Raw genomic sequence first — 115343 nt, 5'->3', positions numbered from 1 at the left:
GGTTAGGGTATTCCACATATTGTGCGATGATTGGGCTTGCAGCGTCGAGCGGAGACTGTAACTGGTTATAGGCAGACTCCAATTGCGCTGTGTTGACACCCAACTGGGTGAGGGTGTTCATCAGCTTAGCTGCACCGAGCATTTGTTGGTCGTATATGCGCTCAACGTCCACTTCATTGAGCTCGCTTTGTCTAAGTAGAGCTAACCTCTCGGCTAATCCTTGACGTGACTGCGCCATTAGTGTGTGAATGGTAGAAGCGGAAAGACCTGCCTGTGCAAGTGCATGTTGTGCGACGTTGTCAATGTGATTAGCCTGGATCAAGGCATTTAACAAGGTACTTTCACTTAGTAGGTCTTGACGATAATGTTGTCGCACACTAGGTGGGAGCACCATGGCCTGAGCTAAGCGGTTTAACAAGTGGCCTCGCGTCTTAAGTGACTGCTTAAAGCTTTTATCTGTGAGCCAGCTCCCTTCTAAGATCTCGATAATTTCTTTGTGCAGCTTGGTACTGATTGTGGGCGCTGTTTGTTTCATTTGCCAGTGATCGATAGCAACTGCTGTGAGTTCAGCCGTGTACTGCATTAAGCTCTGTATGTAGCTATCTGGCGACAATCGAGTGTAATCTAACTTGTCTGCATGCGCGTATAGAGAGTCCCGTAATATGGTATTAATTTTGAGTGCATAATGGCTTACGGTACTTGCTTTTAGCCTGTCCATTTCCTGGATCTTGATTGGTATTGGCGCGCAAAACGTACGCTTACCTAAATCAACTGTGCCGTATAGGTCAAAACCCTTTGCATGACGCATGGCTACAAATATGCTGTCAGGCATGCTTTGTTTTAATAATTTATAAGGTGATTGTACTACCTTACCTAACGGCACATCACTTGGGGTAACGAGCTGATAAGTGAGCTCGGTTGAGCGCATCATGCTGTGTGCTTTCGCCAAGCTAATAGACTGCTTAGTAGTATGAACGTCGGTGACGCGTAATGTTAGCAAGCGCGTAACGTTGTAGCTCAAAGTGGTGACTTTTAGATTCACTAATGCAGGGATGTTTGCTGAGGTCTTTAGCGCCTCGAGCTTTTCCCATTGTATTGTCCTTGTGAGCGGGTTGGTCAGTGTTTCTTTAATGACGACATGCTTAACTGCCGGTTGGTCGCCACTATGCTTGATAGAGCGTGTTGTTCCCGTGCCGATTGTTTGCCATGCACGCGTCGTTGTATCGTGTGCAAATATGATGTCGCTACAACGTGAAGCCCGATATGCCGTGGTGAAGCTGTGCGTGCTCAATGGCGTGGCTAGTTTGTAGAGAAGGCGAGTGGTGCTATTAGATAAGTGCGTATTGATCCATTTATCTACTGTCAGTTTACCTATCCCCTGACTAGTTTGGCGCCAAGCAATGTTATCGCTGTTATAGGCTTGAGCATGAGTGCTAGCGCGTAGCCAACTTGGGGCACCAATAAGCAGTCTCGTATTCGTTACCGCTTGGCTAAATAGGCGTTCTATGTGTTCATGCCCTAATCGATTTTGTACATAACGCATGTTTAGTCGGCTGTAACCGAACGAGAATTGCTCTGCTCTGCGACGTATTGTTCGGCTGACTGTTTTTTTCGCCTGCGATAGCTGCTTGAAATCATTCACGAATAATTGCAGATCTGCAGAAAATGGTGCGTAATTACGCTCATAATTGAGACCTACACTGCCAGCACTTCGCTTGTCACGGACGACTTGCTGCGTGTGTTCTAATCCAAGGGCGTATAATCCGGCATCTTTTTGAGTGCTTAGCACCGCGGTATCTTGCTTTGGCAGTTCTTGAATATACTGTTGTTGTGACAAGTGCAGGCCAGGGGAAAACGGCCCAAAATCTTGAAGGAAATCGGGTAATCCATGAGGAAATATATAACGCGGTTTAGGCATCCAGTACTGAGGCTTTTGAGAAAGTAGCACACGCTTGCCAGCTTCGCGATAAATAGCCACACGTTGCAATAGGCGCGTGGTTTTATTAATGAGGGGCTTAAAATTAAGCATATTGAAGCGTTTTGACCACGGCTGATATAGTAGATAAGCAGCAACTTCTAGTTGATTGTGTTGGCAATAACCCGATTCCACCTGCCATTTAATCGTTTCCGGCAGGTGCACTTTGGTTCCAGCTTGTTTAATTAGGTGTGCTTTTTTGAAGACATAATGATTTCTTACCCAAGTGCCTGGTATAAACTTCAGCTGCATATGTTGATTCAACGAATCAACATACATGCGGCCTGACATTTCAATTGCGCTGGACGCGTGCTTCGACAAGGCTTTATTTTGTATCAGCAAAGTGTTTGGTAAATGCTTGCCTAGTATCGATTTGATCGGATGTATTTTAAATGATTCTTGCAAAGAAAAATTGATCAGCTTAAGCGCATCTGCTTGCATCCCTGCGGTGATAGAAAAAACTGCTTTTGGTAAAGTGATCAGCGGTTGAATAACCTCATATATTGCATTGACTAATTTAATTTCTTGCGTCGATGCTATGCTGTTGGTTTGCTTAACAGCAAGCTGTTGCTGCCAGTTCTTAATTACTTCTACTGCGTGGAGCAAATGAGTGGGCCGGTGTGTTTGGCCATTGGCACGGATCAAGTAATGGGCGTAGTTGAGTACGCTTGCTTCAACCATCTTGACAATGAGCTTGGCGCTAGATTGATGTAAAAATTGTGTCTGTTGGCCCGTGTGTGACAACGCGGCGAGCGCTTTGTTATACACGATACTTAGATATTGCTGTGCTTGATATAAACGTTCATACTTCACCGCATCAGAGCACAAAATAGCCATATTTTTGTTAATTTTAGATTGTATGGCAGAAAGTGTTTCTGATTCCAAAGACGCGTATTTTGAATACCGGCCTAGGCCTTGTACAAATTTATTTAAAGTTGTGACTGTGACGATGAGCAGCTCAAGCGCATTATTACTATTGAGACTTTTAAAAGCCACATTGACCTCTTGAGCTAGGGTTTTATCTATGGCTGTGTATATTTTATCACTGAGTCTGTGTACTTCGCTTAACCAGCGAGACGGAGCCGCGTTGAGCATATTTATGGATAAGTTTTGCCACGGCGTCGCGTTAACTTGATTATTCAGCTTAAATTGAAAGCTCGGTGACTGAATATAGTATCCGTCGTTAATTGCTACGTCACGGTAGATAATGCGTGCAGTGAACTGCTGTTCTATCCATTGTTTAAAGACCCCGCGTACTATTTTTACGCTGGTCTGTATACTGGAAATACCCGTTTTCATTACGAGTGGTATATGCTGTTGAGCAAAGGTTGGTTGCTGATTGTCAGCAGCCTCTAAGCGTGAACACCAAAATCGTATGCTCTCATTCGCTGTGCTTCTAATGTTTAGAGGCCTTGCATTGTCAGCGGCGCGTACGCCCAATATTTTACCTGTGATCAGCCAAGGTAGCTGAGATCTACCTGTGAAGCCGCTAGATTGATAGGCATGCCCCTGTTGGTTATTTAAAAAGTTCACCGAAAACAGGGTAATATTGTGCTCTCTTTGCGGTGTACTTTGAATGAGCTCTCCAAGTGTGAGACCAAGTTTGGAGAAGCGGTAGTTCATCATATCGCTTATGGCATGTGAATAGGTAGGTGACTCAGCCGTTAGTACGGACACGGGAATATGTTTGATTTGTTTTGCCATCCAATACGATGCTTGTTCATGCACCCGTGATTGCCAGCTCTTTGCTGTACTAGACAAGCTTTGCAGTGCACGGAGTGTCGTGCGGTATTGAGCCACGTTATACTGTATTTCAGATAGGATATTTTCGCCGCCACTAAACGCACTGTCAGGCGACATGGTAATATTATTAGTCCACAAAGGGCCGCTAGCAATAGACTTAGCAATTACGTTGATCGGTTTACCGGTTGTAGCCTTTTTTAAATAGCGCGGCGCATTGACCTGAATTTTAGAGACGACGGTCGTCGTGTAGCCAATATTGTGTCTATCTGAACTTACTCTGGTGTAGCGATAAAGTTGATAAACAGGTGCGCCAAGAGATTGCCTGAACTGATCTTGCATCTGCGTAAAGGTCAACTTTTGATAATCGGCCGTTTGTTTGAGCAAAATACGCAACGCTATGGTTTGAATGGCATGTTGCGTATTATAAACGGCAGAGCCGATATCATCAGAGTAGGCATTACTGACACCGGTAGTAAAAATGGCTTTGGCGAGCGTTGCTAATGATGATTGTGGTTCAACGGCAAACTCTGCTTTTTGCGGCTGATTTTCATTTAAGAATGACGCAATGAAATATTTGATCACATCGGCGACTTGAGCACTTTGTTGCGAGGCTGTTTGTTTAAGCAGTTGAGCGACAAACTTGTTGAGTTTATCCGCAACAGCGTGGGTGTCCGAGGTGTGAGAAGATGACAGCACACCTTTGATAAATTGGATCCTGCTGCCACTTTCTTTTCCTATCCAATTTGACAACACATCGTAAATTGCGCGACCAAGTAAATACTGCTGACCGCTCAAATGATAATTGATGATTGCGGGTGTTGAGGTATCCTGTCCATTCGCTTTATCGTAGTTAATATTACCCACTAAAGTTTGGGGTTGTGCCGTGTTGGCTTGCGAAGTTCCCGCTTCTAACTGTTTAGTGTGTGCGGCTGTGGAGGGCACGTCTGGTGCTTCACTTTTAGACATACTCACTAAGTGTGCATTCATAGCATCAGCAAGTGGACCAGAATGTGCACCGGTCGCTGAGTACTCCATTTTATAGCCAGATGGGTGCAGTGCTAACCAACTAATTGCATACTGAATTGCCTCATATAAACGCTGGATGCGAGTACTCGACTCCATGATAAAGCTGAGAGTTTGTGCAACGTTTACGCGTTGGTTTGGTTGGCTTAGTAATGCGATTAATTGGTCATTACTGGCTGATTTTAATCCACCAATAATACTGAAATTCATCATCTCAGGTTTTGAGGCATGATAGCTTTGTATTGGGTAGCTCGTCATAAAATTAGTGCCTAAATTGCTCTGACAGAGCAATCTTAATTTTACTGAGCCACACAAGCGCAGGCTTTGTTGCTTTGTTCTATGTGCGGTTAAATCTGTACCTAAGGATGCACTTAACTGCTTTAGCTCAAGTGCATTGATATTGTCCGCGCTTAATGTTCGCTGCCCCTCTACGGGTTGGGCTTTCCAGCTATCAACAGCATGCTGAATAGCCCAAATACTTCGCCTAAAGCGCCTTGCCTCTGCAGGTTGTCTAAAAGGTAACTTCGCTGCCCAAGAATAAATTTGGCTAGCAACTAGGTAGTGCTTAAGTTGACGTGTGGATCCGGCGAGCACCTCATCCACTGTGAGTGCACTTTGTGATGTTGCGCGCCGAGACTCGGTTTGCCCAACTCCTTTGGTACTTTGCAATGTGAGGGAAGTTAGTGTGTCATAGGCGACGGTGGCATTAACCTTAGTGTTGGCTTGATACAGCTCATTATCATAACCTAGCACGCCACTGTGGTTGTACATACTGATACCGTCAACCTCTTGGGTGCCAAAAAGCGGTAACTTTACGCGTACAGGCTGCATGCCGTTGCTGACTCTTGGTCTGATCCCTTCATGCCATGAGAACGCTCTTGTTTGTGGCGAGCCACTCGCTTGTGAAGGGTAGCCCACTCCTTGCGTTTTATCACTTGCCAACGAAATAGGGTTGCTAAATACAGACCAAGTATAACGCTTGCCAATTTTTTTAGAGGCAAATCGTCGCAGTCCTAAGTAACGCTGAATACCGCCCAGTGCCAGTCGATAGTGCCAATCTTTAGTGTAGGTTGAACTGACGTTGAACGAAGAACGCATATGAGGACTAAATACGCGTTGCTGTGACGTGGCATTGGTACTAACAAAGCCAGAGGCACTAAGAACGTTTTCGTGTAATTGCCTAGACCCTTCACTCATCATGTCTATTTTAGGACCATGGTGGGCATTCGTAGAGTAGAGACGACCTCGGTTAACGTCGTTAACGCGACTGAGCCAAGTTTGTAAATGAAACTTGGCTGTTGCCCATTGCTTTTGTGTGGGGCTTATTTTATATCGCGCATACCCGTGCTGAGAGTTCGCTGATGTGCGCCGTAAAATATAATGTGCGTTTTGCCATCGCACTGTTAGTTGTTCCGCCAAAGTATAAGCGTGTGTATGAGTACCCATACTCCTACTCTGGCCATCGTTAGCATATGTTTTGTGTGCGCAGGTATGAGCACTCACACATTGAGAGTCTGATGTTAAGTCTATTGAATCTTGGCTTGATGACAGTGATGGTACAAATTTTTGAGATCTTGCTCTATGTAGATCCCAAAAACCAACGCTAAGTAGCGCGTGTTGGGTACTATTAAGTTGAAACCCTTGTATGAGTGGTGTTGTATTGGTATCGGTTGTAGTAGCAAAAACACGAAATTGAACGCCTTTGAGTTGCGCACCAGAGGGCGTAGTTGGTAAATTTGCTGACCAATCACTGTACTGAATATGGGCGTATTCTTCGTTGGAGTAGCTTACTCGAAATTCAAAAGTGACTGATGTGTTGCTTGGAGTTGTACCGCTTAGAAGTACCTCAGCGCCTTCGACTAAGGTTAGTGCAGATAAAGGATAAATTTCTGACACATACTTACCAACATAATAGCCTTCGGTATAGACTGGATTTTTAAGCGTTAATAACCCTCGTGCTGGCAACCACTGCATTCCCGTGAACTCACCTTGGGATAAATCAACATAGCGTTCAGAGGATGCGAATGGCTCGTATACTTTGATGCTAACACGGTGGTGAAGCCCTGAGTGTTTGCTGAATTTGTGGCTGATAGCCAGTTGCTGATCGGTGATCCATGCGGCGCTTGTTAGCCTGCGTGACCCCGCTTCGTCTATAACAAGTTCTCCGCCATCGGTGAGCACAAGCAGTGGGTCGCCATCGCCACGTAACGAAAAATATTCGCTGGTATAAAACTCATCCTCTTGGCAGTGTCGCTGAGCGCTTAAGTTAAAATAGTCAGCTTTCTCTTGCAAGTTAACGAGCAGCTCAGGTTGATTGTTGGGTAGTGCTCCGGCTTCCTTTTCAATATGTTGTACAATTGAGGTCACTTCTTCATTACCAGGCTCTTGAATATCAAGGAGTGAAACAATATAGTCACCGTGGTGACGTCGATGCCAAGCCGTTTTGGTAGTGATGATTGGATCGGTACATATATTGACTGAGCCATAGGCGGGTAAAGGTGTAATGTCAGCATCAATCAAATCCAATACCAGGGCATCACCAGAATGCACTTCAGTAAATACCAGCAAGGAAGTGTGCCCACCAACATGCTGCACGCTGGTAGGCAAAGGTACATTTTGTACTTCCAGCCCTTCGAAAGAAACAAAGTATAATGTGGTCGCACTGACCGCTGCGACCGACTGTGCTTGAGGTAACCACACTAAATGGCGAATACCGGGTAACCCGGGTACGCTGCGATAGGGAACTAGCTCGAGTAGCCCTTCTTCTCGCGATAAAACCTGTTGAATTTCTATATGGAACATATCTGGACCAACTAGCCAAATAAGACCATCTGCCCAAATGATGTCGGTTACATTGTCGTGTAAGTTTACTGTTTGCAGGTGGATAAGGTTCGGGCTGAAAATATGCAGTTTGCCGTCTGCACTGAGTACTAATACGCGCTCGCTCCCAGCGATAACACCGCTAACCACGCGAGTTGGTGAGGCTACTTCGGCAACATACACCATATCATGGTTGATTGGCGTGACGGCAACGACGTAATTCTCATTAAAGTTTGCCAGATACAATAACCCTTTATTATCGGGTATAACGCTGGGTACTCTTTGTTCCGACTTAACACTGAACCATTCTCTTTTGTCCGCTAGCGCATTGATAAATGCACGGTATTTCGCATTTTTTATGGTATTTATTACACTCACGAGGCACCCTCATACTAGTCTCATTTGGCATCGCCTTAATATAAGGATTGTACCGCGATTGTTGAAATGAAGCAGTAGTGAGATTGAAATATTGTACAATAAATTAATGGGGACGGTGAGTTAGCCGTTTGAAAAGGAAGAAGGGCTGTTTCTCAGGCGATCCAAACCTAAGTTATTATATAAATAAATATACGCAAACTCTGCGAGAAACAGCAAAAAGAAGGGCATTGCACCCTTCAAACAAGTGCTCGATTATTTTTTAATTTCAGACTCGGGAATACCAGACTTAATTAGGTGAAGCATAATAAGGTTGGTATTAAATGGCCCTGTTGGCTGAATAGCAATATACCTTCGATACAGCTTCTCTTGCGTTTCAGGGTCTTTTTCACCATACACGTGCACATTTACAGGTAACCCAGATGAAATGACGTCAGCTGAGGTGTAAGCAACCATATCTAGCTCGTGCTTAAACCTAAAGCGTGGCGTGTTCAGCTTTGAAGGGAACAGGATTGCATAGCGAGAGCCTGCTTTTTCAATACTTGCAACGCCAATATCGCGCATTTCAATCCGCGCCTGTTGTTGACGTAGATTAATAATGGCGTTCATATCACGGTCGTTACGCCACGCATCGTATTGTTTACCAGGTGCATTGACGTCTTTTTCTCGTACCACAAAGCGTTTTAGTGCGATGGCACCCTGTTTGGTCGCATCTGGAGAGGGCGTAATAGAGCTTTGCGGGCCAGACGATGTTGATCCCAAAGTTTGTGTATATGGAATGCCATTTTCTTGTGCATATTTCTCATAAGCAGCTTGGTGGGCTGCTGAACGAGTATTACTCTCGTTAGAAATACCATACATACAGAAAATTGGATTTCGGCTACCATCCGCATCTGGTTCTCTCAATGGTTGACCATCTGATTGGTCTACAGGGCGCTGTACCACAAACCAACTTTGCGTTGGCGGATCTCGGTGTTCGTCACCCTCTAGCCAAATAGCTAAAAATAATCCATGTTCGGTAGATGATGCGCGCCACGAAACTGGATGTGCTTTTAGACGACCTTTGACGACTTTAGTGTCGAAAAATAGACCATCCCCAGTGTTAGCACGGTGTTCAACACCTGCTTCTGTATAGGTATAGTCATAGTCTGGACCTAGGTTACCTGAAGTCACACCTCGTGCGTCTTGGATCACTTGGCCATTTGAAAAATCACACTGTAGTTGCGGTGTGACATGCGCCTCAATTGTTTGATAAGAAAACTCTGAGCCACTGACGGTTTTTGTAGCCATTTTTAGTGCGATAAGTTCACTATCAAACATGTTTTGTGAATCACCGCGAGGAACAGCAACAAAACTGTAGCCACCTTGCGCATCAAACTTTTCTTTTGCGTTTGGAAATTGATATTTAATTTCCCAACCAACGGTATTGAGCCACTCTGCGATTTCAAACAAAACGAAACGCAGGTCGCTGTAACCATACTTAACATTACTTTGTACAAGGGTATTTAAAGCCATCCTCGTCCTCTCCTAAATTAGTTTTGTTGTTTGCTGTTAAGGTTGCCTAAGCGACCGCCATACCAACGCATTAAAACACGCATACCAGTATTAAACTTACCTGTTGCAGGCAAGCCCTTGTACAGACGCGATGTTTCTTCCCATACACCGTTTCCTTGAATACATGACTCTCTATCTACGTGTGCTTCGTTTGGTATAGAGCATACTCCTTCATCGTACATGCTAAATTCTGATAGGGCGCCGTTAGAAATAACATCAGCTGAGGTATAACCAATAAGGTCGGCTTCTTCTAAATACAGGTAGCGCTGTGTTGTTAGGCCTGAAGGTACCGTGATCACGTATTCATAATCTTCCGATACAGCGACTTGCTCGTAGGTATTGATGATGGCATTTGAATCTGGGCTATCATCGCCTGCCGTTTGTTCTTCAGAAGGGCGATGCACGTCAGACTCTCGTACAATAAAGTAATTACTGGTGCTAACACGCTCATGATAAACACCATAAATGCAGAACAATGGGCAAAAGCTCTTTGATTGGTCAACTAACGGTGTGCCGGTGTCTTTATCTACCAAGCGTTGTGTTGCAAACCAGCTAAAACGGTGACCATCATTTGTTTCATATTGGTCTACTGCTTGGTCCCACGTTGCCAGCACAATACCATGATCGCTCACTGTGAGTGCATAAGACATCGGAACGTTACGAGCGCCTTCTTTAGGGTCCATGGCCTCACCAGTCACATCAAACGATTGGTCTGTGATGGGTCGTAGATCCCATTTTAAGTTGTCATAGAATTCAAGGCCTTTATTATTTTCATCATCGAAGCTAGAGTCACCTAGTGATTGCGGCGCTTCTGCAATGATTTCTACATCGTTAGTACGCTCCGTATCAACGATCCATGATGACTTATACCTGTAACCCCCCGAATTAGGAGAGCCTGTTCTTTCGACCGATATTTTGTGATAGACAAGTTCCGGTTGATTGGTTAAAGGAAATGTTAACTCTAACTCTTGAACTAAACCTAATTCATCGCGGTTAGAGTCTTCGATTGCTAGGTTCAATAAACTGGGAGGCACTTCACCTTCGACTTTCGTCGTGATAAATGTATCGCCATCCAAGTTTGTTGCGTCTTTACCTACCGGAGCACGGAAATAAAGGGTACATTCTCGACGCTCATAAACTGGGCTTTCAAATCCATCTAAACGACTTCCATTCGCGCTAATGTGAGGTTGTGGTGATGTGCTCGTGGAAAAACTAGGAGCTACTGCATTGAGATTAACACCCTCTGGGTTCATTAACTCATACCACTCCAGTCGATAGCGATATAGTATTCGGTTGCTATCGTCGAATGCACCGCGTGGAATTTTATTACGGCTTCCAAAAGTTGGTTCTTCGCTCTTGCTCGACTTGTTAATCAACATCCACATTAAGTTACCATATGGATCCTTTCTGTGGTCTTCTTTTATTTTGGTATGATAAATCGCACGGTTAATAAAGCCATAACGGTTTGACTGTGGTACAGCGCCATTACCATCATGTACGCGATTACCAATAAAGCCTAAGGTACCTCGGGTTTGGATATTAGAAATATTGCTCTCATCATACGATGTATTTGGCGGAATATAAGGAATGGCTGGAGCTTTATCTTTGTCCATATCAATTTGCAGTGGTGTAGTCACATTGATATGACCCATGCCGTGGCCAATTTCTGAACGTGTGTCAAAACGAACTACCCAAGGCTGAGGATTTGACTCATCTTCTGCACAGGCATCGACATGTTTGCTTGCTTGCACAATGATCACATCATTGATTGGATTATCTGGGTTTTGATAGTCAAGCTCTGAAGTATCCTTTGGATACACAATATCGAATGCTTTTACTTGGTTGCTATTTTCCCGTGTTAGGTCTTGTACAATAGATAAGAACATTTCCCGGGGTGTGGCGAACCCTCCGCGTGTTACGGAATAAGGTGAAAATTCTGACATGACTCATTTTCCTCGCTGTCTCTAGTCTCAGCACCATTACAGTTAGCTCTGTAACTGTTGTACAGTGTGCTTGTATTGTACAACAGTTTTGAACAAAATGGCGAATGCTCAATAACGATTATTAAGCTGTTTAATTACTGATTTTCCCCGGTGTCTGGGGCGTCACAATCTATTTCAGTTAACATTAATACAGTCATATTGGTATTATGGCTGCTGTTTGGTGTTAATGCGGTATATTTGCGATAACGTTTGGCGCTTGTATCACCTTCGTTATACACATTAACTTTAATAGTAAGCTGTGGTGCTATTACGTCGGCTGATGTGTATGCCACCATATCCATGTCATGCTGATAGCGAAAACGCTTTGTATTCAGTCTATTAGGATAAAGGATAACGTATTTGGCACCAGCTAAGGTAAATGCGCCTGCGTTTGTTGCTTCTGAACTCGCTCGATATTCAACTCGAGTTTGCTGCTGCACTTCGTTTACCCAAGCATTTGAGTCTCGGGTGTTCAGCGTCGCATCTTCGGCGTATGTTGGCTTTAATACGTCTTTTTCTCGTACCGTAAATTTTTGAATAATGCCCGGTAGCGAGCTTAAAGATACAGGTTGCGTTCTACCTAAAGGTACCTGTCCATCCATGTCCATGGTGTAGATTTCACCATCTTGTGTGGTACCAAAATTATCATAAATGTATTTATTATAGATTCCGTATAAGCAAAAAATGGGGTTACGAGAGCCCAGCGGATCTGCATCTTGCAAGTTGTTGCCAGACTTTTGATCCACAGGCCTTTGTAGCACCATCCAACTTTGTGTTGGCGAGTCTCCAGCTGATTGGTCGTCTGATTCTACCCAGTACGCAAAAGAAAACCCTCTATCTGTGATGGATAGTCGGTATGACATTGGGTAAGCTCGAAGCATCCCCTCAAATTCGCGCACGTCAATAAAGTAGAGCGTTGATACGTTAAAGCCGTGGCTTGGCTGCGGCGGCTTTGTCGTCGCGTTAGCTGCCGATGATTTGTTTAGTGGGATCACATCACGGTAATTGTGCGGAACAGTGTGTGGTGATTCACCAACATGACCGCAAGTGTAGCCGCGCAAATTCGGAATGGCTTCCTCAAAGTCCTCACCCAGTTGTAGTGGCGTCGCCATTTGAATTTCACAAGTGTATTGTGTATCTGCGTATACCCTGATGCGATAAGGTTCTTCATCGTTGAGTGAATTTGTCGCAGTCGTTGACTCAAGTACAGCCATAATAGGCTGAGGATTATTTGGGTCGAACTCGATAGGGGTGCGGGTGATCCGTTTATAGCCGTTTTCGACCATCACTTGTAACCAGTTGCTGACAAGCTCACGGACATCAGTGAAGCCATCACGGGTAACGGTCGTGACGAAATGCTCTCCACCATTGGCCAAGCTCGCTGGTAAATTCGAAGTGTAAATATCACCATTTATTGTAAGTGGCATCGATAACTCTCCTGTTAGTAAGTGCCAGCGCTAGAGCCAGGCACAACGTCGGTCTGACCCACGTTGTCTTGTGTTGTGATAGCCGTGTTGTACCAGCGCATGAGAATGCGTACGCCGGTGTTATATTTGCCCGTGGAGCGCAACCCTTTGTATCGCTTTTTACTGCCATCATCGTACATGGACAACTCAGCAATACCGTCTTGAGAAATAATATCGGCTGAGCAGTAACTGATCATGTCCATCTCTTCAAGATACAAATAACGTTGGGTGTTGATCCCACTTGGTACGGATACGACATATTCGTAGTTTTCTGTGACAGAGATTTGTTCGTTAGGATTGATAAGTGCAACACTGTCTTGGGTGTTTTTGGTTGCATCTAAGTCCTCAGATGGACGGTGCACATCTGATTCTCGAACCACAAAATAACGTTTAATATTTTGAGTTTGGTTTTGAATACCATACAAACACGCTAGTGGGCAGTGTGAATCGGCTTGATTTACAAGTGGTGTGCCGCTTTCTTTGTCTACGAGGCGTTGGCAAACAAACCAGCTGTGGCGGTGGCCTTTTGCATCATATTGATCTGTCGCTTCTTCCCAAATAGCCAATGCAATACCATGCTCACTAACGGACAGGGCATATGACATTGGAATATTAGGCGTGCCTGCGATGTTTACCTGAGCTGTGTCAGGGTACTTAGTTTCAAATTCTGTTTTAATATTGTAAAGCGGGCGACGACAGAAAAAGCCTTTGTCTTCAATCTCTAGGCGCAGCTTATCATTTGGGTCACACCAAGCAACTTGCTTGTCTACAACGGGAACACGTTCGCCCAAGAAGCCCAAAGTGCCAACGACAATGGGTTCGTCACCTGTACCGCGGTTAGGTGGCGTATAGTCGTACATTTGCCAGTCTCCACTTGCAGGTTTGTACAACTGTAGTGGAGTAGAAATATTGATATGTAAGTTACCAACTTCAGGCGCATCGTTGTCGCGGTCTTCACGGCGATTGTTATGTGCTGGGGTGCATTGTTTGCCAACACCAGTATCGAAACGAATAATCCAAGGCTGAGGGATGATCTCAGTACCTTGTGCCTTAAAAGTTGGATCCGCGCCAGCTAAAGGATCGACAAACCCCGTCGCTTGTACAACAAATACGTCGCTATCAATTGACTCCGGATCACCCAAATCTGGGTTATCTGCGGGATATAAAAGTTCAAACGCATTCTGTGCTTCATCGGCAGCAGTTGGATGCTCATAATAATTCACTAAATCTCGGACTACGGCTGTGATCAGGCTTTTTAACGTCGTGTATCCACCACGCTCGACTGAATAAGGCGCAAACTCCGCTTTTTTGACAAAACCCATAAATTTCTCCGGATAGTCTGGGGCCAATGCAAACTGGTCTCATTAATGCCTACTTTGCCTCTGCAAAGTGCGGTTCTAACTATTGTACAATTTAAAACGCTTCGATCGTACAATAATTAAGGTGTTTCACTACTGTGTTTCACAAAATCTCAATATGTAGCGCATTATGTAATGCGAAACATAACGCTGACGCCGTTATTATCGGCTAATGTACTTACCATGGTGTGATAGTTCCTGCGCTCACCAAATACCTCAAGAGGTAGAGTGGCATTGGCGCTGACTAAATCCGTATTGGCAAAGCCAATCATATCGAATACACCATCATAGCTAAATCGTTCAGTTGAGAAATTATTAGGAAATTGAATAAAGTAATCCCTACTTTCTGAAATTTCTTTTAATTTCACTGTATGCATTGCGCTGTAACGATTGTATTGATCTGAAATCGCTGTTTGTGCAGGCGCGGGGACTGGAATGTCGCGCTCACGTACGAGCATCTGTTCAACGCTTGACTCATAGCGGTTGAATATACCGCTTAATGCAATCACCGGGTTATGCTCAGTTGGAATAGCAATGCCATTTTGCCATTCAACAGGCTTTTGTACGACTAGCCAAGATAGTTGACGGTTTAAACTGTTAACGACCGCATGCTCCCAAATTGCAAAAGCAAAGCCATGAGAATCGGCAGTGAAAAGCACAGAAAAAGGCCGTGAATACTTAGCATCACCTTTAAGTCCTTCCCTTTGATGCCAATAGCCAACAGCATAACTTGTGTCTTTTGTATTAAGGCTACCTAGGTTTCTATTATATAGAGAGCCGTCAGGGTCTAACTGCATGGGCGTCACAATATTCATGCGCAGCGCTATGTCGTTAATCAGCTCAAAACGCACGACCCAAGGCTGGTCTTTTGCATTGGCATCAAGTGTGACACGCGGCATCAAGTTAAGTACGCGGCCATTTTCCATTTTTTTATAAGTGAAATACATACTTGTTGATTCTATCAAGAAATCAAATACTTGTGCCAAGTCCACTAAGCCATGTTTAAACTGATGGTACATATATTTTACCAGCCCTTTATATCGCAATACGTTTCATGGTTTGTCATGCTGCTATCCTGTGGCCAATAACCAGTTGTAACTTTCATCATGCACCGAGCGAACATGCTCTTTTATCTCTGGTCCATTGATATAAATCAGAATAATGGTGCCGGTCGAATCTTGGGCGTGATTCAATACTGTTTTAAAACGGCGACTTTGCTTCTCGTAAAATACCTGAGAAAATTCAACGTTTTGTAAACTTCCAAATAAGCGAGCCTCACTGTAGGCAATCAGATCGAGGACATGTTTGTAGCGATAACGGCGCGTATTCAAATTGTGGGGAAAAAATACTTTTGCGGTATTATCATCAGTAAAATAGTTAACTTCAGCGTCTTGATGAGGCAAAATCGCATTGTCCATGTGCTTAAATCGCCAAGCCGGTTGGCTTTTGGTCGGTACGTATACGTCGGCCTCACGTACTACAAACTTGTTTCTTACATGACCAAAACCATTTTTTATTTCATATGCTGCGAATACTGGCGACATTTCACTTACCAGCGGCTCGCCCGATTCTGGATCAACAGGGCGTTGTACACAAAGCCAACTAAACCAGCTTGCATTATTACTGTTTATTTGCGTTGCATCATCAAAAGTTTCTTCGTATGAAAAAAATACAAAGCCGCGCTCGGTTAACGTAAGTATATACCCCATTGGATACGCTGGAGCTGCTTTTCTCAGGTACGTTCTATCAACAAATGGGATCCCTGAGTTACCAATATCAGACCCGATGACACCAACATGATCCCAACCCACTAACCGTTCAAACTGACCTTGTACCTCTGTGAGCATTGCGGTGTCGGGGAGTTGTAACTTTGGCGCCACATATAATCTGGCTTCATTCCAACTAACTTTAAACATAACGCGCCAACTATACTGGTTGCCAGCCAGCATGGCGTTACCCTCAGGCAGTACTTCAAGTAAGCACGAGAATGGGGCGTCATCTTCAAGTAATTTGGGGTGAATGATTTGATCATTATCCAGCTGCTGTATCGAGACTGACTGAAATTTTCCAGACTCGACCATGTCAATCACCACATCTTTTAACATATTGACGTGTGATTTGTAGCCACTGCGGTTAAACGACATACCTGACATAGTTTACTCGCTATATAGGCTGCTTTGACAAGCTAACACATAGAGGTCCGCAAAATGGACGGGTAAAGCGCAAAGTTGTGTATTGCATGTTTCACGTGTGGACATCATACAGGCCCCATAGTTCTCATTATTCACCGCTTGGTGTCGGTGTAGTCTCAGTTGTACAATAGAGTATACCAAGAGTCTTTGTCACTGAACAGCTTATCATCGCTGTTAAACACCTATTGCCATTTTTATTGCAAAAGGTAATTGCTTCACCAGGCTGTCAGTTTTTATGTGTAAAGCTAACGACTGTCGCCTCTATTGCTTCTTTTAGATATGCTGTAATAGAGGTGTTTTTCTTTACTGACAATATATTTGCAACCTGTTCATATAAGGCATATTGGTCTGTATCAAATAAGTTCATGATTCTATTGTATAATGTGTCAATTAATTCGAACTCATGCTGTTTTAGTAAAGGCGCACAATCACTCAGCGCTTGCAACACGGATGTCCGAGCCACGTAATACCTACAGGCACCTTGTTTACCTCTGTTTGTGAGCTGATCCATCGTTAACTCGCCATTCTGGTATTCGTATTTTGTTGTATGTTCAGTGCGTAACGCCACAGCCACTGGTATGTTGAATAATGCAAAATTCCCAGATCTAAGCATTGTTTTAGCTCATACTGTAAGTTAATCAATGACGGCTCACCTAAAAAAGCGTGCAATACTGTTGAGGAGTCGATGATTGCGCCTGCTTTGTCTTTCGCTGGGGTCACAAAGCGACAGTCAATTCCATTTTGCTGATATTCACTAAATTTACCGCATGCACTCAGGCTTGATGTTAGCAATACCTTTTTCCCACTGGTGTTTGACTGAATGAGTTCAATGCAATCGCTATTGCTACTTTGTGCATCTGGCTGAACGAACTTTAAAGCTGGTACATAAACTTGAGAGGCGCACCATCGCTCGATCATTTCTTGGCTTTGAGCTTGTGTCCATAAATGCTTTGGGGAAGCGGTGCTATTATGGTGGCGTAAAATAATCAGCGTATTATCTGCTTGATGCCTAGCTAAATTTAATAAGTTAATGTGGCCCATAGTAAGGGGAACAGGTTCTAAGGGCACAATAGACCAATCATAATCATTATATGTCATAGTTCAGTGTCTCATACTTCCAGTCTCAAGTTGGCGATACAAAATTGTCTTAGTCAAAAACACGTTGATAGGTACAATTTTCAAGCATATTATCAAATTACCACAGAGAAACAAGGTCTTGGTATTTACGCTTACTCACCCAATCGCATGATGCCAGCGAGATTGCTCTTGTAGTCTACGCTTCGTGTTTTTTAGCATCAACCGTCCCTCATATACGAGTAACTTTCCGTCCATTGAGACGGGAAAGTCTTGCAATGTAAAGGCGCGCCTAGAGCGGCCAATGGCAAGTAAAGAGTAGCTTACTAGTAGGTCTAAAAATAAAACATCGTCATAGGAAATCGAAGGTAAATTGCATGTCGTTACTCGATTGTTTTCATCAAACATGATATCAGTAATGTCATGAAAATAGAGTGCTGTTACGTCGTATTTTCCTGCTGAACCGGCTATAAAAAGGGTTGGCTCTTGGTATTCCCAAACCGGAGGCTTATTGATGATTGAGCGGCCATAAACTAACTCTGCTATGGCGCTCTCATGGTCTAATGGAGTAACATTAGAAACCCAGTTTGGCCTGCCCAAAGGTGACGTAGTAAAGTCATATGTCTTGTCACAGTCAACGATAAGGCGTTTTGATTGCGGGCAATATTTGTTGTAAATACCCAAGGCACGCTTCACGATGAGGTGAAATTGATGCTTGTCAATTTGGGTCATTTCTAAGTCGCCCATAATGAATCCACCGGTTTCGATCATGACGTAGTCAATTAACTCTTCAAGATACATACCAAGTACTCCAATTGATTGTAAAGACACTATAATTGAAGCTCACTAATGAGTGAGTTTCTGACGCTGATGTTACACCCGCGCTTACTAAAGTGTGTTAGTGGCCGTTATCAAAAAGCCAAGGGGCTTAATATTTAACAGCGATGAAGTTGTAATTGTACAATACAAGTTGTAACAGGAAAATAAGAGAATTGGGTCAGCCAAACTCTGATATTGTACAATATTTATGTATTGATTAATTATTTCCGATTGCTAACTTGAAAAGTCGCTCTATGATATGTTCATCTGGGTAGGCATCTCCACATCTATCTGAGAATGCAAGTGCGATTTCCTGAATCAATATCAGCTGCTCGGTTTTTATCTCATTGTGAGAAAGCCCTAATTTGGACATCATTTGGTGCGTTACGACACTAAACTTCAAAATATCCACCGGTTTTCGTTCAACTTTTCTTCGCTCACCATATTCCCAATACAGTAGATCTACTTGTAAGATCTGAGCAAAATGCACTCTATCTTCAGCTTTTCGAGGCAAAACATCCTCTTTTAGCCACTTTGCAGCGGCTGAGAAGGATATATCAGCAGCATCTCTAACCACAGAAGTTCTGCCGTGGCCGGGCTCTTTCCATCGTTTCTTATTCTTATCCAACATTTCATTGAGGCGGGCTGACGGTCCATTTGGGCTTTTTAACCCCAGATTTTGGTGATCTTTATAGTATAGTTCTGTCAACTTTAGTGGCTCCGAACGAAAAACATTGCTTAACACTTAAAGTGCAAAAAGCTGCTGCAATCATACAGCCGTTACAGTTGAAACGCCATAGAGTGCGTCGCTCTAATTCAGCTTTAAGTATGATTTTAATAATATTAAATCATTCATTAGTAAGGTTTTTTTTATTTCCGTTTTGCTGGTTTGAAAAATAACACCTTGAATTAATAGCACTTTAAATACATTTATCAAGATTTATAATTATATAAAACTGGATAATAGGCATGGTAATTTATCTAAAATGTGAATTGCGTCAAATGCTTTTATTCGCCTACATTTGCTATATATCAACACAACTCTAACAAAAAGTGTGCTAAAACATGTTTTCAGATCGATAAGTGAAGAATTGTATATGACGCAACAGATTGAGCTTGAATCAATCACACTTTGAGTGTAATGTTTTATAGCGCGGGGAAATGTTAGTCGTTGTAATACTAGGCAATCTAAGGCGCCTATAAAGAAATGTACGTTTTATTAGGGAGTGAGTGTTGTATGACAATAAGGTACAGCAAGTCCAGCATAACTAATGGTCGAGGCAAGCGAACAAGCCTAAACAGTCTTCTAAAAGACACCCACGTTAGAGCATTTGAAACATTGGCTTTGAACACTGCTAATGGGTTACGCGATGCTCTGCCGTTAAAGGAGAGTGCCAAAGTAGCCTATTTACTTGTCACGAGTGCAGATACGCTAGGGATGAACATTGATGAGTTCAATTACAATGTGAGTGTGGCAATTGTTGGTGTAGCGAATGATGCAGGTATATTAACCTATAACAAATGGCTACCAGAAAATGAGATCCAGGCAAGCCTACTAGCGACAGTGTCTAACGTTGCATATCAAGCTTTTGAGTTTCCGTCTGATGAATTTTATATTGGTAACCCTGCTGTTGAGCAGGTATTTGACATTACACCAGTATTGGACAATTTGATTCTTAACTAAAACGGCTCTGCGTGTGTACTTAATGTACTCACAAGCAATGTGCGATTTTCAATATACTTGTAGTCACGCGTCTTGCGTTTAGTGATGCACTACATTTAGAATGTTGACTCGAGACTAACGACATTTAGCCCAATATCATTATATGACGAACTGTGCACTTAAAATGATAGGTCAAGGGCTATAAGAATTTTGTAATGAATGGTGGACTAAGATGGACGCAAAACACTTTAATGCGACTTTTGTTCGAGAAGACATTAATATAGCAGCACTGCTTAATACTACTTACCAAGGTGGACCTGCACTCATTGCTGCATATGAAGCCCTAAGTGATGAGGACAAAGCAAAAGTGTTGTGTAACGCAGCGATTAATGTCGGAGTTGGTATCGCCGGTATGGTACCGCCTGTTGAATATGAAAAGGAGTAATAGAAATCTAAATATACCTTAAGTGCGCTTTTATCAGAGCGACGTTCATATTGTTGATTGTAAGGTACGGGAAGTAAAACGCTTTGCTTAAAAGAGTGAATATGCTTGTTGGTTACCCTTATTCAATGAATGCTCAGACGCTACGACTACATTTTAATTCATATCGGCGTCTGTTAGGGTGTAATTTGTCGCAATGCCAGAGTAATATTCTAAGCTTAATAGGCAGTTTATTTAGCTGGCGTTGTTAATTATTTTATCTATTAGTGCTTTGATTTTAAATGACTTTATAACCTTGGGTGGCGCTTACCGTTATAACAAGTGAAGCACCGGCCATTTAGGAAAGTTAATTGCCAAGTTTAATGTTATCGTAGCGTAAGGTAATAGCAAAACAGCAGTTCTTTTTCTGATGTCGTCAAGTGTCAAGCGCCTGAGGTAATGACTTCTAGCAATGAGCATGAATGAGTTGTACAGTACGGTATGCTTTATATTGTACAATTTACCCTTGCTTTGATGTGTTAATTTGTTCTTGCAAAAAGCCATCAATCATTCTATTAAAATTGTATTCACCCAGTGCTTTTCTTAATCTAATTCTATCTTCCGTTAAACGCCCGCTCTCAATGAGTAAATTAATGGTGTAACGTGCTTTGAGTATGTCTTGAACATCATCACCAACATATACAACACAATATATATCATGTTGGACGTAATTGGTGGGGTAGGGGAGCTTATCACAATGAAGTACATTACCAATTCGGTGTGTATTTGGTTTTTGCGCTGATGTTAAGAAAAGTGGATCTGAATTAAACATGTAATGGGTCTCATGGAGAAGTTAAAAGCAACACAGTAAATTCGCTGTGAATTTGCATATTGTACAATGCGCACAGTATCCAATGGGTTGCTTACACTAAAGTTGCAACTAAAAAAAGGCGCTAATATTATACCAATTCGCCTTAATACTTGCTCAATTTGAAGGAATAAATCTGACGCTAATTGGTTAAACGTTGCTTATCTAGAACAAACTAAGTAGCACCGCCTTTTCTTTGTCTGCATCCATGCAGCTACCTTGGCGATAGTATGACGTGCTAGCGGTATTATCTGTTCGCCTCAAAATAACAAGCTTAATTAAGCAAATTGGTATAAAGAGTCCGGCTGAGCGAGATTTATCGATTACTAAACTTCAAGAAAAAACGCTCAAACGCAGCTTGTCCAACATAAACAATACGTGTTAAGCCTGTATCAACACCTTGGTCATCTTTGTCTTCAGTAATATAAAATACGCCCTCAGAGAAGCGCACGACACTGTCTATATGGTGTTCCCTCACATAGCATGGCGCTGTGATCATCTTAAATACGCGTTGTGCGTCGCTATCATTTAGATCAAGCGTGATATAAATACCTGGTGCCTGAACACCTTGATCATTGGCTGCATATAATAAATCCATGAGCTGCTTACGCATCGCATCAGCCGCAGGTTCAAGTGATTGCACAGTCGCAATAGCTGCTTGTTTCAATAACGCTTTATACGCTGAACCGATATCTTTAATATCACCTTCGCTGAGTTGCGCCAAAAGTGCATCTCTTTGTGCTGGTGTTAACTCAGCAATACGCTTAGCAGCATCCTCTAAGATTTCTTGATCTATACCGCCGCCGTCTAATATAACCGTATCGACAAAATGATCTAACCATGGGATTTGTATGTTTTGTGCTAATTTCAATGGCGCAGACACACCAACTGGAGAATCCGTTTTTGAAACAAAGCGTATTTGTATATCATACTCAACATAGCGTTGATAAATTGAACCAGGCAAATCTTCAATTGCGAACCTTTCACCGTTAGGGCCAAAAAACTCATCTCGTTCAACGATGTATTCACGTGGCCCTGTATTTGTTAATACGGAGTTTATTACCTCGAAGCGCACTGACAAGTTGTCTTTTCCAGCCATATTGACACTTTCAATGTCATAAATTAACCGGTATGGGTCACTAGGATTTGAAAAGGCAATGTCACTCAGTGTTGGGGCTGAATAGGCTGTCCCATGAGTAGTAAAAGCACCTTGAAGCCAACCTGTTTGCAATACTCCGTCAACAACAAGTTCTATACCATAGTAATAGTCAGTGCCAGAGAGCAAACCATCGACAAATAAATCTTTGTATTGAAAACGGTCCTCTGCTTGATAAGTGACTTTATACGCTAGCTGAGTACCATTAAATTTGTATGGATTTAAGTTACCTTGCGCATATGTTTGATCGAATGAAACTGAGTTACCATCTAATTCATCTTTGGCTGCAACATAAATAGACAAGTAGGTATTCGGTAAACTGGCTTGGTCTTTTAACGCATCTCGCAACGAGATGTGATCTTGCGCGCCAACCAGCGCAATGGCGTGGCGCATTAGCCCATCGGCTGCCGCTTGTGTTTGTGCCGTCGTGACTACATTGTTAGTAGCGTTTAAAAACGACAATAGATCAAAAGTCATAGGAGATCACCTCTATAATAACTGGGCGTATAAACGCCCAGCAGATTGTAAAGCAGGTTATGAGAAAATAAGCTCAGCACGGTCACGATACACATCGCCACGCACTGACACTTGGAATTTTTTGTCTGAAATAACGCCACCTTCAACAATTGGGCCTAAGTAAAAAGCTTTACCAAGCCAAGTAAAGTAACGGGTTTCGATACCGTTGGTGAAACCCTGTTTGGTCACAAACATAAAGACATCATAGGTATCAAATTCGGCATCTCCGGTAGAGCCGCTCAAGTCCAAAACTTCGCTGTAATCAGGGTCAATATCACTGTATAGAGCAATACGACGTAACTTCGTCCTTACTTCGTTAAAGGTATCTTTTGCACTTTCAAATTCTTCGACCGCCACGTCACGAGTCAGGTCGTACATCTGCGATGCAACGAGTGAATATGCGCCACTATTTAACGCGGTACGCAGTGCTTTGCGGGCATCTTTATTGGCTGTTAGCTTAGTTGCTATCTTACTCACAAGCGCATCTTCAATTTGCTTGCCTTTGATGACCGTCGTGTCGACAAAACCAGCAAGCCAAGGAAGTTCAAAAGATTGAGCGTCTACTTTTACCGAAGCTGAAGCTGAGTTGGGCGCATTATCCACTTTCTCTATCGTTCTTAAGTGGACAGAGTAATTTACATAACTGCGCATGTTGTTTTCACCAACAGTAAACATAAAGGTTGGTTCACTGTCTGCTTGAAATTCAAATTCTCCAGAAAATACCACGCTTTGCTCATAAGGCACTTCTGGCATTGCACTCTTAGTGTCGTCAACTACTTCAAGTAAAAAGTGCGTGTTGTCCTCAGCTGAAACGTTACTGACTTTTACTTCGACACTTTTAGCGGTTTCTGTGATTGATAAAACGACATTTTCTGGCTCCGCTACATTCGAGCCCCCTAGCTGCATTTCAGAGCTTGGCGCTAATAGAAACTCTCCTTGCAGTTCGCCATTCAGTACAAGTTCAAATGCGCATTTAAAACGCGCATTTGCTGGCAAGCCGCTAATTGTAATAGGCTCGTACTTTTCACTCCCTTCTTGCGCTTGATGTAAATCTTTCAGAGCGACTTGCGCTGTATAATCAGCGGTATCGAGATCATCTTTTGTAAGCTCGCCGCTAGCATACGAGTGTTTCAAGTACACTTTTAGGTATGAGTTACGAATGTCCTCTTTGAGAGATATGTTATTTTCACTTGCGTATGCTTTAATTGCATCGAATAAGTAGTCGCCTGCAATATCTTGGTTCTCTAGTGTCAGTGAAAGACTATAGATACCATGGTTGTTAGGTTGCGACGTAAACGTCACTGTGTTTTGCAATACAGTAGTAATATCAAATGCCATGTTAGCATCTCCTATAGGTGCAGGATTGTAAGGCTCAATCTCACAGACTCATTTATGTACCAACAACGCGTTTGTTAGTTCAATATTCTCACAGTTGCAATTAAGGTAAAACCAACCTAACTGCATGCTTTAAGAGCGCACACTCCATCCTAAAAACGCCGGCTCACTGATGTGATGAAGTTGCCAGCATAATTAATGCAGCGACTCTTTGACTGTTTTCAAGCGTTGAGTTTGGCGCTTTTTTATATGCTAAGTGAGCAAATGCACTTTTGGTTTCTGCTTGTAAAAACCAGCAGGCATTACCCAACTCAGTTTCGACGATCAAAGCTAGTCTGTGATGATATTCACATAAATAACACGCCTCTTGGTGTGCATAGGTGAATGCTATCAGCAAATCATTTTTTTCTCGGCTTTGCTCTTCGAACGATTGTTTCAGTTTTACATGCCTATTGAGTAATTCAATACGCTGACTTTCACTTGCGGTTAACGCTTGCTCGTAGCTTGCCAGAGGCAGTGTACCCAGAATGTCATGTAAAACACTGTAGTCTCTTGATCTTGGAGACCAGTTTAGTCCGAGCTTATCCAGCGCCGTAGACAAAGCGTCCTTTGCTAGTCGAACTTCCTCTGCTAACAGCTCATTGGTAAAGCGCAGACGTTGCTGCTCTTTAACTATATCATCTCGGTTTGTACCGAGCTCGTTTTGGTGAGATATGTGTTTTTGTGTCATCTTGCGCTTCCTTTTCGTTGAGCTAAATAAACATCTCAACGTTCTCAAACGCAAAGTAGAACCTTACTTTCTACCTATCTCACACATGTAACCACGGCTAATTGGTTACCGAAGTGATGGCAAGCTGTCTTAAACGATATTGTTCAATCACTTTAGCTCTCGCTTCGTTCCAAGGTGCACAACAACCTTTACCAAATTGCATCGCAGACCCATCATTTTTATTATTGTACAATGAGTAGAGGTTACAGCGATAGAGATTTACGCCCTCTTGTAGCGTTTCATCTAAAATTAGGTGGGTACATTGATTGGTTTCGGTGTTCATTTCACCTCTACCACACAGGTTCGTTCGGCAACACGCCCCACTTCTGACACATTTGAAATGATAAACAGGTTCACCCTCGTGATCTGAAACTACCAACAACTGCTCTTGTTCCATCCTTTTTAGCTCTGTATCACTTGGTCGCCAGAACTCAGGGTCAATGGTCACAATCCCTTGATCACGACTATTCACAGGTGGCTACTTTGTGATCGTCATGGGCAATCGTTGCAACACTTTCTCGATTAATCAGCATGGGCTCTTTATTATGCGAGGAAAGTAGCACACTACCTTTATCAAACCGACGGACTTTGCCATTAAGACAGATACCATTGACTAAATACACACGCACTTTCGCCCCTTTTAAAAGGAACTGTATTAAGTGCTCTCCCCACAGGTCAAAAGGCTCACCATTGGGAAACACCAACTCTTTATTAGACATCGACTTAACTCCAGTTTACTGATTACTACTAGTGCCACTTCGCTTTATATTTGCGACACAAAAATGAACTTGTTCACGCTGACAAACGTCAATTACGTATGTTTCTCGTTCTTACAAATTTATCAAAGCCTCTAAATCCAAACGAGGCTCCTACAGCTAGGCCGAACATATAGCGGTAAAATTCGGGGGTCTGCTCTAATTGAATAAAGCCTTGATGAGCGTATGGCGCAAGTTGTGGAATAAAACACATAATAAAAGGAACACTTAACAAAACAGTGAACCATTCATCTTTCCAACTGGTGGCCGCACCATTAGCCATTGCTTCTTCCCAACTTATTACGCGCTGCGCTTTAGCGTGTGCAGCTTGTTTAACAATATCCTGTTTGCCTTTAAATATTTCGAAAATCCAACCACCTGCGGCTGTAAGAGCTTGAAACCACATGTTTTTATCCTTATTTAACTAAGTTAACACATCATACTTTTTATCTTTCTAATCGGCCCTCAGCAACATTATACTACTGGAACATGATGCGGCCACTTGACGCATGCAGACAATCAATAATTTGTTGTACAATAGTATAGGCAAGGCGACCATCATACTTGCCTAAATAGTTTTCTCTAAGTCTTTTCATACATAGCGCAATAATACAAGTGTCGTCCGCAATGGGATGAATATGAATAATCTCCACAATAAATTGTTCTATAATTCGCTCGAGTGCCAGCGCACTGATCCTTTCAGGCATCGCATGTAGCAAATGCACCAGCTCGTTATTCAAAGAGCTGAGCTTTTCTTTGTCTCTTACACCAGGTCGAGATTTGTTTTTTATTTTAGCTATGGATTTTTTTATTTCATATTCAGCCAGTTGTGCAGCCCTTAACTGCGAATTTGGCTCCGATTCATCTATACCTAACGACTCACAAAATTTACGTACTCGCTGTGCAGCATCCTCACACTCAACATCTAAATACACCAATACCGCATCAGTTGTACATGTCATCTTTTTTCAACCTAGTCTCATCTTGATAGCAATATGCCTTATAATTATCACAATTACAACGCGATACAATTTATATTGTACAATATAAATTCCACATGATGCGTGACTAAAAAAGAAGAAAGTAGCTAACCGCCTACTTCGCAGTTAAAATAAGAGTCGTTTAATCTAAATGAGACTTGAGAACCTATATTATGGAGCATGTACAAATACTTGGGGCGATCAGCCGCACTAAAATGAAGCATACATATGAACTTATTGCGTTCGCTGATGGGGTTAAGCCTGCTGGGATAAGGGATATCATTAATGTGCCTCTTACACAAACCATTTGCCTTAATCGCAAGCTGCATATCAACGAGTATCCGCAAATTACGAGCTTTTTTGAAAGTTACCCTAGCTCAACACCACTGGGACAACAAGCCATAGCGGTATTTATTGAACATGATAGTTTGAATATAAAAGGTATGCTCAATTTAACCCCTTTGGGGTGGGCAACCCTGAGTAAAGAAAACGGCATGCCCATTCATTTACCGAGTATAAACCTCAGCACCCGCAAAAAACTGTTTGCACAAAACTATACTCATTTGCGTAACCTTTTAAATGAGTACAAATGTTATATGAATGATCCTCAGAGCCTTACTCATCATGTAACAGATGAAGTAAAAGCACAATAGCTGTAATAAAGGGGGCAAAAGGTGACGTTAAGTCACCTTTACTTGAACAAATTAATGTAAACTGGCAGACATTAAGTTAAAGGTAATAGCGTCCGCTTGGCTGTAGTCATTATTTAATGTGCAATCAAAGTAAGCATGATCAACTTGCGCTTCTTTATTCGACATCACATCTTTAAAAGCTTGCGACGTGACTTTCGCACCATATTGTTTTAGCTCAACTAAAGACGACTCATTGTCTGGAAGCCATGGTTTAATCCTTGTAATATTGTATGCATAACCATTGTCGTAACCGCGATAGCTTGGGTCTATCTCATTGCTAATATCCAGTGTTTCTCTGTATACCTCCTGGCCTTTTCTACGGGCAACAACATCACATGAAACAAGTGAGCTGATATCACCAACTCGGTCTGCAAACCAACCAGCGCCGATGTAAATCTCTCCTGGAGCATCTGGATAGGAACTTTTTAAAGTAATAACTGGCAATTTACAAATTACTTGTGTCGGTGTATTTGCAACATCTGGCGAAGCAATAGCAGGTTGTCCAATGCCGTAGTCACGCGCTGGTGTGTAATTATTATAAGTCACAGTTGACCACAACCCACCATACTCACCAACTTCTGTCCCAGAATAGACCGAACCTGTGATAGTACAGAATCCGCGAGGGGATGGTGTACTTGGGTGTTCAGGATAAAGAGAAGCACAGGCGGTAAAAGTGGTAAAAGCACACAGTATATATATGGCTAATCGATCATTTAACATAATATTACTCCCCTTAAAATTTATCTGCGTAAGTAGTTGCATAACTGCCTAGAAGCATAATATTGTCTTGAGCTGGGTTTTTAAATTGACAAATACTTCTCGCATAGCCATATGGTTGGTGTGGAAATTGACCACTATGTGTATATCTGATTGTCATGGTAGAAATTTTTTTACCATCAATCTCTTCATGCTCCCAGTGTGGGGTACTGCGTATCAAATGTACATTTGTATATTCGCTACGAATAAAACATCTATCAGACGCGATCTCACCTAAAAACCGGTCAGCAGAATAAGTGTTTGTGAACACTTCAAGTTTATTTGCCCTAAGACGTCCAATACATTGCACCTGGCCTAGATCGGATTTCAATTTGGTTGCGCCAAACTCGTCGGTATAATCAATACGATCTGCAGCGCATATACCTACTCTGGTAAGTTGTGGGTTTTTAAATGAAGTGGGGTCTCGAAAAGATTGCTCAGAAATTACCATAAAGTCATCTAGGTAAACCACATCACCCACGCTGGTACGTGAAATAGTCACTTTTTTAACGGGCTTTGATGAATGAACGCCCCAAAAAACTAAGTTATTATTTACATCAACAGCATCTGGCAAAGCATAGTGTGCTACACCGCCATCCTGATAATCAAACTGAATTTGTAAATTCGCACTCCCAATATCTAAGTCAACAGCTTGAAATGCAAACGATTTAATAGGGGCATCGAAAGTAAGCTCGATATCCTCCATGTAGATGGTCATTGAACCGGAAGGTGCATGCGATGTGGCTATAAATGATGCCTCACCCGTTAACGTTGCAGATACGCCATTGCTAAATGTTAATTTTTTTCCAGCAGCTGCTTGTCCGTTTATAAAACCCTCTAGACCATTAGAAACAGTGCTACTTGATGAATGGGCCTTAAACTCCTCTATTGCACTGGCTACCCTATCTTTTACTTTGGTAGTCCCCCAATCAAGGTCTCTTGCAAAAAAGGACGTGTCGGCCAGCACAGGAAATGCGCTCAGTAGAAACGTGATAATCGTTATTATCGCTTTCATTAAAAATTTCCTTAAGTCTAATTTAGTGTCTCATAGCTAAACCCAGTTACCTGCCAGTAAAGGGCAGTCGCAATATATCACATCAAAAATATTGTACAATAATAAAAGGTAGGGATATAAACCGAATGCACATCTAAATCAAACGCGTTAAAAATTTTAGCTTAACCCGAACTCTGAGTAAAAAGTGAGTTAATCAACAACAATATCTAAGCTCAAAAGACGCAACATCACTCTAGCCAGAGGTTATTTCTTAATACATGGCAAATTTAACGCAGCAGTAAGGGGTAACAACTGCTAAAGGGTCAATGATTACTTAAATTAAGGCTAGCTTAATAGCTTTACACGGGTAAGATCTAGATCGGTATTAATAACTAAGCCGGCTTGATCAGCCGTTACCTTCGCGAAAGCGACTACTTCTGCCACTTTATTCTTGGGGCCTTGAATATTAAGTGTAACTGTAAACTTTTCAGGTGATATATTTCTCTCTAACTGCGTCATTTCGCGTAGTGCTTCATCATTAAACAGTCTATCTCTTATCATATCCGCCACCTTATATGCACTTTTCCATCGCTGACGGATAAGTGCTTTTGATAAGCGTTTAATGGATGTATTCAAGTCTGTAACCGAAATTGTTACGACAGAGTACTGTATATTCATTGGGGTGCTCCTTTCATTTGCTATTGTACAATAGCAAATGAAAGGCAAGCAGAAAAGGACTAAGCAGCAAAAACCAACAATGGCTATTGTTGATTTAACGGGGAGCCAATCAACGTAGATAAATCACTTTCTTTCATCAAGCGCTCCCAAATTACCATATGACCCAAAATTGTTCTTAGTTTGTCTCTGACAGGTGCTAAAGAGAGTGTGGTGGGTACATCATCCGACTCAATCGGCGTATTGTCAGCCAAGTCAATAACGCGTAGTAGCTCTTGAAAAGCACTGAGCGCTGGAATAGATTGTTGGATCATCCTAATCGATAATGAGCGTCCACCTATGGTAGATATTTTGGTTTCCAGTGTCATGCGCGCCAAGTTTTGATAAATCGCCAGACGCTCTTTTTCTTGCTCCGCCTTGTCGTCGATCTCTTTCAAAAACTCAAGGTGCGTATCCAAATGGATACGTTTGAATTCAATAATTGCTTCAGATACCCAGCGGCTGCGTGATACTCCTTTTTGCTGCGCTGCCGCATCCATTAATTCAATCATTTTGTTAGGAAATCTAGCATTAATGCGATCGGAGCCGTCACTCACTGAGTCAAGTTTTGGCTTAGGCGTCACCAGCATAGCAAGTTTACTTGAGCTACGATCATTAACCATGCTTACGCTCCTCTTTCTGGCCTTGGAATAATTCAGACCAGTTAACCCCTTCAGTGCGCGCTTTACGGATCAAACCAGATAAATCCTCGCCCGACATATCTAGGTTGTCTAAATGCTGCATAGACTGACTGACGATATTTAATAAACCTTGACGGTATGTATCTATGTCTTCTTTTGAACCTTTAGATGCAGCCATTGATTCCAGTAGCTCGCCTGTTTGTTCCAGTGTAGGATCTATCCGCGCGCAAACCGCAATCAGCATTTTTAGCTGTCTGTCTCGTAACGCATTATCCGACTCAGGTGTTGGAAAGCCTAACTTCTTCAGCTTCTTAACTGTTTCTTTTTTATCGCTCTCTGACTGTAGTGCCACTTGTTGACGTGTAACATCTTCGCTCTTTTTAATGACATGCTTACCCGTAACTTGATTAACGAGTTCCATCACTTCATCCACAAGCGCTTGAGGCACCTCATCGATAGAAAAATCAATCTTTTCATCTGCAACCGAGAAGGCATAAACATGAACAGGATCACAACTAATACCATGTTGCTGTGCATATGCTATAGCGTCATTCGCCACTTTTATTAAAGATTCACGACCCGGCTTATGCACGGAGCAGATCTCTAACAGCAGCTCGCTTTGCGGGTGTCGCACCAACTTCAAAAAACGTGCAACTTGTGGTTTTGACTCAGAAGTCAGCTTCATCGCGACTTTTGCTGTGTTTGTAGACATTGCATCGGCAACATCTTTACCCACTTTTTGACATAGCACCCTGTAATGTGTGTGATAATGCCTGAATGTATCTGCCAAAGATAAAGATACCGACGAACTATTCGCTTCGTATGAAGTTGCGAGAGTGGCCAGCTCAACGTCTAGATCTGAGGCATCTTGAGATAGGCCATCAGCAGCACGTTCATTTACAGCCAGACGTAGTCTTAGCGTCTCGCGTCCGTATAAATGGGCAGCACGCAGACGCCGCTCACCATCAATGATCACCACATGTGACGCAGCGCCAAATTCGTCGTAAGCTAAAAAGCCATCAATAGACTTACGCTGGCCTTTTGTTTTTAAGCTCACCGCAGTTTTAAATAAGTCCTGCACACCCGTCATTGCGTCGCTTAACTCTTTGCCGTGCAACTTACCTTTAGCTACTAACATTGCCAGCGGTGAAGCCCAAAACGATTCTACATACTCAGCCGCATCTAGCTCTTGCCAGTTATCAGGGCATGAAGGCAGCAATTCCATATAAGTATCAAAAGATAACTTTAATGTACCGTTTAAGCGATGATTGTCTGCTCTGGGTTTAATCAAACTCAACGGTATTTCTACATCGAAAGATTCACCACCGTTCTCTTCAAACATTTTTTTCACTTGAGACAACTGCTCAATGACCGGCACTTTATAGATTGTTTTTTCTACGGTTGCGCCTGATTGCCCTTGCTCGTTCGAGTTCACAGATTTATAAGATCGTTGCTGTTGCTGCAAATACATCGCGTTAACCGCATCCATTTCCTGTGAAAGTGCTTGCGCTGTTCTTTCGGCAGCTTTGTCTCGTGCTCCTTTGGTTTGAAGCAAGTGACCGAGTTTTGATTGTTTTTTACTTGTCATAGCGAATTACCTAAAAGCTTAATTATCATCCTCAGGAGGAAGAGGCTCACCAAAAATGCGTTGATGTAACTTATCAATTATTGAAAACAGCTTTTTTCTCGAAGGATCTGATTTTTTATTCCAAATAAGCGATGACATTGGCGGCTTTACAGCTCGTTTCTCTTCAGCGCTGAGCTTTTCAAAGCTTTCCGGGTCTATATAAGGGGGCACAGAAATATCACGACGTTCCTGAATTAACCGACTACGAGGAAATACCTCATTTTTTGGAAAGCAACCAAACGCAGGGTAATTGAAAATTGGCTCTAATAAAATTTCTTCTCGTTTACTCAACTTCCCTGAATTTAATGGATTAACAATTGTCGTCACTAGGCGCATGCGACCATCACTATTATTTGCCGCAAGGCAAGACATAGTGACGGTGTTGCATGAGCCAAGCGTATCTCTGGATGGGTTTACTGGCACAATCACATGATCCGATAGTTGATAAAGCGCCTCGTTTAATTCCGCATCCAGTGGTGGGGTATCGAAAATGATCAGGTCGTAACAATTGAGGATGTCGCAATCAATCAACCAAGACTCCCACCGCTCATAAAGTGTTCTTGCCGGGTATTTTTCTGCATGAGTGTGGATATGACTGAGTGCCTCACTATCACCAGGTACAATATCTAGCATCCCCCCCAATTTATTCACAGTGCCTAAATGAGGAGAGTCATGCTGGATATATGTGCCGTACTGACACACATATTGCCTGTCTTCTTTCATGATCTCTGATGAGCTACTACGAGCAGCAAAAGGCATTGGATTACCATCTTCATCATAATACTCAGGGTGAATTATGGGCTGATGAATGGCTCTGAGCGCAGAACCTGCAAATGCGTGCGCCGCATCAACTGTGGTCGACTCAATAACGCCATAAGCACCACTTAGATTGCACTGTTTATCAGTATCTATAAGAAGGACGCGTTTACCAGCCCAAAGCGCAATACCTTCCCCTAAATAACTCACCAAGGTGGTCTTACCCACACCACCTTTGCGGTTTGCAACAGAAACAATCTTAGCCCGACTATCGACCGGAATTTGGGCTAGCCTGAAGCTTCTTGCAGATAAACTCATAAAAACCTCCATGCGAATTTTACAGCCATTATTTTTTTCATTTTCGGTTCCTTAGCGGATTATTGAGTTGCGCGCACTTTACCTTTTGAGTCGAGAACGCCTGTACGACAATGACTTATAGCTTACGCCATATAAAAAGTGAGTGCAACAATTGATTATGCAATCACTTTTTATAAACACAAAAAACAGCAACCAATAAGTTTGCATTCACTCACAAACAAATGTAAGTACCAACTAACAACAAAAGTCCTATCAATATAAAGAGGAAGCACTTACACATAAGTATCAGTACATAATTCGAACAATCAAGCAGGCGACGATACCGTGACAGTATTGCCTTAACATTATTTTCACTGTCACTTAAAGTAATTTCTTTGCTGCACTCAATGTGCCGTTCAAGGTACAATAGACAATATAAGAGACTGAAGTTGATAACAACTTAATAGTGAGTAGTGATTGAGACCCTGTTGTGGCGCCTGTTTAAAGTGCCATTCGTATAGTATTGCCCGTTATACCAAAACAGCTCAATTGAAGGTACTAACGGTGTTTGGTTAAGGAGTTAACATGTCAGATCACTTACGGCAGTATCAACACGTTTTTGAGTCAGCCTTTCGTTTACTTTTAGAGTTTGAAGGTGGCTTTGTCGACGACCCTGACGACAGTGGCGGTAAAACAAAATACGGGATTTCTCAAAATGCCTATCCTAATTTGGATATAGCGGCACTGACCAAAGCACAAGCGAAAGAGATATACCAAAGAGATTACTTTGAAGCCTGTAAAGCCCACTTAATGCCTGAAAAAATGGCGGTTTTAGTTTTTGATACCGCCGTAAACATGGGGGTGAGAAGTGCTATAAAACTATTACAACAAGCGATCAAGACCGATGTAGATGGCATTATTGGGCCTAACACACTTAGAGCGTTAAAACAGGCAAACAGAGTCCAAGGAGACAATTTATTCATTGAGTACCAAAGCTTAAGAGCCAAGCAATATGCCGAGATCATCGCACGTAGACCGAGCAATGGTAAATATGCAAAAGGCTGGTTTCGCCGTCAATTTAAACTACAGCAATACCTGTCACAACAGGTAAGCTTTGCTGAGGAGGCTTTATGAATCAACAATATATCACCGCCAAACTCACACACTATGATACCCAAGATCCTACGGAGATATTTGAAGATTTAATAGCAACGCATTCTCCATTCGCATTCTATTTATTTAACTGGATAAACTTTCATAATGATGCTTTTGAAAGCTGTGTAGAACTTTTACATGATATTCAATGTATTGATGGCCGAGTACTCCATCAGTGTATGCCGCATCGTAATGGCACTCACTTCGTTTGTATTGAAACAGATGAAATTATATATCCATCCCACATCAGCCTGATCCGGCTGAGTAAAAAGCAAATACTTATGCCATGTGAATGGACTCATCCTACACAGGCCCTTTACCCAACCAAGCGCTGAGCGAAGCTCGGCAAAATTCAGTGAAAATGAGAGTGGAGCGACAGAATGATCACAGTAAACATTCCCCAGGAAAATGGACAGTATCAATCAGTATCGAACCAAATTGGTGACCACACGCTACATGTTGTCACCCCAACATTTGGGAAAAGCGAACTGCTTGTGTACGTCGACTTTAATAAAAAAAATTTGCAGGCAACAGGGCGCATCAAAATCGCTATGCAAGACCCAAACATAGCACAAGACACACCGTTTGACATGTGTCAGCTCGTCAATAACAGCATTGTGCCGATGGAGATAAATATTGTACAATCAGGTCAATATAGGTTTCCTATTCCGGTTGGTAGCAATGAAGTCAAGGTTAAACTATCAATCGAGCTTGCTGATGCTCATGAAGAAACTGATTCGTTAGCACTGTGGGTAGCAGCCAATAGTGATAATGCAGTATCTGTTTTAAAGTAAGGGCTTAAAATGTACAGCACTTCAGTTTCACAACAGTTTTACCAACCAGATCAAAGCAGTAGCGGAGGGTCAAGCACGGAAATTCAGCAGTCATACACAATTTCCGAGCCTGATGGGCAACCCATTCACATTGCACTAAACGGACAAATCGACAGTACTAAACATGTTTTGGTAACATTGAATGGCTTGCTCTTGGATAAAGAAAGTCAATACAGTATCGCTACACAAGATAGCAAAAGCATCCTGTTGATTGACCCAGCTGTCACAATTTATGACGGTGATAAAATTCAATTGTCAGCCAAATTACTCAACTGATAACAGTGAGTATAACGCTGTCTCTGGAATCGCGTATGAGCTTGAGATGAGAAATACATTAACCCATTAAGGAGACTCATCCAATGAGTAAGTTACGCGCAAACTCACAAATTATGCCTGCAACAATTAGTCGTGAGCTAGTCGACCCAGGCTTTGAAGCAAACTTAGTAAAATTTGCTGATGATATTGCTTCACTTAGTACCGTAAAAGCGAGTATTTCCTACGTAGACTCTAAAGTGTCTGATCTCATTAATAGTGCACCTGAAGCGCTTGATACACTTAAAGAATTAGCTGATGCTCTGGGAAATGACGCCGACTTTGCAGCAACTGTAACGACAGCTTTAACCACACAAGATAACCGTATTAAGGCCATAGAAGATGATACATCGCGTATCATGGCTCAGGATATTGTTTCTGCGGAAGATCTATCCGCTCAAGTAGATGGTGCAGTAGTGTCTTTTGATATTGCAAAATCACCTCGGGTTGGATCTGCACAAGTATTTGTGAATGGTCTTGCTGTATTTGAAGACTCGGTTACGATTGACGAAGCCACCAAAAAGGCGACTTTTGTAACAGCGCCTCAAATCGGCGACAAAGTGCGCATTAGTTACATCGCTGAAAGATAAAATAACGAAACTCATTAAGAGGCCACTAATCAGGCCTCTTTTTCAGAGACAGCAAAGCTAGATTAAGCAGACCAACTTCAGATCTGTACACTGAAATTTTTATTGTACATTAAAATCAGGCTACTTTTGAGTACCGAGCAGCAAGCTTACTTTAGCAAAGATCAGATTCAGATCGGTTATAAGCACCTGGTTTTTGTATGAAAGTGTTCAAAATAGCTAAAACAGCTCAATTTGGATCGCTTTGTAAGTTCCATATCTATAAATTAAGCAACTAATTTATGATCTAAAATCAGATGAAAGAATATTTAAAACCAACCAAATCAATATTTTATTTATAAAAATTGATAGTCAGACTTATTTTTTAAAAAGGATCCCACTTACTTATGTACTGTTCCAAACTTTTGAAAATTTGAGCCAGTTTATACCGTAATGACGCTTCACTATAACAGATGCTCATTTAACAGCGTAGTTGTACAATACTATATACGTTGAGACAGATGTGTAGATATCTTTTTTAATTCTCTACGGAAAAAATAAGCCTCATCCAGATCTTGCCTCGCTTCTAATTCTAATAGTAAACGCTCCATCATGAGTAATGACTGCTGAATAGATAAACGGCTTATGTCAAGGCAATCTTGTGCAGAGTCTCTTTGTTGACGCGACAGATCAAGCGAAACTCTTAACTCTTCTATGGTATCTTCAGCGATAATTAATTCATTTCTAAAGTCGGCAAGCTGAATACGCTGCTCTTCCCGGGAGTGCTGCGCCCCCAACTCATAGAAGAATGACAACAGAGAAGTAAGGTATTCAGGAGCCACTGTATTTCCTTTAAAACACGGCTGCCCATTGTGTTCTTGCAACTCGTTAGGGCTTCTTTTACTCGGAGCAATATCATTATACATACAATACAAGTCCTGTTTCATTTACTCGGCTTACGTTATCGTAAACCAATTATTTCGTGCGTTTTAAATCCGTTATCTTACGCCTTTTCAAACCCATCAGGGCTAAGAAAAAAAACAAGACAATTTTTTATTTTATTAATTGAATCATGACATTACCTAAATCACTGTCCTAGAATAATAGTACCAGCCCAGAGCAAGGTGAAGCAGCTGTATTACTGCATAAGTCAAAACAACCTAGCAATACTTGTCAAAACACACACATGTCAAATACTTAATTTTCGGCGCATTTCTATAAAACACCGCATGGGTTATTAGGATAGAGTTTATTTGCTTGGGCCGCAACTGTTTTTAGCAAAGCCAATAAGTCCGCTGACGCTCACCCTTTGAGCAGCATGCTTACTTATAACGGGGAGGAATATTGAGTAGTGCCAGGGATCCCAGCACTAAAGCAGCCACCAATTAGACGGCTTTATTCTCTTCTTTCACAATACCAAGTGCTTTTCCTAGCAGCTCTTTGTATAGCTGGCCGCCTTGCAAAATCCCTGCAAGAAGAATGCGTTGAGACTCCAATTCTGCAGCCTTCTTTTGCTGCTCTTTTGTCAGCTTACGCTTATCTCCAGGAAGTTCATTTTCCGCTTCACGCAATGCCGAGCTTCTTTCGTCAACATGTTTATTTAAGTGTTGTTGTACAACACCTATCGCTTGTTCAACTTGTCCTTTTGTTGCCATTTGAAACGCTCGTTGTGTCAGGCTAGCGAAGTCATCTGCTACAATAGCATATCCGTTATTACATTGCGTACATACCGCCGCAAGCTTGCCTGCTATCTCACCAACAATGCTAGGATTGCTACAATACGGACAGCGGGGTAAATTCATACTCATTCTTTGATTTCTCCATTAATACAATAAAATCAAACTATTACACATACTTGATATGCAACCAGCCACTTCATAATGTGAGCCAGAAAGAAATAGCAATATGTAGAGTTTATATTTGTCTCATTCGCATGATGACTTAAATGTCTTCACATTTCAATTGTACAATAATATAGTAGCGCTATTATCACCTTTGAAAAACTTGAGTTCGCATTCTTTGAGCTTGTAGTGCATTGAGGTTTCAGTACTAGCGTTCTCAGATAAATTGGCTAAAAATAATGAATTTGAGCAAAAAAAAACACCTTCCGTGTTTGGAAGTAAAAATGAACGAACAGTTCGAACCTCTGATGAAACATGGTTCAATCTATGCTAAAGTGATGGCCGATTCGATCCAAGCTACCTTGCTACAAGTAGCAAAGCAAGAGCTTGCTACAGCCGAGGCAGAGCAAGTAATAGGTGAGCTCACAGCACCATCGCTGTGTCGAGATCTTGTTGAAAAAGAGCACAGACTTGCTATATCTGAAGAGCTTACAGCGTTACGAGAGATTGCCATGCTGTTATTGATCTATATTGAAGAGCAAGCGATATAAAATTTCCCATAATACGCATTTATTTTGCGTGTAAATTAATGAGACATGTGACATGACTAATAAAGACAATACAACTGCCGTTGAGCAGTCATTCGAACTACAAAAAATTTACCATAAAAAATCAACTTTCGATGCACCCAATGCACCGGCTGTATTTTTAGATGAGTGGAAACCCTCTATTAGCGTTGATTTAAATACTGAAGCAAATAGGATAAGCGATACCACTTATGAGGTTGTACTCACTGTGAAGTGCAAAGCTAAAGCCACGAATAGTGATACACAATTATTTAATACCACTGTAGAGCAGGCAGGGATCTTTGAAATTGAGGGCTATGAGGAAACAGAGATCATGGCATTAGTAGGGTCATACTGCCCAGCTCAGCTCTATCCGTTTGCACGAAATCACATTTCCTCTCAAGTGTTACATGGTGGCTTTCCCCAGCTACTTCTGGCGCCTGTCGACTTTGATGCACTACTTGATGATGCAATAAAAAGCGCAGATCAAGAGAGTCAAGGGAGTGAAACAAACGACACTGACGATGAGGTCGAGGTCATCTAGCTAGTAAAAAGCCGACGCTCAGTCGGCTTTTCTAATTCAAATTAGCTTAGTTAAGCTTTCTACTTTCAAGCGAGAAAACCTTGCCGATAACAGCGCCCTGCTACCGCCAAGATAAATTCCGCCATATAGTCAGGCAAAAAGCCAGTCAACATAGACTATTTTACATTCGGTAGAAGCTCTTTGAGTCGTTGACTCACTTTGAACTGTACAGTGTTGCACGCATCAATAGGAACAGGCTCTTTTGTTGAGGGGTTTCTCCCTAAACGCGCATTGCGTTGAACTACCTTTAATGTTCCAAATCCTTGCACTCGCACATCTTGCCCTGCTTGCAGAGCGTCACAAAACGCATCAATCACCGCATTCACACAACCACGAGCGTCCGTTTTACTAATTTTCATTGCGTCAGCCACATGATCAGCCAACTCTGTCTTTGAAATTGCCATCTTAAATACCCCTAAATATCTACATGTCTCAGTTAACAACCAAATCATGAAGAGGTAGTAGATATTATATTGTCACATTTGCATTATAATTTGATAGATATTGTACAATTTAATTCTATCGATTCGATAACAGATTAACGTCACTAAATTGGTAGAGGCCAGTTATGTGATTTTCTCTATTGTACCACGGTGCGCTTAAACACTCGCAGCGCAAAAACGAAAACCTACTTTATAACCGACTAAGTAACATCTAGCTTTCTAAATTAGAAGTTCGACGTTGACGTCGCCGACTGCAAGCACTATCACAAGATGAAAAAGCGTGCTCTTCACCTACAAACTCTCTTGAAGCCAAGCAGTTAGCAACCGCACTGGGTAGTTCTTTGTTTGATATTAGCCCCAGAGCTCGGGCTTTTGCCATTTCAACTGCAATTACAATTTCTTCTGCGCTCATATCAGCATTATATAATCTCAACTGTCCTTGCTCATCATAACCAATGACAAGTCCTTTTATCAATGAAGCGGGATCTCCCTGCGCCAAGCTAGCGCATATTTTTTGGATCTGCGTATCCATAAGTACCATCCTAGATTCTAAATTTTTGAGCTATATGCCTGTAGTTATTTAAATAAAAAGCCACTCCTTAAGCAGGAGTAGCTTTTCGGTTGGGTCTACTTAAAGCACTTATATCACCTTTAAAATATACGCTTTAAAATCATCATATTGCAGAGTCACATGCTGTAAGAGCATTTACTATTCTCTCTCACATTGCAAATGTGCTATGTAACAATTAGCGTAAATCTTATGGTGTCTTTATATGTCTCATTTAATGTACATCGGAAACGAATATACTCCGCATGTTACAAGAAATCTAATTAGTGTGCAGGAGTATCCAAGCTTTAATCCCCCTTGTCAATAATCAATTGTAACAAGAATAGAAACATTGCAACATAGTACAGGCACCTTAAAGCAACAAGCAAGTTGTACAATTATCAACCACCTACGATTAGTCAACTGAATTTATCAAAGAGTGATCTAATACAGTTGGCTGAAATACCACTTTTAATGACTAAATGAACAACGGCGACAACACTGCTTATAATGAAAATTGTTGTACAACAAATTCTTTATTTTCAATACTTACGAACATATTCAGCATAATTTCATGTTGGGCAATTGCTGCAACCAAGCAAACGAGAAAGCGCACCAAAACAGGACTTCGGAGGCCAAAATTTACTATTTTGATTTGACAGTCAGCGTCGTAACGTATAGATTTGTCTAGGATATAGCGTAATGGGTTGCATTGCAGTGATTTACATCGAATGCAAATGCAATAAATAGTGTATCAGGAAGACTCGCTAGTGAATTAGGTACAAATCACAGCTAGTTGCTAATTAAATGAGCATTGGTATTAATATTTTAGAGCTATATCAAAAAGTTATGATAAAACTTTTAAATTAAAGTTTAGTTTTTGTCAGTCTTAATCTTTCTAGGCTGTTATCAAATCGGGGCTAACAGTGAGGCTAATTTATGAAATTTAAGAGAGTTGTGCACGAGAAAAGTAATATCGATGGCTCTTCGGCTAGCGCCAAAGCTATCGCCCAAGCTCCTACCATCAAACTTGCAAATGTAAGCGGAAATAATGCCAAGTTAAGACAGGCTAAAGTTGGCTCGGCTATTGACCAAGTTGGGGCTTTAACTGCTGCTCGTGACCTGTTAGACGCTCGCATTGAAGAGGCACAGTCTTCACTTATGGATTTACTCAAAACCTCTACACAGCCTTCCATTGAGGGTAAAAAGTTTGTCGCAAGCAAAACACCAGTCTCCTGTAAGCAATTACTTCCTAAAGCAAAAGTAATGACTTCAATGATAGCGCTGTTACAAAAAGCAAATGAACAAAACAAAAACGATGGCGGACTTTTTGAAATGATTTTAAGTCTAGATCCTGACATCATTAATGCACACTTTCTGCCATTACTCGAAGCTATTTTTGAAAAATCGGCATTAACTGAAGAAGCTGAAAAGCTCTATTTTGTCTCTGAAAAGGATGAAGTCGTAATCAGTCTTCGTGAAGCTGTTTAATGTAACCTTTTTTAAGGGCAAGAAACGATATCAACCTCTTGCCCACCTTCTTACTCTTCTCAAGTCATCAAAATCCAGTTCCCATATTGTACAATATACTTGTATTATTCATACTCTAGATTGCTTATTAAAATATAGGTATATTCGCGAAGTGGTTTTATTTATTTAATCTGAACTCGGGGTAACAAGTGGGTTACTCAACGAAAACACCTAAGCTCAATAGGCATAATATCACGCAAGCCATAAGTTATGTCTTAATACGAAGCAAATTTGTGCATCAGTAGATAGCCTATTGCAAACAAATTTAGCGCAGCAGTAAAGGATAACCGCTGTGAGAAGACAACTTATTAAGCCTAGCTTAGGTTATCTAGCCAGATATAGTTTTGGCGATAACGCCGCTTGCGCGTCCTGCTCTCGCTAAGGCCTCTGCCTCCTGTAGGAAAGGTTAGCTTATGCAGCAATAGCAGGTTCTTGGAAGTAACGCCTTCAGATTGGGCAAGTATTAAAAGATAATGAGTATTAAATTCAGCCACAAATATGCAAAAACTAATGACTGAATTGGAGGCTTGTAATGAGTAACATACAATATGCAACGAATGAAAATGTCCATACGCTAATCAATCAAGGTTACACATTGGTTGCCTACTATGCGCCTTGGTGTGGCCCTTGCAAACAGTTGGGACTCGCACTAGAGGCGCTGCCCGACACATTGACGCAACATCTTACTATTGTGAAAGTGAATATTGACGAATGTGGCGATGCGTTAAAGAATGCGAGCGTTGATGTGATACCAACTCTGCACTTTATGCTCAACGGCAATGTTATCGAGAAAAACATTGGTGCAGTGATCAAACCAAAACTGATGCAGCGGATCGCAAAAGAGATCCATTGCTGAGCAAGTCCAGTTGATGTGTCACTTTCAAACTGCATTATCTGTGCAGGCTTTTACGTTACTAACCGTAGCCTGCTTGCAAGCACATTACTCTACGCCATATTGGCTTCGTATGATTTTTCTCGCCGAAGCCAGTGCGGTCTCTAACTTTTTATGACCCAAAATCCGTGTAACCTCAGATCGTCGCTCTACATCAATAAAATCGTCTAAACTTACGATTCCCGCTTTCACAAGCTTGCGGATATTCATCACCCCCACTTCCTCAACACAAAGCAGCTTCGCGGAATCAGCCGTTGTGCCATATCTAAATCGGGTTTCTAACATATGCCAATATCCATCAGGACGCGAGATAGCACAGGCTTTAGCGATTTGTCTTAAGGCTTGAAAGACACGTGAAAGGTCATATTTAAAACCGTTTATCTTTTGGTATTGCACCGTTTTGCCACTGAGGTATGTCGCCATATCCGCTGGCAATGCCATTTCCGACGCAAATGGTACCACCCGTTGCAAACGCTTCATATAGTCATCGACTAGCTTCGCCTGACTACGTTGAATGTAGTCTGTGTTATAAGAAGGAGCCCCAGCGATAGCCCAGGCCAACGCATCATCGTTATCCCAAATCTGAGCATGGTCTACAAATCGTAACGCCGTATGCCAATGAAAAACATCCTCTGGCTTGTAGTACCAACGCGATGAAACTTTGCCAATCTCAGTTATTTTGTACTGTTCGTCATGTCCTTTGAGCATCTGTGTACGCAGTAAATCTCCCAAGACGCTATCAACCACTTTTTGCTCAACCAAGCCTTGCAGTTTCGCTAAAGAACGGTCAAACCAGTTAACCAAATCTAGTTGATTATGAATCGTACCCGCATCTACTTCAGCGAGAATATGAAAGCCGAGGGTAGCTTCATTGACCAGTCGGCTATGGACAGGCTTAGCTTGCTGTATACGATGTTCCCAAACTTTTGGCTGCGCACAAATAAGATAGCAGTGCCCATGATAGCGTGCTAGATACTGGGGATCATTGTGTGCGATCCACGCCTTGGCTTCTTCGACGCTTTGAGCCAGGATAACCTTTTGATGGTCTTTAACCTGTCGCATGTTCACTTTACGCTTTCTTCTCTGAAGGCGCGCTTCATTATCCACGGCTTTGATATCTTGTTGATTACCTGCGTGGCGGATATCTATTACCGACCCCGCAGTGGACATATCTAACTCAGCAACACTATCTAATATTCTTAACGACAATCTATCCAAACTAGACTGGGCGTAACTATTTCCATCAGGAGCAACAACAAAGTAATCAGCTGGAAGGCTGCGCCCTGCACGGCCAGCCATTTGTAAAATATCTTCTATTTCCACTGGAGACAAACCTCGAGTTGTGCCCACAATTACAACATTTTGTGCTGGCACATTACACCCCCATGCAAGGGTTGAGGTGGATACTAAAACTCGTAGTTTTCCGTGCGGATCTTTAAATTCTTTTTCAATTTGTTGCCTGATATTTACTTTCAAATCGGCACTATGAAACTCAGCGTCAATGCCCTGCGCCCTGACCTTTCTTAATAGGTCTGCGCCGGTTGCCTTATCATGGACAAAAAGAAGATATTTCTCATCTGACTTTTCGGCATCTGTCACTTTCTTGAGCGCTTCATTGATGCGACTGTCTCTACTTTGTTTGTAATTACCATTGTCTACATAGCGCGGAAAATGCCAAGTAAGGGGAGTTGGCCGCCAAGGAGAATTAATGATCTCACTTTGCAAACCATTTAATACACTTAGCCACTGTGCAAACTGCTCCACATTGGGCATCGTAGCAGACATAAATAGAATTTTCGCTTGATTAAACTGAGTAAAACGCATTAAACCAGCTTCTACAGCATGGCCACGTTCCGTGCCAATAATGTGAGACTCATCAACCACCAATAAGCCAACCCTGTCGATCCAAGCACTACGCTCACTACCATACTTTCTAGTCCGAGAGTCCAGCATTTCAGAGGTGATACACAAGATATCCGCTTGATTTATTTCATCGTTTTTATCTGGTGATAAGGCATAGTCTCCCGTCAATATCGCTATCTTGTATTGAGCACCGAATGTGTGTGACCAGTCATCGTATTTTTCTTGGGTTAATGAGCGAAGCGGAGACACATACACAACCACTTCTCCTTTGGCTAATGTATGCGCCATACATAACTCGGCACACACCGTTTTACCACTACTGGTTGCAGTACCCAGTACCAAGTTCACGTTTTTCGTATGTATCTGATTTTTAAGCAGCGTCGATTGCACTCGGTTAAAGTGACTAAACGGGTAATTAAGTAAAGTAAATTCAGACGTTTTGATAAGGTCACTATCTTCAACGAGGGACAACCCTACCGTTGACTGCGACAACTCTTCGCCCGTAGTTAGACCCAATTTGCGTGTCATAGACGCACAAATTGCGCCTGCGGGATAACCTAAATCATCATTGCCATGAGACAATAGAAAGAGCTGCTGATCAGCATTAAGGTGCTCTAGTGGATAAATTCTACCATTGGTTTTTGACTTCCCTGAACATACTGCATAATTACTACATAACTTCATGGCTCGACCCTGAGAAAACTGCACCATTTTGTGGGCGTAGCATTTTGGGCAATAGTCTAATTCGCCAATATCTATGTCTTGCTCGTCTGCAGCACTATCTAGACAACGAACGGCATGTTCAGTACGCCATGCAACCTGATACTCTCGATATGTGAGATTAGACACCGAGTCAAATATAACTAACTGAACCGCTTGCTCGACGAAATCAAAATGCGCATTAATACCTGTATATAACCAACGTTCACATCGGCCATCTACCGTTTTAATGACGACAAACCCGTCTGAATCTAATGCCAGTCCTACGTAACCCCAACGATTTCGGGCCCAGTCAAGCATATCATTTAACATAGTACCTCAGATCACTTACTCATTATGCAATGAGAAATAACGCTCCCACAGTAATGGCTATTGCACCGTTAAAGGCTAGATTATGCAATAATCACCTGTATTTATAAGATATTTAGAAAGTCTATTAAACTAAATGGTTTTGGATCACGCTATCCGTATGTGCAATAAGCAAATGCTCGTTTTCTATAAAAACCATATAGTTAACTTCAGCTCCTGGTATAATTGATGCCAGCACATTCTCTAATATACCTTCAAACTTTTCAGTAGCAATGCCCTTGAATGTCGCCAATTTACTAAGCCTTTGTGCTAGAGAGTGTTGTTCAAGAAATGACGCTGCATCAAACAACCAGTTATCCCTGGAAAAGTAGCGAGCAGCTTTTGTTTCAACTTCCACAAACCTTGCTGTTTCTCCCCCATTTACAGGCAAAACGAGTACAGCCGACGTATTGGGCATAACGATATAATTTGCATTTTCTAAATTCATACTCGCTCCATTCAAAAAGCCTGCCGCGCACCATTACACGAATTGTATAATCGTATGCTAAGCGTGTTAGAATGTCACGCATTAGGGAATACAAAGCTATCACATTGGCTGTTATTCAAACACTTTTGACAAAATATCATCACTTATCGATACCTCCTTTTTTAAAAGTTGCCTAAAATGACTTTTATTGTACAATGAACTGAAAGTTACTGTTGTGCAGTCATTTTGGCTTGCTTCAACCTTCACTTTAAAAAAACCATCATGCTTACATAAAGGTGACAACATGACGCAATCAGCAGCTGAGTTTAACGGGATATTAGCGATAGCTCACGACCTCTTACCCGCAATGCACAGCGGACTTTCACAACTTAAGCCCAACGATACAGCCTTACTTGTTGCCGCTAAGCTTCATTATGCGTTTTGGTTTGCCACCTCAGAAGAGCAAATCATCGAGCTAACAAAACAAGCACAGGGGTCTGATAAAAAACGCAAAGACCTTGATAAACTCACAACTTGGGCAGAATCCGCCTCCAGCGTTTTCGATACCGAGGTGCAATGGGAAAAAATGCCCCGCCAATATCACAAAAAGTTTGAGAAATTCCCAAGTAAAGCACAAGCGACAATTGACAACCCGCTGCCTTCATTGTCAGAGACATTGATTGCTCTAGATGATTTACCAATACCAGAGCTATTAAAAACATTAGCGCAGCAGGCATCCCCCTTTCTAATGCCAGATACCGACGCTTTTCTTTCCTCTATGTTTGGCCAGCAAAGCCGCGAAAAACCTATCGACATTGTTGATGAATCAATACCAACAGAAACCGATCCACTCAGTAACAACAGTGCTCTAACACCCGATGCGATTTCGGATATTCAAAATGCCTACATAGTTAAAAGCTATGTTGACGTGCCAATGACAGATGCCGCCGAGCAACATGCGCTAACACAAACCACAGTGGAAGAAAAAACAACGGTCAGCGAAGCGTCTAATGACACGGAGTTCACAGCGTACACACCTACCACAACTAAGAAAAAGATCCGTAAAATAGCACGCGCTGAAAAAGGTCACGGTGCAATGATCCGGATAGTACGCCATATGCTGGTTTTAAACGAGCAAGCATCAAAAGCTCAAATCATGGCTGTGTTAGATTTGCTGGGTATAAAATATGCGGCTTCAGCATTACCAGCTAAAATATCAGATGCTCGTAAAATGCTCTTGTATATGGGTGATATGGGTCTTGTAGACGAGGAACTGGCAAATTCATATGACTCAATGGTTAAAATATCTCAATATGATGAAAACCTCAGTATAGAAGATGCCAAGCGCATTGATGCACTATTAAGTGAATTGGAATTTAAACCCGTTAAGCGCAGAACTTAGATTAAATTTATCATTAATATATACAGAGTAATTTTTACATATTTAGCAATAAAATCATTGATAATAAACATAAAATATTGTTAACATCAGGGTACAGACCATGATGGTTTATCTAAAGTAATGCGGTTATTTTGGATAATAGGTATGTAGATTTTTTTGCCGCAAATTGCATTATATTTGAGCAACCCGCCTTATCAACTATGTGCGGGTTTGTTTTTAGTTAGCGCCATTATTTTCTTATCTCATTCACCAACTTTTAAATTCGCTTAAATAAAGCAAATGCGTAAAAACAAAAAAGGCCGCAACACATGCGACCTTATGAAGTATGTGTATCGCGAGCTTATACTAAGCGGATCTTGGTAATAAAACTTGGTACAAGCACATCAATTGCAGACCATACTGCAGCCGCTCTTTGGTTAACCAGCGGGTTAACACCATGCGGAAGTGCCGATGTAACAACAAGTGGCATATAAGGCGCGCTAACCAATGCACTTTCAAAATTTGACTTACCTTTATAAACACAGACTGCCGTATCAGCATCCATCACCTGTTGATTAGGCACACGTACAATTAAGATACCATCTAAAATACCGAAAATGTGTGGACCTACAGCAGCGCCGTCAGAAAGCTTAGTAAAGCCAGGTAAAGTTGCTGCCAATGCACAGACATTACGTCCCGCAACCATTGCCGAAATAGTGCCTCTGCCTGCATTATTTAAAATAGTCGCTTCAGCTTGCGCAATAGCATCTTTAAACCCTTGTTTGTGATCATTATAACTAATACCACTGGGTGCATTTTTCTTAAATGTCACCTCCCCCTGCGCTTTGGCTAATAACATGCGCGTAGCCGTATTCATTTGCTCTGAGTTAATGGCAGCGACGAGGTCTTGTGCAATTTCATCTTCGGCTACCATGCCAAAACGGCGGCGTAAAGCATAGGACTGCTGTAAACCAATCGTGTCTTTTAACGCCCATAAACGTGCTTGAACCGTTTTAGATGCAAACTTCATCCCTACTTTTGGAATGTCATCTGCCGCGTCATAATCACCACTATATGCAGCGGTAATGGTATGCTCCGCCTCTGGCGCATGCTTTGTCGATAAAGTAACCGTACCATTGACGTAATCAATGGTGCCTTGAATATCGAAACCAATTAACTGACCTAACCCATTGTCTTGCGCAACTAAATTCAACTCTGCGATTTCAACACGTACAGAACCTACTTGCACAGGCGCATTTTTTAGCGAGAAACTGTAGTCGCTCTCACCTGCTTGGGTTTGACCAAGTGCTTCACCCATCACATTTGACGTTGCAGACACACCTGATAATAAATCACCTGAGTTAAGCTGTGAGTCGCCGGATACAATATTTTTGAAGTAAATGGTGCCTTGTTCTTCATCAATTGGTTGAATTGACGCAATAGCAGATAAAGGTGAAGTACCGTAGGCGACAGTAAGCACATCCAGTGCAACATCTGGGATCTTACCCAACTGAGATAATGTGCCATCTTCTTCACAAAGCCGCTTATACACTTGGAAGTTTTCAAGTTGCTTACCCAACGCATAGACATCCGTTGTATTAATTGCACGCACTTTACTCAATAAAGAGTTTCTTTCTAATGCTTCGACAAAAGGCTTGTATTTCGTGAAGTAGTGATCTGCTTTGCGCTCAATTGCTTGGCCCGTTACGGTTTCTTGTAACATGGTATTGTCCTCAAAATTCATAAAAAACTATCAACAGCACTCGTTGGATATAACGAGCATTCATATTAGGAGTAAGCTGTATTACTGTGTCGACTCAAACAACGAGCTTAATCGACTTGTGCCTGTGTTATCTTGGCTATCTGACAGCACTACGCTGTCTTCATAATTGACGGAAAAGTTTGCATATAACTGCTCAGACAAAGAGCCTACTCGTGTTCGTGCAGTCGAGTATTGCCCACCTATTTTGCTTAACGCTGCTTGAACTTCACATACGCTACCTAGCTTTTTATAGTCTTCTAACTGCGCCATCATACTCGAGTTGAGCTGGCGAACTTCCGCCAGTGTTTGTTCCAGTAACTCAATATGCTCAGCCTGTGTTTTTGCCTGCTCATTTAGCGAATCATTTTTGCTACGCAGTGTCGCATGTTCGGCATAAGCTTTTGCCAGACTCTCTTCAACGTGGCTTTTCTGTTTCGCTAGAGCCGCAATAGTAGATGCACTCTCACTCATTACAGTATCCTTAACGGGGTTAGTCTTTAACGGGGTCTCATTCTTTTCATCCACACTCGTTTGAATGCTGGTATTGGCCAGCTCAAGAATGGACTGATGTAATTTCGCGGCCTCATCATCGAGCGATTCGACCAACGAGGGAATAGCTTGAGCAACACCTGGCTCTTGCACGAAATCAAAGGTTTCAAGTACAAAGCTGGCTTCATCTATCACCGGGGCATTGTCTCGCTTGTATGGCGTATAGCCTCCATAACCCCGACTAGATACAGGAAATTGCACACCGCCTCGAAGATAGGCGTTCAGTACTCGACCAGCTGGGGTATTTAACACTAATATTTCACCCATTCCTATGCTGTTTTTCTCATCAATCCATAATTTAGAGATCCGATGCGATGCCCTTCCTTCCAATAGAGCCTGATCATCAAGTGCCTGCGTATGGCCGATTGTGCCCAACATAGTTCCTGATGATATTTTAGCTTGGCTGCGCTCGATAGCAGTACGCCATAATTCACGCGTATAAAAACGGCCATTGCGAGATGTACCATCGACTAGAAAAAATGGCCCTACAACACGCGCCAATATGCCTACTCCATCTACCTGTGATGTTTCTTGCAAACCTTGTGTATGTTCAGACGCTTCACTGATCTGGTAGATCACATTAGACGTATCGAACGCGTCGATAAATAGTGTACGCTCTGTCATGCGCTGCCTCATTTAAACTCTAATTTTTCACGCAGTCGTTGTACAATGTCTTGCTTAGAATCATTGTTGTACAAATGGTGCTGTGAATCTTGCAACCACTGCACAGCATCCACTGTACAGTTGGCTTTGTTGAACGCTTTTCCTAGCTCAACCGGATGGACTAAAGCTAGCAAAATACATAGTTCGTCTTCTTGCAAGGGTAAGTTAGCTTCACCCTTTGTTGATAAGCAGTCTATTTGCAACCATTTCTGCTCAATATTGAGCAGCATTGGGATGGCGACATCCGTCACCTGCTGCCACTCTATGTGGTGACTTAACGTCTGGTACTCCTCATTCCCAGTGTATAGCAGGCTGCGTAGGGACGACACTGCATTTAACAAACGCTCCCGAACAATTAGCAGGCTTTTTTCATCCTGCCCGCTGATCCGAACAGCTAAATGTCGTCCCAAAATTTTGTGCATTCGTTTTCCAGCCGTACGACCATGAAATCGGCTAGCAACACGCATCAGCATCGCATTATTTACAACTGAGCCATGCGCTATGCACTCACTTCTAGCAAAGTCACTGGCGCCATAAACTAAGCGATTTCTTCGCTCAATAAAAGCATCCAAAACATCTTCGGGGATCTGTTCTGGCGCCCTCCCATCCTCATCAATCAAGTCAAGCTGACCCACTTCGCACAATAACAGTACCCGCTCAGCAGGCTTTGCAAACCTCATCACTTCTCATTACTCATTTTCACTCTAGCGTCGCGTTTTACTGATGTTTCACTTTGTATTGGCTCAGCATTATTTGCTGTTTTGCTTTGTGATAATTGCTGAACAGCGGTGTCTACTAACTGCCTTAGCGAAGCTTCATCCATATGCAATGCTTCTAATGGCTTGCGTTTAGGCTGGAGATTTTTTTTTGCTTCTACGGGTTGCTTCTTGGCCCCTGAAGCCGCTTTTTTTACGGGTTTATCGAGCACAACACTATGGGGCTCATCGGTTTCTCTAGTAACCAAAAACGGGTCTAGCACACCAACCATATTTAATTGACGCCTGCTCCACTCGAATACGGCTTTGAAATCAACTTTATCTTGAAAATGTGCCGAATCATCCAGATCCTGCATAAACGCCAGTAAATTTGATACAGAGAACAATACCTGTTCTGTTGACTCGAGCTGATCAAGCGCCTCTAAGCCCACTCCCTGACGGCTGAAATGAACTTGGATCTCTTGTACAGAACACTGAATGCCTTTTTTCGCTAAGTGCGTCATTGCAAGCTGTTTTAAACCATTTGCCAAGGCACCTTGAATTGATTTTACCTTTCGTAAGTAACGCGTATGACGTTTTTCAAACTCTCCTTGAGATTGTAAGGTTTCACCACCAAAGAGTAATTCAATCGGCACTCCTACCGACGCGCATACTGCTGCTCTAATATCACGGATACACGCGAGTAAATCATCAATATTTACGGTGTCCGGTACATCCATTCCCTGCAGCGTCCCCCTATCACCAAACACAGGTAACACTTTGGCTTTCCCTGCGGTGGCCATAATATCTCCCACCGTTGTCAGTGACTGCGCCTCACCGTTAAACGTGGTTTTCTGATTCAATAAACTTTCATAACGTCTGGCGATGTTAAAGGCTTCTTTAGGCTCCGTGGCGCTTGGGATCGACACCCCAACCAAAGACCGAGTACTTAATTGATGCAACTTACTTGCCGGCACCAGCGCTTCAAGTAGTTGAAGCTCCTTTAGTTTTGACTGTACACCAAAAAGCAGCGGTTTACCCACTCGCACATAGTTAGGTAGCATTTTGGTGGCAAGGTGCTGCTTATCTCGCACCGATACTCCCAATTCATCGCCCAGGTCGACACGAAGTTTATTTCGCCCAAGAGCAAAATGCAGGTGAGAATTTGCGGGTGTGATACGGATACGCTCTTGTTCTCGAACTAAGAATTTGGCTGGCATTCCATGACGATATAATGCCACTACATCATTTTGTGTAACATCATCGATCACTTCGCTCACGCCATTGGCATCAGCAATAAGACGTAGTGTGTAGTCACCATACTTTAGCAGATCTGGAGTCACATCTTCACAAAGTTGATCAAGATTAATCTCTTTTTGTAACGCGCTCAAAGCAGCTTCAACATCCTTGTTGCTACTATGGAGATTTACGATACAACCATGCTCGGGGTCGGCCACCAATACTTCATCACATATCAGTGAGTGCATTGCATCAACGAGGTAATAAGTGGATAGCTCTTCAACTGTACGGCTGTAGTCACGCTTGGTGCTCGCAGCTTTAGTAAAGGTACTCACCATTGCCAATGCTGCTGCGCCATCGGTATTACTTGCAGCAATTCGTTGTTCTATTTCTTCTTTTACAGCAGCCTGAAAGCCAAATAATGACTGTTTAGCAAAATTTGCTTCACGGTGATGAGTCGAAGACTCAGTTAATTTATCAAACTCAACAGCCTGCTTTGTGTCATACAGATTAGTATTCACTAAGGGTACCGCCCTAAATTCACGTCTCATTAGTTCATATAATTGTACAAGGTAAGTTACAACTACAATTGTACAATGAAATGGTTGGTTCTAGTTTATCAAGACTGATGCTGTACAACAAGTTGCAAGAGAGCTTCCAATCTAGTTTTATTTTAGTGCTGAACGCAAAGCACTATAAGGCAGGCAGTTACAATACATAAAATAAAACAATGCACATAGGTTAGCTGTACAACCTTATATTCTCTCTCGGTATCTGTCTAAATTTACGCAAGCAACGTGTCACCGTATGTATATGCGAGCCATACATTCAAAGCGGCTTTTCTATTAATATGGATACGACGTACAGCGAAACTCCAACTATTGTACAATGGTAAAATCCTCCTTATCTGTCGACAAAATACCTGCGCCGCAGTGTGTTATGCTTGATTAGTGATTGTAGCCCAAGCTACACTTATCATTATTGTATAAAAGTATAAGTTGCTCTCATGGCGTTAAAAGAATATCAATCGTTCAAAAGCAAACTCAGCTCACGGGGTGACCGAAGAGCATTGAATCTGCTATCGACTTTGAACCTATTACGCCATGATATGCTCATTGATGAGCAAACAATTATCAAAGCCTGCCTCTGTGCAAAGACTTTAGCATCACTTAAAGCGAGGTTGTCCGAGCATTTACAAGCCCATGCCTTTACTAAAAATTCAATCACAACTTATCGCAGCCGCCTCACTCAACTGGCAACCACATACAAACAACACATTAATCCACACGTATTAGATGAACAAGCCAATACGGGGCAACGTTTAATGCACTATGCCGCTAAATATTGGCCTAAAAAAAACAAAGGACAACTACATACGTTAATCAATGAGTACAGTGGTATTCCAATTGGGACAATAAAACGCTGGACGAGTCACGACGCGCAGCCAAGGGCACAGCATGTTGTAGCTCTGGCAAAATTAGAAACGCTCTTTGGATTGGATATGGGCACGCTCACACAGTGCGCTCGCATCAATAAGCAGCGCTCGCTAAGCAAGCACATTAAACCAAAGGTACCGTTACCAAAACAACAACCCGAAATCGACACCTTACCAGCACACTTGCAGTTACAAATTAACGCCCTGCTAGATTTCAAAAATAAGTTAGTCGCGCCGCCGCTTTCACAAGCTAGCTTTGCGATGAGAAAGCGCGAAGCGCTTCCCCTACAAGGCGCAGGGCGGTGGACAACAACCCCTGATGGCATCAACAGCAGCGCTGAAAACTTTTGCGCTCAAGTCTTACGTTTCTTCCGGTGGGTTGTGACATCACATGATATTGAAGTTCAGCAGCTTGATCTTAGCATGCTTACTTGTGTTGAACTCCTTGAGGGTTACACACACGCATGTTTTCGAAGTGAAGTGTATAACACGCTATTAGCTTTTCTTACGCCGCTATATGGCCTATGTGAGGCAAACTCAGGTTATTTAACCAGGTATCATGCTCCGAAGTGTACCTGGATACTCTACGATGGCCATAGCACGGAGCAATTTGATGGCCTCGACGACTGGCTGAGTCAATCCATATATTTACATCGACAAATTGGTACTTGGATCAGAGATACAAAACATAAAATCAATGAAAGGCGACATGATAAGCAAAGCAGTGGCAGTCGAAATATTCACTGGTTACTCGATAGGGCGGATGCAGACTTATCACAGAGTATGGCAGAATTACAGTTAATGATTGAAGCCATGGTAGAGTTTGCTGATAAAATAACAGAACCTGCACGACAGTTACTGCCTTTACAGGTGGCAGTGTGGTTATCACTTAGCATAAAAACTCCATTACGCATTTCAAACTGGTGCGCTATGCAATGGCTTGATGCACCTTTTGCAGCTCAAGCGAAAACACCCGTTTTGTATAAAGATGCAGGCACATATTATTTAAAAGTTCCCCGCAATTGGCTCAAAAATCGCCGTAGTCTTGAAGTCACTATGATTGAGGCTAAAATAGAAGATCCATTTACAATCAAACTGCTAAATCGATTAGCAGCCATAAGGACGCAATTGGCCTGGCCAACCATGAGTGATGCGGTATTTATACAAACCAGAGACAGCAAAACGCGCGACCGCGGTGCGCCATACACACGTAAGGCACTTGCCAAAGTGATCCAACAGTGGACAGCTAAGACCGCCAAAGCACTTTGGCCAGAGCGGTTTATTGAGAATGGCATAAACCCCCACGCCTTGAGACATTTTATGGCCACCTTTGTTCTCGATAAAACCGGTGATTATGGCATGGCAGCAACCAAACTGATGGATAGCGTGGCAGTAGTGATTAAGGTCTATGGTAAAAACGACCATGAAACAAATACCATCAAACTGAAGCAGCTTGGTTTATAGTGAACATAACCTTCTGATAAATAAAACTTTCTGACAGGACGTTTTAGCGATAATTGCGTTGAATCGACTTCCAATAGCGAGCTACTGGTGCATAGTGCAATATTTTACCAACTCCGAGATCTACTGAAAAAAGACCTCTGGTTCCGGACGATTTAACCCATCGACGCGACAAAAAGGCCACTATGAGAGATAAACAGATCATTGTCTTACCAGCTAAAAACAGCTTCACACAGGGCGAGACGATGTTTAAGATAGCGTGTATGTCACGTAAACGGTTTTGCACTTTAGGGCTTCTTACTCTATCTTTTCTTCGCAAACTTGCAACAGGCAAGGAAGTGGCCGCAGCCAAAGTTTCAAAGTTCGTGTGTAATGACTCAACCCAAAATTTAGGCTCTTCATATTGCCGATAGTTAACAGGGGAACTTAGTAAAATGTCCACAAAAGTCCTAATTAACGACACTAATTCCGCCACATATTTGGACGTAAAGTGGATAAAGTACACTTTTTGTTGACTGAGCTCCTAGCCTCTCAATCGCTGTTTAGTGGTACCCCACACTACGGAGCTGGTCTTATCGTTACTTAGCTATAGTCTGAAAAATATAAATCGCTACTACGGTCATTAAGCTGAGTAGCACATAGAAAATGGTGATAGTCCCCTTGCCAGTAACCGACTATTTTTTCAAAATAAGTAAAGTGTAGTGACGACTCAGGCTCTTTATCTTGAGAAGGGGTTTGTGGCGGACTAAACAAATCACTTACCAATTTCAGCTGTGTTAGCGAGTCATTGTGTTGATCCAGGGGTAAATTGAAGCTCATATTAGTAACATCACAGCATGTCGGTTGATACATGCCAATGCTATCGCCATATTGATAAAATGACGTGCAAAAATTATCAGTATTCATCTTATTTAGTCTCTACTTTTTGACCGACTGGAATTATCATCTTTGGTGCTAAGGTCGTAGATCGACGCTTACGCTTAATCAGTATCGTAGGTTTGCCCACTGTTTTCTTAAGCCCCCCTTTTGACTTGCCAATATTCGGTTTTGATAGTCGCTTGGGCTTGTCATTGATAGCTGCGTGAACTTTGACTAGTGAGTCAGATAAATAGGGCCGCGGAGCAATACGCTCACATAGATCTCGCCCATTTTCAGCCAGCAATTCGTATGTCTGTGCGGCGCTATCTTCTTTCGCGATCCGAAACAAGTAGCTAGCATATTTGTTGCGGATCTTAGCACGGGTAAGATCGCTACGAGTAAGCTCTGCTCGCATAATCCCAAGCACTATTTCACGCTCTAACCATTGTGCATAGCGTTCACTTTGCAACGCGTTATGCTGCTTAGTCAATCCAACAAGTTGATTAAGAGTATAAATCATTTCTCGGCGCGTGATTTTCCCATCTCGCTTACCATGCAAGTCAACCCGAGCAGCGCCAACGCCCCACAAAACGCAACATGTTAAATATCTTTTTGAGCGCGCCACATATGCCAACGTGTCTCTGATCACCTGCGCTGAAAACTCCCCTTCAAGTTTACGCAATAATTGCACATGTAAAGCCAATGACCAAGGCCGAGGATCTTTACCAAAGTGTTGGGGGTACACCTTAGATAAGTGTTTTTGTAATTGCTTTCGCGCATTTAGCATGACTGCTTTTTGACTGCTCAGTCTAGCAGTGATGTCGTCAGCTGGTACTTGCTTGGTTTGACTAGGTGGCAATCGGTTTTCCATCTTGCCTCCCTCAAACGTTTTTAGCAAAATTAAGCAGACACGTATATACGCATTGCGCTATCAGTCCTTTATTTACGATGCGCTTGTCATTTAAAGCAAAAATACAATAGTGCATTGTTCTTATCTCATTATGTTCACAGCAAAATAGCCGCTGCGATATCTCAAGTCTCATGTTTGATTTAAGTTGTACAATATAGCAACTTGGGTACAAGGATACGGTTATTCGAGTGCACTGTAAAGCATTTGCTAAAGCCCAATCTATTTTTTACTGCTCGGTAGTCTAATATTGTACAACTAAACTCCCTGCCTCTCTGTGTCATGTCTCAAAAGCATCATCGATGTTGGCCACCTAACACATTTAGACAAACAAATGGTCCGTATTGATCTGATAGCCAGAGGACTTCAATCTATCAACCAGGTGGTTTGCTCGGCTTTTAAAAGCACTTTCATTTAACCCTAGCCGTGATGCAAGCGCACCAACCGATACCCCTTGCACTAGCCCCATGATAACTTCCTGATCCGAAAGCTCCATATCCTGAATAACAGCTTTGTGCACTTTAGCTCCCCCCAGTACAACGATATCTTTATCGTTTCGTTGTATTGATGTTAGGTTAGGCTGCTCTTTTGTTTGATTATTTATTTGCAAGCAACCCGATTTGCCTTGGGCTTGTGCTAATGCGGCATCCATTTGCTGAATGCTAGGCGCTTGTTGCTTTGCCATCTGTCGGACCTGCGTCGGAATATCTGGCGCTCGCTTTTGAGATACTGGAGCGATTTGTTCATTCACAGATTTAGTCGAGAGATCAGAGGTAGTAGGCTCGCTTGTACTACTCTGCTGCACTTCGCTTTGCTCCTTCTCCGACTTTTTGTTTTTCGATTCATTCTGTTTTTGCGCTAATGCACCGTTGGTTGCCAATGTTAAAATCACAGCTAAAGGATCAAACACGATAATAATGGCAAAAATAAAATACTTCACCGCTTCGTCTTTATCGATGTTAAACATATCAGCCACATACAATATCGGACCTACATGTGACTTGGCTTCAAGTATGCGTTTGTTTAATTGAGTTAACACCTCAATCAAGCGGCTCTCTCGTTCTGCTAACACTTCCAGTTCAGGTCGACGTTCTCGCTGCAATTCAATTCTTTTGGTCACATAGGTATTCGGTACATTTCCTATTTCCGTATGTATACGCTCAATATCCTCACGAACGATGGCAAGTTCAATCTGTTTTTGCTCGACAAGCAACTCTATTTCGTTCAGTTGCTTGAGTGAATCTCCATAACCTTGTGATAGAAAACCAAATATTCCTAATGAAGTGATGGCCATAAGCACCAAGATCGCACTCACAAGATACCCTTTCATGGCTCTGCTAACGTCATCCCACGCGCGATAAACATAAGATGCAGCAACGAGTTTACCTAATTCAAGGCTTGCCCCCATAAATACCACTGGCCAATAGCTGGCAGAAAACATCGCGGCTAAACCTAAGATAGAAAAGTACGCCGCATTCCCTGCGATCAACAGCGCAGTAAAAGCCAAAATAGTTATAAAAATCATCATATTCTCCGTGTTTTACTGAGTACTACTCAAAAGAAGGGATAGTCATCGGCTGGCTAGATTGCGGCTGAATAGGTGTCAGCATCTCAATGACATAATCACAAGCAGCTTCAAAATCGAATTGTTCTAAACTCGTCCCAACCGAGTCATCTGCTATCGTCAACGCTACACAGCGCACACTCGCAACATTGAGTTTTTCGACTTCATTCCTAACGTGGGTGCGCAGCTGAAGCTGAGCTTGTTCACTTTGAAACTGACTTGGGAATAAGCAATACACTGTCGCAGCAGTATTGCACAGCCAATCTGTTAGTTGTTCACGGCTGGGAAACCCTTTGACTAACACCAAGTCATTATTCGTTTGCTCTATTCTATGGCGTTTAAATTCAGTGCTTTTCATTCATCACTCCTTTTATCATAGCCTGTGTAAAGGCGCCGAATAGGCAACCAACACTCTCACCACTGTACTTAACGTGCTAGTAATTAATATACTTGCTAGCATAACCAGTAAGCTGATACTGGCGTCTAATGCCTCAAAGCTCATCGATAAACGGATAACCCTAGGTTTGGAGTATGCCAGTATCGCAGTCTAATCAATTACGGCAACAAAAAAGCCGCAGTCTACATTCGCTGCGGCTATTGTACAACAGATATCGAGAAAGTGTATCTCTCTGTCTAAATTGCTTGGTAACCCTTAGCTAGCGCTCTTGAGTCAACTCCTTGGCTGATAAGCGTAGCCGCTGCGTTAATTTCGTCTAAACGCGATAATGCACGCGCATCCATGCCAAGAGACTGAATCATATGCCCAGCTACTGAGCCATCTGCAAATATTGAGCGCGTATCCATACCACGCGAAGTAATATAGGGAGCAGACTCCATGTTTGCTTGATTGAAATACTCAGTATGGAAACCAAATCGAGCCAGCAGTAAGTTACCCTTAGTAGTAAATCGCAAAGGCTGTAGAGCAATCGCCCTTCTTTCTACAGCAGCAACAGCAACTTTGTTTTGCTCAGGTAAACCGGTACTTGTTAAGAGCGCTTCAGAAGCTACCTGGGCGTGACTGATAAGCACTTTAGGCTGTATTCTATGCGTACCATGGAGAAGCGCAGCTTCCTGAACCTGAGATAGATTACACAGATACTCTGGTTTTATATGTGCGGTGTTATATAAAAGTGCATCCCTATTGGCAATGGAGTCAAAAAACACATATTCAGGTTTAATAGACGTAGTATTAAACAGCAACGGATCTGAATTAACCGTTGTGTGAATAAATATATAGCTAACTTTGGGCGACTGAAAGCTGCCAACTAAAACCGGCTCTTGAAGTTCACCAGTATAATTAGTTAGCACACTCCACCTGGCCGTATGCGCAGTTTTGACTGCCAGATCTGAATAATTAGCATCGCCAAAAAACAATAGCTGTTCTTGTGGATAGCCAATAAACTCTGTAGTGTGCTGTTTTGCCTTCACCCAATGTTGTCGGTAGCGAGAAACAGGCTTCTCCTCACCGTTCCAACTGTCGCGTAACGTGATCCCTTTGTATCGTAAAGTAACGTGCATAATGTCTCCTAGCCGTCAGACGCAAATGGTAGGTAATGCCTACCATCACAATCACTCTCCCAAAGCCTCTATTTCAGCACCGCTTTTGAGTGTATCCACAGAGGAAAGGCGGTTAAGTGCCGCTTCCATTTGTGCTTTTGCATCTGACCAATCATGAAACATATTGGTGAAGTAAACATCGATAAATTTACTCACTAGAGGTAAATTCACATCACTTTTGCTCATATCCAATCGTGTTAACTGCAACGGAGCCTGTGAATCGTGTAAGCCAACCGCCATATCAAAATATTTATAAGTTAGCTGCGCTACATCCAGCGGTGCAGAGCCATCCCAGATTTCATTAGGCCAATCCGTAATGTCTGTCTTGCTACGCACTTCGTCTTGATCAACGATGATAAATGCCTGTGCTGCGGTACCACTGTTGCGAATATCAATTGCAAATTTAGAGGTGGGGTTAAAGCGCAGTGCCGGCATAATAGGCAAACGCCTCTCTTCTGTATCAAAGTTCGTAGCTGGATCTCCCTTATCAGCGGCCTTTCGATATGTATATGATACGCCGAATTCAGCTAAAGGCAGTTGAGGTCGGCCCGAAGACCATTGGGTATACCCCACACTCGATGCTAATACCTGCTTATCTGCATCTAACACCACCAATAACGCGGGTTTACCTTCAACAATCCGCATTCTTTTAAGATCTTCTGAAGTATCTTTGAACTGAGACTGGGTAGCATACTGTGGCTGCTCAGATGCAGCCAAGATATGTGGTAGGATAATAAGTGACATACAAAATACTCCTATTGCATCATGATGCGCAGTGAAAGTGGCGTAATAGTTTCAAATTCATAACCCCGTCTTGGCAGCTCTATTTGCAAATCGGCACCGCTACCAACCAGGCCAATTGTACCAACTATAATCGGTCTTCTTTCAGGTTGATAATCATAAAACATGTGTGAAACATAGCCTGTTACTTTTGTGCCATCAGGATTTGTGGCACTCTTTGGCGCATACACTTTGTAGCTTTGCATTGTTGGTAAAGAACTTGATTCGCTGATCATAAACCACGTGGGCAGATCACCAGATGTAAGTTTGTTCTCTCTACCGGCCTGTATAACACCATTGCGATTACCCGCATTCCAGGTATATTCCTTCTGCCCGTCAAAAGAAAAGTCCATCATCCACGATGTCGTTACTCCTTCCAAAGGTGGCAGCGTTTGCATACCTTCAATCGCTGACTCCAACCGCACTCCCTCCGGCAGTATCAAGCCGCTAGCTCGAACCGACTGACCAAATACAGCTCGAGAATGGTTGTCAGTATGGTCACAGGACAATTCAATAGACCCGAGGTGAGGAAAATGAAGATCAAGAGAGAAACCATATTTTTCAGTTGCATCCGCAGTAACGACATCACCTTCTTTCATCGCGAAGGTGCCGTAAAGTAATTCTGCTGGGGTAGGCACTCTACCTACAAAACCATGCAAGTAATAATTACGTGCACCTTTGTTTTCTGAAGACGTGTCAATGTATGCAGGGCTGCCCCAACGATGTACAATTTCTTTAACCGCCTCATCATTAATCAGTGTGTTTAATGTAGACATATATTCTCCAAAAATTTAATTACTATGTGAGGCTAAAGGCCTGCGTCCAACATCTCTTGTGGGCTTTGCGTCGTGCTTACCGATTCAATACTATTTAATCGCGCTTCTAGCTCCGCTTTAGCATTGGACCAATCACGTAAAAAGTTAGTGAAATACACATTAATATGGGGCTCAATCAACTTTATGACTTGATCGTTTTGATCAACGTCTAAAGAGGAAAATCGCAACGTGGCATCCGACTGCTCAGTACCAACCGTTAACTCTAAGTATTTATAACCACTGGTTGTTACGTCAAACGGTTCATCACCACGCCACATCTCACTAGGCCAGGTTTCTATATCTATTCTGCTATATTGTTCATTTCTATCGGTAATCAAATAGGCATTCGCTATGGTGCCCGAATTTCTAAGTGCTACATCGAAATCCTGATATGGCGTAAACCTCAGCGCAGGGGTAAGCGGTTGCAAATTCACTGTTTGTGAAAAAGCAGTAACAGCATCAGCGTTGGATGTACGATATGTGAAGTTAACACCATGCTGACTAGGAGAAAGGTTTGAACGTTCCTTTGTTGACCAATAAGTCGTACCAACCGTAGATGCTAAAACGTTATTCTGCGCATCCACAACAATAAGTAGCGCAGGTTTATATTCAATCTTTCGTGTCAGATGAATATCTCTTGAAGATTCATGGATTGAAAGCTGAGCATAGCGAGTTCTGTTTTCGGCAGCTATCAATACAACCGGGTGAATAACCAATGACATAGTAGCTCCTAGTTACTTTTAATTTTCAACGATACTAAAGTTGCAGAGTAGATATTGTTTTCATATCCATCTGAAAGTTCAATTTCGGCACCACTACCCACAGAACCAAAACGGCCATACAAGACCCCTAACCTAGAAAAGTGGGTACTTTGCAACGAATTAATTGTCGCAATATGTTGATTATCACGATCCATCACTTTTTGCGTATCTCTAGCAGGGAAATCTAAGTTTTCAGAAATATAAAACCAGGTGGGCTTGAACCCATGTACAAGCCGCCCCTCATCATGAGCTGTCTTTAACGCAGCTTTATTGCCCCCATGCCAATGTTTTTTTGCGCTAGGACTAAATGTTACACTCATCATCATAGACGTATCATGGTGCTCTTTCACTGGCAATCGAATATAATGTGTATATCCTTTTACCAGTGATATTCCCTCGGGAAATACTCGCCCACTGACTTCAGCGTCAATAGTTGCCTGACCGGGAGAAGGTTCAGTATCAGCGTTACCACCTGCTCTATAATAATGCGCGTCAGCTGATAAATCGGTTCGAATACCAATCCAGCCTAGATAGGCATCAGCTAAATCGTGAGGGGTATTAGACACAAGATCTCCAGTTTTATTAATAAATGTTCCGTAGTACATTTCAGCAGGCGTTGGCACTCGCCCGGTAAACGCATGAATAAAGTACCGAGAGGCCAGTGAGCTACCATATTTGTGCATTCCCAAATAGTAAGTAGGACTCCCCCAACCATGTAATATCTCTTGTAGATCTTGCTTATTTAATAAGGTCTCTAACCTTGGTGCACCTTGATCACTCATCTGATCTCCTAATAACTGTGTCTCATCAATGCAAGCTATGTTCGGTGGACTGTTTCTAGCCATACATCATAAAATTTCAAGTCTAAGTAAACGTGCTGATGCACTAAAATATACACCAACCAGTATTGTACAATGTAAATTACACTCAACATACCACTAAACTACAACTTACTATTATACAATACCTAAAATATGTACATCGTTCACGCCGGTGGTGTACGTGTAAATAATATCGTAAGTGCCGTACCAATTCCTATGCCAATCAGGTGCGAGTACACCTGTAAACTGAAGGCGAATACTTTTAACATTGTGAATAGGCGTTGGTAGATAAAGGGTTTCCACACCGCTTACGCCTTCGATAACAAATGTGTGTGCACTAGACCAATTACCAGCTGCATCAGAGTATAAAAACTCAATTTGCTTGGGGCAACGATTGCGTCTTTGCGTTTCGCCTGAAATATGTAACCCAACCACGGTACGTTGTAACGTTTTAAAGTCAACTTGCAGGTAACTCGTGCCATTCACTTGGTCGGAAAGCCACAAACCACCACTTTGAAAAGCATGAAAAGGCAAAGTGTATGTCCAAAAACGTGCGCCACTATAGGGTGGACCCGCGTTACGAAACCCAGTGAAATCGCTCGAAACTAATCCGTTGGTACTGGGTAGAGACAGTTGCTGTGGCTTTTCACACACATCTTGATGCGGTTGGTGAATATAAAATGGCAATGGAACTTGATGCTGCTCAAGAAAAAGCCCCCGACCCATTGCAAAATCTTCAATGTGTTCAATTTCGAGATCAGCGCCCGAGCCTTTCTTTCCAACTGTTCCTACAAAAAATACGTATCCCCTCACACTTAAATTGGCATCAACAGATGCGACACCATCTAGTTGGGTCATCACGAATACAAATGATCGTAGTTCGCCAGTGTGCAGATACAAGGGAAAAACACCTCCTTCTGTTTCCTGTGGCCATCTAAATGACATAATACCTTCGTCATTGACCTCAAGCCGTGGCATATCTCGATAAGCAGCAGGTTTGTGCCCTGCACTCAACATCAAATTGATGTCATTTTTACTAAGGCCGTTATTAAGCCTCAAGTACGCTGCAAGCTCTTCAACTGGTCGAGAATCTAAACAAAACAACGCACCTTGGCTCAGGTCATTATGCCAAAGTGTTTTATCAAACGTTGGTAAGTTTGCGTTTAAGTCTGTCGCTAGCTTTTTTTTATTAACCCAGTAATATTGGGACACCACGAGATCTCCTTTACATATTCAGCGAGCGCAAAACGCACCAGAGCCTCTGTATTCCTGACCTTAACCCGCTACAAAACCTTATACAACACCTAGAACACGAACATCACTGATACCGATTGTACGGGTGAAAATTCGTCCAGGCCCGTAACGGTTTTTATGTGAATCAGGATTCAATACATCATTAAACTTCAGGCGCACACCTTTCACATTTTTTACCGGCTCTGGTAAATATAGAGTTTCAATACCTCGTGTACCTTGAATAAAAAATGTATGGACACTGTGCCATACGCCCTGAGCATCAATACAAATAAACTCTATCTTTTTTGGACAACGGTTACGTCGCCCTATCTGTCCCGCAATATACATTCCAGAAATAGAGCGCTGAATGGTTTCAAAGTTAACCTGCAAATGACCATTTAAAGCACTTGAAAGCCACAAACTTCTTTGAAACGCAGAATAAGGTGGTGTTGACACACCACGCGGTGCTCCACTATACAATGGCCCCGAATTATTTACACCTTGATAATCTCTGGTAGTCATACCATTAGTACCAGGTAAAGATAATGCCTGTGGATGAGTACTTTTATCGGCATGGGGCTGATGGATGAAAAATGGCATATCAATGCTATTATTCTCCATAAAAAGCGCGCCTCCTACCTCATATTCAGAGATTTCCTCAAGCTCCAAATCGGCGCCAGAGCCTTTGCCACCGACTGTGCCTGCAAAAAATACGTAAGCCCTAGCACTTAAGTTGGAGTCAACTGAAGCATACGGGCTTACCCTTGTCATCAGTAAAAAAAATGACTGAACGGGCCCCGCTTCTAACTGTAGTGGATAAATCGCTTGGTTCGTTTCTTGTGGCCAAATAAATGATATTTTACCGTTGTCACTGACGACCAATTCAGGCATCTGCCTGTACGATACAGGCTTATACCCAGATACTAACATAGCATTGATTTGAGCCGCATTAAGACCATTTTCTAGCCTCAACTCATCCGCTAGTGCTTCAACAGGCCTAGCATCGAAACAAAAGAGCGCCCCCTGATCTGAGGTACCTCCCCAAGCCGTACCTGTAAAAGTAGGTAAGTATGAAGCTAAATCAGCTCCTAGTTTGCGCTTATTTATCCAATAATGTGTGGATACCATAATCTCTCCATTCTTGGTATAACACGGAAATAGGCAACCAAGTTCGTGCTAAACACAACCTAGTACAATCATTTGCTCTATCGCGATGTGATAGTAGTAGTTGTAACGACCTGACCAACGGTTATAGACTCTGTCTTTAGCAAGTGATTCGATCAGTTCAAATCGCATGCTGACCACGCCTTTTAGGGGGTCTGGGAATGTAAGGGTAACAATGCCATTTGAACCTGTATTATCAAATGTGGGACCTGTTCGCTCAACGCCATCGGCCAATGTATAAAAGACCTTGATTATCCTAGGTAAGCGATAACGCCAATTAAGCTGACCTTCAACAAACAAGCCTGTAATTTCTTTTTGTGGCTCTTTGAAATCAACTTTAACATAGCTGCCACCAGAGGCCGCCGTAGTCCCCCAAACACCTCCAACCTTAAATGGACGCCAATAATTGCTACTTGGATTTGTTGAGCAATTAGCCACACGAATACCATTTGTTCCAATTAAAGACAGCGGCTGTGGCGCATTCAGACGGTCAATATGCGCGTTATAAATATTAAATGGTGTAGTTACTTTATTATCTGGTACATACAAGGGTCGACCATTTTTATATTCATCGACCTTTTCAATTTCCAGCTCGGCACCACTTCCTTTCGTACCAACTGAACCCACGAAAAAAATATGTGTTCGAACGCTCAGCTGGCTATCTAACGTAGCCCTATCACTAGTATTACTCATTAAAAAAGCAAATGACTTAACCTCCCCTTCTTCCAATTGCGGAGGGTAGCAAAGGTAGCGCTGTGCATCAGGCCAAGAAAACGTAATGCCACCAGAACCATCGATAGCTATTTGTGCGCGATCACGCCAGCCCATTGGTTTCGATGGTTGCGTGAGCATATTATTAACCTGCGTTTTACTTAGCCCATTTTGATGGCGTAAATATGCTGCAAGCGCTTCAGGTTCTCTGCTATCGAGCAAAAACAACGCGCCTTCATTGTGGTCACTAGACCAGCTTGAGTCTTTAAATGTTGGCAGATATTCACTGAGACAGTTGACTAGCATTTGGCTGCTAATCCAGTAGTGGGCAGCGGTCATGAATATACTCCTTATAAGGGGACTCTTACAGGTAACATATTGACAGGATCTGGCGCCTGCCCTTGATCAGAACTCTCAGTTATCACCAGCAAGTCCTTGCTAGAAACAGTATCGCCGACACCAACTGAGCCTAAAAACTCGATGCCACCGGTTACATTTTCCACCTGCTCCCAGTCACCCTCAAGAACAGCAAACCATGTTGGTATTGGCAACGGTTCGCTCGCACTATAAAGCTTGCTAGCCACTTTGTGAGATAATGACGCTTCATCATTAGCTTGGCTGTATAAAAGGTTTGTAACTAATGCAGATTTGTTCCAATTAGGCGTTCCGTACTCTACCGAATCGGTGTAAGACAGAGATTTACCAGATAAAATTGGAATTAACTCATACGTCGCGATGAAATCACTGCTACGTGCTTTTAAAACCTGCAACATATCCTCTTCTGATAGTCCCATGTCAAAAGCTGGTAATGCCCCTGAAAAAAGCATCAATCTGCGTTTGGAGTGATTTAAAAACAACAAAGTTTTTAAAACCGTTGAGTAGTTTGTTATCACCGTATTCCCCTAAAAATAGTGCTACTGGCCTTTACCCTCAGCCCTAAATGTCATTCTATACATACCCGCCTAACTACTAGGTTTGTTTTGAGCCAAGAAGGCTTTTTTGGTAGCACCGCTACCGAAATCTGCTGTCGACAAAAGATTTAGATCTATGTAGATAAAGCAAAAATTCCGTTATTGAGCTGCGCTAAATGAGAAAATTTTAACGCGGCTATCGCCAGGTTTATACCAATTTTCTTAATTAAGTAGTCTATTTTGAGGCGAGAAAACCTTGTCGATAACCAGGCAAAAATTTTGCTATTTAGTTGTTCTAAATAAGAAACTTTTAACGCTGTTAGCGTCAGATTTACTCCTTCAAATTGAGCAAGTATTAAGTCAAGTTGGTATTACTCTTTAAAAATGCTTAACTGATATTACAGATTAGTATCAGCCAATTGCGCATCAATGCTTGATTGGTCAACACCCAGCTCAGCTATGGTAGACAACAACGCTTTAAGCTCTGTATTTGTTTGCGTCCAGTCACCCAACAAATTTCTAAAACAAATATGGAGCGCTTTGCCCGCAACATGTACTGTGTGGCTATCAGGGTCAAGTTCAAGCTCGGTGAGTCTTACGTCTGTATACGCACTTATCTCTCCAATGCTCAGTTCTAAGGTAGGTAAGTCGCTTAGCGCTCGATTAAATTGCCCTTCGTTGAATAGAGCATCATGCCACCCCAAAGTCACCTTTTTACTAAAGTACTCTTTATTATCAACAACTAAATAGGATTTTGTCGCGACTCCTTTTGCTAGGATCCGCTCCGCTGACACCGCATTAGACGTAAACACAAGCGTAGGAAGGACGGGCTTAATGGGAGTATTGTACTGGCTCAGCACGGGCTGCTGAGCTTGTTCTGACATTTGTTCATAAAAATAAAACCCGCTTAAATCATGCTCATTTCCTTGTCTTTCTTGAGACATATTCCAATGGGTTTCACCTACAGTTGTAAGTAATACCGTACCATTCTCGTCTGTAATCACCAGCATGGCCGGCTTGTTTTCTAATAGTCGTGTCAATGCAATATTTGGATCACTTTGTTTAAACGCGCTCTGTGTCGCCTCATTCATCGACTCTGACTGGTAGACAAGCATAGGATTTAACATTATCGCCATCATTGTGCTCCTAAGTTGTGATTATACGTAAACCAGCCATCCGGATATGTGAATTAAATCCGGTTGCGCCTGAAATCAGTTCAAGATCTGAGTTAGTGCCCATCGCACCCACATTTCCGACAATTAGAGGTAACGCACTGGTTTGCATATCAACATGCAAAGATTCTATCACTGCAGTGTTATCCAATGAGTGTGGGTTTTGTACAACTCGTGTTTTCCAGCGAGGTCGGTTTTCGCTCTCCGAAATATAAAACCAAGTCGCCCCAGTGGTATTTAACCCTCCAGACAGCGCTTCTTGGCTAAGCCACCCGAGATTCCCATTTGACAGCACGAGCGTTTTAGTTGATTTAAAAGACCAATCTAACATCCAAGACTGCGTAGCCATTGATGCAACGGGAAGCGGTGACAAGGCAGTATAACTTGAAGCGATAGATACCTGCTCTGGCCATATACGACCTGTCGATTTGACACTTTTATTTATGACACTCTCACCAACAGCCGTCGCAACGTTAAAGCTACCTAAATAGCGCTGCTCCAGCGTAAGCGGCATATCGCGATGGCTATCTCCTACTCTGTCAATAAATGTGCCGTGTAAAACCTCACTTTGAGTAGGGATGCGGCCACAAAATAAATGTACAAAATACTGCCTTTGTGCTGTATTTGCTACATTCGCATTCGAAGGCGTTGCAAATGCTGGACACCCCCAACCGTGTAAGATCTGGCGCAACGTGTCATCAGGTAAAAGTGATGATACCTCATAGCTATCAGCCATATAGTCTCCTAGGCGTTATATCTGAATAACAGTTCACAACAAGTTATTTAATAGCGTCATGCTAGACCCTAGTTACTAACATAAGCACATCATACTTGTGCTACTTAATTCTACGATAAACAAATGTAATGCACTCAAATGAAAATTTATTGTACAATAAAAATAAACACATGACAGCCTATTCATAAATAATCACAACGAGATGGGATGCAACGACCTAAATTAGCAGTATGATGTGTTAGCTTGGGATATAATTTAGTACGGCTTAATAATATTGTACAATAATAAAAAACTAACAATTAGAACAATAATTATGCGCGCAATCGATACATCGCTCATAAATACAACAAGTCCTTAAAAAACGGCTTTTTCTTCTTGATTTTTAGTGCCTATTAAGAATAGCATACTGACCTTAATACAGAGACGCGATAGTTTGCTCATCGCATATTAAATATCTTACAGACAGGTCTTATCCATGATACGTGACAAGGTTCTTGTAGCCTCCGTTTACGCTGGCACAAGTGCGCGCGCAACTCGCTACTATCTATCGTCCAACAAGCAATTTGACGTAGACTGGCATATTGGTAAAGAGGAAGCGCTACGCTGGTTTGCTAGAGCACGCCTGTCTGACAATAAAGTTTCTGATCTCAAACCATGTGGGCAACCAACTTATGAGACTCGTCGAAAAAAGCGGATTTCACGGCAAGAGTATTTAGCTTGGGCGTATCAAGCGACACATAAAACAGAAACAACAGCATGTTATCTAACCCCCAACTTGTTTTTTGATTGGCGAAATACACAAAATATAAAAGGGCTGACAGCTCATTGGTTAGAAATTGATACCGCAGGTCATACTCCACTCACAGCCAATCAATCATGGGAAATATATCAGCAAATTGCAGACTGTTTAGGTGCATCGAATTTACCAGCACCAACTAACTGGGTGTTAACAGGCTCAGGTGGCGTTCATCTGTACTGGCGTTATGATCAGCCTGAGCTGGTACAGAACAAAACCCATCGTTTCACACTCTTAAAACGCTGGAAAGATATAGCCGCAAAGTTAGGCAAAAAGCTTGAAACCTGGCGTATTAAATTAGGCTACAACGACTGGAAAGTCGACCATGGGGCATCAAACGACCCTTCTAGATTAATGCGTATGCCGGGTAGCCAACATAACAAAACCGCGCGAGAAGTGCTCTATCTCACAGGAGGACCTGTGACAAGCTTACAAATGCTAGGAAAAAAGCTAGGGTTTAAAGTGCCAATTACAACGGACGCTGCCACCGCACCGCCCTCTAAAGCAATGAAAGCGCATCATATAAGAACTCCCAAGGTTTATACTAGTATTGCGCGAGATCCCGCGGCTGACAAACTGGCTAAACTGGCAAAAGATTGGGAGGTGTACTTACACCGACACGGGCAAGTGGTTAAAGGTAAACGCGATTTAACGCTATTCCACTTGTACAATATTTATCGTCGGATAATGCCTCCACAAACTGCATGGGACAAGATTATTCAGATCAATGATAAGTATATCGGCTTTACTGGGCAGCAATTAAGCGCGTACCTATCAAGCTCAATAAAAACAGTATACCGATACACACTTAAACGGCTCAACGACATACTGACCGACGAATTAGAACTCCCCTTAAGTGTGCAGCTAAAGAGTCGAGAAAAGTTGAGTCCAGCAGAGCAACAACGTCGCCAATCTATCAGCGCTAAAAAAGTCAGTAAAGCGAGAGCAAGTACTACGTTAAATACCTTGGTGGAATTAGTGCTGAGGTTATGTAAAGCCGGTTACACCTTAACGTCTCTTACCCCCAACGTCCTGCTTAACCACTGCCAGATTTCCAGAGCTACAATTTATAGACACTGGAATAAAGTCATTAAGACTGTACAGCAAAGACGTCCGATACAACTAAAAGAATTACTCAAGGCTCAACACTATTCGTCTCATTCGCTCGGGTTCTTTATAACCCCCCCTAAATCGCGAAGCGGTAATAATGTTTTGAAAGAGCCTGCACAGCAATCCTCCATTAACTTATTAAGTGTTCATTGTGATATTCCGATACCTGATATTTGAATGTGTTTAGTTAGTTGGCCTTTGTATCACTCTCAAGCTAATTTATTCTTAAATTAATAAAGGTACCTTAGGATCCATAAGTAAGGTCATAAGTGAAATGCCTAAACGATTGCACCCTAGGCATTACCGTGGCAAGATACCGCCCTACTCTCAGGTCTGCTATACGTTGCGTTTTTACACAGAAAGCCTGAAGTTTAAGCTTATAAATATCGAATAAACTGAGTCTTGGAGTTTTTATGGGTGATGATAATAAACAAGGATCTTCAGCGCTGGAAAAACGACATCGACGTCGCTCTCTTCGTTTAAACCAAGAAGAGAATCAAACAAGTGCGTTGAATACTGATGAGGTGCAAAGTCGACCTCGCCGCCGTCACTTATCCAGTGAACGTAGTGATATGAATAATCAAGAGCACACTAATAGACAAATCTCCAGGCGCAGGACAAAAGGTTCAATAATGCACGACGAGGTAACAACACAGTTACCAACTGAACAAGCATTTATGCCACAATACCTAGGTAGTGACAATCATATCAATATAGGTAAGGATGAATGGCGCTTACTGAAACGAAAACTAAAGCGACCCGCTCTTGTATCTTTACTCAATGAACTGGTTGAGAAAAATAATATAGATGTGCCCTACCGCATGACTAGCAAAGAGCAAGCTTGGGATGACTTTCAGGCGCTAAAAGCTCTCGATGCAGGCAGTTTACTTCATGTTAATTATAACCACGCGCGTATGAGCTACCAGCATCCTATTTCACTATTAACCATTGATGTTGATAACACCGGTAGCAGAGCGACAGATCCGTACTTTCAAGCAATCCGCTTTACATGCAAAGGAAGTCGTGTAGGCTCCGCTACAGATAGTTGGAATGACCAAGAGTCAAGACGTGCCGTATTCAATCACATTTTGGATCAAGATACGCCCTTCATTGACAGACATGTTATACGCAAGGCGCTAGGCACAAGACGTTATATTGCCGCACAGTACAGGCCAGCAGTAGCGAAAGCAATTTTTCACTACTTTAAACCTAAATCAGTGATCGATATGAGCTTGGGATGGGGAGATAGATTACTGGGATTTGAAGCCAGCCCTTACCCTAAACGCTTTGTTGGTATTGATCCTGATAATAGAGTTATTCAGGCTGGTAATCTAATGCATAAACAATTGAAGCAACGCAGTAAAAAAGTTGAATTATATAATGCACAAGCAGAATCGTTTAAGTACGAAATACTTGAAGAAAAAGCTGATTTACTGTATTTCTGCCCTCCTCCATTTCACGATGAGAGGTATACTGATGAAGAGAGTCAAGCATATAAAAGGTACAAAACTGAAAATGCGTTTATTGATCACTTCTTAGTTAAAGCTGTTGTTAATGCTTGGCACATGCTCGAGGAAGGCGGTGTACTGGTCTTAGATATGGGTGATTTAAGAGGTTCCAAGCGTAGTGAGCCTATTCGTTTTGTTGATAGTGCGATAGATGCGATAGTTCATAAATGTCAATTTGCTCGATATATCGGAACCATTGGAGCAAGGATCAATGACCGAACAGTAGACGGCCAGTTAGGTGCAAGAATTGACCCTATTTGGATCATCAGCAAAGGAACACCATCAATTACAGAGCAAGCGCTTTTTGGCCGATTCACATCAAAGTAGTCTATTTAATTCAGCGCGCCTGTCGCGCTGACACGGCTTATAACTCCCTCTCTTACTAATCTAAACTTTATCACATCTTACGCATCACATAATGTGACTCATCGCTTTGTAATAGTCATGTTGACTTTTACGAGCGAAATGCTCATTTTCCTCATATTACAACCCTAACTCTCTTCATCAAGCATATTCAGTCAGGCTCTTGGTATTATCAGGTTTTAATAGAGCGGCTCTCATCAATATGTAGCTTTGCCAGTTTTGCATTGCAATCTTATTGGCTGAAGCCACTACGGATTTGTTAAATGGCAATCGCTTACGTAAATTTTTTACCCACTTACTCTACCCTGTTAACTTAGGGGTTATCTTCCGCTGTATACTGTTTAGCGACTAAGCAGAGCTATGCAGATAAATAACAGCCGTTATAAAAGTTTTATCAATAACACGGTAAAAAGTGACGGCTAAGATTGTGCCTATTCCAACCATGGTTTTTTTAATCTTTGGCATACGCCCTTTGTATTGCTAAATGCACTTAGTTCTTAACCCAGTACTTAAACTTGTTTATTTAGCTCGGTCACTTAGTCATACAAACTCGTTAAGTGTAGGCATAGTAAAACAGCCAGATTATTATCTACATTTTCTAAGATATTAGTTCTTGTCGTTGCATTATCTATGTAGGTACTTTGGGGGGTAGAGGTGTTATCGGCCAAAAAGTTTTCTCGCGTTAAAATAAATAACTTGATTAAACGAGGTAGCATTACTTTGTTTTAACTGTTTCTAAAAATAAAGTGTACCATTGGTACAGCATTGTTTTTTAAAAAATGATATATCAAGAGGGAATTTATAAATTGGTTTTTAGTACCTTGATTCTGTGTCGCGATGTCAAAAAGCATAGCAATATTCTGACCCCATAAACAAAACCCGACGCATAAAACGTCGGGTGTCACTCACTATCTTACAAACTTATTTCAAGTTTTTAGGTATAAAACTCCGCGAAGACTATAAGGGATATGGATCTCAATGTCGAACTTTTTATCGTGTATTTTGATAAGCTATCCATGCTTATCTGTTTATTTTCCCACTACTTATAGCAAGCCTGAATAGTGTGTACCAATGGTACGCTACTTATTTCTCTGTAAACATCTACACATGGGATGAAGCCGTTAAGTAGCCAATATTATTTTAATAGGTTTGACACTGACACTAAAATTGAGTGTACCAATGGTACGTTGCTTATTTCTTTGTAAACATCTACACATGGGATGAAGCCGTTAAGTAGCCAATATTATTTCAATAGGTTTGACACTGACACTAAAATTGAGTGTACCAATGGTACGTTGCTTATTTCTTTGTATGCGTCTACGCACTGGGTGACGTCGTTCAAACGATAACTCTATTTAAATGGATTTGGCACTGACTCCAAAACTAAGTGTACCAATGGTACGCTACTTATTTCGCTGTAAACATCTACACATGGGATGAAGTCGTTAAGTGGCCAATATTATTTCAATAGGTTTGACACTGACACTAAAATTGAGTGTACCAATGGTACGTTGCTGATTTCTTTGTATACTTCTACACACAGGGTGACGTCGTTCAAAAGATAACTCTATTTAAATGGATTTGGCACTGACTCCAAAAATAAGTGTACCAATGGTACACCAATTTTTTATAGTTAATTGGTAAATCTATGTAGTTAGCCTTCTATGGTTGTTAGCCACGTGCTCGAAAGAAACGAACTAAAGAAATGGAAATGTACCATTGGTACGTTTTCTTAATAAAGAGTTCAGCCTAAGTCTAGGTACGTTGATAGTACGTATGAGTAATATTTAGTTCCATACTCGACCGAGCCATAAAGTAGAACTTCAACGATACACAGTTCATATAGACGAACAATAAATTGACCTCATAGAACCACTTTTGCTTATCCACTGAGCCGGTATTAGCAACCGCCAAGCACATAGAAATTCCATAGAATGATGAGAGTAGGGTACATAGCAAAGATCTAAGCATTACGCCAAAGTAGGGTGGCTCTCTCAAAATACAAGCAGTAATGATATAAGCACGTCTATTAAGCTTGTCTAAACCAGCTTCAATCAGGTTAACATAAACTAGATAAAAACCAACTAACACAGTTAAAATAGTGAGTACTATAACAAGCTCAACGTAAAGTCATTTCGAATTGATAGCCAGAGGAAGAGAAGGGTGCAAGTACATTGACGATAACTGAGCGCGGCAATGGCATTGTTGACAAGATTTCTCACCTCACAATAGCTCTCTTAATCAAACGAGTTTTATAACTTACCATTAAACTAGTAGCTCAGACTCAAAAAGTATTATCTCCTAAGCGTCACCAAACACATTGTTGGCAGTTGATACTTTAAGGGTAACCTTTACGATACTAAATTTTTTAAGTATGGGGTGAATGAGTAAATACTAATAATTGAGTCATAGTACCAAGTTCATTCATACCTTATGCTATTTCAACATTAAATAAACTATTGAGTGGCGAGTATGAGGATGTGGTGTAACGGATTTAAATTTCCATAATAGCCATCGATATTTGCTTTGACCCATTCATCCTTTGATATGTCGGGCCAATTAGCGGGCATATCTAGAAAGAATAATAGTTCCTCGAAAAAGAAACGCTGAGCTCTACCATTCCCTTCTCTAAATGGATGAATAATGTTTAATTCACAGTATACGTCCGCGAGTTGAGCCAAAATTTCTGCTTTAGCTGCATGTATATTCAATGCTTGAACTTGTTGGAACTGCTTTTTTATTTCAACGTCGATACGAGAACAAGTACAAAACCGGGTATCTCCCTTGGAAATATCAACTGTTCTGATTTCACCAGCCCAAGCGTACACGTCTTGAAATAAATACCAATGGAGGTGTTTTAGGTGATTTAAATTAAACTCGTCAAGAGAGTTTAGGGTAGATGAATATTCACTATATCTAAAAGCGGTAAATTCTAACTCGGCCTCTGATAACTCATCTGCATTCGTAATATTAAGCTTATTAATTAGTACATCAGATCCAGGATAGCAGTAGCTATCCTGTGCAACACCATATTTATCTCGCATACTTTGCTTTTAGATCAGCGATCGACTTGCTTAAGTCTTCTTTTTTAAAACTCAGTCCTTCGTATTTAGAACTAATTTCAAAGTTGCTCATTTTAGGTATGAACGTTCGCACATTTTCTGTTTTTTTTACCGAAGTAACAGCCATAAATTCCCCCTTCTAAAGCCGTATAAGTATAACGTAGCGACATAGTTATGCCAAGGTTTGCACCTATGCCCTTAAAGCGAGGTGATAGGTCACTTGGCACATGTTAAGACTAGCTGCATAACTTTATTTCTTGGCTTGCTATCATCTCAGCTAAAATAAATATGACGACACAATCGAAAGACTTTTTGCCATACACTCTTTCAGTGCGAAAGAAAGTTATCTGAATTAAACAAAAGAGCAGGGAAATAGTTAGTTTGTTTAGACTCTTTGCGATATCTGGAAAGAGTGAGATCCGTAGGTGAATAAAAATAGGTAGCAAAAGAGGTAATTTAACCACTACGACAAGCAACACCTTTTTAAAAGATAGTCCGTCGCTGAACTCAGTAAGCTCAGGTATTTAAAAACCCAAGCACATACTATTTACTTATAATCAATTAAGTTTATTGGTTCATTTTATAACGCGATGGTACATCAATATCTAATGATAAATCAGCAAGTACCCAAGAAATAAAGTCATTATCATCTTGGCTCACTTTATCACAGTCTTTAGCGTTTTTTCGAAGAAGTGTAGTTCCTTTGTGTTGATCAGCATTCGAATCTACTAAATTCATATTCTTACACTGCTCGCCCATAATCTCCCTCCTGTAAGTAATCTTCAATCAATGTAGTGTGCACCACTACTCTTAAGTCTCATTTCGTCATGGTAGAATGTAAAGTCGAACCACACTTTAAGACAAACTAACATGCACCGCATTTTAATTTTTACTATTTAGTGAGTCAAGAAAGGGTAGGTGAGTCCTTGATCAGAACGCAAAAGATGAGCTCATACAGAAATTGGTTATTGTACAATAGCTATAATTCTTTATGCTCAATCACGGTTTCAGATTGAACTTTTCCAGTCGCTTGTACCATTTTGTTAAGTTTATTATTTTGTAACTGAGCAGCATTAAACTCCTCATGAGGATAAAAAGTGATCTCGTAATCAACAATTTCCCCATCTTTACGAATAGCTGTTTTAGTGAATTTTTGCAGCACCTTAGAATCAACTAGCTTATTGCATGCAGAGTTAACATCCCGACCACAGTTATTTAGTTGAGCACGAGATATTACTTCACTGGCTGGTAGTTTTCCGTAATCATTCAATAGCTTTCGCACGCGTAAGGAGTATGTTTTTCCCGCAGCAGCATAGGTAAATCGCATCATCAGTCTCATGTGAATATAGCGAGATAGCCCTTTTTGCATCTCTACTTGTGCAAATTGATAAGGACGATAACGCATCGCTTCAATTGCAGCATTGAGCAGTGGATGAAATGTTACATAGCACTTATCGTCCCTGTGGCCAGTGGCTTTGCCGGAGATATATTTTTGCGGAAAAACTGCAGAGCTAAACTCCTGAACATCTTGACCATTACCTGACAAGCTTCTGATCTGCAACGCACTTTTACTCATCACTTCAATGGCTTCTTTAATATCATCAGGATGAGCGCTTTTGCCTATTTTTTCGAGCTCTTTTTGTATTCTATGTACAGAGAAGTAACACCCATAAACCGGTCTATTATCATCTCTTTGGTATCGACCATTTGCTTGAAGTAAACCACCATCAGATGCTATACGCATGATCGCTGCTTCAACTTTTTCTTCCCTATCTCCAGGCCATATAAAAACTTCTTCTGTATCACCATCTTTACCTTTGCGCTCAATGGTTGCTGGTGACATTTGGATTTCGTAATCAATATTGTCATGGGTAGTTTCAAATTTTACGACAGCGGTGTCGACTTCTGAAAATCTTGCCCAATTCTTTTTTTTACGCAAAAAACGAGGGATACACGCTAAAAACTCAACTGCATTTGCATAGTCAATTTCAGTTCGTTGGTTAACCATACCGAAGAGGGCAGTTTTTTCAGACTCAGCTTTGATAAAATCATCTCGAGTGATCTCTTTACTTGACATTATCATGATCCTCATTTGATTAGTTTAGAACAGCGCGTAGGGATATTGGACTGAGTTTGCCGCAAAAAAGTCATATTCGCAAGCGACGTGCATAACCTCTGATCTATCTGATTAATACAACATAAGCGTTTGATAATTAATGTGTTATCGAGATATTAATTTTAACAAAAATTAGGATCTTTATAAAAATAATCAAAGGGATCAGTGGTTCAGGTTAAAAATAATCACTATGATCAGAGGTCCGCGAGATTTTGCATGACGTTGCGTTTCTCCTGTTCAATGATATCAAAGTGAATTTTTCATTAATAATCATGCAGTTAAAATTTTAGTGGTGAACTTTTCGTTGTTCTTGAGCTATAGAATTTAGACTTTACCGCTGATTTTTATGATTGCTATGATTTCATTGATTACTCACAATTATCAGCTGACCTATGATTCCAATGATTATTTGATACTACAGCGATTTTTAAAGGTTTTCGTACCACTGATTTTATTGATTACATTGATTTTTATGATCATTAGAATCAACTCAACCACTGATTCTAATGATTGTACTCATTTTATTGATCACTCAAATCGTGTAACACCTATGATTTTTATGATTACACTCATTTGATTGATCGTTTAAATCCCCCATTTTGAGCAGTAAATGGATTTTACTGATCAGTTAAATCAACTTAGACCCTTGATTTGACTGATTAGTCTCTGTTAGCACTAATCATAACCTCTGATTTTGATGATTAAGGTGATTTACTTATCTACCACTTATTTTATTGATTTAAACCTTTAAGCTTATGTTTTAATTGATAATTTTTACATTTAAAAATAACTACTTTAGACTTTCCCTGTTCTTATTGATTAATTTTAGTTCGTCAGTACGTATTTAGTAAGCAGTGAAGGGTGTTTTATTGACCGCAACTGTTAAACTTATTTTTTGTAAAAACAGTAAGTTTGGAACTTTGAATTTCTAGTGGTTAATATAGATTAAAGATCTTTATATCTACTTAGATCTATAGGTTAGATCTGGTTAGTTAAGGTTAGGTTGTTAGTAAGTTATTATATTATAAAAGGTTTTAAGGAATTTCGAATCATTAAGATCAGGGGTTTCGATCCTTTCAGATCAGTGGTTACCAATCATTAGAATCAGTGGCTGTGTTTTTTATCTGATTTTATTTCCACAAACTTTCCACAGAATTAGGTTCTTTATTCACAGATTTTTTTATAAATTTCATATTGATCAGTGGTCAATATCCACAGCAAGCTTAATTTTTCAGCTGTTTTACCACTGATTTTTTTGATAAATCAGTGGTGGGTAATCACATGGATCAGTGGTAAATGATCGCTTATCCACAAGCCTATATTGCTTACTTTTCTTCTTCGTTAACACTTCAAAATGATGGCTATGGCTGTTGATCTAGTATGCTTTGTAATTGACAATGCATATCATTAGGTACGTCGATATTGTTATAGTGTTTTACCTCCCACTCACCAAGCTGATCGATTTCGATGTTATGTCGATATGCTTGTAGCCTTGCACTCACAAGATCTTTGCCTTGTTGTCGATACACTGAGCAACCATAATCGTCTAGTGAAACGAAATGACGCTTGTTTGGCTGATTCATGATTGTGTCAATTTCGTGCATTATTAATAGGGTATGCTGCATGAATCCAAGCAATTGCTCGGCGCAGTAAGAAAAGACAGTTTCGGGATCTGGCTGAGAGATTGCACTGATCTGGCTGACAAACGCATCAAGTGCATTGAAATAGACTCGTTGCCACAGTAAATATTGTGCGCTGGTTTTTACTTCCCATTCACTCAGTAGCGTATTTTTGAGTTGCTCTGTGGCAATCTTTATCTGCTGCCTTACTGTGCCATCACATTGATCAACTTGGCTAAGTTCAGATTCTAAGTCGAGCAACCAACTAAACCATTTGTCATATAAAGACATTAATAACTCTTGGCTTTCAATATGAAAAGGAGGTTCGTAGCTGACCATTTCATTCAGTGAGAAAGTTTGGTTTGATTTAAATGTTTCAATCCACTTGGATGAATTCATTCTAAATGCAAGCTTTTTATGATGTGTACTTGGTGCTACATGCATTGTATTTTCCCTTGATAGAATGCAGCCCACTGATGTGGGCTGAGGTTAATTTAACGGTTTGTTGTAACGAGCGGCTGATGCGGCGACTAGGAGCGCTGAAATGTTTCTCAACTCAGTTTGAATTGTCGCTAATTGGTGGCTACTGTTTTGGGTTTTGTCCACGATGTTATCAAGCCAGTCTCGTACTTCTTTTTGCGTTTCGTTATGTTGATTAACGGTGGCGGAGGAGAGCTGCTCTAAAGCGTCTGGGTGCGACTTGATAAATGATCTAACATCCTCATGAAATCTGAGTTGATCCGCATCAAGATCTTTCATTAATTCAACAATATGCTCAAGTCGCTTAGCGGTTTCTCTATGCGCTTTAGTCAGTTCGTTGAACGTACTGGTCTGCTCAACCCAAGCGGGGAGTGCTTGTTCAATTTGTTTAAATAACGGAGACATTTTGTAGCGATATAGAAAGAACAAACCGATGATAAGCGCTGATGATAAAAACACATCCGCCATCACTCGAATTGAACCATCTTGCTCTACAACAAGTGCCCAGTTAAAAAGAGCTTTGATTATACTCTCCATGATACTTCCTTCTTGAGTAGGCGTGCTAGCGCTCGCTAGCACAGTATTTAAGCTAACTCTTGTCTATCGAATACCAAAGTAAGAGATAGATCAGCCATGGTTGCATCCACATATGCAGGTGTGAGTAAGCTCACTCTATCACCGGGAACTAACTTGGTTCTGGTCAAGCTTGACATACTGGTCGTGCCGTTAGGATCGACCGTAAATGTGCCCTTTTCAACATCATTTATGAGTACTTTGATAGGGTAGGGGGCGGCCGGCGGAGTATCTGCAAAACCAATAAATCCGCCCCAGTTATTTCTAATATAGAGTTCACGAGGTACCACAAACGTCAATAGTTTGGTTGATAGATCAGGGGCGCCCTGCACGAAAAAGGTCACATCATATGTTTCCGAATTGAGCTCTTGTAGCTTACCCGCCTCATCTAACGGAAGAAACTTACTTTTCGCTATTTCCTCTACAACAAAAACGATTTCTCGGAAATCTTCTCCTGCTTGCGCACTGGCGCGAAAATACCTAAATTTTGCAATGCCTTGTGGTGCTATCAGTTCGACAGATCCCTCATCGGATGCTGGCTCTGATTCTGGCACCGTAACACTCCCCTCGAAGATGTCATGCCAAGTGTGATCGTCATTACTACCTTGGACTACATAGTTTACCGTGGTATTGGCCGTAGATTTGAAGCGCACACTTTTAAGGTAGGCTAAACCTGTGGCATCATAGCTGCCGTTAGGGGCATTGACTGAAGATATCGCACCAGCCTCAATATGATACATCTCTTCTTTTCGAACAGAGCCATTGAAGAGCACTGTCAAATTACGATAAATGGTTTCGAGTTGACGCAGATCGCCTTTATCACCCAGCAACAACAAGGCTTCTTGGTTTTCTGCCTGTGCGGCATAAGATGGATCTGAGGTATCCAGTTCTACGACGGCACCCTGTCGGGTAACAACATAACGCTTATTGGCTTTTAAATACTGGCGTCCACCGCCTTTTCTGACCACAAATAGGTCATCAATATTACTCATCTAGGTATTCTCCTTAAGCTATGAATTCAACCGCATTAAGCAGTTACAACCTCAATTTCATCATCGACCGATAAATCGATATTTAGCGTAATACTCTGCGTCCCGTTGATGGTGTACTCACTTTTACGCAAGAGTTTCCGATTCAAGTAGACGGTAAGGAATTTGGGTTTGAGCGTGAGTGGCTCACCATTAACCTTAAAAATGTATTCCTTAATAGATGCAGACATCACGTACTCAACATCTGAGTGCTGCATATTCATTTCCGAAGCAATGGTGACAATTGGTTGAAACCCCTCGGCCGTTTTCCGTTCAACAACAGTGGCATCACCCGCAGTGTTAAACCAAATGTCGTTAATGCCAGCATCTGTATTTGGTGGTGGCTCATCACCGCCGAAAACCAACGTTTTATGCATGGTTTCACCAGTAGCAGTTTTACCTGAACGTAAGTTTGCTACTTCCACATGGGTAAAGTCATCTGATGGGTGTGGCCCCACACCTGATAAGTCGGGTAAATCAGCAATGTCAGCCATTTTCACACTTTGCAGCGCACTATTGATTTTATCGATCAGTTCATCAGTCAAATCATGGGTTGAAAGGCCTTTTCCCGGTACATTATCAACTTTGCTTTGTACTGACTGAGTTTGTGCTACCGCTTGAGCGAAGTCAGAAATTGTCTGTGCCGTCTGTGTACCTGTATGATTTGCTCTATCTCGATCCGCTTCGTGGTAGTGTAGGTGAGTACTTTCACCTGTCGTGAGTTGCTGGTGTTGTTGCTCGGTGAGCAAGCGTAGGTCATCTGTGCGAACAATGGCACGCATATCGCCATCGACACCAAGTGTCCACGCATTGAGAGTTTCATCCCATAAAATGGCTGCATTGGCCGAGTTACCACGCGTAATTTTTAGGCCTGCGTCCAAGGTTGGTTCATCAGTGGTGCCAGCTAATAGTGTAATAAATTGCTCACCAGAGGTAACATTGGTCGAGCTAGTTTCGGTGCGTGTACCTGCTACGTCTAGGTTTTCTGACACAACCAAGTTTTTAACAGTTAACTTGCCTTCTGAGTTTAAGTTAAAGAACTTACTGATCACAGTGAGCAGCTGTTCAGCGCCACAATTAATATTAACGTTGTCATCACCATTGCCAATACTTGCATGCTCCGAGAAGCTCACTGGTGCATTGAAAGTGGTAGTGGCGTTGATTTCAGCGCTGTTTGCAGCGCCACTACCCAAAACGGTATTAGCACTGACATTGAGGTTTTCCAGCGCGCCATGTACAACATCAATACGTGCGCCAGTAAAGGCCTGGCCATTGATTTCTAGAGGCGCACCGGTTTCATCTATTAACTTTAATTGACCAGTTGCTTCGTCGTAGCGTAATAGATACTGCGTCTTATTAGAGCCTGTCAGTATGATTTGTGCTGGGGCAACACCTGCGCTGGTTGTCCGCGCTTGAATATCTACTTGGTTAGCAAGTAACTTTCCTTGTTGTGTGCCTGGATCTTCACTTTGAGAGCGTGTGTCGACTGAATTTGCTGATATATTCGCGGCGTGTACTTGGGCAAATGGGTGATCAGCTCGACCTAAAGTTTCTTGATCGGTATTAGGTAATAAGTCTTTGATGACCTTGGTGTGATCGAAATCGGCGGTAAACATGCCATTAAATGAATCGATGTGCTGTGCGTGATCGGTTAGCGTTGTCCCTACATCGGTTCCGTCAACCATCAACCCATTGCTATCCGCTGTTACTTTGCCCTGTGCAACAGAAATAATTTGGTTAACGGTTAGCATTTCGATAATGCCATCTTCAGTTGCCAGTCTAGGGATCGCCAAGTCGCTATGGATAAACACCACTACTTTACCTGACACCGCATGACTGAAATTTAATTTAAACTTGTTTTTATCTATAGGGGTTGGATTGGCATGTAGTATATTGCCGTTGTCGTCATACACCATAAACACATACTCATCGGTGTTATAGTTATGCGACACTGTCCATTCGAAAGCGGGAGTTGATTGAAAATGGACATGGGAACTTTTTTTATTGGTTAATGGAAACCAAGTTTGCGTTACGCCGATCTTGGAATATATGTATAGGATCCCTTCGACGAGTGCAAATTGCCCAGGAAAAGGGTTCAGTGGAAAAGAATCAATTTGATCAAAACTAAGCGCTGAACGACCGAACATTCTCATATTCGTCATCACGCGCAATTCAGAAGTAGACATATCGTCTCCTATTTTTTAATTGGGTACTCTGGTTTGGCTGTATCGTAAGATGGACACGGTTGTTCTGCGCCTGTTCGGAAGGGGTTTTCTGTTTCCCTATCTATGTCAATGCCACTAAAGCGGCACTTACCATCAAAATTTGTGGCAACTTGCTGCAACAAGCTCAATAACTCGTATTGCTCTTGAACAAAAACCACCATGTCTTCAGCAGACATCTCATCTGTACTGTCGATGAATTGTTTGCTTTTGGTGTGCTCAAGCTTGTGTGCTAGGTGTGTTGGTACATCGACGGGCACCTTGCCATTATTTGATTTGAGTAAGAAGCGTTCAATCTGTCTTTGTAGCTGATTTATCCAGCCTGCACTTTGTACCGTTTTGACATCTTTCACCGTCATTATTTGCGCCTCAACACCGTTTTATTGATTTGGATAGCATTCAGTAAAAGCACGCTCTGTTGTTGCTTTTGCTGTAACTTGCGGTAATCCAAATGTCCTTCGTCAAGGATCAAGCGTTCAATACGCTCATAAAATCGGCGTAAGAACGTAATGGCTTGCGTTAGCTCTTTGATTGGCACGCCTTGCTCACTGAGCATGGCTGCCTTTAGCTCCGATAGTGCATCGTGCAATACATACAAAGCATCTTCGCGCGTTTTTAGAGCAACAACATTGACGCGGTAAAAACTAAACAAGGTTGACATATTTGCCTCCTTCTTCATATGTTGTACAACATAAATGAGCCGACAACTACGTCGGCCCATTTATGTGTGTTAATACAAGGTAGGCCGAAAAAACTTAAGCTGTCGGGTCTGCAAGTTTACGAACTGCTTGGACAGAGACTTTTACTCTTGCCGCTTCAGTTAGGTAAATCATCACAACATTGTCTGATTCTTGCTTGACCATGGTAATGTCGTTATAGAAGCGGGCATCTTCGCCTTCACCGCGCTCCACCCATACCATCACGTCGACATATTCAGAGTTTAGATTGTGTTCGATTTTGTGCTGCATCAGTTTGTTCTGTGACAGCTCGAAGTAAACATTATCATTAACTTGGTTTACGACATTGGTGATATTAGAGCGTACGCCACCCAGTTCAGATGCCATTTCTACATCTAACTTGGTGATAGCGCCAAATAGCGACGTTGTATCCTTGATATAAGTGTAGCTATCAACACTTTGCATGCTACCGTCTGCCGATAGGCCTGCTCCTTGTTTGATAGCGTTGTCAGCGTTCTCACGGGCAATCTTTTCAGCGACTAACTCGCTAGAGACTGCCTTTAATGCGCTATCTAAAAGTAGGCTTGCATCGTGTACACTCGTCGCGGTGTTTAAGTAGTTGCTGTCGGTTGCTTGCTTATAGCTTCCATCCAGCTCTAGACCCGTGCCTACTTGTGTTTTATCAAGCTCTAACTGTAGCGCTTGTCTTGCATTGTTATGTGCTTCTGATTCGCTGGATAGACGTTCATCAACGGCTTTAATTGCATCATCTAACGCTTTATCAGCTGTTTTTAAGCTAGTGACCGCTGTTAAGTAATTCGTTTCTGAATCAGCAATATAGCGACCGTCTGCCTCAAGGCCTGCAGCAATTTGGGTGGCGTTGAGTTCATTGGCAATGGCATTCACACTGTCTTGGAATGTGGCTGAAACCTTCAGGCCTGCATTACTTTTTTCTAGTGTATCGCCATCTATCTTAATCTGTAGCTTAGCCGCTGACGCATCTGACTCGGTGCTGCCGTCTTCAGTTGTAAATAAGCCATCGCCAAAGTCGATACCAATCTCATCAGTTGGAGATTCCTTAACACCAGCCCCAAAATTCAAAAATAGGGTATTGCCATCTTTTTGAATACCTGCACCTGCTGTTAGCTGGCCTGCGCCCGAGAATTGTACGAAAGTCAGCTCGGTGGTTTCTAGACTAATTGGGTTGGGAGTGCCAAGTACAAAACCAGCATTGGCATAGGTTGCACCTTCTTCAATGAAGGTGTGCATGCCATTAGTTACTTCGCCATCTGGCGTACCATCTGCGTCTATCGCGCGCTCAAATTCAGCTTTTGCTTCGGTCGTTTGGTCAGAAACCTCAGAGATAGTGACGACATAAATACCGTTATAAATCGCGCTTGGTGAGTCGGTACCATTTTGGCTTGCTGAGTTTTTGATAAGTACGCGGTCGCCACTGACGAGTGTTACACCATCAATTTGATAACTGTTATCGCCATTATCTTGAATATCACCACCGAGGTTGGCAATGGGGGCGGTTGTTGCGACCCGTACGGACTCTCGGACATCTAAGCCGGCACGCATACCATCGATGTATTTTAAATTAACTAGGTGATTGGGTTGCGTAGGTACGTGCGCGCTACTGATTGGGTTGGTACCCATATCGAGTGCGCCAGTCATCACACCGCCCGCAATATTTAGTTTTAAGTCATCGGCTTGCTCAGCGGCAACTTTATTGCTTTGTACCGTGTCTGTTAGCGACTTTATTGCATCATCTAACAACTCGTCAGCAGCGGCGAGAGAAGGCACTTTAGATGCGTTAGTAAAATCTTCTGATTTTAGATAATTTGCCCCAGTTGAAGGCGTATAATCGCCAGACTCACTTAACCCTGCTGCTGCTTGGGTTTTGTCTAACTCAGCTTGAATAGCCTCTGAGCTGACTTTACTGGCTGCTTTGTTGATGTCGATTTGATCAACCATCGCATCTAGGGCTGCCTTCAACGTGGTCGGTGCAATACTAAATTCACCTAAACCACCTGCTTTACCTTCGTAGCCAATTTTATTGGTACCAAGGCCTGCATTTTGCGCACCTAAATCAGCTAATGCTTGTTTGTCTGCATCAACAGCATCAATGATGGCGCCGATGATATTGTCTAGCGTGCTTGCTTGCGCTGAAAACTTCGCATTGCTGCCTTGCTTGCCTTCGTAACCGACTTTAGAAGCACCTGAATTGCCTGCTTCTTGAGATGCAAGCGCTGCTAAAAAGTCAGTAAACTCTTGGGTTGTTTGAAAAGCTATCGTTGTCAGCGCACCGCCTTCGTCAGTGATCGATGCCTTAAATTGCTTTTCAGCAGAGTTATACCACACGCGGCCTTCAGAAGCGCCTTGCGGATCTGAAGCCAAGGATTCAATAACAAGGTTTTCAAATGTTGCGCTATTTGCTAGCGTGATACCGTGAAAAATAGGGTAGTTAGCCATACTTTGACTGTCCTCTTACGTCGAATTATGAATAAAACACAACGTCAATGAAGCCGGTTAGGGCTTCGGTGAGACTCACCACAAAACTCATGTCGTCAATGATTTCGTGATGTGCGAACATGCGCACACCTTGACTGTTAAAAATTTCAATCGAGAAATCTTTGGTATTTCTCTCATGTTGTACAATCCACTGCGTTGATTGCTGAGAAAATTCAAATCTCAGTCTTTTTGGCAGTGATACTCGAGTCAGTATTTGTGCCATGCGGTCTTCGACCAGCTGTGGCACGGTTTCAGTTAATTTTAACGTGACCAGGTTTGGTATAAAGGTCGACTTTAATGTTTCAACCTCTGTATCTACAACGGTACGAACGGTGCTGTCTACCAAGTCAGGAACTGCTTCTTGGAGCGCAGCTTGTACTTCATTCAATGCGTATTCAGGTACTATGAGCTCGATAAAAGGTGACACCGTTGTGTCGACATACTCTTGTACAATACCTTGCGCAAGCGCGGTTACATTGTCTTGAAAGTATGCGGCAATACTGCCTTCATCTTTTAGACCCTCATTGATCTTGAACTCAACTAAACTCGGTAATTCTGAGGTTATCGCGCCAAATGCCTTATCAACCTCACCGCTCACAAATAGTGGAAGTTGATTAGATATCTCTAATTGTACAACAGTAGAGAGAATATCGGGTAGTTGTTTGTCTACTTCCTGTGCTATTTTTGGAACGACGGATCCGTTGATGTGTGTATCGATCTGTGCCGCAGTCTTTGATGCGATAATGGGCCACAATGTATCTTCATTTAGCTGAGCATCAATCATATCCGGAACAGTGATCGCGTCGACAGTCGCGGCTATTTCTTGGATCTGTTCTTGAGTCCAATGGTTACCCAAGTTAATACTATCGATGGCTTGGCTCAGCTCCGTGCGATACGTCTCAGTGATTGACTGGGCTAGGTTTGATAGCGCGTCTGCAACGGTCTGTTCGCCAAAAGTGCCGAGCTTTTCGTTAAGCTTGTCCTCTACAATGCCTGGAACTGTAACATTGTCGACGGCTGCTGCAATCTCCTCTATTTGAGCTTGGCTCCATATTCCTTGACCAATATTCTCAATTGCTTGGGCTATTTCAGCCCGATAGGCCTCAGTTACGGTTGCTTGTAACGCGCTGAGATCATCGACAAGTGCTGCTTGGGCAAGTGGCGCAAGTTTTTCCTCAAGTTGTGTGTCGACAATGCCTGGCACGACTATGTGGTCTATTGCCGCTGCAATGTCTTCAATCTGTGCTTGAGTCCACTGATTGCCTTGGCCCATATTTTCGATGGCTTGCGCGATTTCAGCTCTGTAAGCGTCGGTGATGGAAGTTTGCAGGGCGTTCAGATTGTTTTCAACAGCAGCCTGAGCCAGTGGAGCAACTCTCGCGGGCAGTTGTGCATCAAGCATGTCTGGCACGGTGACACTGTCGACTGCTGCGGCAATTTCTTCAATTTGAGCCTGGCTCCATGCACCCTGAGCAATCTGCTCAATAGCTTCGTTTATCTCGGTGCGGTACGCCTGCGTGATAGACTGACTAATAGCAGATAATGTATCGGCAACCGTTTGTTCTCCCAGATCACCTAACCTTTCGGCAAGTATAGTCGCCACAATGTCTGGGACGGTGATGTTGTCAACAGCAGCGGCGATTTCCTCGATTTGAGCCTGGTTCCAGATCCCCTGTCCCATGCTCTCAATTGCCTGAGCGATATCAGCTTTGTAGGCTTCGGTGACGGCTGCCTGTAAGGCATTGAGGTCGTCGACAAGCGCTGCTTGAGCTAGAGGCGCTACTTTTAAAGTGAGCTGTGTGTCGACAATATCCGGTACCGTGACGATGTCGACGTTGGCGGCAATGTCCTCAATCTGTGCTTGAGTCCATTGGGTGCCTTGAGCAATGCTATCAATCGCTTGTGTGATTTCTGCTTGGTAAGCCGCGGTGACAGATGCCACTAATGCGCTCAAATCATCAGCAAGGGCAGCTTTGGCTAAGGGTGCAACTTTTGCGCTTAACTGTGTGTCAATGATCTGGGGAACGTTAATAGAATCGACATTGGCGGCAATGTTTTCTATCTGTGTCTGCGTCCAACTGTTGCCTAAGTCAATGCTCTCAATTGCCTGATTTATCTCAGTTCGGTAGCTGGTTGTGAGCGACTGAGCCATTGTCGAGAGTGCATCTGCAACGGTTTGTTCACCCAACGTACCGAGCTTGGCATTGAGGTGATTATCCACAATCTCTGGTACGGTGATAGTATCGACATTAGCGGCGATGTCTTCAATCTGCCCTTGCGTCCAATTGTTAATTTGATCAATGCCTTGATTTATCTCCGCGCGGTAGGTTTGGGTGATGGACTGCGCCATAGCAAAAAGCGCATCAGCAACAGTTTGATCCCCAAGTTCGCCAAGTTTTGCATTTAATTGATTATCAACAATGCTTGGCACGGTGATAGCATCAACTGCGGCGGCAATGCTTTCGATTTGTTCTTGGTTCCAGCTATTGCCTTGACTGATACTGTCAAGCGCCTGTGTAATGGCGGTATTGTATGCTTCGGTCACCGCGCTCTCCAGCGCGAGTAAATCATCGGCAAGGGCGACTTTGGCCAGAGGAGCGACCTTCAAACTCAGCTGAGCATCTACAATATCTGGTACCGTGACCGTGTCGACGTTGGCGGCAATGTCCTCAATCTGTGCCTGTGTCCACTGGTTGCCTTGATCAATGCTATCAATCGCTTGTGTGATTTCTGCTTGGTAAGCTGCAGTGACGGACGCCACCAATGCGTTCAAGTCATCAGCTAGCGCAGCTTTAGCTAGGGGCGCGACTTTTGAACTTAACTGGGTGTCAATGAGCTGGGGAACGGTGATAGAATCGACGTTGGCGGCAATGTCCTCAATCTGTGCCTGCGTCCACTGATTGCCTTGTTCTATGCTATCAATCGCTTGTGTGATTTCTGCTTGGTAAGCCGCAGTGACGGACGCCACCAATGCGTTCAAGTCATCAGCCAGCGCAGCTTTGGCCAAGGGGGCAACTTTTGCGCTTAACTGAGTGTCAATGAGCTGGGGAACGTTAACTGAGTCGACATTAGCGGCAATGTTTTCTATTTGAGCCTGTGTCCAGCTGTTGCCTAGGTCAATACTCTCAATTGCCTGATTTATCTCAGTTCGATAGCTGGTCGTGATCGATTGAGCCATTGCGAAGAGTGCATCTGCAACGGTTTGTTCTCCCAACGTACCAAGCTTGGCATTGAGGTGATTATTGACGATATCTGGTACGGTGATAGTATCGACATTAGCGGCAATGCTTTCTATCTGTGCTTGTGTCCAATTACTACCTTGGTTGATATTGTCAATTGCCTGGACAATTGCCGCGGTATACGCTTCGGTTACTGAGTTCTCCAGTTGATATAGATCGTCAGCAATGGCCGCTTTGGCCAAGGGGGCGACTTTTAGGTTCAGCTGAGTATCAACGATATCTGGTACGTTAATATTGTCGACCGCTGCGGCAATCTCTTCGATCTGTCCTTGCGTCCAGCTACTACTTTGCCCTATATCTTCAATGGCTTGGTTTATCTCGGCGCGATAGCTAGTCGTGATAGACTGGGTCATGGCCGAAAGTGCGTCGGCAACGGTATTGTCGCCAAGAGCGCCTAATTTTGCGCTGAGTTGATTATCAACAATGTCAGAGGTGATAGCAGTACTTACCGCCGCAGCAATATTTTCTATTTGCGATTGAGTCCAACTATCGTCTGGCTCTATCCCCTGAAGAGCTTGTGCGATTTCGGCTCTATAGGCTTCGGTGACAGAAGCTTGCAATGCGTTAAGGCTGTCTTCAATTGCTGTGATAGCAAGTGGTGCCACTTTCAAATTAAGCTGTGCATCAACAATATCTGGGACAGTAACCATGTCGATGTTAGCGGCAATCTCTTCTATCTGTGCCTGTGTCCAATTGTTACTTTGGCTGATATTATCAACCGCTTGCGTAATTGCCGCGGTGTACGCTTCGGTTACAGCGGTCTCCAGTTGATATAGATCGCTCGCAAGAGCCGCTTTAGCTAAAGGTGCGACTTTTAAACTCAGCTGAGTGTCAACAATGTCAGGTACGATAATGTTGTCGACGGCTGCAGCAATTTCTTCGATCTGTCCTTGTGTCCAGCTATTGCTTTGCCCAATACTCTCAATGGCTTGGCTTATCTCGTTGCGGTAGTCAGTCGTGATAGACTGCGCCATGGCCGACAGCGCGTCAGCAACGGTATTGTCGCCGAGGGAGCCCAATTTGGTGCTCAATTGATTTGCAACAATATCCGGCACCGTGACGTTATCAACCGCCGCTGCGATTTCTTGAATTTGCGCTTCGCTCCAACCGCCACTTTGGTCAATGCCGGCGATGGCTTGGGCGATTTCTGTCTGGTAGGCGTCAGTGACACTGGCTTGCAAAGCATTGAGGTCATCGGCAAGGGCGGCTTTGGCCATTGGTGCAACTTTTAAGTTCAATTGCGTGTCGACGATTTCTGGCACCGTGACGTTATCAACCGCTGCTGCTATTTCTTGAATTTGCGCTTCGCTCCAACCGCCACTTTGGTCAATGCCGGCGATGGCTTGGGCAATTTCTGTCTGGTAGGCGTCAGTGACACTGAGTTGCAAAGCATTGAGGTCATCGGCAAGGGCAGCTTTGGCCATTGGCGCGACTTTTAAAGTCAACTGTGTGTCGACGATTTCTGGCACCGTGACGTTATCAACCGCTGCTGCTATTTCTTGAATTTGTGCTTCGCTCCACCTGCCACTTTGGTCAATGCCGGCGATGGCTTGGGCAATTTCTATCTGGTAGGCGTCAGTGACACTGAGTTGCAAAGCATTGAGGTCGTCGGCAAGGGCAGCTTTGGCCATTGGCGCGACTTTTAAAGTCAACTGTGTGTCGACGATTTCTGGCACCGTGACGTTATCAACCGCCGCTGCGATTTCTTGAATTTGTGCTTCGCTCCACCTGCCACTTTGGTCAATGCCGGCGATGGCTTGGGCTATTTCTATCTGGTAGGCGTCAGTGACACTGGCTTGCAACGCGTTGAGGTCATCGGCAAGGGCAGCTTTGGCCATTGGCGCGACTTTTAAATTCAGTTGTGTGTCGACGATTTCTGGCACCGTGACGTTATCCACTGTCGCGGCAATTTCTTGAATTTGTGCTTCGCTCCACCTGCCACTTTGGTCAATGCCGGCGATGGCTTGGGCAATTTCTATCTGGTAGGCGTCGGTGACACTGGCTTGCAAAGCATTGAGGTCGTCGGCAAGGGCAGCTTTGGCCATTGGCGCGACTTTTAAATTCAGTTGTGTATCGACAATATCCGGTACGACAATGTTATCGACTTCGGCGGCAATATTTTGAATTTGCGCTTCGGTCCAACTGTTACCTGGATCGATGCTCTCAATAGCTCGAGCGATTGCGGTTGTATAATCATTTGTGATTGATTGCGCAAACGCCGCTAAGTCATCTTGAATTGCAGAGGACACAGCTGGCGCTACCTGAACCTCTAACGCAGTACTGACTTGTTGTTCAACTCTAGGAAATACGTATTCATCAGAAAAATAAGCTAATTTTTCGCCAAGCGATATATCAATAAAATAATCAATAGCATCTGGTAGTATTTGGTTGAGCCTAGCTTCAACTACTTGCTCAGCTGTGTACTCTAAGCTTAGGTTTATTAAACGATAGGTTTCGTCTATATAGTTTTTTACATCGCCAACAAGCGCGGGAGTTTTAAGGAGCTCAGGCTCTGGAAAATTGGCTAAATTGTCTATCGAAGATAGAGATAACGCGTTGTGAATAACAGGGCTTTGGGCAAATTGAGTTGGATTAACGCCTGAAAAAGTAACATGTCCTTTGTACTCAATATTTGCGGTAGGGCTTAGTATCTGGTTAAAAAAATTATTTACATACTGTTTAACGCTATACGCGTTGACCGCGTATTTGGCATTTTCGAGTGCACCTAAATCAACATCAAGGTTGAAAATAACGGTATTGTGATAGGTTTGGGTTCCAAAATATTCTTGATCTTGCTCTTTAAGCTGCTTTGTTGCTGACGCGATTAATGCAGCTCGTTCCTCTTGCAAAATTTGAGAACTTAGATTCCCGTAATCTAGCGTGGTCATCTCGCAAACTCTCACTCAACTTTGCGTCTTAGTGACGCATGCTCATAAACAAAGGCGGCAATCTATACTTGCCACCTTTCCAGCGCCTACTTACTTAACCTCGAGGGCTTGTAGGGTAGAGCTTACGTAGTTCACAAAGCTCAAGGTCATGTCGATAACAGCAAGAATTGCTATATTCGATTTCCCAATCGGTCAGTGTTTTTTCTGTTGCAAAGAAAAAACGACGATTTTCAAATTTTTCTAGGCTACAACCTTGCATTTTCATGAACGCAGCTAGCCCTAAACGGTGTGTTGAGATCACCATATCAAACTCCTAATTAATCATTTTCGCTATTTGTCTCACTCACAGCTAGCATTCGCGTTTACCATCACCATGGGCCGTAGTCTCTAGCGTGCACTTTTGGATGCTCGCGTTACACCACTGCTCTAACATCTGGCGGTGGTTTGAACGCCTTCAAATCTCATCGATACAGAATGTAGATACCGTAGATCGGACGTTCTGTATCTGCGGGGTCTTTGCTTTGAGGCATCGATAGTTTTGCTCGTAACGAACTTGCACCATTGGGTATGTCAATTGGCGTGTCTTGAGCAACGACATACCAACTGTCAGTGTTATCAAGAGACACTTTTACAATTTGATCTTCATACGATGGGATGGTCGTAATCAAAAGTTGATGGGCTTTTCCATCTGGTTGACTGTCACTGGTGATGTTTACACTATTGGTGACCAGCTCTGCGTTACTTTGATTAATATGCATGACCGCATCATATGGTCTTATTGTACAATTATGGCTTTCTTGCCCGTTTACTTCATTACCCTCTTTAAAGGTGAGTAGGTTTAAATAAGGTAAACCTGAAATCAGTGACAAGTGAGTTGAATAGCTGACGACGACATAAGGCCGCTGCAACAGCTCTCTTTTACGTAATGAACTCTCTAAAAATTCTTTATCAACCAATGTCTTACTGTTGAATTTTAATGTTCCGTATTGATCCGTACGAAAACTGTCTAACACATCTAGGTTACTATGACGGTGATCGCGACTGCCTGTTTTAACGGGAACAGTTATCGTCTTTCTATGTATGGTCATCTTTAAATGATATCCAACTTACAAGTCTCATTCTCTACTATTGTACAATTTTAGCTAATTCTAAGGCGATAGTCACTGCTGAAAAATACCTAGAATTGCATATTTATTGCAGTATGAAGGCTTTTGTACTGCCTCCCAATACATTACTAATTATGTACAATAACATATCCGTTGAAAGCACGTTTCATTGACGCCCCAGCACTAGGGTTATAGATAAACCTCAGGGTAATATGATCACCGCCCTTGGTGAAAATAACGCCTTTGTTAAACGCTTCCCAAGTTGTGCCGCCATCTAAACTGTATTCGATGTTCAGGCCTTCAGTGTCGGGTAGCATTGCGATATGAACTGCGTTCCCGTTTGCAGCATCAAGCAAATGATGGGTTACCGTCGTCAAAACCGGCGCACGGCGTCCCCCAGCAGACATATCAACCTTATAGGGGGTGTGATCAATACCAGAAGAACTATCAATATTGATCCCCTCGGTTGTTTGAAAATCATCAATGATAGCATAAGCGAGATCGTACTTTTGGGCTGCAAAACTTGCGTACGCTCTAAGTAACATGGCGTTGGTATTGCCATTACCACTTGGAATAATATGGTTGAGCGAATCAGGATCACCAATTTTTCCTGTGGTTTGCGGTGTCGATGCTGCAACTTTTTTAACGTTAGGGTGACGTTCTCGCGCTGCTAGCTTTGCGTATAAAGCTTCTAATTCTGAAAGTATGGGATACTTTATACTAACACCCGCTTTGAGTTGCATGGGGCTAACGAGGCTGTTGTAGGTCATTAGCATCCACCAATACTCGGTATGGCCATACAAGCGGTATGAAATTAATGGCGGGTTGCCCTCATCTTCAACGATTAAATACGTACCGGCCATCGGCAGCTTTTTTATCGCTGCAAACATATATGAATCTAAGACATCATATACACCGCCCTGTTTTCCTGTTTGTTCGGTACGGTGCTTAAAGGGCATGAATTTTTCAGCTGAGTAACGGCGCTCTGTTTCTCTTTGTATGTCAATATAAAACATGCGTTATTCCTCTAAAACTAACCAACCAAAGTCAACCGTGATCTGTATCGGGTCGTCACTGGGGTTGGCGATGTGCCAATAGAGTTTGTTATTTGGGAACTCATCTTTGTTGATGAGTGTCGGGTAGCGGTTATTACCCCAGACAGTGCCGAGTGTGTCCCATACCGCGCCCTCATAACTTAAGTAACTTGGGTAAGCTAAAAACTCAAAAGGATTTGGGTCTGAAAAGTCTTTTTTACCAAATATCCTGATCAAGCATGGCGCGCTGACCTCAAGCTTGGTGAGCGTGATTGATTGGCCCATTTTGACGCTTAGGCTTTCAAACTGTTTTGGCGCTATGACTCCTGAGGTGAGTATATCTTCACGACGATATGCGGCACCACCGCCACCGCCGCCCTTGAGGATTTTAAAGTCGTTCAATAATGCCATGACAGGCCTCTGTGTTTCACGTTGTGGCTTCTAGACAAAAAGGGGCGCTCACTCAGTGAGACGCCCCAGTTGTTGCGTTGCTCGGGGCTTTATATTAGAAAGCCATTGCACGTAAGTTTGATACTACCGGTCGGTTAAGTGCCGAGCCATTAAGTACTAACTTTATTTGCGTTGAGGTATGCTCAAAGTTCTCTTTCGTGTAGGTATACTCAGTTCTGTCTATACCAAGCGCTTTTTCATCAGGGGATGTCATTTCAATCCAAGTGATGTTACTGGCACTTGGATCCACAGCGTAAAATACTTGTACGCTTGCATCACCTTTAAATTGGCCTTCAAAGGTAACTCGCAACGTTGACTCGGCAGCGCCAGTCATAAAGGTACGTGTACAGTAGAGGGCTTTAGATGCTTGTGAGCCAATCATCATCAGCGCTTCTGGCCACATTAATGGTGATCTATAGTGACTGTCTGACGATAAACGCGCAGAAACATTAACTTTACCCGTAAATGAGTTAGGCAAGCGGAACGGCACATTCTCGTCGAGTTCGTAGGTGACATTCTCTTCCGTCGTAAAGTTGATCTTAATGTTTGATTTATCAGAAGGGCGAATTGCACCACCTGCTACCATTAAATCAGACAATTTTTCAACTTCGAACTCGCCAAAATTAATCTCTTTTTCTAAAGAGGTAAATTCAGCTCTGAGTAAGCGGAATGTTAAATCTGCTTTTTGGTGTGGCGTCCAAGTTGTTGCGTTGGATGACGATAACATGACACCAATTTGGTAAGCTTGCTCCGTGATCACTTTTTGCTTCTCGTTGACACCGCCTAGCTCTGCAATCGCCATTTCGTGGTCAGCATCATCGGTTAATACAACAAAAGCATACTCCTGGCCCGCTTCAATATAAGTTGGGTCAAAAGTCAGGCGTGTCCAGCCATAATCCTCAGGTTTGCTATAAGATTGCGGTTTACCATCGATCAGGGGATCTTCTTTAGAAGCATAAAGTCCACTGTCGTATTCAATTAACTCGTCAGCATTTACCCGCACTTCAGCTAATGTTTTATCTGGAATACCAACAGTCGTATTACGTAATTGCAGCACGAGTTGCTTAGCACCGCGTTTAGTAATTTTAATATCGACCCCTGAGATAAAGTGGCTCTCATTAAGTGTGAAGGTTTGCGCTAATGGATCCCAGCGTTGGAAACCTCCAGAGAACTTAGTTTGCCACTCCTCTGTTGTAATGGTGCCCTTACCCGTGAATGACGCTTCTGCTTCAGTTGGCTCGCTGCCACCAATACCTGTGCCTTTCACTGTTACTGCTTTTCGACCTGCAGGGTACGTCTCTTTTGGGATCTTAAACTTACCTTTGAGTACGCCAGAAGCGTCTGCAATCGTCGGGGTACTGCCATCAATAGAGACGACTGGCAATACGTCACCATCAAAGGTTAAGGCTTGAATTCCTTCCCCTTCCAACATGCCTTCTAGTGTAAATTCGACGTCCAGCTCCCGTAAAAACTCAGCGGCACGAGAAGTTGAGCCTACTTTTTGTGAAGTTACATTACCTCTAAACTTAAAGCCATATACCCCATGGTTTACAACAGTACTATTAAGCGGCGGACCATCTTTTAGTTCTATTTTACTTTCTGTCCAAATATCAACGGCAGGGATAAGCGTCATTTTTGCCGGAATAGGTTTAAACGCCGAGTAAGGGTTTACCTTCATACTCCCCGTTTTTTCAACCTGCTCGACAGGACGTCCCTTATCAATGAGTACCGTATGCTGATAATCAAGAGTCCATGGTTTGGTTTCTTTAGATGTATTTAAAGAGTTTGGTTTCATATTAATAGGCAGCACAAGCTCTTCACGAGCAGGATTTATTTGTGCTATTTGTTCAATACCATCCACTTTATTGCTTGTTAGATTCGATTCTAGACCTCGGTCACGCATGTCGTCATCCAGCATAGGATCAACGAATAATCCATGAGTGGCTGATGGTGCTTGGCGACTTGTATCATTTTTTAAGCGCTCTAATGACACCAAATCGTATAAGTCAACAATACTTTGCTGCATCTTATTTAGATCGCTCATATGTACTACTTTTACACCATCACGCTTAACATCAGGTTCTTCCCACCAAGTGTGATAAATTTCAGCAAGAGATAGCACGTTGTCAGGCAGCGCTGGAGATGCTGGTTTGGCGAAAGGTGATGATACACCACGTTTCATTATCAACTCACCATCTTTGTTTAAATACAAACGGTCGATTCTAGGTACGCGCCATTGGTAGTCGATCTGAACTTCTGTACCAGGCACTAGGCTTGTTTCGAGGCCATCTGGAGTTTCATCAGTTGTAAATGATTTTTGGATCTCTATTGCTTTACGGTCACCGGAAATACTCACTGCATGGGTGATCTCTTCATTGTGATTTAGGTCAACATAATACGAATCCTGAGGACCAGGAACACCGTCAACAGAACGCCATTTTATCGTCGAGTTACTTTCTTGGTTACCTAGAAAGTCCCAATGTGTACCTTCTTCAAAGATAACTTCGCTTTCGCCAGAACCAATGTATATCTTTTCAATTGAAGTAACAGCACTTACACCAAGCTGGTCAATACCTTCAGTAGTACGGATTATTTTTTTGTTGCGTAAACTCACTTCACCATAAACAACTTCAATTTGATATACAGGACCAAAGTCTAGGTCTAGTCGGTTTGTATTCTTATCGGGATCATTGTTTGGGTGAAAAGCTATTCTTTCACCTTGCGTCAGGTAAGTAACTGCATTGTTTTTGAAGCGGCTACGTTTATCGTGGCGTAAATCAATTTCTCTGCCGCCGACATGGGCACGACCACTTGAGATAACAAATGTTGTTGAATCTTTCAGTGGGTCGGTGAGATCACCATCTACATCGGTATTGAACTCATGTAAGCGCACATCAAGGCCATTTACAGCATAATCACCATGGGCATCCACATCATAGCGCACAATTTGTGCGACTAACTCTTTGGCTTCATCGGATAGTAGTGCTTCCTCTTCCAGTAGTTTACCGTTAGAAACCGTATAGACAGGGTAGAAGTCGCCCACATTATCTTGCGCATAATCGAGTCCCCACTTGACTGACGCGTCTGGAGAAGTAAGCTCTGAGCCACCGACATTCTCTGCGCCTGAATTATCAACCCAGACACCAAATTTAAAGGTAGCATTGTGGCTCGCTGAAATTGGCTCAGCAGTTTGCGGCACGTATAGCACGGCACCGTTGATATAGATTGCAGCAGCATCGGCGCGTAGCTTAATATCATCGCCAATCGGCTGTGACACATGCAATGAACCGCCAGAGAGTAATTGGCCGTTACGTAGTAGCGCGTTACCTAGACCCTTAACCCACTGGGCAATAGCAGAGATTAATTTAGGGTGGGCGTCGGCATCCATGTTATGGTCATCAATATCGAGTGTATTTTCATATTTAAACTCAAATAACTCTGAGATATTAATGTTGGTTAGTGTTACCACAAGGCGCAGTGAAATTGAGCCTTCAAAATAATACGTTAAGGCGTTTGAAGGTTGACCAAGCGCCAGTAGAAACGGTTCTTCAGCTGGAATGTTATCGTCTTCGCTGACGCTACCATAAAGATAAACTTCACCGATATCCATATCTTCTGTAGTTGCATTCGGAGGAATATTACAGACGAATTCGATAGAGTTTTCACTGATCACACGTCGTGATGTTATGGGGGCTTCATACCAAGTTTCGTTGGTAGACTCGCCATCGCGTGACGAATTTAAATCACCTTTTGTTGCACTGATAGCAAAATGTGTTGGGTTAATGTTCCAACCTTGTTGGTTGGCTGCGTTAATCGTCTTTGATAGACCTTCGTTCGTTATGACGCCAATAACTGCCATTTCAATTTTCCTTTATACAAGTCTCATTCGGATGTGTGTGAGTTAAACTACGGTCACACGTAAAGGGCGTACGCGCGGTACATCATTTGCGGTACCTTCAAGTTCTAGCTTAATGCGTATAGTTTCACCCGAGATATCATTTAATTCGTAGCGTCGCTCGCTAAAACCACCGCCCAGCGACATTTGCTCTACTAATGGCAGTTCCAGCCATTGTGAACCCGTTGAGTAGTACGCTGTCACTTTTGAGTCAAGGCCTGTCGCAGCATCAAATCCAACACGAACATCGACATGCTCGCCTAAGCTGATGTGACGGGTGATATAAATACCTTTTTCTTTTACACCAGCACCCACCATAGTAATCGGTGCCAGAACTTGTGGAGTTTTACCTTTGGTGCCTGATAGCTCCACCTTGACCTTCGCACGACCTGTTACCTTCTCGCCTAGGGTGATTAATGAGCCTTCTTTCAAGCGCACTTCACGATTGCTCGGCAAGGTCATCACGAGGTTAACGTCGGTTTCTGCATCTTGGCGCATGGCGTTAAACTGTGTTTGCACCAGATCTGCTTCATACAAATCAAACTCGCCCAAGTTATAGTTTCTTGTGGTTGAGGTAAACTCAGCTTCATGCAGCGTAAAACGTAGGTCAGTTTTTTGATGCGGCGTCCAAGTCACGGCATTACTTGAGCTCAATAGCACACCAATTTGAAATGGTTGCGCTGTTACCCATGCGTCAGCTCTTTCGTCATAGTCGCCTAATGTGGCCACTTCAACTTCATAGTTCGGATCATCAGACATCAGCACAATACAGTATTCAACACCACGCTCTAACAGCACGGGGTCAAAGGTAATGCGTGTTGCAGTGTTGTTTTGTGTGGTGATCGTATGAGCTTCAACACGTGTGCGACGTAATACAGTTTGTGTCGGAATGCCGTTTTCTGTCGTGCGTATGTCCACAGTTAGTGCGGTTTCACCTATTTTGGTAAACCAGACATCGGCTGCGGCTAGATACAATGTACGATCAAAAGTAAATGTTTGTGCTAATGGGTCGTAGCGCGTAATTTGTGTTAGTGATGTGGTGATCACATCTTGTACTTGGGTAACCTCAGCTTGCCCGTGTCCGGTAAAGGTCGTCGCTGCGCTGCTATTTTTGTTACCTTCCACTGTTACATCATAGGTACCCGCGGGCACATTTGATGGAATTTGGAATGAGCCGCGTACAGCCCCGTTGTGATCTGCTATCAATGTGTTAGACATGTCTCATTCTCTCTTTATTAGCCTAAGTTGCCATGGTTTGTGTGGCTGATAACCTCAGCACGGTTTTGTTGGCTAAATGAACCCAGACCCCATGAACAAGGACGTCTAAATACCGCTAGGCGGGAGTCCTTACTTAAATCAATCAGATATTTAGATGACGCTTTTAGCTCACTTTCTCCAGCCTCGCTAGTCCAACATTCAATGATGTCACCTTGACGGCGCACGCGGACTAACATCCCTTCAGGGAATGCTGACCAAGCCGCCCCATTATTGTTACGCACATCGGTATTTTTTGAGCGAGAAATCTCAGTGGCATCGGCTGAGCGATAATCTTTAATAATGGCCCAGCGCAAATCGTTCTCGCCTTTGTCTTGGTTTCGAACAGCACTGAGGGTATGCTCTTTACCGTCAACTTTGATCCGAGCAATAACGATACCCATGCGGTCATTGTCGTTATCAAGGCCTGTGAAACGGGCGGTTACATCAAAGTTATCAAATGTATTGGTTGAAAGCAGCATTGCCCAAGAGGTTGAATTAAATCGATATTGAAGATGGCCGTTCGATACAGACCACGCAGAACTTTCATTACCAACTTGCCCATTAGTAGAAGGGTTGCTGCGCTCCCAGTTAAGGATTGCATGCTGTGCGCCTTCAAACAGTGGGCGTGTATCTAATCGTCTGTTGTCGCCAATTAGCAGTGTTTTGTCAACCGCTGGGAGGCCGTATTCACCAACAGAATCTGTTACATCTTTGCTCCCAAAGCGAATATTTCTTACCGCTTCACCTGGCTTAAAGCCTTGCAGGTCAAAGCTAACGCGCAGACTACGTAAGTTAGGCAAATCTTCTACACGCATGGTCGTGGATGAGCTCACATTTCGAGAATTAGTGACTGTGGCAACACTACCACTACCAAAACGCTGTCTGAAATCAGAGGCGCGCATACGTTGACGCGACGCAATGACGGTACGGCTAATGGAAGTTCTTAGGTTTGTTTGTACTGTCCAATTATCGATCGCCGGAGAAATTGTCAGCTTCGGTGGAATTGGGTCAAATGCCGCATATGGATTGACCTTCATGGCCCCTGTACTGGCATTTTGAGAGACAATTTCTTTTAAAGTATACGGTAAGCAGGCTAGACCCTGTGGTGCATCTTCTTGGCTGATTGACTTGGTATCTATGGTATTGACATCAAATGCCAAGGTGAGCTCTTGGTTCTGTGCATCGACCATTGCGGTTTGTGTAGCGCCACCATCACGATAGTCATCGCTGATGAATGGGTCAACAAACATACCTTTTGTAGTACGTGGATCGTCCGAGTTCGCAAGGCGTTCAACGCGCTCAACAGCCAACATATCAAACAGTTGTGAAATATGGTTGCGCATTTCGTTTAATTCGGACGCTTTGAGTGCCACCACGCCTGAGTCTTCGATCTGAGGGTTAACTCCCGCAGTCCAATGGTGGCGAATTTCAGCAAGCTGTAGGGCGCCGGCCGGTACTGCTGGGGTAGTCAATGAACGAGTGTCCCCTTTGCCTTTAACGCGTTCTATTTGCCCTGTGCGATTTAAGATAACCAAGTCTTTTCTTGGTAGCAGCGTTTCATAACTGACTAAGAAATGGGAATCTTCGACCGCATCTTGCAATGTAAAACCGGCTGCACTGATGTCGTTGGTGGGCACTGTTTCTGTTTTGGTAAATTGGACTTCGATGAAATAGTGCGCATCCATCGTAGGCGCTTGAGTTCCACTTCTAGACCAGTCTATAAAAGATCCAGATATGTCAAAGTGTACGCCTTCACGGTATTGTCGGCCGTCACCATATACGGCGATTATTTTAGTAGGGTTTTCTACAACAAAGTCACGTGTAGCGCTAAATTGGCCTCTTAGCACTCGGAATACTTGCTGTTTGGTGTAATCAACCCTAATAGGCTTATCAGTTGCAACGGGTTGCTCAAAAAGAGATACACCCATAATTCCCTTAGCATCAGGCTTAAATGTATGTCGCTCGGCAGCAACCGGCGCGGTATCAGGGTCAAAGTACTCTTTTATCTCAACGGTTTTATGTTGTTTTATTTCTGTGCCGTCGATATGGGCTTTGCCTTCAGAAACTTGAATAACATAAGAACTATCGTCGGTTTCGGTTATTGTTGCTTTTAGACCATTGACCACATAAGAGCCATTAGCATCTCTGTCATAACGAACAATGGCGCTAGACACTGGCTCTTGTACAATTTCACCTTTTACAACCGTTTTGAGATAACCATCTTCGACAACATGAATTTCATAGTAACGTGTGCCAGCGCTTTGATGGCGAGTGCCCCATTTTAGCGTTTTCTCTTGTGTGTCTGTATCGGTTGAGAGCCAAACACCCACTCCCATCACGCCACTCAAAGGTATGATAACTTCGCCCGCAGGCACCGTGTAAAGTACGCCCTTGTGGTAAAAACGCGCTGAATCTACTTTGCATCGTCCTGTTGCACGATCAATATACATAGAGCCACCACTGGCAAGCTGACCATCCACTAGGATAGTTTCACCCAGCGCTTTAATTTGATCGGTGAGCGTGCCGAATAATTCTTGGTGAGCGGTTGCATCGGTGTTATGTTCTTCAATCGAGCGATGGCCTGTGTATTTAAATTCAAATACTTGTGATGCTTGAATATTGGCAAGCGTGACGTGCATGCGCAGCGTGATAGAGCCATCTTTAAAATAAGTGACGTTATCGCTTGGGTGACCGATCGCCAGCAAAAACTCCGACCCTTCGTCTGGATTTTCACCGAACAGGTAAATCTCTTTGATGTGCTGATCTGTTTCGGTTACCTGTGGAGGTATTGTACAAACAAACTGAATGGTATTTTCAGAAACCACAGTTTGATCTGTGATGTGTGCGTCATACCAAGTGACATTTGTATCAGTTCGCTTTGCACTCAACTCCCCGTCTTGTGCCGAAATACCAAACCGTGTTGGGAAAATCGACCAGCCCTGGTTCGATGATGCCTTTACAGCTTCGGCAAGACCTTTATTGGTCACAATGCCTGTTATAGCCATGGAATAATCCCCTCAATTTTCATTTTGGTGGCGTTTGGGATAGGCCACCTACAAGTCTCAAGACATAAGTCTGTGTTAATACTACCACTGTTGTACAATGTGGCGCTAGCGTAAAGCGAAAAGGAGTGAAAAAAGAATATAGACTGTTACTCTTGCTTCAAACCAATTAGCGAATTTGTCTCAGTGCTACCATGTGTTATCGTCATGATTTTATGTACGTACCATAGAATCTAACATGTTAATTCTGATGCTTTTTATTCATTCACAATACATGATTCGGCTAGTCTGGCGGCACACTGTGTATGTTACCCGAAAACTCTCGGTCCAATTGTCCGACTATCATGCACATTAAAGGTGAAGGTAAAGAGCTTCTAAGTGTCTGTGCTACTATGCCTTTTGTGCCTACGATGTTGGCATTAAGTGTGACTGTAAGGGTTTGCTCCTGTTCTCTTTCTTTCGTGTAGCCAAGCAAATCTTGATGAACCAAGCCAACCACACTGGTAACGATAGGGCTGACAGTGTAGCCATAAAATTGACTGAGTCCGACACCTGCCATGCCAAACAACACGCTTGTTGATGTGGCACCTGGAATTTCTCGGTCTGTGAGCACGTTGACGGCTGTGTTAATTTCTGTACTTACTGAGCAAGTATACTCTTGTACAATACTCGTCATGGTGGCTAAGTACTCACGCTCCAATAGACCTCTGACATCTAGCATCACTGGAGAGGCGACACTTCCTTCGAGCGTATGATTTGCGCGATAATGCACCCCCAACACCAGTGGTGATTGTACTGTCCCATCGAGGGTTTGATGAGGTAGAATGTTGTATGCGGTGCGTAGTTTTTCATCAACAAAATTGATGAGTAGTGCAAAGTCACTCATCACTGGGTAAACGTATTGACGCAAAAAGAGTCTCAGTGCTTGCAGTGCATTGCCTGTCAACTTATCGTTGCTTTTGGTCAGATCGACTTCCACGCGATAGGTCATTTCATCAGCGGTTTCGCCTGTCGGATCATCTTCCCACCACTCAAACAGTTGTACGTATTCTTTAAGCTCAAGCAAATCGAGCATCAGCTCAACCCCTTTTCTGGAGCCTTTTAGCTGGTGAATGGCCGTTAAAAATGAGCGCACCAGTGCTACATCTAGAGGACTCATGTTCAACGCATCGGTGAGATATTGATACCCGAACTCAGAAATAATTTGACTGTTTCGGTTGCGACTTAGGTCAAGGTCTTCTTGGGTGTATTTTTTGCCTTGAATAACCCACTCAAACCCTTCGGCAGCTGATTGAATTCGGTACTTAAAACCCGGTTCTAACGCATACAAATCGGAGTTTCGTAAGTCGTTGAATTGGTATACTAAGCCCAGTGTCTCGCATTTGATGGAATCAATTGGAACTGGATGGCCATGAGACAAACCCAAATACTCAAAACGTACAGGTGCAGCACACTTTATTTCATATAGGGCATTTTCTTCGAAATAGCCCTCTTTCATGTTGCGTTGTAACGGTGTAATTTGCTTGATGTATTCGACTGCCTCATCGGCAACGATGTGGCTGATGGGCTCTAGTGATAGTGCTTGTGCGATGAATTGATGTGTACCTGTGCCAAAACTCAATTCAGCGACTTGTCGTTTAATCAGCGGTTCATCCATGTACACACTGGGTTCAATGATGGTGTCGTTTGGGTAACCTGTGATTTGAAATATGTCTGAGGCAGGTTGTTTGGCTAGCACTAAGTAAGTGGCGTACTTATCCCTAATTGCTTCCAAATGTTCTTGAACATTGTTTGTCCGCTCAAAATAGATATGTTCTAGGGCGTCGATCACGTCTTTAAATAGCGGCTTATTTCGCAGCTTTTCCGGTACTAACCCTTGAATATCAATAAAAGAATTTTGCATCTCACTCTCCATATGCACTAACGCTGAGCGGGACCTGAAGTCGCTTCAAAGCTTTTACTTGAGTCATATAGCGACACACGTGGCATGAATTTGAAATACTCACTCCAAGCAATGTTAAGTGGTTGCCATTGCTCCAGTTCTTCATCGCTGATATCGGGGGCTGGGAGCACCTCTATGCGCACGGCCTTGGCGTAAGGGAGATCAGCTAGAATGGCACTTTCTACGTCAAAAGAATCTAGCTTTAGACCTAAGCGGTTTTCAAATTGAGCCAAAGATTGGAGCACATCGATATCAATCGAAGAGGGGAGTTGATTACCTTTTTTAGGGATGATCTGTACTTCTAAGATCACTTCTACAACACGACCACTTACCAATACTGGCGGTGTTACACCCATCGGGCGATTTTCTTCCGGTGCGACCTGTGCTATTACGTTTTCTTTTTCTGCTTCGGTGAGAGGCTGCTCGGTGTCAATAATGTAGGCGATCATTTGCTTTGCTGAATCTAAATCTTTAGCTCGTACATCTATGGCATTTGGGAGCACTTCAGTGATGCGCTTCATATAGTCGTGACGGCCTCTTATCACACGCCCGGTTTCGTGGCGAAGCGGGCCTTTTACCTGTATCTCGCCGACGGTATCTGGAGCTTGATAGCGACTCGCGATCGCCACGTTCTCTAACGTGCCGACTTCTAGGTTAATATTGGTCAACTGCACGCGCTTGTTTTCATGCAGTTGAATATACAGTAGTGACAATTCATATCCGGCCCTGAACTTATCGGTATCTGCTAGGTAGTCATTAATAGCCATTACATCAATGGAACCCACCGTGTTGGTGATACAAACATATTTGCCATTGATCAGATCTATGACATCTTCACTGTGCGGCACGGCTTTATTGTTGAGCTTTAATTCAAAGTGCTCGCTGACATTTTCTTCTGTAAATCTAAATACTTGCGGTTTAGAGGTAGGCAATATGATAGATGTTGTGGCAAGTTGTCCAATGGCAACATCGATTTGTGTCGGTAGTGCATTTTCACTGTTTGGCGGAGAAATCGTATAATCTCCCAATGAGAGTAAATCATATACGCCAGACTCATCTTCGTATTCACCGACTTTGTCGAACTTTTTGATAGTGGTGACACTTGAGGTGTAAATGGATAAACGCAGGCTCACGTTGCTACCACGATATGCAGAGTAGCCAAGAGGCCCCGCGATTGCGCGAGCTGAGCTTTCTAAATGAGTTTCGTGTAGGTATGCTTCTCGTCGATTTGCAAGTGCAGAATATGTGGTAAATGAACCGACTGCAGAGAGTAATTCTAGAATAATTTGCCCGGTACCAAATTTGTAAAAGTCGCGCCAAGCACCATCGGTTTCGGAGTATTTTTCTTCTAATTTGCCGGTGAGATCGTTCAGTATTTGTTCGTAGCTGAACGAGTCAGGCTGGATCAAGTCTTGTGACATGGGGCATTACCTCGTATTAATCTTTGGTCTGCAGTTTTTTTGTGAAGGTAAAGGTTCTATCACCTAAGCCTTTGATACTATAAAGTAAGTTCACAGAGTAAATATGCTCGTCAGGTATCATCTCCACGTTTAAAGACATGATAACGACGCGTGGTTCAAACTGGGTGATGGCATTATTCAGCCTGTGTTGAATATTAAAAGCAATCTCGTCATCCATTATTTCAAACAATAGATGTTCAATATCCATCCCGTATTCTGGATGGAATACGCGCTCACCGAGACGTGTATTAAATAGGTTATTTAATGCTTGCTGTACGGACTCTTCGTCAGAGACGAGATGTTCAGTAAACATATCACATTGATTAACGTCACTATATAACGCCATTTAAAAACTCCAATATCTAGTCTCATTAGAAGCACATTGTACAATTTATCTGATTGGCGCGTTTATCTAGGCCGTTTTGACTTTACTGGCACCTGACACTATGACGCCAATATTACACCCTGTCACCAAGTCAGTGATCCGAGCATCATTTTTTTTCTCAGCCCTAGTAAACCCTGACGCTGTGACAATAACGCCCTTGTGACCACATGAAGATGAGGTAATATCGCCGAACCGTGCTTTTGGTTTACCCTGTGCAATGACGGTCTTTGCGCCTCGGCGTAAAATTGTCCCTGTCATTGGAATGGGGGTTGGGTGACATACACAAATGCCAACCCACCTGTCACCTAGTCGCGCGTTGTTTAGTGCTGGTAATACCATAATAAACCTCTCGTAGCGGAAAGTTAATAATATTGTACAATAATCACTGAGCGTCTACTCTGGAAATCAACTCAAACTGAATTTCTTGGCCAAATGTAATTAAGCCAAGCTCAAGCTCTGCAAACTCGGCTCTGTCAAAATGGAGTTGATCCCACGGTGTGTCAGTGTTTACCTCTCTTGCCAGCACGCTGAAGCCTGAGTCATCGCTGATGAGTTTCAGCTCTACTCCTTCTATTTCTGACCAAGTTTGAAACGATTGGCCGCTGCTATTATCTTCCAAAGGTACGTAGTCGGTTGGTGTGTTGAAGGTGACTTGATCAACAGCCACACTCATTACGCCGCCAATGCCTCTTTTAACAATACTGATCAGTTGTTCCTCATGGTCATAGCCTAGGCAAAAACCGGCAGCGTATCGATGCAGCGCCGTGCTTTTTAGATGCACGGTTAAACTCCCTCGCCAATCTGGATCGTTAATATCATTATACAAATAGTATCCGCGCCGATAGTAGCTCGAATCACTCAGCACCACTTCGTTTTCGCCGAGCCACTGCCATTCACCACGCAAAGCGCGCCAGCTATGAGATGAAAAGTCCACTGACGGGATTGGCTCGTTAGGCTGCACCGAGTTGTTAGCGACAAAGCGTTCAATCTCGGTCTCTAGTTTTTGCTGTGCAGGCCCACTAAGCGCTTGCTTTGATTCAATCAATCGCTCTGAGAGTTGAGAGGCATGTCTTGCCTTATTGGTGGCCCAGAGTCCAATGTCTTCATCGTCAATTGAACCGTCTTCAAGTCCTGCTTGGAGTTGCTGAATATTAAAATAATTTTGCTTTATGTCTTGACTGTAGGTGGCCACAGCAGTGAAGCAGTGCTCAAATGGAGAATTAGGCTCCGTGAGCTGGCCTATTTCCATCATTAGTTGCGCTAAATGCTGCATGGCGGTTGACAGCAACTCATTGACTATTTTTGCAAAATAGAGCAGCTCTTGAGCGATATTTTTTAATGAATACAAAGTATTACGAATGTTCGCGAGCTGCGAAGCAATAGCATTACAATCAGACAGTTGGGTAAGTTCGAAAAGCGGCGCCCGTAGTGGCTCGAAATACTCCCCGTTGGCAATTGAAGCAAATAAGCGGCTCATTCCGCCAATCGTTTGATAAAGAAATTCGTCATTGGATACCTCTACCGCGCGTCCATTGGTGCTCATGGCAGTGTAAAATGTGCCCAATTGGCGCATTTGCGACTTCATGTCGTTGCTGATTGTATTAATATCTGCGATGAGCTGCTGTCGTGTGTTGACAATACTGATGTCACAAAGCGTTTGTAAATCTGGATGGGCGTTCAACACTTGTGTGCTTAGCTCATTTAAGCGCTGGCTGATGCCATCAGGTAGCTGATCCGTCATAGTCGTTTCTCAAGTCTCATTTAAAAAGCGTAATTATGCTAACATCGATTTTGCTCGCGTATGAGCAGCTTAATTATATATTGTACAATAGTGAGAAGGGAGGATAAATCCTCATTTCATTAGTTCTCAGTAATTTTTGGTGCCTTCAATGCGATTTGTGTGCCTGCATTGTGTGTTTCTGTTTTGCCTGTTTTGTAGCTAAGATTTTTGCCAACTTTATAGTTTGCATTTTGTGCTATGCGATAATCGAGGTTCTTACCCACGTTCATAAAGAGATCTTTATCTATGACCCAGTCCATCGAGCCTGTTACGTGCCAGCCCCGTTTGGTTTTAGCAAGACTCGATGAGCCGCTGCCACCTTCAAGTAGCATAAATCCGGTATTACTCACATTAGCTGCGTTGACTTCACTGAGCATGTGGACACCCTTGAGAGACAGTGCCTTACCGAATTTATCTTTACCGATAGTGCCCATCGCTGCAGAAACGCTACCTTTACCTGAAAAAATATTGCCAGAACCTTGATAGTGGCCACCACTGATAGTGAGATCGCCGCCCACGGTATTACCTTGTAAAGTAGTGTTTGCACCATCAGCAACGCTAATGTTTTTTCCTACGTTGACACCACTCATTGTTAACGAGGAGGTTTTGGATGCGGTTAATGACTGGCTTAAAGATCCGCCCTCTATGTTCAAGCTGCCTTGGTTGAGTAAAATATCAGTATCTGAGCTGGTTATATTTACCATCGATAGCGCGCTTGAGCACTTGGTTAGGTTTAGGGCATTGGTGTCACCTTGCACTTTACCGCCGTCAATGCGCACAATGCTCTCTGTTATTGTGTACGCTACTTTTTGGCTTTTTACGTCGCTATTGTAACTCAACAAGGAACTGTTGTTGGATAATATGATTGCAGTGTCGCTCCCTGAAGCTTCCAAATTGGCATTGTGTAGCTCTACTTTACAGGCTGTCCCATCGATAATGCTTTGGGTCGCTTTTATCGAAGCATGCTGCACCTGCAACACTCCGTTTTTACCCGATAACACATTACTGGCGCTGCATTGCGTGTTGTGACCGATATACACTTTGCTATCGTCACAGCCTGACATGATGCCACTATCGGCTGATGAGTTAACTTTGATAGTAGAATTGATCGCCGACAACACTGGACCTTGCAGATCTTTAAAGAGCCATTTATCGACTTCTAAATTACTTGAATGCAGTGTAATGGCAACTTGGTTGGCGGACTTGGCAACAGTTGCACCCGCATTTATCTTTGCGCCATGATGTTGGGATAATATATGGCTACAGTTGTTGAACAATATCGCTTGGCTATTGTTCATAGTGAGGTCAGTACCATGGAATTGAAAGCGACAGTGTTTTGAGTTTTTGGCAAAAAATGTCCCCACAGGCAGTACTTTGGCATGAGGTCCCATGGAAAAGCTCATGGTAATGTGCTCACAATCCAATACATTATGCTCTGTGATCCAATCCTTAGTTTGTAACATAGTGACGGCCCCAAAGCGGCATTTAGACATGTTGCCGTTCCAACTAGACAGGCCATTTAAACTGATAAAAAAGTGCTCGCTGTCTTTGATGTTTTCTAATGTGCTATCAATGAAAATAAAGCGGATCTTTGCATCAGGACTTTGGTTTTTCATTTTCCCTTGAATAGCGGCAATAGAGCTATTACGCAAAATAATAGTTGCCGGCGTTTCATAATTTAATGATTGTATTGTACAACCATTGAGTTGATAGGTGCCGTCTTTATCTATATTTAAATTACCGGCTTTACCGTGCAAACTGAAAGTTGGGTATTTAAGTGAACGCTCAGTTGCAAATATGGGAGCTGAGCTTTGTTGTTCGTTAAATATTCCTGTTGTCAGATGATCAATGGCGTTACCTGTTTCAAGCTGTGCAGGCTTGAGATCGGCAGGGTAGGGATTGTTGTCAATGACACCCGCTTCTACATCCTTACGATGCAGTATTCTGTTGGGATGTGTCATGATTTATCTCCTTTTGGATTGCCTTGACCTATGATTTGATTGATTATATTTTCAAAACCAATGCCATTTTGTGCCGTTGCGACATCCACTCCGTTGCTTGCTAGCAATGAAATAGCATCCGCACTGTTGATCATCAAAGAAGGTGTATTAAGAAAGATACCGCTTTTAGTTATAGTGAGTTCAACCCCCGCAAAGCTTGCATAAAGCTTTTGGTTTTCTCTATCAAACTCAACTAAGGTGCCATGTGGATCGCTGAGTAAAGTGACACTGCGTTCATTATCGTTAAATGTCTGACTGCCATCTTGCTGACGCGACTCCTTAAATGATAGACCTGGTGCGTGACTGGTAATAGATTTATTGCCATGAGCATCTGCTTCGCCATATCGGTGAGGATACTCGCTTTGAAAATCCGTTGGGCGCGTTTGGCGGTTACTGACGCGCCAACGGTATACCGGGTGGTAGATACTCTTTTCTGGAAATTCAACTAATACCGTAGAGTGTAGCTCTGGTACATACATGCTGCTGCCAAACGCATTATTGCCAAGGTGTGCGGGTAATTGAGGATAGCACCAAGGTAAATCATCGATATCGATAAACTTGCTATCCATGAGGCCTTCAATAGAAACTTTGACTCTACCTAACATTCTGGGGTCTTTTACATCAACCACAGTCCCTTCGTATTGGCGTTGAAGGGCATTTCTCGGACGTAGCCAATCAGATTGTTTTATTAGCCCCATCAGCGTATCTCTCCAGCAATATCTTCATGAGTTTCACGGCTAAGCTCAACGGTCGTGACGATGTGATTGTTGGCAAATTTGCGACTTAGTTTACTGATAATATATAAACCTGTGTGGGTCTCGTCAGTGGCAGCATTGGTGCTGTCTGGCTCTAAGAAAGAGACAAGATCCAGTACGCGCATCTGTGGATGTAGTTGATCAGAATACGAAAGCGTTACGGTGACGGTACTAAATAGCGCCAGCGATGTGATGTTTTGTTGATGTGCATGCCAGTATTTGGGGTGCACATTGTCGTTCAGCCATTGCGGTGTGCCGCGCCTACCATCGATATCTGAGCGTCGCGGAAATAAATTTGATTTGGTGAGCTTTGGAGTAGGCATTTCGAGTAACTCCTCGTATTCACCCAAGTCCCTATCAGTGATGTCTACTCGATTGCCATAACCTAACCAATGGTTGATAAAACCACTATTGGTATTGATTGTATATTCACCGCTATACCAAATGTTTTTGTCGTCTGCATTGTCCTTCACGTTTGGTAAAAACGCCCAATTAGGCTGTGCTTTGCTGACCAAGGTTTTTAAATCTCGAATACGAAAATCTCCGTTGGTACAAGGAGCAAGCATGAGCATAGAGTCTGGTAAGTTAGCATGAAGCCAGATGTCAGAAATAAATTTTTTATCGGTATCATTTGGTTGCAACCAAACTTGTCGGTCTTGTGACTTAGCGAGATTGCTATCTACCTTTTTGAAATGCGTGTTGGCAATCGTGGTAATTGCTTCTATTGCCGATTTTTCTTTTAGCGCCCTTTGGCGATGCTCTGCCAAATAGGACATTGCCGCATAAATTCCGGTAAATTTAATAAGGTAGTGGCTCGCAATGCGCTTTACCATGACGTTAGTGACTTGAAATGACGTCACAACCCCATCACTGTCATCTTCGTTGCGACGAAACATGACATTGAGTCTATTACCTTCGTGAAACAAAGCCCTGACTTTTTTATCACGACAGATCAGCGTTGCGCTGATTGTTGGTAAGGCGGTACCTACGGTCTCTATCATCTCAATTTCTTGGATATCTAGGTTACCTTGAGAATCGGCCAAAGATACACCGCCAATTTCGAGGTTTAACTCGTATTGACCTTCAATTTTCAACATACTTATCAAGTCTCATTAGGTGCTGGAAAACCAACTGTGTGAATTAATTCGTCTGTATGCTAGCTTACTGCGTTGAATAAGGATAGTAATTTATATTGTACAATAGTTGTTGCCAAGGATCACCTGTTTCAGCTTTATTATGTCAGTGAATAATAATTGTGTTTGGTGTCGACCTTGATGTTAACAGGTATAACAGAGAGCGGCTCAACAAGGGCTTTTCTCTGCTGTTTTTTATTATAATCCGATATTAAAAGCGAGGCAGTTTCTGACTATCGCTTGGCCTTTTTTACCGACAGATGGTTGATAATGTCGGATAAATGTTTGCGCTACTTTTTTCAAAAAGTGATTTTGCAAATCATTCTCTGGTAGCCACTTTGCTATGGGTACTATGTTTCCCTGTGCATTATCTTTATAAAGTAAAATAATGGCAGATGAAGCGAGACCATGCTGATCGCACACAAACTCACTCAGATGTTGTTCATGGTTTGTCACAAGCGCTACTTTGTAACGTGTGTTAACAATGTTAGGAGCGCCATTAAACGCGGTTAATATATTGAATAATAGCGCCTCATAGTCTTTTAAAAAGCGCTCCTGAATAAGACCTTTTAAGGCTCGTGTATAAGTCACATTCGTGTGCTGTAAACTAGAGTCAAGCTGTGATTGGCTGTCACGTTTAATGGTCGAGATAGGAAACACGTTGTGGTGGTTGTTAACCTTTAGGGTAGCGTGCTGACCAGCGAGACTTGTTAGCATACTTGATGTATTAAGATAATCTGATTTATACATAGAGATTGTACTCCTTTCTCAGAGTTGTTTTATTTCACCAACTAGAGCGCTACATCTCGGTTTGGCGCACCAGTTGGTAGCAAGTGGAAGCCTATATGAAAAAAAGTTAAAGAATCCATGATTTTTGAACTTTTTTAATTGAAACATAGTGTTGGGCTTTCCATTTACTTATGTTACGTGTATTCTTCGACGCGTACATGGTAAACCTGTTTTCTTTGGTCTTGTGTTTTTTAGAACGAAGAGTGTGAGCAGTTGCTGACCTCTTTGAGACATATAGTATGTCCTCTAGTTCAGATAAATAAGGCTACAGAGATAGATTCAGTTATGTTAATCTACCTATGTTAATTAGAGTTAGCTTAAATGTTATCCTATTTATTGAGCTGAAGGTGTGCTGAGTGTAAGCATTGGAACGCTAGTAGTGGTTTTTATATACTGGAGAGCCTTTTGAAGTACCAATTCACAGGGGATGATTTATGGAGACTCCGAAAGTGGATGCGTTTGACGCAGGCTCAAATGGCTGATCTAGTCGGTATCTCTAAAAATCATTACTGGACCCTAGAAAATTCAATTACTGAGACTGTCGATCATAAGTACGTAGGTATTTGGTTAAAGCAGGCTGGGCTAATTAAGCACAGTTGGTGGCAACCCTTTTTGGAATTAAAAGAGTCAATTGGTGAGCGGCCGATCCGTGCGCGTAAAAAAGACAACACGCTGTGACCGCCTTATTCATAAATAATGTTGTACAAAAACCAAATTAACCCCGCTTTTACCTGTGCTATTGTGGTTCGATATATTAGGCATATGTGTTTTATTTAATTTATTTGACTTGTAACCTTAAGAATATTTTGATGGCTAAGAATATACGTAAACAGCTTAAAATAATTGTTTGTTATGATACTCTTAAAAACGTGTCTGGTGGTAGTGGTGGTGATCAACTTCCAAAGGAAGTTAGCGCGAATTCAACTCCGAAGTGCACCACTCGCTAAATTAAGCTGCTTTACGTACTTTGCGTAATTTATTGAATACAACAGCAGGCTGTTTATACCCTAAACACTTTCTCGGTCTGGCATTTAATGC

General features: G+C 42.6%; 95 protein-coding genes (1 of these 95 running past the window's edge). 17 read left to right on the top strand and 78 right to left on the bottom strand.

All coding sequences use genetic code 11. The annotated features are described in order from the left end of the window. From F9Y84_RS11635 to F9Y84_RS11585, 11 genes are all read right to left on the bottom strand, one after another. Window positions 1-7939: the 5' portion of a hypothetical protein gene (locus tag F9Y84_RS11635; RefSeq protein WP_147388873.1), read on the bottom strand. Its footprint begins 575 nt before the window's first position; the window shows 7939 of its 8514 coding nt (coding positions 1-7939); its start codon is at window positions 7937-7939; its stop codon lies beyond the left edge, outside the window. A 252-nt stretch (window positions 7940-8191) separates the two neighbouring features. Beyond that, window positions 8192-9451 (bottom strand): hypothetical protein, encoded by a 1260-nt coding sequence (locus F9Y84_RS11630; RefSeq protein ID WP_125251897.1) that lies wholly within the window; start codon window positions 9449-9451, stop codon window positions 8192-8194. A 17-nt stretch (window positions 9452-9468) separates the two neighbouring features. Then, window positions 9469-11433: a hypothetical protein gene (locus tag F9Y84_RS11625; RefSeq protein WP_147388874.1), complete on the bottom strand. Its 1965-nt coding sequence runs from the start codon at window positions 11431-11433 to the stop codon at window positions 9469-9471. A gap of 134 nt (window positions 11434-11567) precedes the next feature. Next, window positions 11568-12899, bottom strand: coding sequence for a hypothetical protein (locus F9Y84_RS11620; protein WP_125251899.1), 1332 nt, complete (start codon window positions 12897-12899; stop codon window positions 11568-11570). A gap of 14 nt (window positions 12900-12913) precedes the next feature. Beyond that, window positions 12914-14260, bottom strand: a complete 1347-nt coding sequence (locus F9Y84_RS11615; protein ID WP_125251900.1) for a hypothetical protein — start codon at window positions 14258-14260, stop codon at window positions 12914-12916. Between the two features lie 164 nt (window positions 14261-14424). Further along, window positions 14425-15315: a hypothetical protein gene (locus tag F9Y84_RS11610; RefSeq protein WP_147388875.1), complete on the bottom strand. Its 891-nt coding sequence runs from the start codon at window positions 15313-15315 to the stop codon at window positions 14425-14427. 51 nt (window positions 15316-15366) lie between these two features. Then, the gene (locus tag F9Y84_RS11605) at window positions 15367-16449 is read right to left on the bottom strand and encodes a hypothetical protein (RefSeq protein ID WP_125251902.1); all 1083 of its coding nucleotides are present in this window, start codon (window positions 16447-16449) and stop codon (window positions 15367-15369) included. A gap of 265 nt (window positions 16450-16714) precedes the next feature. Beyond that, the gene (locus F9Y84_RS11600) at window positions 16715-16999 is read right to left on the bottom strand and encodes a hypothetical protein (protein WP_147388876.1); all 285 of its coding nucleotides are present in this window, start codon (window positions 16997-16999) and stop codon (window positions 16715-16717) included. 2 nt (window positions 17000-17001) lie between these two features. Beyond that, entirely contained in the window at window positions 17002-17586 is a 585-nt protein-coding gene (locus F9Y84_RS11595; RefSeq protein ID WP_147388877.1) for a nucleotidyl transferase family protein, read from the bottom strand. 135 nt (window positions 17587-17721) lie between these two features. After that, entirely contained in the window at window positions 17722-18393 is a 672-nt protein-coding gene (locus F9Y84_RS11590; RefSeq protein ID WP_128730737.1) for a hypothetical protein, read from the bottom strand. 205 nt (window positions 18394-18598) lie between these two features. After that, window positions 18599-19090 carry a hypothetical protein gene (locus tag F9Y84_RS11585; RefSeq protein WP_128730736.1) on the bottom strand — a complete coding sequence of 164 codons (492 nt, stop codon included), beginning with the start codon at window positions 19088-19090 and terminating at the stop codon, window positions 18599-18601. Between the two features lie 528 nt (window positions 19091-19618). On the opposite strand from F9Y84_RS11585, the gene F9Y84_RS11580 reads away from it, so the two are divergent. Beyond that, window positions 19619-20065 (top strand): hypothetical protein, encoded by a 447-nt coding sequence (locus F9Y84_RS11580; protein ID WP_128730735.1) that lies wholly within the window; start codon window positions 19619-19621, stop codon window positions 20063-20065. 211 nt (window positions 20066-20276) lie between these two features. Then, a complete protein-coding gene (locus F9Y84_RS11575; RefSeq protein WP_125251908.1) occupies window positions 20277-20489 on the top strand; it encodes a hypothetical protein in 213 nt (70 codons plus the stop codon). Between the two features lie 496 nt (window positions 20490-20985). On the opposite strand, the gene F9Y84_RS11570 is transcribed toward F9Y84_RS11575, so the two are convergent. From F9Y84_RS11570 to F9Y84_RS11535, 8 genes are all read right to left on the bottom strand, one after another. Continuing rightward, entirely contained in the window at window positions 20986-21297 is a 312-nt protein-coding gene (locus F9Y84_RS11570; protein ID WP_128730734.1) for a hypothetical protein, read from the bottom strand. Window positions 21298-21649: 352 nt separating this feature from the next. Then, the gene (locus tag F9Y84_RS11565; RefSeq protein ID WP_147388878.1) at window positions 21650-22966 is read right to left on the bottom strand and encodes a hypothetical protein; all 1317 of its coding nucleotides are present in this window, start codon (window positions 22964-22966) and stop codon (window positions 21650-21652) included. A 57-nt stretch (window positions 22967-23023) separates the two neighbouring features. After that, window positions 23024-24343 carry a hypothetical protein gene (locus F9Y84_RS11560; protein ID WP_147388879.1) on the bottom strand — a complete coding sequence of 440 codons (1320 nt, stop codon included), beginning with the start codon at window positions 24341-24343 and terminating at the stop codon, window positions 23024-23026. Between the two features lie 163 nt (window positions 24344-24506). After that, window positions 24507-25070: a hypothetical protein gene (locus F9Y84_RS11555; protein WP_125251912.1), complete on the bottom strand. Its 564-nt coding sequence runs from the start codon at window positions 25068-25070 to the stop codon at window positions 24507-24509. A gap of 97 nt (window positions 25071-25167) precedes the next feature. Beyond that, a complete protein-coding gene (locus F9Y84_RS11550) occupies window positions 25168-25581 on the bottom strand; it encodes a hypothetical protein (RefSeq protein ID WP_147388880.1) in 414 nt (137 codons plus the stop codon). After that, on the bottom strand, window positions 25574-25828 hold the full coding sequence (locus F9Y84_RS11545) for an RNA chaperone Hfq (protein ID WP_125251914.1): 255 nt from the start codon (window positions 25826-25828) through the stop codon (window positions 25574-25576). Before F9Y84_RS11545 ends, F9Y84_RS11550 begins: the two co-directional genes overlap by 8 nt. A gap of 88 nt (window positions 25829-25916) precedes the next feature. Continuing rightward, window positions 25917-26270, bottom strand: a complete 354-nt coding sequence (locus F9Y84_RS11540; RefSeq protein ID WP_125251915.1) for a hypothetical protein — start codon at window positions 26268-26270, stop codon at window positions 25917-25919. Window positions 26271-26343: 73 nt separating this feature from the next. Further along, a complete protein-coding gene (locus F9Y84_RS11535) occupies window positions 26344-26826 on the bottom strand; it encodes a hypothetical protein (RefSeq protein WP_125251916.1) in 483 nt (160 codons plus the stop codon). Between the two features lie 191 nt (window positions 26827-27017). Between F9Y84_RS11535 and F9Y84_RS11530 the strand changes: the two genes are divergently transcribed. After that, entirely contained in the window at window positions 27018-27497 is a 480-nt protein-coding gene (locus tag F9Y84_RS11530; RefSeq protein WP_125251917.1) for a hypothetical protein, read from the top strand. Window positions 27498-27548: 51 nt separating this feature from the next. On the opposite strand, the gene F9Y84_RS11525 is transcribed toward F9Y84_RS11530, so the two are convergent. The 6 genes from F9Y84_RS11525 to F9Y84_RS11500 all read right to left on the bottom strand — a co-directional run bounded on the left by F9Y84_RS11525 (window position 27549) and on the right by F9Y84_RS11500 (window position 33342). After that, entirely contained in the window at window positions 27549-28256 is a 708-nt protein-coding gene (locus F9Y84_RS11525) for a hypothetical protein (RefSeq protein ID WP_147388881.1), read from the bottom strand. Between the two features lie 13 nt (window positions 28257-28269). Further along, a complete protein-coding gene (locus F9Y84_RS11520; protein ID WP_147388882.1) occupies window positions 28270-29307 on the bottom strand; it encodes a hypothetical protein in 1038 nt (345 codons plus the stop codon). Between the two features lie 324 nt (window positions 29308-29631). Then, window positions 29632-29964 carry a hypothetical protein gene (locus F9Y84_RS11515; RefSeq protein WP_147388883.1) on the bottom strand — a complete coding sequence of 111 codons (333 nt, stop codon included), beginning with the start codon at window positions 29962-29964 and terminating at the stop codon, window positions 29632-29634. A gap of 83 nt (window positions 29965-30047) precedes the next feature. Beyond that, the gene (locus F9Y84_RS11510) at window positions 30048-30623 is read right to left on the bottom strand and encodes a YlcI/YnfO family protein (protein ID WP_125251921.1); all 576 of its coding nucleotides are present in this window, start codon (window positions 30621-30623) and stop codon (window positions 30048-30050) included. Next, window positions 30616-32229 (bottom strand): hypothetical protein, encoded by a 1614-nt coding sequence (locus F9Y84_RS11505; protein WP_147388884.1) that lies wholly within the window; start codon window positions 32227-32229, stop codon window positions 30616-30618. The genes F9Y84_RS11510 and F9Y84_RS11505 overlap by 8 nt, the downstream gene beginning before the upstream one ends. A gap of 18 nt (window positions 32230-32247) precedes the next feature. Continuing rightward, on the bottom strand, window positions 32248-33342 hold the full coding sequence (locus tag F9Y84_RS11500; protein WP_161972718.1) for a ParA family protein: 1095 nt from the start codon (window positions 33340-33342) through the stop codon (window positions 32248-32250). A gap of 564 nt (window positions 33343-33906) precedes the next feature. On the opposite strand from F9Y84_RS11500, the gene F9Y84_RS11495 reads away from it, so the two are divergent. From F9Y84_RS11495 to F9Y84_RS11475, 5 genes are all read left to right on the top strand, one after another. Beyond that, a complete protein-coding gene (locus F9Y84_RS11495) occupies window positions 33907-34455 on the top strand; it encodes a glycoside hydrolase family 108 protein (protein WP_147388885.1) in 549 nt (182 codons plus the stop codon). Beyond that, complete coding sequence (locus F9Y84_RS11490; RefSeq protein ID WP_147388886.1) at window positions 34452-34811, top strand: hypothetical protein; 360 nt, start codon at window positions 34452-34454, stop codon at window positions 34809-34811. Before F9Y84_RS11495 ends, F9Y84_RS11490 begins: the two co-directional genes overlap by 4 nt. A gap of 45 nt (window positions 34812-34856) precedes the next feature. Beyond that, complete coding sequence (locus tag F9Y84_RS11485) at window positions 34857-35270, top strand: hypothetical protein (RefSeq protein WP_125251926.1); 414 nt, start codon at window positions 34857-34859, stop codon at window positions 35268-35270. A gap of 9 nt (window positions 35271-35279) precedes the next feature. Further along, window positions 35280-35585, top strand: coding sequence for a hypothetical protein (locus F9Y84_RS11480; protein WP_128730216.1), 306 nt, complete (start codon window positions 35280-35282; stop codon window positions 35583-35585). Window positions 35586-35668: 83 nt separating this feature from the next. Further along, window positions 35669-36211, top strand: coding sequence for a hypothetical protein (locus tag F9Y84_RS11475; RefSeq protein ID WP_128730218.1), 543 nt, complete (start codon window positions 35669-35671; stop codon window positions 36209-36211). A 479-nt stretch (window positions 36212-36690) separates the two neighbouring features. On the opposite strand, the gene F9Y84_RS11470 is transcribed toward F9Y84_RS11475, so the two are convergent. Beyond that, window positions 36691-37113, bottom strand: a complete 423-nt coding sequence (locus F9Y84_RS11470) for a hypothetical protein (protein WP_128730220.1) — start codon at window positions 37111-37113, stop codon at window positions 36691-36693. Between the two features lie 459 nt (window positions 37114-37572). After that, entirely contained in the window at window positions 37573-37989 is a 417-nt protein-coding gene (locus F9Y84_RS11465; protein WP_147388887.1) for a hypothetical protein, read from the bottom strand. A gap of 323 nt (window positions 37990-38312) precedes the next feature. Here F9Y84_RS11465 and F9Y84_RS11460 point away from each other — a divergent pair, with 323 nt between their 5' ends. Together F9Y84_RS11460 and secB are read left to right on the top strand one after the other, a co-directional pair. Continuing rightward, window positions 38313-38579 (top strand): hypothetical protein, encoded by a 267-nt coding sequence (locus F9Y84_RS11460; protein WP_125251931.1) that lies wholly within the window; start codon window positions 38313-38315, stop codon window positions 38577-38579. A 52-nt stretch (window positions 38580-38631) separates the two neighbouring features. Then, the gene (secB, locus tag F9Y84_RS11455) at window positions 38632-39138 is read left to right on the top strand and encodes a protein-export chaperone SecB (protein WP_128731802.1); all 507 of its coding nucleotides are present in this window, start codon (window positions 38632-38634) and stop codon (window positions 39136-39138) included. A 155-nt stretch (window positions 39139-39293) separates the two neighbouring features. Here secB and F9Y84_RS11450 read toward each other — a convergent pair whose 3' ends face one another. Next, complete coding sequence (locus F9Y84_RS11450; RefSeq protein ID WP_206644500.1) at window positions 39294-39581, bottom strand: HU family DNA-binding protein; 288 nt, start codon at window positions 39579-39581, stop codon at window positions 39294-39296. A gap of 250 nt (window positions 39582-39831) precedes the next feature. Continuing rightward, a complete protein-coding gene (locus F9Y84_RS11445) occupies window positions 39832-40152 on the bottom strand; it encodes a hypothetical protein (RefSeq protein ID WP_125251933.1) in 321 nt (106 codons plus the stop codon). A gap of 954 nt (window positions 40153-41106) precedes the next feature. Here F9Y84_RS11445 and F9Y84_RS11440 point away from each other — a divergent pair. Continuing rightward, window positions 41107-41658 (top strand): hypothetical protein, encoded by a 552-nt coding sequence (locus F9Y84_RS11440; RefSeq protein WP_128731803.1) that lies wholly within the window; start codon window positions 41107-41109, stop codon window positions 41656-41658. Window positions 41659-42229: 571 nt separating this feature from the next. After that, window positions 42230-42553, top strand: coding sequence for a thioredoxin family protein (locus tag F9Y84_RS11435; RefSeq protein WP_147388888.1), 324 nt, complete (start codon window positions 42230-42232; stop codon window positions 42551-42553). An 84-nt stretch (window positions 42554-42637) separates the two neighbouring features. Here F9Y84_RS11435 and F9Y84_RS11430 read toward each other — a convergent pair whose 3' ends face one another. Then, window positions 42638-45484 (bottom strand): DEAD/DEAH box helicase, encoded by a 2847-nt coding sequence (locus F9Y84_RS11430; protein WP_147388889.1) that lies wholly within the window; start codon window positions 45482-45484, stop codon window positions 42638-42640. A gap of 124 nt (window positions 45485-45608) precedes the next feature. Then, window positions 45609-45968 carry a hypothetical protein gene (locus F9Y84_RS11425; RefSeq protein WP_147388890.1) on the bottom strand — a complete coding sequence of 120 codons (360 nt, stop codon included), beginning with the start codon at window positions 45966-45968 and terminating at the stop codon, window positions 45609-45611. 283 nt (window positions 45969-46251) lie between these two features. On the opposite strand from F9Y84_RS11425, the gene F9Y84_RS11420 reads away from it, so the two are divergent. Further along, the gene (locus tag F9Y84_RS11420; protein ID WP_147388891.1) at window positions 46252-47349 is read left to right on the top strand and encodes a hypothetical protein; all 1098 of its coding nucleotides are present in this window, start codon (window positions 46252-46254) and stop codon (window positions 47347-47349) included. A 340-nt stretch (window positions 47350-47689) separates the two neighbouring features. Here F9Y84_RS11420 and F9Y84_RS11415 read toward each other — a convergent pair whose 3' ends face one another. The 4 genes from F9Y84_RS11415 to F9Y84_RS11400 form a co-directional block, all read right to left on the bottom strand. Continuing rightward, the gene (locus F9Y84_RS11415) at window positions 47690-49051 is read right to left on the bottom strand and encodes a hypothetical protein (protein ID WP_147388892.1); all 1362 of its coding nucleotides are present in this window, start codon (window positions 49049-49051) and stop codon (window positions 47690-47692) included. 81 nt (window positions 49052-49132) lie between these two features. Then, a complete protein-coding gene (locus F9Y84_RS11410) occupies window positions 49133-50263 on the bottom strand; it encodes a hypothetical protein (RefSeq protein ID WP_167508209.1) in 1131 nt (376 codons plus the stop codon). An 8-nt stretch (window positions 50264-50271) separates the two neighbouring features. Next, window positions 50272-50982: a hypothetical protein gene (locus tag F9Y84_RS11405; RefSeq protein WP_147388894.1), complete on the bottom strand. Its 711-nt coding sequence runs from the start codon at window positions 50980-50982 to the stop codon at window positions 50272-50274. Next, window positions 50982-52757: a hypothetical protein gene (locus F9Y84_RS11400; RefSeq protein ID WP_147388895.1), complete on the bottom strand. Its 1776-nt coding sequence runs from the start codon at window positions 52755-52757 to the stop codon at window positions 50982-50984. Before F9Y84_RS11400 ends, F9Y84_RS11405 begins: the two co-directional genes overlap by 1 nt. A 485-nt stretch (window positions 52758-53242) precedes the next feature. Here F9Y84_RS11400 and F9Y84_RS11395 point away from each other — a divergent pair, with 485 nt between their 5' ends. Continuing rightward, window positions 53243-55135, top strand: a complete 1893-nt coding sequence (locus F9Y84_RS11395; protein WP_147388896.1) for a site-specific integrase — start codon at window positions 53243-53245, stop codon at window positions 55133-55135. 43 nt (window positions 55136-55178) lie between these two features. Here F9Y84_RS11395 and F9Y84_RS11390 read toward each other — a convergent pair whose 3' ends face one another. From F9Y84_RS11390 to F9Y84_RS11315, 16 genes are all read right to left on the bottom strand, one after another. Continuing rightward, window positions 55179-55574 (bottom strand): hypothetical protein, encoded by a 396-nt coding sequence (locus tag F9Y84_RS11390; protein ID WP_147388897.1) that lies wholly within the window; start codon window positions 55572-55574, stop codon window positions 55179-55181. A gap of 140 nt (window positions 55575-55714) precedes the next feature. Then, window positions 55715-56038, bottom strand: coding sequence for a hypothetical protein (locus F9Y84_RS11385; protein WP_128731777.1), 324 nt, complete (start codon window positions 56036-56038; stop codon window positions 55715-55717). A 1-nt stretch (window position 56039) separates the two neighbouring features. After that, entirely contained in the window at window positions 56040-56861 is an 822-nt protein-coding gene (locus tag F9Y84_RS11380; RefSeq protein WP_147388898.1) for a ProQ/FINO family protein, read from the bottom strand. Between the two features lie 358 nt (window positions 56862-57219). Next, window positions 57220-58425: a hypothetical protein gene (locus tag F9Y84_RS11375; RefSeq protein ID WP_147388899.1), complete on the bottom strand. Its 1206-nt coding sequence runs from the start codon at window positions 58423-58425 to the stop codon at window positions 57220-57222. A gap of 22 nt (window positions 58426-58447) precedes the next feature. After that, window positions 58448-58819, bottom strand: a complete 372-nt coding sequence (locus tag F9Y84_RS11370) for a hypothetical protein (RefSeq protein WP_125251948.1) — start codon at window positions 58817-58819, stop codon at window positions 58448-58450. A 275-nt stretch (window positions 58820-59094) separates the two neighbouring features. After that, entirely contained in the window at window positions 59095-59979 is an 885-nt protein-coding gene (locus F9Y84_RS11365) for a hypothetical protein (RefSeq protein WP_147388900.1), read from the bottom strand. Window positions 59980-60030: 51 nt separating this feature from the next. Beyond that, complete coding sequence (locus F9Y84_RS11360; RefSeq protein WP_128731781.1) at window positions 60031-60762, bottom strand: hypothetical protein; 732 nt, start codon at window positions 60760-60762, stop codon at window positions 60031-60033. Window positions 60763-60773: 11 nt separating this feature from the next. Further along, window positions 60774-61574 carry a hypothetical protein gene (locus F9Y84_RS11355; RefSeq protein ID WP_147388901.1) on the bottom strand — a complete coding sequence of 267 codons (801 nt, stop codon included), beginning with the start codon at window positions 61572-61574 and terminating at the stop codon, window positions 60774-60776. Window positions 61575-61606: 32 nt separating this feature from the next. Continuing rightward, window positions 61607-62335, bottom strand: coding sequence for a hypothetical protein (locus F9Y84_RS11350; RefSeq protein WP_147388902.1), 729 nt, complete (start codon window positions 62333-62335; stop codon window positions 61607-61609). Between the two features lie 8 nt (window positions 62336-62343). Beyond that, on the bottom strand, window positions 62344-63156 hold the full coding sequence (locus F9Y84_RS11345; protein WP_147388903.1) for a hypothetical protein: 813 nt from the start codon (window positions 63154-63156) through the stop codon (window positions 62344-62346). Window positions 63157-63330: 174 nt separating this feature from the next. Further along, window positions 63331-64410: a discoidin domain-containing protein gene (locus F9Y84_RS11340; protein ID WP_147388904.1), complete on the bottom strand. Its 1080-nt coding sequence runs from the start codon at window positions 64408-64410 to the stop codon at window positions 63331-63333. Window positions 64411-64488: 78 nt separating this feature from the next. Beyond that, window positions 64489-65556: a hypothetical protein gene (locus F9Y84_RS11335; RefSeq protein WP_147388905.1), complete on the bottom strand. Its 1068-nt coding sequence runs from the start codon at window positions 65554-65556 to the stop codon at window positions 64489-64491. Window positions 65557-65604: 48 nt separating this feature from the next. Further along, a complete protein-coding gene (locus F9Y84_RS11330; protein WP_147388906.1) occupies window positions 65605-66642 on the bottom strand; it encodes a hypothetical protein in 1038 nt (345 codons plus the stop codon). 11 nt (window positions 66643-66653) lie between these two features. Continuing rightward, on the bottom strand, window positions 66654-67196 hold the full coding sequence (locus F9Y84_RS11325; RefSeq protein WP_147388907.1) for a hypothetical protein: 543 nt from the start codon (window positions 67194-67196) through the stop codon (window positions 66654-66656). Between the two features lie 416 nt (window positions 67197-67612). Then, entirely contained in the window at window positions 67613-68353 is a 741-nt protein-coding gene (locus tag F9Y84_RS11320; RefSeq protein ID WP_147391299.1) for a hypothetical protein, read from the bottom strand. Between the two features lie 7 nt (window positions 68354-68360). Continuing rightward, a complete protein-coding gene (locus F9Y84_RS11315) occupies window positions 68361-69122 on the bottom strand; it encodes a hypothetical protein (protein WP_128731790.1) in 762 nt (253 codons plus the stop codon). Window positions 69123-69597: 475 nt separating this feature from the next. Between F9Y84_RS11315 and F9Y84_RS11310 the strand changes: the two genes are divergently transcribed. Together F9Y84_RS11310 and F9Y84_RS11305 are read left to right on the top strand one after the other, a co-directional pair. Further along, the gene (locus F9Y84_RS11310) at window positions 69598-71205 is read left to right on the top strand and encodes a hypothetical protein (protein WP_147391300.1); all 1608 of its coding nucleotides are present in this window, start codon (window positions 69598-69600) and stop codon (window positions 71203-71205) included. 236 nt (window positions 71206-71441) lie between these two features. Next, window positions 71442-72863: a hypothetical protein gene (locus F9Y84_RS11305; protein ID WP_147391301.1), complete on the top strand. Its 1422-nt coding sequence runs from the start codon at window positions 71442-71444 to the stop codon at window positions 72861-72863. Between the two features lie 2492 nt (window positions 72864-75355). On the opposite strand, the gene F9Y84_RS11300 is transcribed toward F9Y84_RS11305, so the two are convergent. The 27 genes from F9Y84_RS11300 to F9Y84_RS11170 form a co-directional block, all read right to left on the bottom strand. Continuing rightward, complete coding sequence (locus F9Y84_RS11300; RefSeq protein ID WP_125251962.1) at window positions 75356-75943, bottom strand: Fic/DOC family protein; 588 nt, start codon at window positions 75941-75943, stop codon at window positions 75356-75358. 585 nt (window positions 75944-76528) lie between these two features. Beyond that, window positions 76529-76720: a hypothetical protein gene (locus F9Y84_RS11295; RefSeq protein ID WP_147390761.1), complete on the bottom strand. Its 192-nt coding sequence runs from the start codon at window positions 76718-76720 to the stop codon at window positions 76529-76531. Window positions 76721-76940: 220 nt separating this feature from the next. Continuing rightward, a complete protein-coding gene (locus tag F9Y84_RS11290; protein WP_128731794.1) occupies window positions 76941-78038 on the bottom strand; it encodes a hypothetical protein in 1098 nt (365 codons plus the stop codon). A 1400-nt stretch (window positions 78039-79438) separates the two neighbouring features. Next, window positions 79439-80140, bottom strand: coding sequence for a hypothetical protein (locus tag F9Y84_RS11285; protein WP_128731795.1), 702 nt, complete (start codon window positions 80138-80140; stop codon window positions 79439-79441). Between the two features lie 45 nt (window positions 80141-80185). Then, window positions 80186-80713, bottom strand: coding sequence for a hypothetical protein (locus tag F9Y84_RS11280; protein WP_125251965.1), 528 nt, complete (start codon window positions 80711-80713; stop codon window positions 80186-80188). 47 nt (window positions 80714-80760) lie between these two features. After that, window positions 80761-81741 carry a hypothetical protein gene (locus tag F9Y84_RS11275; protein ID WP_147390760.1) on the bottom strand — a complete coding sequence of 327 codons (981 nt, stop codon included), beginning with the start codon at window positions 81739-81741 and terminating at the stop codon, window positions 80761-80763. Window positions 81742-81776: 35 nt separating this feature from the next. Beyond that, complete coding sequence (locus tag F9Y84_RS11270) at window positions 81777-83963, bottom strand: hypothetical protein (RefSeq protein WP_147390759.1); 2187 nt, start codon at window positions 83961-83963, stop codon at window positions 81777-81779. Between the two features lie 8 nt (window positions 83964-83971). Continuing rightward, window positions 83972-84358 (bottom strand): hypothetical protein, encoded by a 387-nt coding sequence (locus tag F9Y84_RS11265; protein WP_125251968.1) that lies wholly within the window; start codon window positions 84356-84358, stop codon window positions 83972-83974. Continuing rightward, the gene (locus F9Y84_RS11260; protein ID WP_125251969.1) at window positions 84358-84660 is read right to left on the bottom strand and encodes a hypothetical protein; all 303 of its coding nucleotides are present in this window, start codon (window positions 84658-84660) and stop codon (window positions 84358-84360) included. Before F9Y84_RS11260 ends, F9Y84_RS11265 begins: the two co-directional genes overlap by 1 nt. Before the next feature lie 94 nt (window positions 84661-84754). Then, entirely contained in the window at window positions 84755-87151 is a 2397-nt protein-coding gene (locus F9Y84_RS11255) for a hypothetical protein (RefSeq protein ID WP_128731800.1), read from the bottom strand. A 25-nt stretch (window positions 87152-87176) separates the two neighbouring features. Beyond that, entirely contained in the window at window positions 87177-93317 is a 6141-nt protein-coding gene (locus F9Y84_RS11250; protein WP_168756760.1) for a hypothetical protein, read from the bottom strand. Between the two features lie 94 nt (window positions 93318-93411). Further along, window positions 93412-93621: a hypothetical protein gene (locus F9Y84_RS11245; RefSeq protein WP_125251867.1), complete on the bottom strand. Its 210-nt coding sequence runs from the start codon at window positions 93619-93621 to the stop codon at window positions 93412-93414. Between the two features lie 157 nt (window positions 93622-93778). Continuing rightward, on the bottom strand, window positions 93779-94405 hold the full coding sequence (locus F9Y84_RS11240) for a hypothetical protein (RefSeq protein ID WP_147390439.1): 627 nt from the start codon (window positions 94403-94405) through the stop codon (window positions 93779-93781). Window positions 94406-94551: 146 nt separating this feature from the next. After that, a complete protein-coding gene (locus tag F9Y84_RS11235) occupies window positions 94552-95439 on the bottom strand; it encodes a hypothetical protein (RefSeq protein ID WP_125251869.1) in 888 nt (295 codons plus the stop codon). 3 nt (window positions 95440-95442) lie between these two features. After that, window positions 95443-95868 carry a hypothetical protein gene (locus F9Y84_RS11230; RefSeq protein ID WP_147390438.1) on the bottom strand — a complete coding sequence of 142 codons (426 nt, stop codon included), beginning with the start codon at window positions 95866-95868 and terminating at the stop codon, window positions 95443-95445. 94 nt (window positions 95869-95962) lie between these two features. Then, the gene (locus tag F9Y84_RS11225; RefSeq protein ID WP_147390437.1) at window positions 95963-99766 is read right to left on the bottom strand and encodes a DUF4815 domain-containing protein; all 3804 of its coding nucleotides are present in this window, start codon (window positions 99764-99766) and stop codon (window positions 95963-95965) included. Between the two features lie 42 nt (window positions 99767-99808). Then, on the bottom strand, window positions 99809-101020 hold the full coding sequence (locus F9Y84_RS11220; RefSeq protein WP_147390436.1) for a hypothetical protein: 1212 nt from the start codon (window positions 101018-101020) through the stop codon (window positions 99809-99811). Window positions 101021-101037: 17 nt separating this feature from the next. After that, window positions 101038-104064 (bottom strand): DUF4815 domain-containing protein, encoded by a 3027-nt coding sequence (locus tag F9Y84_RS11215; RefSeq protein ID WP_147390435.1) that lies wholly within the window; start codon window positions 104062-104064, stop codon window positions 101038-101040. Window positions 104065-104344: 280 nt separating this feature from the next. Next, window positions 104345-105964 carry a phage tail protein gene (locus tag F9Y84_RS11210; RefSeq protein ID WP_147390434.1) on the bottom strand — a complete coding sequence of 540 codons (1620 nt, stop codon included), beginning with the start codon at window positions 105962-105964 and terminating at the stop codon, window positions 104345-104347. Between the two features lie 17 nt (window positions 105965-105981). Beyond that, a complete protein-coding gene (locus F9Y84_RS11205) occupies window positions 105982-107424 on the bottom strand; it encodes a hypothetical protein (RefSeq protein WP_147390433.1) in 1443 nt (480 codons plus the stop codon). A 16-nt stretch (window positions 107425-107440) separates the two neighbouring features. Continuing rightward, window positions 107441-107809, bottom strand: a complete 369-nt coding sequence (locus F9Y84_RS11200) for a GPW/gp25 family protein (RefSeq protein WP_125251876.1) — start codon at window positions 107807-107809, stop codon at window positions 107441-107443. 66 nt (window positions 107810-107875) lie between these two features. Beyond that, complete coding sequence (locus F9Y84_RS11195) at window positions 107876-108187, bottom strand: PAAR domain-containing protein (RefSeq protein ID WP_125251877.1); 312 nt, start codon at window positions 108185-108187, stop codon at window positions 107876-107878. Between the two features lie 43 nt (window positions 108188-108230). Next, complete coding sequence (locus F9Y84_RS11190) at window positions 108231-109589, bottom strand: hypothetical protein (protein ID WP_147390432.1); 1359 nt, start codon at window positions 109587-109589, stop codon at window positions 108231-108233. A gap of 119 nt (window positions 109590-109708) precedes the next feature. After that, on the bottom strand, window positions 109709-111589 hold the full coding sequence (locus F9Y84_RS11185; RefSeq protein WP_147390431.1) for a hypothetical protein: 1881 nt from the start codon (window positions 111587-111589) through the stop codon (window positions 109709-109711). Next, window positions 111586-112326, bottom strand: coding sequence for a phage baseplate assembly protein V (locus F9Y84_RS11180; protein WP_147390430.1), 741 nt, complete (start codon window positions 112324-112326; stop codon window positions 111586-111588). Before F9Y84_RS11180 ends, F9Y84_RS11185 begins: the two co-directional genes overlap by 4 nt. Next, complete coding sequence (locus F9Y84_RS11175; RefSeq protein ID WP_147390429.1) at window positions 112326-113480, bottom strand: hypothetical protein; 1155 nt, start codon at window positions 113478-113480, stop codon at window positions 112326-112328. Before F9Y84_RS11175 ends, F9Y84_RS11180 begins: the two co-directional genes overlap by 1 nt. 234 nt (window positions 113481-113714) lie before the next feature. Then, entirely contained in the window at window positions 113715-114266 is a 552-nt protein-coding gene (locus F9Y84_RS11170; protein WP_125251882.1) for a hypothetical protein, read from the bottom strand. A gap of 444 nt (window positions 114267-114710) precedes the next feature. Here F9Y84_RS11170 and F9Y84_RS11165 point away from each other — a divergent pair, with 444 nt between their 5' ends. After that, entirely contained in the window at window positions 114711-114983 is a 273-nt protein-coding gene (locus tag F9Y84_RS11165; RefSeq protein ID WP_147390428.1) for a helix-turn-helix domain-containing protein, read from the top strand. Window positions 114984-115343: the final 360 nt, after the last annotated feature.

Source organism: Pseudoalteromonas peptidolytica (genome assembly GCF_012641745.1).
Classification (GTDB): domain Bacteria; phylum Pseudomonadota; class Gammaproteobacteria; order Enterobacterales; family Alteromonadaceae; genus Pseudoalteromonas; species Pseudoalteromonas peptidolytica.
This window is presented reverse-complemented; position numbering and strand designations above follow the sequence as displayed.

Excerpts from the sequence above, each read along its gene's own strand:
- F9Y84_RS11535 (WP_125251916.1), bottom strand. The coding sequence starts at position 26,826 with ATGACATGTACAACTGATGCGGTATTGGTGTATTTAGATGTTGAGTGT.
- F9Y84_RS11215 (WP_147390435.1), bottom strand. The coding sequence starts at position 104,064 with ATGGCTATAACAGGCATTGTGACCAATAAAGGTCTTGCCGAAGCTGTA.
- F9Y84_RS11435 (WP_147388888.1), top strand. The coding sequence starts at position 42,230 with ATGAGTAACATACAATATGCAACGAATGAAAATGTCCATACGCTAATC.
- F9Y84_RS11305 (WP_147391301.1), top strand. The coding sequence starts at position 71,442 with ATGGGTGATGATAATAAACAAGGATCTTCAGCGCTGGAAAAACGACAT.
- F9Y84_RS11445 (WP_125251933.1), bottom strand. The coding sequence starts at position 40,152 with ATGGATACGCAGATCCAAAAAATATGCGCTAGCTTGGCGCAGGGAGAT.
- F9Y84_RS11195 (WP_125251877.1), bottom strand. The coding sequence starts at position 108,187 with ATGGTATTACCAGCACTAAACAACGCGCGACTAGGTGACAGGTGGGTT.
- F9Y84_RS11330 (WP_147388906.1), bottom strand. The coding sequence starts at position 66,642 with ATGACCGCTGCCCACTACTGGATTAGCAGCCAAATGCTAGTCAACTGT.
- F9Y84_RS11280 (WP_125251965.1), bottom strand. The coding sequence starts at position 80,713 with ATGGAGAGTATAATCAAAGCTCTTTTTAACTGGGCACTTGTTGTAGAG.
- F9Y84_RS11610 (WP_147388875.1), bottom strand. The coding sequence starts at position 15,315 with ATGTACCATCAGTTTAAACATGGCTTAGTGGACTTGGCACAAGTATTT.
- F9Y84_RS11415 (WP_147388892.1), bottom strand. The coding sequence starts at position 49,051 with ATGTTACAAGAAACCGTAACGGGCCAAGCAATTGAGCGCAAAGCAGAT.
- F9Y84_RS11300 (WP_125251962.1), bottom strand. The coding sequence starts at position 75,943 with ATGCGAGATAAATATGGTGTTGCACAGGATAGCTACTGCTATCCTGGA.
- F9Y84_RS11575 (WP_125251908.1), top strand. The coding sequence starts at position 20,277 with ATGGACGCAAAACACTTTAATGCGACTTTTGTTCGAGAAGACATTAAT.
- F9Y84_RS11620 (WP_125251899.1), bottom strand. The coding sequence starts at position 12,899 with ATGCCACTTACAATAAATGGTGATATTTACACTTCGAATTTACCAGCG.
- F9Y84_RS11260 (WP_125251969.1), bottom strand. The coding sequence starts at position 84,660 with ATGTCAACCTTGTTTAGTTTTTACCGCGTCAATGTTGTTGCTCTAAAA.
- F9Y84_RS11490 (WP_147388886.1), top strand. The coding sequence starts at position 34,452 with ATGAATCAACAATATATCACCGCCAAACTCACACACTATGATACCCAA.
- F9Y84_RS11375 (WP_147388899.1), bottom strand. The coding sequence starts at position 58,425 with ATGATGATTTTTATAACTATTTTGGCTTTTACTGCGCTGTTGATCGCA.
- F9Y84_RS11380 (WP_147388898.1), bottom strand. The coding sequence starts at position 56,861 with ATGGAAAACCGATTGCCACCTAGTCAAACCAAGCAAGTACCAGCTGAC.
- F9Y84_RS11510 (WP_125251921.1), bottom strand. The coding sequence starts at position 30,623 with ATGGTTAATGATCGTAGCTCAAGTAAACTTGCTATGCTGGTGACGCCT.
- F9Y84_RS11500 (WP_161972718.1), bottom strand. The coding sequence starts at position 33,342 with ATGAGTTTATCTGCAAGAAGCTTCAGGCTAGCCCAAATTCCGGTCGAT.
- F9Y84_RS11540 (WP_125251915.1), bottom strand. The coding sequence starts at position 26,270 with ATGTGGTTTCAAGCTCTTACAGCCGCAGGTGGTTGGATTTTCGAAATA.
- F9Y84_RS11345 (WP_147388903.1), bottom strand. The coding sequence starts at position 63,156 with ATGAGTGATCAAGGTGCACCAAGGTTAGAGACCTTATTAAATAAGCAA.
- F9Y84_RS11460 (WP_125251931.1), top strand. The coding sequence starts at position 38,313 with ATGAACGAACAGTTCGAACCTCTGATGAAACATGGTTCAATCTATGCT.
- F9Y84_RS11395 (WP_147388896.1), top strand. The coding sequence starts at position 53,243 with ATGGCGTTAAAAGAATATCAATCGTTCAAAAGCAAACTCAGCTCACGG.
- F9Y84_RS11335 (WP_147388905.1), bottom strand. The coding sequence starts at position 65,556 with ATGGTATCCACACATTATTGGATAAATAAGCGCAAACTAGGAGCTGAT.
- F9Y84_RS11520 (WP_147388882.1), bottom strand. The coding sequence starts at position 29,307 with ATGAAAGCGATAATAACGATTATCACGTTTCTACTGAGCGCATTTCCT.
- F9Y84_RS11595 (WP_147388877.1), bottom strand. The coding sequence starts at position 17,586 with ATGACATATAATGATTATGATTGGTCTATTGTGCCCTTAGAACCTGTT.
- F9Y84_RS11525 (WP_147388881.1), bottom strand. The coding sequence starts at position 28,256 with ATGTTAAATGATCGATTAGCCATATATATACTGTGTGCTTTTACCACT.
- F9Y84_RS11200 (WP_125251876.1), bottom strand. The coding sequence starts at position 107,809 with ATGGCGTTATATAGTGACGTTAATCAATGTGATATGTTTACTGAACAT.
- F9Y84_RS11475 (WP_128730218.1), top strand. The coding sequence starts at position 35,669 with ATGAGTAAGTTACGCGCAAACTCACAAATTATGCCTGCAACAATTAGT.
- F9Y84_RS11225 (WP_147390437.1), bottom strand. The coding sequence starts at position 99,766 with ATGGCAGTTATTGGCGTCATAACGAACGAAGGTCTATCAAAGACGATT.
- F9Y84_RS11370 (WP_125251948.1), bottom strand. The coding sequence starts at position 58,819 with ATGAAAAGCACTGAATTTAAACGCCATAGAATAGAGCAAACGAATAAT.
- F9Y84_RS11355 (WP_147388901.1), bottom strand. The coding sequence starts at position 61,574 with ATGTCTACATTAAACACACTGATTAATGATGAGGCGGTTAAAGAAATT.
- F9Y84_RS11235 (WP_125251869.1), bottom strand. The coding sequence starts at position 95,439 with ATGTTTTATATTGACATACAAAGAGAAACAGAGCGCCGTTACTCAGCT.
- F9Y84_RS11250 (WP_168756760.1), bottom strand. The coding sequence starts at position 93,317 with ATGACCACGCTAGATTACGGGAATCTAAGTTCTCAAATTTTGCAAGAG.
- F9Y84_RS11605 (WP_125251902.1), bottom strand. The coding sequence starts at position 16,449 with ATGTCAGGTATGTCGTTTAACCGCAGTGGCTACAAATCACACGTCAAT.
- F9Y84_RS11425 (WP_147388890.1), bottom strand. The coding sequence starts at position 45,968 with ATGAATTTAGAAAATGCAAATTATATCGTTATGCCCAATACGTCGGCT.
- F9Y84_RS11565 (WP_147388878.1), bottom strand. The coding sequence starts at position 22,966 with ATGACTTTTGATCTATTGTCGTTTTTAAACGCTACTAACAATGTAGTC.
- secB (WP_128731802.1), top strand. The coding sequence starts at position 38,632 with ATGACTAATAAAGACAATACAACTGCCGTTGAGCAGTCATTCGAACTA.
- F9Y84_RS11290 (WP_128731794.1), bottom strand. The coding sequence starts at position 78,038 with ATGTCAAGTAAAGAGATCACTCGAGATGATTTTATCAAAGCTGAGTCT.
- F9Y84_RS11625 (WP_147388874.1), bottom strand. The coding sequence starts at position 11,433 with ATGTCAGAATTTTCACCTTATTCCGTAACACGCGGAGGGTTCGCCACA.
- F9Y84_RS11230 (WP_147390438.1), bottom strand. The coding sequence starts at position 95,868 with ATGGCATTATTGAACGACTTTAAAATCCTCAAGGGCGGCGGTGGCGGT.
- F9Y84_RS11430 (WP_147388889.1), bottom strand. The coding sequence starts at position 45,484 with ATGTTAAATGATATGCTTGACTGGGCCCGAAATCGTTGGGGTTACGTA.
- F9Y84_RS11385 (WP_128731777.1), bottom strand. The coding sequence starts at position 56,038 with ATGAATACTGATAATTTTTGCACGTCATTTTATCAATATGGCGATAGC.
- F9Y84_RS11515 (WP_147388883.1), bottom strand. The coding sequence starts at position 29,964 with ATGAATATACAGTACTCTGTCGTAACAATTTCGGTTACAGACTTGAAT.
- F9Y84_RS11210 (WP_147390434.1), bottom strand. The coding sequence starts at position 105,964 with ATGCAAAATTCTTTTATTGATATTCAAGGGTTAGTACCGGAAAAGCTG.
- F9Y84_RS11190 (WP_147390432.1), bottom strand. The coding sequence starts at position 109,589 with ATGACGGATCAGCTACCTGATGGCATCAGCCAGCGCTTAAATGAGCTA.
- F9Y84_RS11315 (WP_128731790.1), bottom strand. The coding sequence starts at position 69,122 with ATGGCTGATAGCTATGAGGTATCATCACTTTTACCTGATGACACGTTG.
- F9Y84_RS11275 (WP_147390760.1), bottom strand. The coding sequence starts at position 81,741 with ATGAGTAATATTGATGACCTATTTGTGGTCAGAAAAGGCGGTGGACGC.
- F9Y84_RS11600 (WP_147388876.1), bottom strand. The coding sequence starts at position 16,999 with ATGGATCAGCTCACAAACAGAGGTAAACAAGGTGCCTGTAGGTATTAC.
- F9Y84_RS11485 (WP_125251926.1), top strand. The coding sequence starts at position 34,857 with ATGATCACAGTAAACATTCCCCAGGAAAATGGACAGTATCAATCAGTA.
- F9Y84_RS11405 (WP_147388894.1), bottom strand. The coding sequence starts at position 50,982 with ATGAGGTTTGCAAAGCCTGCTGAGCGGGTACTGTTATTGTGCGAAGTG.
- F9Y84_RS11220 (WP_147390436.1), bottom strand. The coding sequence starts at position 101,020 with ATGTCTAACACATTGATAGCAGATCACAACGGGGCTGTACGCGGCTCA.
- F9Y84_RS11265 (WP_125251968.1), bottom strand. The coding sequence starts at position 84,358 with ATGACGGTGAAAGATGTCAAAACGGTACAAAGTGCAGGCTGGATAAAT.
- F9Y84_RS11175 (WP_147390429.1), bottom strand. The coding sequence starts at position 113,480 with ATGTTGAAAATTGAAGGTCAATACGAGTTAAACCTCGAAATTGGCGGT.
- F9Y84_RS11465 (WP_147388887.1), bottom strand. The coding sequence starts at position 37,989 with ATGAATTTACCCCGCTGTCCGTATTGTAGCAATCCTAGCATTGTTGGT.
- F9Y84_RS11360 (WP_128731781.1), bottom strand. The coding sequence starts at position 60,762 with ATGTCACTTATTATCCTACCACATATCTTGGCTGCATCTGAGCAGCCA.
- F9Y84_RS11555 (WP_125251912.1), bottom strand. The coding sequence starts at position 25,070 with ATGACACAAAAACACATATCTCACCAAAACGAGCTCGGTACAAACCGA.
- F9Y84_RS11320 (WP_147391299.1), bottom strand. The coding sequence starts at position 68,353 with ATGATGGCGATAATGTTAAATCCTATGCTTGTCTACCAGTCAGAGTCG.
- F9Y84_RS11480 (WP_128730216.1), top strand. The coding sequence starts at position 35,280 with ATGTACAGCACTTCAGTTTCACAACAGTTTTACCAACCAGATCAAAGC.
- F9Y84_RS11185 (WP_147390431.1), bottom strand. The coding sequence starts at position 111,589 with ATGACACATCCCAACAGAATACTGCATCGTAAGGATGTAGAAGCGGGT.
- F9Y84_RS11570 (WP_128730734.1), bottom strand. The coding sequence starts at position 21,297 with ATGTTTAATTCAGATCCACTTTTCTTAACATCAGCGCAAAAACCAAAT.
- F9Y84_RS11440 (WP_128731803.1), top strand. The coding sequence starts at position 41,107 with ATGAAATTTAAGAGAGTTGTGCACGAGAAAAGTAATATCGATGGCTCT.
- F9Y84_RS11615 (WP_125251900.1), bottom strand. The coding sequence starts at position 14,260 with ATGGGTTTTGTCAAAAAAGCGGAGTTTGCGCCTTATTCAGTCGAGCGT.
- F9Y84_RS11365 (WP_147388900.1), bottom strand. The coding sequence starts at position 59,979 with ATGCACGTTACTTTACGATACAAAGGGATCACGTTACGCGACAGTTGG.
- F9Y84_RS11170 (WP_125251882.1), bottom strand. The coding sequence starts at position 114,266 with ATGTATAAATCAGATTATCTTAATACATCAAGTATGCTAACAAGTCTC.
- F9Y84_RS11240 (WP_147390439.1), bottom strand. The coding sequence starts at position 94,405 with ATGACCATACATAGAAAGACGATAACTGTTCCCGTTAAAACAGGCAGT.
- F9Y84_RS11530 (WP_125251917.1), top strand. The coding sequence starts at position 27,018 with ATGGAGCATGTACAAATACTTGGGGCGATCAGCCGCACTAAAATGAAG.
- F9Y84_RS11420 (WP_147388891.1), top strand. The coding sequence starts at position 46,252 with ATGACGCAATCAGCAGCTGAGTTTAACGGGATATTAGCGATAGCTCAC.
- F9Y84_RS11205 (WP_147390433.1), bottom strand. The coding sequence starts at position 107,424 with ATGTCACAAGACTTGATCCAGCCTGACTCGTTCAGCTACGAACAAATA.
- F9Y84_RS11630 (WP_125251897.1), bottom strand. The coding sequence starts at position 9,451 with ATGGCTTTAAATACCCTTGTACAAAGTAATGTTAAGTATGGTTACAGC.
- F9Y84_RS11580 (WP_128730735.1), top strand. The coding sequence starts at position 19,619 with ATGACAATAAGGTACAGCAAGTCCAGCATAACTAATGGTCGAGGCAAG.
- F9Y84_RS11450 (WP_206644500.1), bottom strand. The coding sequence starts at position 39,581 with ATGGCAATTTCAAAGACAGAGTTGGCTGATCATGTGGCTGACGCAATG.
- F9Y84_RS11505 (WP_147388884.1), bottom strand. The coding sequence starts at position 32,229 with ATGACAAGTAAAAAACAATCAAAACTCGGTCACTTGCTTCAAACCAAA.
- F9Y84_RS11545 (WP_125251914.1), bottom strand. The coding sequence starts at position 25,828 with ATGTCTAATAAAGAGTTGGTGTTTCCCAATGGTGAGCCTTTTGACCTG.
- F9Y84_RS11285 (WP_128731795.1), bottom strand. The coding sequence starts at position 80,140 with ATGCATGTAGCACCAAGTACACATCATAAAAAGCTTGCATTTAGAATG.
- F9Y84_RS11245 (WP_125251867.1), bottom strand. The coding sequence starts at position 93,621 with ATGGTGATCTCAACACACCGTTTAGGGCTAGCTGCGTTCATGAAAATG.
- F9Y84_RS11310 (WP_147391300.1), top strand. The coding sequence starts at position 69,598 with ATGATACGTGACAAGGTTCTTGTAGCCTCCGTTTACGCTGGCACAAGT.
- F9Y84_RS11495 (WP_147388885.1), top strand. The coding sequence starts at position 33,907 with ATGTCAGATCACTTACGGCAGTATCAACACGTTTTTGAGTCAGCCTTT.
- F9Y84_RS11255 (WP_128731800.1), bottom strand. The coding sequence starts at position 87,151 with ATGGCTAACTACCCTATTTTTCACGGTATCACGCTAGCAAATAGCGCA.
- F9Y84_RS11295 (WP_147390761.1), bottom strand. The coding sequence starts at position 76,720 with ATGGGCGAGCAGTGTAAGAATATGAATTTAGTAGATTCGAATGCTGAT.
- F9Y84_RS11350 (WP_147388902.1), bottom strand. The coding sequence starts at position 62,335 with ATGTCATTGGTTATTCACCCGGTTGTATTGATAGCTGCCGAAAACAGA.
- F9Y84_RS11410 (WP_167508209.1), bottom strand. The coding sequence starts at position 50,263 with ATGACAGAGCGTACACTATTTATCGACGCGTTCGATACGTCTAATGTG.
- F9Y84_RS11270 (WP_147390759.1), bottom strand. The coding sequence starts at position 83,963 with ATGTCTACTTCTGAATTGCGCGTGATGACGAATATGAGAATGTTCGGT.
- F9Y84_RS11560 (WP_147388879.1), bottom strand. The coding sequence starts at position 24,343 with ATGGCATTTGATATTACTACTGTATTGCAAAACACAGTGACGTTTACG.
- F9Y84_RS11180 (WP_147390430.1), bottom strand. The coding sequence starts at position 112,326 with ATGGGGCTAATAAAACAATCTGATTGGCTACGTCCGAGAAATGCCCTT.
- F9Y84_RS11470 (WP_128730220.1), bottom strand. The coding sequence starts at position 37,113 with ATGTATAATGATATTGCTCCGAGTAAAAGAAGCCCTAACGAGTTGCAA.